Origin of the sequence: Helcococcus massiliensis, from assembly GCF_900258485.1 — a bacterium.
GTDB lineage: Bacteria > Bacillota > Clostridia > Tissierellales > Peptoniphilaceae > Helcococcus > Helcococcus massiliensis.
The window spans coordinates 57,672-173,014 of record NZ_OGVE01000003.1 but is presented as its reverse complement, the minus strand read 5'-3'; the positions used below and the strand labels follow the sequence as shown (position 1 = coordinate 173,014).

107 protein-coding genes, 19 tRNA genes, 1 pseudogene, 1 riboswitch and 2 other annotated features (2 of these 130 cut by a window edge) are annotated in these 115,343 nt (G+C 31.7%); of the genes and pseudogenes, 112 read left to right on the top strand and 15 right to left on the bottom strand.

What is annotated here, in order from left to right:
- The 6 genes in view from C4Q29_RS04160 to C4Q29_RS04135 are tightly spaced (at most 49 nt apart) and all read left to right on the top strand, a layout consistent with a single transcriptional unit that may run on beyond the window.
- Positions 1-780, top strand: partial view of a DUF1385 domain-containing protein gene (locus tag C4Q29_RS04160; RefSeq protein ID WP_200813118.1) — the 3' portion only. The gene continues 120 nt to the left of window position 1, outside the view; the window shows 780 of its 900 coding nt (coding positions 121-900); the start codon falls outside the window, past its left edge; its stop codon occupies positions 778-780.
- The gene (gene prmC, locus C4Q29_RS04155; protein WP_103981554.1) at positions 764-1,591 is read left to right on the top strand and encodes a peptide chain release factor N(5)-glutamine methyltransferase; all 828 of its coding nucleotides are present in this window, start codon (positions 764-766) and stop codon (positions 1,589-1,591) included. The genes C4Q29_RS04160 and prmC overlap by 17 nt, the downstream gene beginning before the upstream one ends.
- A 49-nt stretch (positions 1,592-1,640) precedes the next feature.
- The gene (gene prfA / locus C4Q29_RS04150; protein WP_103981553.1) at positions 1,641-2,717 is read left to right on the top strand and encodes a peptide chain release factor 1; all 1,077 of its coding nucleotides are present in this window, start codon (positions 1,641-1,643) and stop codon (positions 2,715-2,717) included.
- 13 nt (positions 2,718-2,730) lie between these two features.
- Positions 2,731-3,744 carry a type 2 isopentenyl-diphosphate Delta-isomerase gene (gene fni, locus C4Q29_RS04145; protein WP_103981552.1) on the top strand — a complete coding sequence of 338 codons (1,014 nt, stop codon included), beginning with the start codon at positions 2,731-2,733 and terminating at the stop codon, positions 3,742-3,744.
- Positions 3,741-4,547: an Mrp/NBP35 family ATP-binding protein gene (locus tag C4Q29_RS04140; RefSeq protein WP_103981551.1), complete on the top strand. Its 807-nt coding sequence runs from the start codon at positions 3,741-3,743 to the stop codon at positions 4,545-4,547. The genes fni and C4Q29_RS04140 overlap by 4 nt, the downstream gene beginning before the upstream one ends.
- Entirely contained in the window at positions 4,537-4,812 is a 276-nt protein-coding gene (locus C4Q29_RS04135) for a hypothetical protein (protein WP_159459208.1), read from the top strand. The genes C4Q29_RS04140 and C4Q29_RS04135 overlap by 11 nt, the downstream gene beginning before the upstream one ends.
- 88 nt (positions 4,813-4,900) lie before the next feature.
- On the opposite strand, the gene C4Q29_RS04130 is transcribed toward C4Q29_RS04135, so the two are convergent.
- A complete protein-coding gene (locus tag C4Q29_RS04130; RefSeq protein WP_103981549.1) occupies positions 4,901-5,221 on the bottom strand; it encodes an Asp23/Gls24 family envelope stress response protein in 321 nt (106 codons plus the stop codon).
- A 148-nt stretch (positions 5,222-5,369) separates the two neighbouring features.
- On the opposite strand from C4Q29_RS04130, the gene C4Q29_RS04125 reads away from it, so the two are divergent.
- The 9 genes from C4Q29_RS04125 to C4Q29_RS06330 all read left to right on the top strand — a co-directional run bounded on the left by C4Q29_RS04125 (position 5,370) and on the right by C4Q29_RS06330 (position 13,655).
- On the top strand, positions 5,370-7,256 hold the full coding sequence (locus C4Q29_RS04125; RefSeq protein ID WP_103981548.1) for an acyltransferase family protein: 1,887 nt from the start codon (positions 5,370-5,372) through the stop codon (positions 7,254-7,256).
- A 90-nt stretch (positions 7,257-7,346) separates the two neighbouring features.
- Positions 7,347-8,099 carry a hypothetical protein gene (locus tag C4Q29_RS04120; protein WP_103981547.1) on the top strand — a complete coding sequence of 251 codons (753 nt, stop codon included), beginning with the start codon at positions 7,347-7,349 and terminating at the stop codon, positions 8,097-8,099.
- 40 nt (positions 8,100-8,139) lie between these two features.
- Positions 8,140-8,883 (top strand): Fe-S cluster assembly ATPase SufC, encoded by a 744-nt coding sequence (sufC, locus tag C4Q29_RS04115; protein WP_103981546.1) that lies wholly within the window; start codon positions 8,140-8,142, stop codon positions 8,881-8,883.
- Entirely contained in the window at positions 8,876-10,282 is a 1,407-nt protein-coding gene (gene sufB / locus C4Q29_RS04110) for a Fe-S cluster assembly protein SufB (protein WP_103981545.1), read from the top strand. Before sufC ends, sufB begins: the two co-directional genes overlap by 8 nt.
- A 9-nt stretch (positions 10,283-10,291) precedes the next feature.
- A complete protein-coding gene (locus C4Q29_RS04105; RefSeq protein ID WP_103981544.1) occupies positions 10,292-11,329 on the top strand; it encodes a SufB/SufD family protein in 1,038 nt (345 codons plus the stop codon).
- Positions 11,326-12,537 carry an aminotransferase class V-fold PLP-dependent enzyme gene (locus C4Q29_RS04100; RefSeq protein ID WP_103981543.1) on the top strand — a complete coding sequence of 404 codons (1,212 nt, stop codon included), beginning with the start codon at positions 11,326-11,328 and terminating at the stop codon, positions 12,535-12,537. Before C4Q29_RS04105 ends, C4Q29_RS04100 begins: the two co-directional genes overlap by 4 nt.
- Complete coding sequence (sufU, locus tag C4Q29_RS04095; protein ID WP_103981542.1) at positions 12,527-12,955, top strand: Fe-S cluster assembly sulfur transfer protein SufU; 429 nt, start codon at positions 12,527-12,529, stop codon at positions 12,953-12,955. Before C4Q29_RS04100 ends, sufU begins: the two co-directional genes overlap by 11 nt.
- Positions 12,956-13,015: 60 nt before the next feature.
- Positions 13,016-13,453 (top strand): hypothetical protein, encoded by a 438-nt coding sequence (locus tag C4Q29_RS04090; protein WP_103981541.1) that lies wholly within the window; start codon positions 13,016-13,018, stop codon positions 13,451-13,453.
- Positions 13,454-13,517: 64 nt separating this feature from the next.
- On the top strand, positions 13,518-13,655 hold the full coding sequence (locus tag C4Q29_RS06330; protein WP_159459207.1) for a hypothetical protein: 138 nt from the start codon (positions 13,518-13,520) through the stop codon (positions 13,653-13,655).
- Between the two features lie 52 nt (positions 13,656-13,707).
- Here C4Q29_RS06330 and C4Q29_RS04085 read toward each other — a convergent pair whose 3' ends face one another.
- Positions 13,708-14,166 carry a hypothetical protein gene (locus C4Q29_RS04085; RefSeq protein WP_103981540.1) on the bottom strand — a complete coding sequence of 153 codons (459 nt, stop codon included), beginning with the start codon at positions 14,164-14,166 and terminating at the stop codon, positions 13,708-13,710.
- Positions 14,166-15,149, bottom strand: coding sequence for a polysaccharide deacetylase family protein (locus tag C4Q29_RS04080; RefSeq protein ID WP_103981539.1), 984 nt, complete (start codon positions 15,147-15,149; stop codon positions 14,166-14,168). The genes C4Q29_RS04085 and C4Q29_RS04080 overlap by 1 nt, the downstream gene beginning before the upstream one ends.
- 114 nt (positions 15,150-15,263) lie before the next feature.
- On the opposite strand from C4Q29_RS04080, the gene C4Q29_RS04075 reads away from it, so the two are divergent.
- Together C4Q29_RS04075 and C4Q29_RS04070 are read left to right on the top strand one after the other, a co-directional pair.
- Positions 15,264-16,739, top strand: a complete 1,476-nt coding sequence (locus tag C4Q29_RS04075; RefSeq protein WP_103981538.1) for a helicase HerA-like domain-containing protein — start codon at positions 15,264-15,266, stop codon at positions 16,737-16,739.
- Between the two features lie 5 nt (positions 16,740-16,744).
- Positions 16,745-17,470: a DsbA family protein gene (locus C4Q29_RS04070; RefSeq protein WP_103981537.1), complete on the top strand. Its 726-nt coding sequence runs from the start codon at positions 16,745-16,747 to the stop codon at positions 17,468-17,470.
- A 363-nt stretch (positions 17,471-17,833) separates the two neighbouring features.
- Here C4Q29_RS04070 and C4Q29_RS04065 read toward each other — a convergent pair whose 3' ends face one another.
- Positions 17,834-18,265, bottom strand: coding sequence for a deoxycytidylate deaminase (locus C4Q29_RS04065; RefSeq protein ID WP_103981536.1), 432 nt, complete (start codon positions 18,263-18,265; stop codon positions 17,834-17,836).
- Positions 18,266-18,412: 147 nt separating this feature from the next.
- Between C4Q29_RS04065 and C4Q29_RS04060 the strand changes: the two genes are divergently transcribed.
- From C4Q29_RS04060 to rho, 3 genes are all read left to right on the top strand, one after another.
- A complete protein-coding gene (locus C4Q29_RS04060) occupies positions 18,413-20,791 on the top strand; it encodes a glycogen/starch/alpha-glucan phosphorylase (protein ID WP_103981535.1) in 2,379 nt (792 codons plus the stop codon).
- A 134-nt stretch (positions 20,792-20,925) separates the two neighbouring features.
- The gene (gene fba, locus C4Q29_RS04055) at positions 20,926-21,792 is read left to right on the top strand and encodes a class II fructose-1,6-bisphosphate aldolase (RefSeq protein ID WP_103981534.1); all 867 of its coding nucleotides are present in this window, start codon (positions 20,926-20,928) and stop codon (positions 21,790-21,792) included.
- A gap of 108 nt (positions 21,793-21,900) precedes the next feature.
- Entirely contained in the window at positions 21,901-23,283 is a 1,383-nt protein-coding gene (gene rho, locus C4Q29_RS04050) for a transcription termination factor Rho (protein WP_103981533.1), read from the top strand.
- Between the two features lie 296 nt (positions 23,284-23,579).
- On the opposite strand, the gene C4Q29_RS04045 is transcribed toward rho, so the two are convergent.
- Complete coding sequence (locus C4Q29_RS04045; protein WP_103981532.1) at positions 23,580-24,224, bottom strand: HAD family hydrolase; 645 nt, start codon at positions 24,222-24,224, stop codon at positions 23,580-23,582.
- A gap of 127 nt (positions 24,225-24,351) precedes the next feature.
- Between C4Q29_RS04045 and C4Q29_RS04040 the strand changes: the two genes are divergently transcribed.
- The 4 genes from C4Q29_RS04040 (at position 24,352) to C4Q29_RS04025 (ending at position 28,886) form a co-directional block, all read left to right on the top strand.
- Positions 24,352-25,401, top strand: coding sequence for a rod shape-determining protein (locus C4Q29_RS04040; protein ID WP_103981531.1), 1,050 nt, complete (start codon positions 24,352-24,354; stop codon positions 25,399-25,401).
- Positions 25,402-25,494: 93 nt separating this feature from the next.
- Positions 25,495-25,571: transfer RNA gene (locus C4Q29_RS04035), tRNA-Pro, on the top strand.
- Between the two features lie 409 nt (positions 25,572-25,980).
- Entirely contained in the window at positions 25,981-27,081 is a 1,101-nt protein-coding gene (locus C4Q29_RS04030; protein ID WP_103981530.1) for a metallophosphoesterase family protein, read from the top strand.
- The gene (locus C4Q29_RS04025) at positions 27,078-28,886 is read left to right on the top strand and encodes an ATP-binding protein (protein WP_103981529.1); all 1,809 of its coding nucleotides are present in this window, start codon (positions 27,078-27,080) and stop codon (positions 28,884-28,886) included. The genes C4Q29_RS04030 and C4Q29_RS04025 overlap by 4 nt, the downstream gene beginning before the upstream one ends.
- A gap of 137 nt (positions 28,887-29,023) precedes the next feature.
- On the opposite strand, the pseudogene C4Q29_RS06460 reads toward C4Q29_RS04025, so the two are convergent.
- Both C4Q29_RS06460 and C4Q29_RS04015 read right to left on the bottom strand, forming a co-directional pair.
- Positions 29,024-29,113 (bottom strand): annotated as a pseudogene (locus C4Q29_RS06460) (YkvA family protein); the annotation flags it as partial.
- 346 nt (positions 29,114-29,459) lie between these two features.
- Positions 29,460-29,535, bottom strand: a tRNA-Thr gene (locus tag C4Q29_RS04015).
- 186 nt (positions 29,536-29,721) lie between these two features.
- Here C4Q29_RS04015 and C4Q29_RS04010 point away from each other — a divergent pair.
- Positions 29,722-30,807, top strand: coding sequence for a cysteine desulfurase family protein (locus C4Q29_RS04010; protein ID WP_103981527.1), 1,086 nt, complete (start codon positions 29,722-29,724; stop codon positions 30,805-30,807).
- A 3-nt stretch (positions 30,808-30,810) separates the two neighbouring features.
- On the top strand, positions 30,811-31,926 hold the full coding sequence (gene mnmA / locus C4Q29_RS04005) for a tRNA 2-thiouridine(34) synthase MnmA (protein ID WP_103981526.1): 1,116 nt from the start codon (positions 30,811-30,813) through the stop codon (positions 31,924-31,926).
- Between the two features lie 43 nt (positions 31,927-31,969).
- On the opposite strand, the gene C4Q29_RS04000 is transcribed toward mnmA, so the two are convergent.
- On the bottom strand, positions 31,970-32,476 hold the full coding sequence (locus C4Q29_RS04000) for a hypothetical protein (protein WP_103981525.1): 507 nt from the start codon (positions 32,474-32,476) through the stop codon (positions 31,970-31,972).
- A gap of 101 nt (positions 32,477-32,577) precedes the next feature.
- Here C4Q29_RS04000 and C4Q29_RS03995 point away from each other — a divergent pair, with 101 nt between their 5' ends.
- The 37 genes from C4Q29_RS03995 to tuf all read left to right on the top strand — a co-directional run bounded on the left by C4Q29_RS03995 (position 32,578) and on the right by tuf (position 79,016).
- Positions 32,578-33,807, top strand: a complete 1,230-nt coding sequence (locus C4Q29_RS03995) for an NAD(P)H-hydrate dehydratase (protein ID WP_103981524.1) — start codon at positions 32,578-32,580, stop codon at positions 33,805-33,807.
- Positions 33,797-34,906, top strand: a complete 1,110-nt coding sequence (gene alr, locus C4Q29_RS03990; RefSeq protein WP_103981523.1) for an alanine racemase — start codon at positions 33,797-33,799, stop codon at positions 34,904-34,906. The genes C4Q29_RS03995 and alr overlap by 11 nt, the downstream gene beginning before the upstream one ends.
- Before the next feature lie 3 nt (positions 34,907-34,909).
- A complete protein-coding gene (locus C4Q29_RS03985; RefSeq protein ID WP_103981522.1) occupies positions 34,910-35,257 on the top strand; it encodes a type II toxin-antitoxin system PemK/MazF family toxin in 348 nt (115 codons plus the stop codon).
- 26 nt (positions 35,258-35,283) lie between these two features.
- Positions 35,284-36,135 carry a metallophosphoesterase gene (locus tag C4Q29_RS03980; protein ID WP_103981521.1) on the top strand — a complete coding sequence of 284 codons (852 nt, stop codon included), beginning with the start codon at positions 35,284-35,286 and terminating at the stop codon, positions 36,133-36,135.
- A gap of 62 nt (positions 36,136-36,197) precedes the next feature.
- The gene (locus tag C4Q29_RS03975) at positions 36,198-36,716 is read left to right on the top strand and encodes an adenine phosphoribosyltransferase (RefSeq protein ID WP_103981520.1); all 519 of its coding nucleotides are present in this window, start codon (positions 36,198-36,200) and stop codon (positions 36,714-36,716) included.
- Positions 36,717-36,778: 62 nt separating this feature from the next.
- Positions 36,779-38,269 carry a shikimate kinase gene (locus tag C4Q29_RS03970; protein ID WP_103981519.1) on the top strand — a complete coding sequence of 497 codons (1,491 nt, stop codon included), beginning with the start codon at positions 36,779-36,781 and terminating at the stop codon, positions 38,267-38,269.
- Between the two features lie 10 nt (positions 38,270-38,279).
- A complete protein-coding gene (gene thiD, locus C4Q29_RS03965; RefSeq protein WP_103981518.1) occupies positions 38,280-39,071 on the top strand; it encodes a bifunctional hydroxymethylpyrimidine kinase/phosphomethylpyrimidine kinase in 792 nt (263 codons plus the stop codon).
- A gap of 13 nt (positions 39,072-39,084) precedes the next feature.
- Positions 39,085-39,780, top strand: a complete 696-nt coding sequence (locus C4Q29_RS03960) for an ABC transporter ATP-binding protein (RefSeq protein WP_103981517.1) — start codon at positions 39,085-39,087, stop codon at positions 39,778-39,780.
- Between the two features lie 223 nt (positions 39,781-40,003).
- Positions 40,004-41,407 carry a hypothetical protein gene (locus C4Q29_RS03955; RefSeq protein ID WP_159459205.1) on the top strand — a complete coding sequence of 468 codons (1,404 nt, stop codon included), beginning with the start codon at positions 40,004-40,006 and terminating at the stop codon, positions 41,405-41,407.
- A 110-nt stretch (positions 41,408-41,517) separates the two neighbouring features.
- Entirely contained in the window at positions 41,518-41,667 is a 150-nt protein-coding gene (rpmG, locus tag C4Q29_RS03950; RefSeq protein ID WP_103981515.1) for a 50S ribosomal protein L33, read from the top strand.
- Positions 41,668-41,676: 9 nt separating this feature from the next.
- Complete coding sequence (gene secE, locus C4Q29_RS03945; RefSeq protein WP_103981514.1) at positions 41,677-41,862, top strand: preprotein translocase subunit SecE; 186 nt, start codon at positions 41,677-41,679, stop codon at positions 41,860-41,862.
- A gap of 16 nt (positions 41,863-41,878) precedes the next feature.
- Positions 41,879-42,424 carry a transcription termination/antitermination protein NusG gene (gene nusG / locus C4Q29_RS03940; protein ID WP_103981513.1) on the top strand — a complete coding sequence of 182 codons (546 nt, stop codon included), beginning with the start codon at positions 41,879-41,881 and terminating at the stop codon, positions 42,422-42,424.
- 59 nt (positions 42,425-42,483) lie between these two features.
- A complete protein-coding gene (gene rplK / locus C4Q29_RS03935) occupies positions 42,484-42,909 on the top strand; it encodes a 50S ribosomal protein L11 (RefSeq protein ID WP_103981512.1) in 426 nt (141 codons plus the stop codon).
- 37 nt (positions 42,910-42,946) lie between these two features.
- Positions 42,947-43,654, top strand: a complete 708-nt coding sequence (gene rplA / locus C4Q29_RS03930) for a 50S ribosomal protein L1 (RefSeq protein WP_103981511.1) — start codon at positions 42,947-42,949, stop codon at positions 43,652-43,654.
- A 35-nt stretch (positions 43,655-43,689) separates the two neighbouring features.
- Positions 43,690-43,810, top strand: a sequence feature (ribosomal protein L10 leader region).
- A gap of 36 nt (positions 43,811-43,846) precedes the next feature.
- Positions 43,847-44,380, top strand: a complete 534-nt coding sequence (rplJ, locus tag C4Q29_RS03925) for a 50S ribosomal protein L10 (protein ID WP_103981510.1) — start codon at positions 43,847-43,849, stop codon at positions 44,378-44,380.
- Between the two features lie 17 nt (positions 44,381-44,397).
- Positions 44,398-44,781 (top strand): 50S ribosomal protein L7/L12, encoded by a 384-nt coding sequence (gene rplL / locus C4Q29_RS03920; protein ID WP_103981509.1) that lies wholly within the window; start codon positions 44,398-44,400, stop codon positions 44,779-44,781.
- A 171-nt stretch (positions 44,782-44,952) separates the two neighbouring features.
- Positions 44,953-46,020, top strand: a complete 1,068-nt coding sequence (locus C4Q29_RS03915) for a PTS sugar transporter subunit IIC (RefSeq protein ID WP_103981508.1) — start codon at positions 44,953-44,955, stop codon at positions 46,018-46,020.
- A gap of 99 nt (positions 46,021-46,119) precedes the next feature.
- Entirely contained in the window at positions 46,120-47,043 is a 924-nt protein-coding gene (locus tag C4Q29_RS03910) for a 2-dehydropantoate 2-reductase (RefSeq protein ID WP_103981507.1), read from the top strand.
- 114 nt (positions 47,044-47,157) lie between these two features.
- Positions 47,158-47,877, top strand: a complete 720-nt coding sequence (locus tag C4Q29_RS03905) for an epoxyqueuosine reductase QueH (protein WP_103981506.1) — start codon at positions 47,158-47,160, stop codon at positions 47,875-47,877.
- A gap of 50 nt (positions 47,878-47,927) precedes the next feature.
- Positions 47,928-48,022: riboswitch (SAM riboswitch) on the top strand.
- A 75-nt stretch (positions 48,023-48,097) separates the two neighbouring features.
- On the top strand, positions 48,098-49,273 hold the full coding sequence (gene metK / locus C4Q29_RS03900) for a methionine adenosyltransferase (RefSeq protein WP_103981505.1): 1,176 nt from the start codon (positions 48,098-48,100) through the stop codon (positions 49,271-49,273).
- 114 nt (positions 49,274-49,387) lie between these two features.
- Positions 49,388-49,843: a nucleoside deaminase gene (locus C4Q29_RS03895; RefSeq protein ID WP_103981668.1), complete on the top strand. Its 456-nt coding sequence runs from the start codon at positions 49,388-49,390 to the stop codon at positions 49,841-49,843.
- On the top strand, positions 49,840-53,304 hold the full coding sequence (locus tag C4Q29_RS03890; protein WP_103981504.1) for a DNA polymerase III subunit alpha: 3,465 nt from the start codon (positions 49,840-49,842) through the stop codon (positions 53,302-53,304). Before C4Q29_RS03895 ends, C4Q29_RS03890 begins: the two co-directional genes overlap by 4 nt.
- 8 nt (positions 53,305-53,312) lie before the next feature.
- Positions 53,313-54,272 carry a 6-phosphofructokinase gene (pfkA, locus tag C4Q29_RS03885; RefSeq protein WP_103981503.1) on the top strand — a complete coding sequence of 320 codons (960 nt, stop codon included), beginning with the start codon at positions 53,313-53,315 and terminating at the stop codon, positions 54,270-54,272.
- Between the two features lie 19 nt (positions 54,273-54,291).
- A complete protein-coding gene (gene pyk, locus C4Q29_RS03880; protein WP_103981502.1) occupies positions 54,292-56,049 on the top strand; it encodes a pyruvate kinase in 1,758 nt (585 codons plus the stop codon).
- Positions 56,050-56,134: 85 nt separating this feature from the next.
- Complete coding sequence (locus C4Q29_RS03875) at positions 56,135-57,778, top strand: formate--tetrahydrofolate ligase (protein WP_103981501.1); 1,644 nt, start codon at positions 56,135-56,137, stop codon at positions 57,776-57,778.
- A 90-nt stretch (positions 57,779-57,868) separates the two neighbouring features.
- Complete coding sequence (gene ftsE, locus C4Q29_RS03870; protein WP_103981500.1) at positions 57,869-58,555, top strand: cell division ATP-binding protein FtsE; 687 nt, start codon at positions 57,869-57,871, stop codon at positions 58,553-58,555.
- Positions 58,542-59,468 carry a permease-like cell division protein FtsX gene (gene ftsX, locus C4Q29_RS03865; RefSeq protein WP_103981499.1) on the top strand — a complete coding sequence of 309 codons (927 nt, stop codon included), beginning with the start codon at positions 58,542-58,544 and terminating at the stop codon, positions 59,466-59,468. The genes ftsE and ftsX overlap by 14 nt, the downstream gene beginning before the upstream one ends.
- Positions 59,458-60,900: a murein hydrolase activator EnvC family protein gene (locus tag C4Q29_RS03860; protein ID WP_103981498.1), complete on the top strand. Its 1,443-nt coding sequence runs from the start codon at positions 59,458-59,460 to the stop codon at positions 60,898-60,900. The genes ftsX and C4Q29_RS03860 overlap by 11 nt, the downstream gene beginning before the upstream one ends.
- A 116-nt stretch (positions 60,901-61,016) precedes the next feature.
- The gene (locus tag C4Q29_RS03855) at positions 61,017-62,219 is read left to right on the top strand and encodes a S41 family peptidase (RefSeq protein WP_103981497.1); all 1,203 of its coding nucleotides are present in this window, start codon (positions 61,017-61,019) and stop codon (positions 62,217-62,219) included.
- 11 nt (positions 62,220-62,230) lie between these two features.
- Positions 62,231-64,207, top strand: coding sequence for an excinuclease ABC subunit UvrB (gene uvrB / locus C4Q29_RS03850; RefSeq protein ID WP_103981496.1), 1,977 nt, complete (start codon positions 62,231-62,233; stop codon positions 64,205-64,207).
- A gap of 9 nt (positions 64,208-64,216) precedes the next feature.
- Positions 64,217-67,039: an excinuclease ABC subunit UvrA gene (uvrA, locus tag C4Q29_RS03845; RefSeq protein ID WP_103981495.1), complete on the top strand. Its 2,823-nt coding sequence runs from the start codon at positions 64,217-64,219 to the stop codon at positions 67,037-67,039.
- 267 nt (positions 67,040-67,306) lie between these two features.
- Positions 67,307-70,972, top strand: a complete 3,666-nt coding sequence (gene rpoB, locus C4Q29_RS03840) for a DNA-directed RNA polymerase subunit beta (RefSeq protein ID WP_103981494.1) — start codon at positions 67,307-67,309, stop codon at positions 70,970-70,972.
- A gap of 23 nt (positions 70,973-70,995) precedes the next feature.
- Entirely contained in the window at positions 70,996-74,550 is a 3,555-nt protein-coding gene (rpoC, locus tag C4Q29_RS03835) for a DNA-directed RNA polymerase subunit beta' (RefSeq protein WP_103981493.1), read from the top strand.
- A gap of 136 nt (positions 74,551-74,686) precedes the next feature.
- Complete coding sequence (gene rpsL / locus C4Q29_RS03830; RefSeq protein WP_103981492.1) at positions 74,687-75,094, top strand: 30S ribosomal protein S12; 408 nt, start codon at positions 74,687-74,689, stop codon at positions 75,092-75,094.
- A gap of 124 nt (positions 75,095-75,218) precedes the next feature.
- Complete coding sequence (rpsG, locus tag C4Q29_RS03825) at positions 75,219-75,689, top strand: 30S ribosomal protein S7 (protein WP_103981491.1); 471 nt, start codon at positions 75,219-75,221, stop codon at positions 75,687-75,689.
- Positions 75,690-75,749: 60 nt separating this feature from the next.
- The gene (gene fusA / locus C4Q29_RS03820) at positions 75,750-77,801 is read left to right on the top strand and encodes an elongation factor G (protein WP_234994042.1); all 2,052 of its coding nucleotides are present in this window, start codon (positions 75,750-75,752) and stop codon (positions 77,799-77,801) included.
- 21 nt (positions 77,802-77,822) lie between these two features.
- Positions 77,823-79,016 carry an elongation factor Tu gene (gene tuf / locus C4Q29_RS03815; protein ID WP_103981489.1) on the top strand — a complete coding sequence of 398 codons (1,194 nt, stop codon included), beginning with the start codon at positions 77,823-77,825 and terminating at the stop codon, positions 79,014-79,016.
- A gap of 89 nt (positions 79,017-79,105) precedes the next feature.
- Here tuf and C4Q29_RS03810 read toward each other — a convergent pair whose 3' ends face one another.
- Positions 79,106-79,690, bottom strand: a complete 585-nt coding sequence (locus C4Q29_RS03810; RefSeq protein ID WP_103981488.1) for an ECF transporter S component — start codon at positions 79,688-79,690, stop codon at positions 79,106-79,108.
- A gap of 99 nt (positions 79,691-79,789) precedes the next feature.
- The gene (locus C4Q29_RS03805; protein WP_103981487.1) at positions 79,790-80,944 is read right to left on the bottom strand and encodes an SIS domain-containing protein; all 1,155 of its coding nucleotides are present in this window, start codon (positions 80,942-80,944) and stop codon (positions 79,790-79,792) included.
- 282 nt (positions 80,945-81,226) lie between these two features.
- Between C4Q29_RS03805 and yajC the strand changes: the two genes are divergently transcribed.
- From yajC to C4Q29_RS03780, 5 genes are read left to right on the top strand one after another with little or no spacing between them, the layout of a single operon-like run.
- Positions 81,227-81,505, top strand: a complete 279-nt coding sequence (yajC, locus tag C4Q29_RS03800) for a preprotein translocase subunit YajC (protein ID WP_103981486.1) — start codon at positions 81,227-81,229, stop codon at positions 81,503-81,505.
- Positions 81,506-81,516: 11 nt separating this feature from the next.
- Positions 81,517-81,993 carry a PTS N-acetylgalactosamine transporter subunit IIB gene (gene agaV / locus C4Q29_RS03795; RefSeq protein WP_103981485.1) on the top strand — a complete coding sequence of 159 codons (477 nt, stop codon included), beginning with the start codon at positions 81,517-81,519 and terminating at the stop codon, positions 81,991-81,993.
- A 49-nt stretch (positions 81,994-82,042) separates the two neighbouring features.
- Entirely contained in the window at positions 82,043-82,837 is a 795-nt protein-coding gene (locus C4Q29_RS03790) for a PTS mannose/fructose/sorbose/N-acetylgalactosamine transporter subunit IIC (RefSeq protein ID WP_103981484.1), read from the top strand.
- Positions 82,827-83,834 carry a PTS system mannose/fructose/sorbose family transporter subunit IID gene (locus tag C4Q29_RS03785; RefSeq protein WP_103981483.1) on the top strand — a complete coding sequence of 336 codons (1,008 nt, stop codon included), beginning with the start codon at positions 82,827-82,829 and terminating at the stop codon, positions 83,832-83,834. Before C4Q29_RS03790 ends, C4Q29_RS03785 begins: the two co-directional genes overlap by 11 nt.
- Before the next feature lies 1 nt (position 83,835).
- Positions 83,836-84,261: a PTS sugar transporter subunit IIA gene (locus C4Q29_RS03780; protein ID WP_103981482.1), complete on the top strand. Its 426-nt coding sequence runs from the start codon at positions 83,836-83,838 to the stop codon at positions 84,259-84,261.
- 51 nt (positions 84,262-84,312) lie between these two features.
- On the opposite strand, the gene C4Q29_RS03775 is transcribed toward C4Q29_RS03780, so the two are convergent.
- A tRNA-Thr gene (locus C4Q29_RS03775) sits at positions 84,313-84,388 on the bottom strand.
- A gap of 1 nt (position 84,389) precedes the next feature.
- A tRNA-Ser gene (locus C4Q29_RS03770) sits at positions 84,390-84,480 on the bottom strand.
- A gap of 110 nt (positions 84,481-84,590) precedes the next feature.
- Between C4Q29_RS03770 and C4Q29_RS03765 the strand changes: the two genes are divergently transcribed.
- The 30 genes from C4Q29_RS03765 to C4Q29_RS03620 all read left to right on the top strand — a co-directional run bounded on the left by C4Q29_RS03765 (position 84,591) and on the right by C4Q29_RS03620 (position 98,599).
- Positions 84,591-85,025 (top strand): GNAT family N-acetyltransferase, encoded by a 435-nt coding sequence (locus C4Q29_RS03765; RefSeq protein ID WP_103981481.1) that lies wholly within the window; start codon positions 84,591-84,593, stop codon positions 85,023-85,025.
- 59 nt (positions 85,026-85,084) lie between these two features.
- Positions 85,085-85,702 (top strand): thymidine kinase, encoded by a 618-nt coding sequence (locus C4Q29_RS03760; protein WP_103981480.1) that lies wholly within the window; start codon positions 85,085-85,087, stop codon positions 85,700-85,702.
- Between the two features lie 82 nt (positions 85,703-85,784).
- Entirely contained in the window at positions 85,785-86,621 is an 837-nt protein-coding gene (locus tag C4Q29_RS03755; RefSeq protein WP_103981479.1) for a hypothetical protein, read from the top strand.
- Positions 86,615-87,805 carry a TadA family conjugal transfer-associated ATPase gene (locus tag C4Q29_RS03750; RefSeq protein WP_103981478.1) on the top strand — a complete coding sequence of 397 codons (1,191 nt, stop codon included), beginning with the start codon at positions 86,615-86,617 and terminating at the stop codon, positions 87,803-87,805. The genes C4Q29_RS03755 and C4Q29_RS03750 overlap by 7 nt, the downstream gene beginning before the upstream one ends.
- Complete coding sequence (locus C4Q29_RS03745) at positions 87,798-88,499, top strand: type II secretion system F family protein (RefSeq protein ID WP_103981477.1); 702 nt, start codon at positions 87,798-87,800, stop codon at positions 88,497-88,499. Before C4Q29_RS03750 ends, C4Q29_RS03745 begins: the two co-directional genes overlap by 8 nt.
- A complete protein-coding gene (locus C4Q29_RS03740; protein WP_103981476.1) occupies positions 88,499-89,356 on the top strand; it encodes a type II secretion system F family protein in 858 nt (285 codons plus the stop codon). The genes C4Q29_RS03745 and C4Q29_RS03740 overlap by 1 nt, the downstream gene beginning before the upstream one ends.
- Before the next feature lie 9 nt (positions 89,357-89,365).
- A complete protein-coding gene (locus C4Q29_RS03735) occupies positions 89,366-89,539 on the top strand; it encodes a Flp1 family type IVb pilin (RefSeq protein WP_103981475.1) in 174 nt (57 codons plus the stop codon).
- Positions 89,520-90,038, top strand: coding sequence for a hypothetical protein (locus C4Q29_RS03730; RefSeq protein WP_103981474.1), 519 nt, complete (start codon positions 89,520-89,522; stop codon positions 90,036-90,038). Before C4Q29_RS03735 ends, C4Q29_RS03730 begins: the two co-directional genes overlap by 20 nt.
- Before the next feature lies 1 nt (position 90,039).
- Positions 90,040-92,631, top strand: a complete 2,592-nt coding sequence (locus tag C4Q29_RS03725; protein ID WP_103981473.1) for a DUF5702 domain-containing protein — start codon at positions 90,040-90,042, stop codon at positions 92,629-92,631.
- Positions 92,631-93,116, top strand: coding sequence for a hypothetical protein (locus C4Q29_RS03720; protein WP_103981472.1), 486 nt, complete (start codon positions 92,631-92,633; stop codon positions 93,114-93,116). The genes C4Q29_RS03725 and C4Q29_RS03720 overlap by 1 nt, the downstream gene beginning before the upstream one ends.
- Positions 93,079-94,116 carry a hypothetical protein gene (locus C4Q29_RS03715; RefSeq protein ID WP_103981471.1) on the top strand — a complete coding sequence of 346 codons (1,038 nt, stop codon included), beginning with the start codon at positions 93,079-93,081 and terminating at the stop codon, positions 94,114-94,116. The genes C4Q29_RS03720 and C4Q29_RS03715 overlap by 38 nt, the downstream gene beginning before the upstream one ends.
- Positions 94,094-94,594, top strand: coding sequence for a prepilin peptidase (locus C4Q29_RS03710; RefSeq protein ID WP_103981470.1), 501 nt, complete (start codon positions 94,094-94,096; stop codon positions 94,592-94,594). Before C4Q29_RS03715 ends, C4Q29_RS03710 begins: the two co-directional genes overlap by 23 nt.
- Positions 94,595-94,601: 7 nt before the next feature.
- Positions 94,602-95,873 (top strand): hypothetical protein, encoded by a 1,272-nt coding sequence (locus C4Q29_RS03705; protein ID WP_103981469.1) that lies wholly within the window; start codon positions 94,602-94,604, stop codon positions 95,871-95,873.
- On the top strand, positions 95,866-96,369 hold the full coding sequence (locus C4Q29_RS03700; RefSeq protein WP_103981468.1) for a hypothetical protein: 504 nt from the start codon (positions 95,866-95,868) through the stop codon (positions 96,367-96,369). Before C4Q29_RS03705 ends, C4Q29_RS03700 begins: the two co-directional genes overlap by 8 nt.
- Positions 96,370-96,505: 136 nt before the next feature.
- Positions 96,506-96,580 (top strand) — tRNA-Glu (locus C4Q29_RS03695).
- 7 nt (positions 96,581-96,587) lie between these two features.
- Positions 96,588-96,663: transfer RNA gene (locus C4Q29_RS03690), tRNA-Val, on the top strand.
- An 18-nt stretch (positions 96,664-96,681) separates the two neighbouring features.
- A tRNA-Asp gene (locus C4Q29_RS03685) sits at positions 96,682-96,758 on the top strand.
- A gap of 20 nt (positions 96,759-96,778) precedes the next feature.
- Positions 96,779-96,854: transfer RNA gene (locus tag C4Q29_RS03680), tRNA-Thr, on the top strand.
- A 7-nt stretch (positions 96,855-96,861) separates the two neighbouring features.
- A tRNA-Tyr gene (locus tag C4Q29_RS03675) sits at positions 96,862-96,947 on the top strand.
- A gap of 36 nt (positions 96,948-96,983) precedes the next feature.
- Positions 96,984-97,057 (top strand) — tRNA-Gly (locus C4Q29_RS03670).
- A gap of 1 nt (position 97,058) precedes the next feature.
- Positions 97,059-97,135 (top strand) — tRNA-Arg (locus C4Q29_RS03665).
- 3 nt (positions 97,136-97,138) lie between these two features.
- Positions 97,139-97,214, top strand: a tRNA-Gln gene (locus C4Q29_RS03660).
- 4 nt (positions 97,215-97,218) lie between these two features.
- Positions 97,219-97,294: transfer RNA gene (locus tag C4Q29_RS03655), tRNA-Lys, on the top strand.
- A 5-nt stretch (positions 97,295-97,299) separates the two neighbouring features.
- Positions 97,300-97,388, top strand: a tRNA-Ser gene (locus C4Q29_RS03650).
- Positions 97,389-97,397: 9 nt separating this feature from the next.
- Positions 97,398-97,489, top strand: a tRNA-Ser gene (locus C4Q29_RS03645).
- Positions 97,490-97,533: 44 nt separating this feature from the next.
- Positions 97,534-97,609, top strand: a tRNA-Phe gene (locus C4Q29_RS03640).
- Positions 97,610-97,630: 21 nt separating this feature from the next.
- Positions 97,631-97,706 (top strand) — tRNA-Trp (locus C4Q29_RS03635).
- Positions 97,707-97,710: 4 nt separating this feature from the next.
- Positions 97,711-97,787 (top strand) — tRNA-Ile (locus tag C4Q29_RS03630).
- Between the two features lie 17 nt (positions 97,788-97,804).
- Positions 97,805-97,881 (top strand) — tRNA-Ile (locus C4Q29_RS03625).
- Between the two features lie 64 nt (positions 97,882-97,945).
- Positions 97,946-98,599, top strand: a complete 654-nt coding sequence (locus C4Q29_RS03620; RefSeq protein WP_103981467.1) for a hypothetical protein — start codon at positions 97,946-97,948, stop codon at positions 98,597-98,599.
- Here the strand turns inward: C4Q29_RS03620 and C4Q29_RS03615 are convergent.
- On the bottom strand, positions 98,592-99,560 hold the full coding sequence (locus tag C4Q29_RS03615; RefSeq protein WP_103981466.1) for a ribonuclease H-like domain-containing protein: 969 nt from the start codon (positions 99,558-99,560) through the stop codon (positions 98,592-98,594). The two genes, C4Q29_RS03620 and C4Q29_RS03615, sit on opposite strands and share 8 nt — an antisense overlap.
- Positions 99,561-99,622: 62 nt before the next feature.
- Here C4Q29_RS03615 and C4Q29_RS03610 point away from each other — a divergent pair, with 62 nt between their 5' ends.
- From C4Q29_RS03610 to C4Q29_RS03600, 3 genes are all read left to right on the top strand, one after another.
- Positions 99,623-100,720 (top strand): cysteine desulfurase family protein, encoded by a 1,098-nt coding sequence (locus tag C4Q29_RS03610; RefSeq protein WP_159459204.1) that lies wholly within the window; start codon positions 99,623-99,625, stop codon positions 100,718-100,720.
- Positions 100,717-101,895 (top strand): tRNA uracil 4-sulfurtransferase ThiI, encoded by a 1,179-nt coding sequence (gene thiI / locus C4Q29_RS03605; protein ID WP_103981464.1) that lies wholly within the window; start codon positions 100,717-100,719, stop codon positions 101,893-101,895. The genes C4Q29_RS03610 and thiI overlap by 4 nt, the downstream gene beginning before the upstream one ends.
- A gap of 156 nt (positions 101,896-102,051) precedes the next feature.
- Positions 102,052-103,356: a cytosine permease gene (locus C4Q29_RS03600; protein WP_103981463.1), complete on the top strand. Its 1,305-nt coding sequence runs from the start codon at positions 102,052-102,054 to the stop codon at positions 103,354-103,356.
- A 48-nt stretch (positions 103,357-103,404) separates the two neighbouring features.
- Here C4Q29_RS03600 and C4Q29_RS03595 read toward each other — a convergent pair whose 3' ends face one another.
- Together C4Q29_RS03595 and C4Q29_RS03590 are read right to left on the bottom strand one after the other, a co-directional pair.
- On the bottom strand, positions 103,405-104,574 hold the full coding sequence (locus C4Q29_RS03595) for a hypothetical protein (protein ID WP_103981462.1): 1,170 nt from the start codon (positions 104,572-104,574) through the stop codon (positions 103,405-103,407).
- A gap of 59 nt (positions 104,575-104,633) precedes the next feature.
- A complete protein-coding gene (locus tag C4Q29_RS03590; protein WP_103981461.1) occupies positions 104,634-105,299 on the bottom strand; it encodes a cysteine hydrolase family protein in 666 nt (221 codons plus the stop codon).
- A 297-nt stretch (positions 105,300-105,596) separates the two neighbouring features.
- Between C4Q29_RS03590 and C4Q29_RS03585 the strand changes: the two genes are divergently transcribed.
- The 11 genes from C4Q29_RS03585 to trpS all read left to right on the top strand — a co-directional run.
- Positions 105,597-106,136 (top strand): helix-turn-helix domain-containing protein, encoded by a 540-nt coding sequence (locus tag C4Q29_RS03585; RefSeq protein WP_103981460.1) that lies wholly within the window; start codon positions 105,597-105,599, stop codon positions 106,134-106,136.
- Positions 106,137-106,148: 12 nt separating this feature from the next.
- Positions 106,149-107,183, top strand: a complete 1,035-nt coding sequence (potA, locus tag C4Q29_RS03580; RefSeq protein WP_103981459.1) for a spermidine/putrescine ABC transporter ATP-binding protein — start codon at positions 106,149-106,151, stop codon at positions 107,181-107,183.
- 2 nt (positions 107,184-107,185) lie between these two features.
- Complete coding sequence (locus tag C4Q29_RS03575) at positions 107,186-107,995, top strand: ABC transporter permease (protein ID WP_103981458.1); 810 nt, start codon at positions 107,186-107,188, stop codon at positions 107,993-107,995.
- Positions 107,988-108,800: an ABC transporter permease gene (locus tag C4Q29_RS03570; RefSeq protein WP_103981457.1), complete on the top strand. Its 813-nt coding sequence runs from the start codon at positions 107,988-107,990 to the stop codon at positions 108,798-108,800. The genes C4Q29_RS03575 and C4Q29_RS03570 overlap by 8 nt, the downstream gene beginning before the upstream one ends.
- Positions 108,800-109,855: an ABC transporter substrate-binding protein gene (locus C4Q29_RS03565; protein WP_103981456.1), complete on the top strand. Its 1,056-nt coding sequence runs from the start codon at positions 108,800-108,802 to the stop codon at positions 109,853-109,855. Before C4Q29_RS03570 ends, C4Q29_RS03565 begins: the two co-directional genes overlap by 1 nt.
- 58 nt (positions 109,856-109,913) lie before the next feature.
- Positions 109,914-110,148 (top strand) — a binding site (T-box leader).
- Between the two features lie 73 nt (positions 110,149-110,221).
- Positions 110,222-111,418: a M20 family metallopeptidase gene (locus tag C4Q29_RS03560; protein WP_103981455.1), complete on the top strand. Its 1,197-nt coding sequence runs from the start codon at positions 110,222-110,224 to the stop codon at positions 111,416-111,418.
- The gene (locus tag C4Q29_RS03555) at positions 111,415-112,455 is read left to right on the top strand and encodes a methionine ABC transporter ATP-binding protein (RefSeq protein WP_103981454.1); all 1,041 of its coding nucleotides are present in this window, start codon (positions 111,415-111,417) and stop codon (positions 112,453-112,455) included. Before C4Q29_RS03560 ends, C4Q29_RS03555 begins: the two co-directional genes overlap by 4 nt.
- Complete coding sequence (locus C4Q29_RS03550; protein ID WP_103981453.1) at positions 112,443-113,120, top strand: methionine ABC transporter permease; 678 nt, start codon at positions 112,443-112,445, stop codon at positions 113,118-113,120. Before C4Q29_RS03555 ends, C4Q29_RS03550 begins: the two co-directional genes overlap by 13 nt.
- 14 nt (positions 113,121-113,134) lie before the next feature.
- Positions 113,135-113,971, top strand: coding sequence for a MetQ/NlpA family ABC transporter substrate-binding protein (locus tag C4Q29_RS03545; protein ID WP_103981452.1), 837 nt, complete (start codon positions 113,135-113,137; stop codon positions 113,969-113,971).
- Between the two features lie 90 nt (positions 113,972-114,061).
- Positions 114,062-114,889 (top strand): bifunctional 5,10-methylenetetrahydrofolate dehydrogenase/5,10-methenyltetrahydrofolate cyclohydrolase, encoded by an 828-nt coding sequence (locus C4Q29_RS03540; protein WP_103981451.1) that lies wholly within the window; start codon positions 114,062-114,064, stop codon positions 114,887-114,889.
- A protein-coding gene (gene trpS / locus C4Q29_RS03535) for a tryptophan--tRNA ligase (protein WP_103981450.1) crosses the window boundary here: on the top strand, positions 114,879-115,343 show its start. 534 nt of this gene lie beyond the right edge of the window; 465 of the gene's 999 nt are visible here — the first part of the coding sequence; it begins with the start codon at positions 114,879-114,881; the stop codon falls past the right edge of the window. Before C4Q29_RS03540 ends, trpS begins: the two co-directional genes overlap by 11 nt.

Here is a 115,343-nt window from a genome sequence, read left to right as displayed (position 1 = left end):
AAAATAGTAGAAAGAACAACTATAGCAGAAAAATATCCTATTTTTAAGCTACCATTTTTAAGAGGAATGGGGATTTTATGGGATGCTCTTAGAAATGGTACAAAGGCTATAGATTATTCTTTATCTTATTATCCAGAAGAGGAAAAGAAGACCAGTAAATTAGCAGACTTTTTCTTTTCAATTTTATCCATATTGGTTACAGGACTTTTCATAGCCCTATTTTTCTTTGTACCAACATGGATTTCTAATTTATTTGCAGATAAAATTAATTCGATATTTGTATTGAACCTGATAGAAGGCTTTATAAGAGTTATTTTCTTTTTGATATATATAATGTCCATATCTCAAATAAAGGACATAAAAAGAGTATTTAGATACCATGGGGCAGAACACAAAACTATTGCCTGCTATGAGCATGGAGAAGAATTGACTGTAGAAAATGTTAGAAAACATTCTAAATTGCACCCTAGGTGTGGGACATCTTTCATGTTTAATATGGTCTTGATATCAGCCCTAGTTTTATCACTTTTTGGCTGGCCAAACCCTATCTTAAGATTTGCAACAAGGATTTTGATCCTCCCAGTTTTAGTAGGAATCACCTATGAGTTAAATAGGTGGATGGGCAAGTCAGATTCAAGGTTTGCTAAAATATTGGCCCTACCAGGAATGTTTGTCCAATATATTGGAACTGTTAAAGAACCAAGTGATGACATGATAGAAGTAGCTATTGCAGCTATGGAACTTGTAATACCAGAGGATAGCCATGCAGACGAACTCTAAGACTATAAAAGACTTGCTGGAGGCAGACTACCAATATACGGAAATCATTCTTCAGTATCTATTAGATATGACAAGGTCACAAATTTTTTTGAATCAAAATTTAGAACTTTCAGATGATGTATGGAATAGATTTTTAGACATACAAAGAGATCTAAAGGATGGTAGACCTCTTCAATATGCCATTGGTAAGTGGAATTTTTATGGATATGACTTTATTGTAAATGAGAATGTTTTGATACCAAGACCAGAGACTGAATTGCTGGTGGAAGAGATATTGAAGGAAGAACTCAAGGATAAAAAACTACTTGATATAGGGACAGGATCAGGTGCTATTGCCGTAAGTTTGGACTTGGAAAACAAGGATAATCTTCAAGTAAGTGCCTGCGATATTTCAAAAGAAGCCTTAGAAGTTGCTAGGGTGAATGCAGAAAAACTTGGGGCCCATTTAGACTTTATCCATTCTGACCTTTTTGAAAATATAGAAGGAAGATTTGATATCATAGTTTCCAATCCTCCATATATAAGCGAAGAGGACTATGATAAACTAGACGAACTTTTATACCATGAACCAAAAACTGCCTTGTATGGTGGTATAAAGGGTTATGAAATTTACGAGAAAATAATAGATCAGGCTAAGTCCTATTTAAAAGACCAAGCTAGTATATATTTTGAAATAGGCTATGACCAAGGAAAGGTAATTTCCGACTTGCTTAGAGAAAATGGTTACCATGATGTAAAAATTTTACAAGACTATGGTGAAAAAGATAGGATAGTTACAGGCAAATGGCTAAAAGATAGCATTACAAGCTAATCTTATGCTATAATTATTATGATATTTATTGATTATTGAAAGGATTTTTATGTTTGAAAAATTAGAATCAACTAAGGAACATTATTACGACTTAGAAAAACAGTTGGCTTCTCCTGACTTGCTTGCTGACATGGATAAATGGCAACAAGTAAATAGAGAATATGTGGGGCTTAAAGATTTGGTTAAAGCCTATGAAGAATATAGAGAGAATGAAGACAGGATAAGCGAAAATAAAGAAATGCTAGAAGCTACTGAAGATCAAGAGTTTTTAGACCTTCTTCATGAAGAGATACATGAGTCAGAAAAAAGATTAGAAGAATTAGAAGAAAAAATAACATTCTTACTTATACCAAAAGATCCAAACGACCATAAAAACGTATTTGTTGAAATTAGAGCAGGTGCAGGTGGTGATGAGGCCGGACTTTTTGCTGGTGAACTTTATAGAATGTACCAAATGTATGCTTCAAAATCAGGCTTCAAAATTGAAGAAATTGAATTTTCTGATCAAGGTATAGGTGGTGTAAAAGAAGTAATCTTCATGGTAAAGGGTGAGGGTGCTTATTCAAAATTAAAATATGAATCTGGTGTTCATAGGGTACAAAGGGTCCCACAAACTGAAACTTCTGGCCGTATCCATACATCTACAGCAACTGTTGCAGTTTTACCAGAAGCAGAGGATGTTGACGTTCAAATAAATGAATCTACAGACATTAGAATAGACTACTATAGGGCTTCAGGAGCAGGTGGACAACACGTTAACACAACTGACTCTGCTGTACGTATTACCCACTTACCTACAGGTATAGTTGTTGCTGTGCAAGATGAAAAATCACAGCATAAAAATAAAGACAAGGCTATGAAAATTTTAAGGGCTAGAGTTTATGAAGCTGAACTTGAAGAACAACAAAAGGCCTTATCAGAAGATAGAAAATCACAAGTTGGTACAGGGGACAGGTCAGAGAAAATTAGGACCTATAACTTCCCTCAATCAAGAGTAACAGACCACAGGATAAATAAAACAATCCACCAATTACAAGACTTTTTAGATGGGGATATTGAAGAGATGATAGATGCTTTGATATTAGAAGACCAAACTAAGAAGCTTGAATTATCTCAAGAAAAATAATTAGAGGAAAAAGATGAATAATATTAAAGACTTATATATAGACAATTCCTTAATAGGTAGCCACCAAGGCCATACCTTATTTGATGATGTATATATTGAACACAATTCACTTCCAGAAATTAATTTAGCTGATATTGATACTACTACTGAATTTATGGGAAGTAATTTTTCTTTTCCATTAATTATTTCATCTATGATAGGTGGTACAGAAAGAGGATTAGAAATAAATGAAATCCTTGTAAATATCGCCCAAGATTTAAATATACCTATAGAATTAGGATCTCAACAAGAAAATATAGCAAGTGATGAACAATCAAAACTTTACTTGTCAGAAATTGATGATGACCTAGAAAAAAATGTTTTTATCTTATCTAACTTATCAGCTAAGGCCAGTGAAGAAGATGTGAAGATAGCTATGGACCAAGTAAAGGCCAATGCTTTATCCTTATATATAAATGCAGCTCAAGAAGCTGTTAGTTTTGACCATGAAGCTGATTTTGAAGGGGTCTTAGCTAATATAGAAAAACTTGTTTCCGTTTATGGTGACAAGGTCTTAGTTAAAGAAAAGGCTATGGGAATGTCTCAAGAAACTGTAAAAAAACTAGTTTCAGCAGGAGTTAACTATATAGACTTATCTGGCTATGGTGGGACAAACTTTATAGAGATAGAAAACTTGCGTAACTATAGGAATGATTTTTCCGACATGTACGGTTGGGGCATACCAACAGCCAAGTCTATATTAAATGCTAGAGTAGTCAGTCAAGATGTTAAAATCATAGCATCAGGTGGAATAAAGACCTCTATGGACATCATCAAGGCCTTGATCTTAGGTGCTGACTATGTAGCAGTAGCAGGTGAACTTTTAAGATACCTAGTCCATGGAGGCTATGACCATGCTAAGGCATACCTAGAAGGACTTATTAAAAAGACAAAGATACTTATGTTTTTATTGGGAGCAAGAAACTTAGAAGAGTTAAAAAGAGTTCCCTATAAATTGACAGGTAAATTAAAGGAAATTTCAGAATGACAGATTTTAATGTAAAAAGAAAACAAGCCCTTTTCAACTTAGAAACAAATGAAAATTCTCAAGTGAAAAATGTTATAGCTGTAGTTTCAGGTAAGGGTGGAGTAGGTAAGTCTATGGTTACTTCAAGTCTAGCTGTAGCCATGGCGAAAAAAGGATACAAGGTAGCTATTTTAGATGCTGATATAACCGGACCGTCAATAGCAAGAGCTTTCAATCTTAAAGGAAAGCTAGAAGTAGCTGACAAGGGATTAAACCCAATGGTGACCAAGGAAGGGATCAAGATAGTTTCTGCCAACCTTATAATTGATGATGAAAAGTCAGCTGTAGTTTGGAGGGCTCCAATGCTTACTGGAGCTATAAGGCAATTTTGGATAGATGTAAATTGGGGAGATATAGACTATATGTTTGTAGACCTTCCACCGGGAACATCTGATGCCCAACTTACCATATTTCAATCAATAACCTTGATGGGAATTATAATGGTAAGCTCTCCTCAAGACCTTGTAAACATGATAGTAGAAAAGGCCTTAGGAATGGCAAATAAACTAGATATACCAGTATTAGGACTTATAGAAAACTTTTCATATTTCCAAGCTCCTGATACAGGAAAAAAATATGAAATTTTTGGAAAATCAAAGGTTGGAGAATTATCAGAAAAGTATGATTTAGATATACTAGCTCGAGTACCTATAAATCCTGAATTTGCAGACCTAATCGACCAAGGAAAAGTTGAGAGCATAGATACATCCTTTTTAGATGAAGCAGTTGAAAGAATTGAAGGTTTTGAAAAATATGAAGAATAAAATAGTAACCAAGGGACAATTGAAGTTTATGATATTTACCAATTTGTTTATCTTTGCAACAATTGGACTTATAATTTATGAATTAAAAAAAATAGGAGGAATCAAATACTCCTATATAATGCTAGGTTTAATTTTTGCCTTGATGGCAGTAAACCAAGTTATTTATTATAAAAATAATAAGGCAAAATCCTATGCCTTTATGGCAGGTTTTTTTGGTCTTATTTCACTATTAATAATAATATTTTCAATACTAAGATTATTATAAAATAAAACTGTTGCTAGGTTGAATGACCTAATTAAAGTTGGTTTTTATATCCAACTTGAGATAAGTTCATCCCTGCAACAGTTTTTTATTATGCTATATCTTTTACAAAAACATCAACATGATCAATTTCAAAAGCTAATATTGTATGTATTTGTTCTTTTACATTTTTTTGAACATTTTCGGCTACTTCATAAACATTTTCACCGGCTTTTACAACTATAGTAACTTTAATTTGCATGCTATTATCTTCAACGTTTGCAATCAAAGCTTCTTTTTTTCTTCCATCAAATTTACCATTTCTATATCCGATAACGCTGTGTACACCTTCAACTTTTAATGCGCTTTCTGCAACTAATTGGTCTATTATATCATTTGAAATCTTAACTGAACCATTCTTAAAATCAGACATGATTACCTCCTTTTTATAAAAAGCAAATATGCTTATATATAAGATTATTATATGCAAAAGATAGCCTTTATGCAAATTACTTTTTATGCTATCAACAACTATTGAAATTGTGTTATAATTATTTATACGATCAAAGAAGGAAGTACAAATGAAAAGAAACAAAATTTTTGGATTAGATTTACTTAAAACAATAGCGATTGTTGCAATAGTTATATACCATTTAAATGCGGCATGGTTTCCAGGTGGTTTTATAGGAGTTGACCTATTTTTTGTAATATCAGGTTACCTACTAGCATCTTCTTTTTTAAGACAAGATGAAGAAAATAGATTTTCCCTATTTAAAAACATCTTTAGGAGGATAAAAAATCTCTGGCCACCACTATTTATAGTAGTATTTTTTGTGACTATTTTTATAACAATGTTTAATAAACCTATTTTAGACATAGCTCACAGAGATATATTTCCATCTTTAACCTTTACCAATAACTGGTGGTTTATCATCAATAAGGTGGGATATTTTGACTCATATTTCCAAAGTCCATTTAAACACCTCTGGTATATTTCTGTTTTAATGCAGGCCTATATAATATTAAATATTCTATTTTATTTAACAAGTAAGTTATCTGTAAAAAATAATTACAAAACATTTAGAATCACAATTTCAATCCTAGCTATAATATCTTTTGTAGCTATGCAAATCTTGTATGATCCTGAAAATATTTCTAGAGTTTACTACGGGACCGATACTAGAATTTTTGAAATAATTATAGGGGTTTTGGCCTATTTCCATTATCCAATAAGGAAATTAAGAAAAGAGGATTCTAGAAATAGCTTAGAAAGCTATGAAAAAGATAAGTTTGAAATAAAGCTATCTAAGTCTATATTGGCCTTAATCAGTGTACTTAGCTTGGCGGCCTTTGTAGTCCTAGGCATATATGTATCTGAAGAATACACTTGGGTTTATAGGGGAGGATTTTTATTATTTGCTTTACTATCTGTAGTAATGGTTTATACCATGGCTAATGATAACAACCCTATTTTTAATAAATTTAGATATATACCATTTATTACAAGACCTGGTGAAATGTCATATTCTATCTATTTATGGCACTTCCCAATAATTATCTTGTCAGAAACTCAAGCTGAAATAAATGGACCAAAGACCATATATGTAGTAATTAGGGTGCTAGCATTCTTAATTTTATCAGCCTTTACCTATTACTTTATGGAAAAACCTCTGGCAAAAGAAAGAAAGGCGAGACCTAGATCTAGAAGAGAAAGAGAAAAAACAAGAGAAAGAAAGTCAAATGTCCTGGTACAAAGAGTTGGATTGGGACTTGCTATAATCTTTATCTTGGGTGCCTTCGGTATAGGTATACCATTTATTTCAACAGCCTTTGTTGATACAACTAGAAATATAGACTTACCTGATGAACTTGTAACAGATGGTGAAGAACTAGGTCAAAAGGCTAAAGAAAATGGCATGGAAATTATAAAGCCAGCAGAAAAGGAAGAGAGTCCAAAAGAGCCTGGTTCAAATACCCAAGAAGAGGTTAATTTTGATGGAATTAAATATGACAAGATAGTTCTAATAGGGGATTCTCTTGGAGTAAATGTCGGCTTAAGTTTAAAAGAAAAATTAAACAATGTAATAGTTGATGCTAAGGTTTCAAGGCAACTATACCAATCAGAACCAGTTTTCGCAAAATATGCTGAACATGATTCTGAAAATACAGCCTTGGTAATGATGCTTGGTACCAATGGTTTATTTAACGAAGGTCACTTAGATAAGTTAATGGCACATTTTCCAAAGAGCAAAAAGGTCTTTGTGAATGTAAATATGCCAGACTCATGGAGAGATAAGGTAAACCAAGATCTAGCATCCTATGTTGAAAAACATCCTGAAATAAGCTTGGTAGATTGGTATTCAAACTCAAAAGATCATCCAGAATACTTCGCTAAAGACAAAACTCATTTAAATAATGATGGTATAAATGTCATGATAAATTTAATAGCACAAGAACTTAAAAAATAGAGATAAAGTGTGTGGGGAAGCTGAAAAGAGCCTACACACTTTATTTCTTTATTAATGTCAATATGCTATAATTTTTATTACGGAGTGATTATGACAAGTTTAAGAGAAAAATATTTAGACATAAAAACAGAATATCTATATAAAAGTATTTATGAGAAAAATCTTTATAATAACTTATACATTCAAAAATTTGGAAAATATGAGTTGGAAAAGAAAGAGCTCTTGTATAAGATGTTTATATATGACCAAAGAATCCAATCTAAGCTTTTATTTAGCATGAGTACAGACCTAAAGACTTACTCAAATGTTAATTTAATAGACCAGTATTCAGATGGAATAGCTCAGATTGAATATAGGGATTTAATAAATCATATAAATGAATTAAAAAACTTGCTTACAAAAAATGACTTATTTATAGCAAGGGCAAATGAAAATCTCAATGATAAGACTAAAGTAAAAATTAGAAAACTATTGAAATATACAGATCCTCTTCTAGTTAATGGGGAGAGGTCGAAAAACCTATATGAGAGCTTTATTCTTCAAGGAAAATCAGCTTATCTTCCATACTTAAAGGAACTGCTTGATTTTGCTGAGGTAGTTCAGGGGAAGACCAAGAAAAATCCTAAAGAAGTCTATGAAGCAGCGATTGAAACTTGCAAAAAAGACTTGGAAGAATTGGATAATACTTTTCCTATAAATATAGCAGACAAGCTAAATTCTAATGAATATAAAATGAAACAAGAAGAAGACTACAAAGAAGAGATTAAAAAGGCTAGAAAATCATTAAAAAAGATGTCGCAATTTTATCTATATAGCAAGGATGATTCAGGTCTACTTAACTAATTATTAATATGGTATAAAAACATGCAAGAAGGGGGATGCAATGTTAAAAATAGAAAATTTACATGCTCAGGTAGAGGGCAAGGAAATATTGAAGGGGATAGATTTAGAAATTAAATCTGGTGAAACTCATGTTATCATGGGGCCAAATGGTTCGGGTAAGTCTACCTTATTAAAAGTGATAATGGACCATCCAGACTATGAAGTAACTGAAGGTGAAATCTTCTTTGAAGGTGAAGATATATCAGAAGAATCAACTGATAAAAGAGCTAAGAGAGGTATGTTTTTATCCTTCCAAAACCCAGAAGAAGTTGAGGGTATCTCTGTAGAAAACTTTTTACGTACAGCCTTCACAAATGTTAAAGATGAAAAACCGCAATTATTAGAATTTAGAAGAGATTTAAAGAAAAAATTAGAAGAATTAGACTTTAATGGAGACTATGCGCAAAGATACTTGAATGTAGGCTTCTCAGGTGGGGAAAAGAAAAAGAATGAAATCCTACAAATGAAAGTTTTAGATCCAAAATTTATTATGCTTGACGAAACTGATTCAGGCTTGGACGTAGATGCAACAAAGATTGTTTCTAAAGAAGTGTCTTCATTCTTAAATGAAGATAAGGCTGCACTAATCATTACCCACCATTCTTCAATATTAGAATCAATTAAGCCAGATTTTGTCCATGTAATGATTGAAGGAAAGATCGTAAGGACTTCAGATAGCAGCTTGATAAGCGAAATCGAAAAAGATGGTTACTCTAAAATAAGAGAAGAGGTAAAAAATGTCTAAAAAAACCTATGTTGAAGATATAGATAGGGGAATTTACGACAGAAAAAATGATTTTGAATATGACAAAATTTCCTCTAAGGGTTTAATAGAAGAAGTTGTCAGACAAATCTCAGCTGAAAAAAATGAACCAGAATGGATGCTAAAAAAAAGATTAGAAGCTATGAGAATCTTCTATGAATTGGATAATCCATCATGGGGACCAGACTTGTCAGCTGTGGATGTTGATGAATTAACCCTATATGTAAAGCCAAAAGCAAGAGAAGTAAACCAATGGGATAATTTACCAGACAATATAAAGCAAACATTTTACGACCTAGGTATACCACAGGCAGAAATTGACGCCTTAGCAGGTGTTGCTGCCCAGTATGACTCAGAGGTTGTGTATTCAAATGTTAAAAAATATTTGAAAGAATTGGGTGTAGTTTATATAACCATGGAAGAAGCCTATGAAAGCCATGAAGACCTATTAAAAGAATGGTTTGGCAAGGCTATAAATCCATCTATGCACAAGTATGCAGCCTTACACTACGCTGTTTGGTCGGGTGGATCTTTTGTATATGTACCAAAGGGTGTCCATGTAGATATTCCAATTCAATCCTACTTTAGATTTAATGCACCTGGTGCAGGTCAATTTGAGCATACCTTTATTTATGTAGATGAAGGTGCTTATGTCCATTATATTGAAGGATGTTCAGCTCCTAAGTACAATGTAGTCAATGTTCATGCTGGTGCAGTAGAGTTATTCGTAAAAGAAAAAGCTAAACTAAGATATTCAACCATAGAAAATTGGTCAAAAAATATGTACAACCTAAACACCAAATCAGCTATAGTTTGGGAAGAGGGCCATATAGAATGGGTTTCAGGATCCTTTGGTTCTGCAGTTTCCATGCTTTATCCATCATCTATTTTAATTGGAGAAAATGCGAAATCTGATTATACAGGTATCACTTTTGCTAATGATGGGCAAATATTGGATACAGGTACCAAGGTTGTACATGCTGCTCCAAATACCTATTCTACAGTTAACTCTAGATCAATTTCAAAATCTGGTGGTGAAGCTATTTATAGGGGATTGGTGCATTTTAAAGAAAATGCCGCCGGTTCAAAATCCAATGTTAACTGTGAATCCTTGATGCTTGATAACCAAGGTTCAGTATCAGATACCATTCCTGTAATGATCATCGAAAATGATGATGTAGACCTAGGTCACGAAGCGAAGATAGGTAGGATAGATGACTCTAAAATTTTCTACTTGATGTCTAGAGGCTTGTCTGAAGAAGATGCTAAGGCCATGCTGGTAAGAGGTTTTGCTGAACCTATAGCTAAAGAATTGCCATTAGAATATGCAGTAGAAATGAACAACTTAATTAGTTTAGAACTAATTGGATCAATAGGATAGGAGGATAAAATGACAAAAGCAAATATTTTACCTCATATAACCTGGGGTCACACAAAAGCCAACCATGTTGATATAGAATTACCAGAAATAAAGTATATTGATTTTTCATCAAATCCTGATACAAAAGGATCTGAAGATTTTAACCATGTATTTGAAAACAAAAAGTATGGAGTTTCAGATTCAGTAAAAGAATTAAATGAAAAATATAGAAACTATTCTGAATATTACGAATTTACAGGCCAAGAAGACTTAAGAAGAGAATTTAAACTGACAGAAGAAATTAGTAATATAAATGACCTACATGAAATCCATGTAAGGGAAGGGGCCAATGCCAAAATCTTATTTGACTATAGGACTGAAGCTGACATAGAAGCCTTTAGAAACTCTATTTTCAAGATAAATGCTGAAAAAAATTCAGAAGTAAAGATTGTGATTGTACAAAGACTTTCACACAAGTCTCAATCCTATGTCTCTTTAATTTCTGAAATTGCAGAAGATGCAAGAGTTCACCTTGTTCATATTGAATTGGGTTCTAAAAAGGCTTATGCAAACTATGAAGTAGAATTGGTTGGTGACAGGTCAGAATCAGATATTAAAACAGCTTATTTTGTTGATGGAAATAGGTATTTAGACTTAGCCTATGTCATGACTCACTATGGGCAAGAGTCTGATTCCGACATGGTTTTACAAGGGGTATTGAAGGACCATGCTGAAAAAAGATTTGCGGGTACCCTAGATTTCTTAAAAGGATGTAGACTTTCTACAGGTAATGAAGAGGAATTTGTTACCCTCTTAGACCCAACTGTAAAATCAAGGGCTATTCCTATATTATTAGCTCGTGAAGATGACATTGTAGGTAACCACGCTGCTTCTGCAGGACGTGTAGATAAAGAAATGCTCTTTTATATCCAATCAAGAGGTTTTGACCAACTAGAAGCTAAGAGGATAATTATTGAATCAAAAATTAAACCAATACTTGATTTGATAGAAGACATAGATTTAAGAAATGAATTATTAGAAGATATTAGACAAGGAATAAGAGAATGAGACCAGAAGAAATAAGGAAGGACTTTCCTTTTTTCGAAAAAAATAAAAATATCACTTATTTAGATTCGGCTGCAACCAGTCAAAAACCTAGTATTGTAATCGATTCTCTTAAAGAATATTACGAAACCTTCAATGCTAATGCTGGCAGAGGGTCTTATGGCCTATCTGCAAAGTCAAAAGAGATTTTAGAAAATACTAGAGAAAAGCTTAAAGACTTTACCAAGGCAGGACATGACTACGAACTTATATTTACCAAGTCTGCTACAGAAGCTTTGAATTTAGTTTCATATTCTTATGGATTAAATAATCTTAAAAAGGGTGACCAGGTCTTAATCTCTATTGCTGACCACCACGCCAATCTGGTTAACTGGCAATATATCTGCGAAAAAACTGGATCAGAATTAAAATATTTCTACCTAGATGAAAATTTAAATTTGGATTTGGAAGACTACAGGAGAAAATTAAATTCTAAGACCAAGATAGTAGCCTTTACAGGTGCTTCCAATGTCTTATCCTTTGAAGTAGAAATTGCTAAAATGGTTGAAATGGCTAAGGAATATGGTGCTGTAACTGTAGTAGATGCAACCCAGTTAATTAGCCACAGGCAAATTGATGTGGATGCATATAAGTGTGATTTTCTAGCTTTCTCTGGACATAAGGCCTTGGCTAGCCAGGGAGTGGGATGTCTTATAGGTAAAAAAGATTTACTAAATAAGATGGATCCATTTTTACTTGGTGGAGATATGATTGAATATGTGACTGAAGAAAGCGTGTCATATGCAGAAATTCCAAGCAAGTTTGAAGCTGGTACTCTGGATATTGGGGCTATTTATTCACTAAATAAGGCTGTGGATTATATAAATCATATAGGTTATGAAAGCATAGAAAAGATTGAAAGAAATCTATTTTCCTATTTGTTAGAAGAAATAGAAAAGTTAGACTTTGTAAAAATCTACTATGATCCTAGCCATAGCCATACCAATCTTATATTCACTATAGAAAATATTCATCCCCATGATATAAGCCAGATTTTAGACTATTATGGTATATGTATAAGGACGGGCCACCATTGTGCCCAGCCCTTACATAGGTATTTGGGCTTAAATTCATCTTCCAGGGTATCTATCGCTTTTTATAATACAAAAGAAGAGATAAACAGATTAATATGGGGATTAAAAAAAGTAAAGGAAGTAATTTATGGAGCTTAATCAAATATATACAGAGTTAGTTAGGGAACATTCTATGAATTCTTCTAACAAGCATCCTTTAGAAAATAAAACTGATTCACAAATGGGAGTTAACCCTTCGTGTGGAGATGAACTCAAGTTAAATGTTCTTATAGAAGATGGAATAATCAAGGATGCTTCCTATGAAGGTATAGGTTGTGCAATATCCCAAGCTTCCGCTTCCATGATGATTGATGTAATCAAGGGAAAGAGTCTAGAAGAGGCTAAGAAAGATGTACAAATATTTTTAGGGATGATTCAAGGTGAAGACCTTTCTGAAGATGATTTAATAAAAATAGGTGATGCAGCTGTATTTGAATCCATATCAAAATTACCAATGAGGGTAAAATGTGCTGTCTTAGCCTGGAGAACGCTTGACAAAATCTTAGATACAAAATAGAATATATAAGGCTGATAACTGGGTACAAGCCCAGTTATTATATTCTAAATGGAGAGTGACATGAAATTTTTAGTAAAGAATAAAATATACACATATTCTATTATCTTATCATTTATAATCATCACAGTTATAAGGCTAATCACTGTAGAGAATAATATTCCATCAAAATTATTTATGGATGCATGTATTCAATCATGTATATGTATCTGTGCAGACTTAGCTTGGGATGCACCAGGAGTTGGTGGTAAATTTGCTAGCAGGTATATAAAAAATGACCAATCATTTGTTTGGGCTCTAGTAGCAGCTTTGGTTCCTTCACTTTATTATGCAATTATATTAAACTTTACAGGATTATACCTATCCTTTGGTGAATTTATACCAGGATTTTTCAATATGTATATTAAAGGCATGCCACTATCATTTATAGTGGGATATGTAGCTTCCATATTTGTTACTTATGCCTTTAAGTATATGGAAAATAAAGTTGGAAAACATTGAAAAAAAAACGATTAATGTTATTATTTATACAAGATAGTAGGTTCGAATAATTTGGGAGGATCTTATGAATAACGGTCAAATTTTTAATCAAATGGCATACTTATCTATAATTGATAAATACTTGGATACCGGAATTAGAGTTTTATTAATAATATTAATTATAAGTTCAATAATATATATTTGGAAACACATGAATAAATAAAACAAAATCTGCTTGGAAATAAAATTCCAGGCAGATTTTTTAATCTTTATAATTAATGTTTTTTATGCTTATAGTCATCTAAGAAGGTGTGAGGATCTTTTATATATACTGTATCTCCAACTTTTGCGCCCTCTTCTAATTTTTCAGTGACTATGTGAGTATGGTCGTCATGTAGGGCGAGCCAAGACCCATCTTCATATATTTCTACTATTTTAACAGGGATATCTTCTTTTATAGACTTGTAATGGTGGACCTTTGGTGGATTACTTGCATAATCTATCAAAAGATACCTGTCTTCTACAACCATAATTGTGTACTGGCTGTTGCTGGTTAAAATCAAGTCCTTGTCATTAATTTTTTCTATCTTATTTCCGAAAATTTCTTCAATTTTGCCCCTTGCTTCCACATCTGTTAATGGAGTCATCTGAGTGCTTTTCACATTGTCTCTAATTAAAAATATAGAAAGTAAAACAATAACAAATACTAAAGCTATGATAATCTTATTCTTCATTAATCTAACACTCCAAAACTATAACCTTGAGCCTTCATATGGTCTATTAGAGCTCCTAAAGCATTTAGAGTTACATCTTTACCATCATGCATTAAAACGACAGCTATATTTGGGTTTAGAGTAAATCTTTTAGAATGTTCAAAGTTATCAATCACCTGTTGGGTATTATTTGGTCTAGGAATATCATTTGGGTCTCTAGGTTTAATTGGTTGGGCATCACCATTCATAGTGTTCCAATCAATCCATATAACTCCCATATCTTCCAAAGCCTTGTCAGATTTAGCTAAAGATTGTTTATTCCATGACATGTGTCCACCAGGATATCTGGAAGTTTTATGTTTAAAATCAGCTCCTAAATATTTTCTAAAGGCTTCTAAAGTTTGATTTTCTTGCTTAATAATTTCATCTTTATTTGCAATCCTATTTGGATACAAGTGGTCATAATTATGGTCGAATGAGTGACTTCCTATAACGTGTCCTTCTTCATAAATTCTTTTAAGTAGGTCAGCTGTATCATCACCAATATTTTTACCAGGCATATAAAAAGTTGCTGGTACATCTTTTTCTTTTAGGATATCTAATAGTTTCCCTGTAGTGTCCTTATTAGGACCATCATCAAAAGTTAAAAAGGCGATTTTTTCGCCTTTATAATCTTTTTTTTCGGTAAATTCTCTTATAGTTTTTGTATCATAAGCATAGCTTTTTTCTGGATTTTTATCTTTTACACTAGCCAATACATGGCTTACAGGATTTCCAGATTTTTTAGCTTCTAACTTCTTTTCTAATTCTTCTATAGTACTCTTTGTTTTGTCTAATTCTTCTTGGACCTTATTTAAGTTTTCTTGAAGGTCAGCATTTTCAGTTTTTAGTGAAGATACTGATTTCTCATGCCAAATAAAGGTTAAGATAAAAGCACAAATAGTAAGTGTTAAAAAGAAAAAGAAAAATCTTTTCCAAACTATATGATGTTTATGTGTAGTCATAATTGCCTCCTATAATCTATTAATCATTTTATCACTAATATTTAGGTCAATCAAAAATAGTTAAAATAAAAAATTTGTTGTATAATACTATAAAGAAAATGATAAGGAGAAATCATGGCAAACAAGATACAAATAGGTAAGGATGCCTATATTAATTTATCAAAATTAAATAGACATGGTTTTATTGCTGGGTCAACAGGTTCAGGTAAAACTGTGACTTTAAAAGTGATTACTGAATTGTTAGCAGAAAATGGCATACCAGTATTTCTATCAGATATTAAAGGAGATTTATCTTCTTTAATTGAAGAAGGTGAAACAAATGAAGCTATTAGCAAAAGAGTTGAAGAAATTGGTCTTGAAGACTATAGCAATAGAAAATATGATGCTGAATTTTTAGATGTATTTGGGAAAAGAGGTATACCTCTAAGAACAACTATATCTCAAATGGGACCGGTAATGCTTGCTCAAATACTTGGTTTGAATGATACTCAAGAGGGTATTTTAAATATTGCTTTCAAATTGGCAGATGAGAAGGGGCTACTCTTAATTGATATAAAAGATTTAAGGGCAGTTCTAAATTTTGTTGATGAAAATAAAAAAGACTTGGCAAGCCATTATGGAAATATATCTTCAGCCTCCATTGGAGCTATATTGAGATCTTTACTAGTCTTAGAAAACCAAGGTGGGTACTTATTCTTTGGAGAACCAGCCTTTGATATAAAAGACTTAATGAGGACCAATAGTGCTGGTGAGGGAATGATAAATATCCTATCAAGTCAAGACTTGTACAAGTTTCCAAACCTATACGCGACATTTTTAATGTGGTTGCTATCAGAATTGTATGAAAGCTTAGATGAAGTAGGAGACCAAGAAAAACCCAAACTCGTCTTTTTCTTTGATGAGGCCCATGTGCTATTTAACAATGCTTCAAAAGATCTTTTAGAAAAGATTGAATTGGTTGTAAGGTTGATTAGGTCTAAGGGGGTAGGAGTTTTCTTTGTAAGTCAAAAGGCTACTGATATACCTGATGATGTGTTGGCTCAATTATCAAATAGGATCCAACATTCCCTAAGAGCTTATACACCAAAAGAGCAAAAAGAGGTAAAGGCTATAGCTGAATCCTTTAGGCAAAAAGAAGGTGAAGACTTAGAAGAAGTCATTATGAATCTAAAGACCGGTGAAGCCTTAGTTTCAGTCTTAGACGAGGATTCGAAACCAACATTCGCTAAAAATGCAATGATAAATCCTCCTAAGTCTAAGATGGATAATGTCACTGAGGACTTGGTAAATAGGGCGATTAACCATTCTGCTCTTTATGATAAATATGCAGAATATGTGGACAATGAATCAGCATATGAAATCTTAGAAAAAGAAAAAGTAATAAGACAAGAAGAGGCGGCAAGGCTTGCTCAGGAAGAAGCTATTAAGAAAGAAGAAGTAGCTCAAGCAAAAGAGGCTCGAAAAGAAGCAAAAAAACGTAGCAATAGAATGACTCCTTTTGAAAGATTTGCAAATAATATAATTGGATCTATCGGAAGAAGTGTAGGAAGAGAAATTTCCAGAGGAATTTTCGGTAATAGAAAGAGATAAAAATTATGATGAAGAATAAAAAATTATTAGTGCTAGTATTAGCCTTATCTTTATTGATAGTGGCTTGTGGTAAAAAAATATCTAAGGATGAAATAGATGGTGGGGAGACCTTTAAATATGTACACCAAGGTGGTTTCTACTTAAACAATAAAAATGTAGCTGTTCCAGTAGAAGAAGCTAAAAATAAAAAAATAGTAGAATGGTATACAGAACCAATCTGCCCATTCTGTGTTAAATTAAATGGCGAAACAAAGCCATATCTAAAAGATGTTCAAGATGATAATACATTGATTAAATATGTTCCATTAACATTTTTGGGTAAAACTGGTGCAAAAGATGAAGTGACTTACTCAGACGTGATAACAGGAATTTGGTTATCAATGGCTGAACATGATCCTGAATTAGTTGGTAAATATTATGAGTTAACATCCAGTGAAGAATGGTTGAATAAATTACAAGAATCACCAAATCAAAATCAAACAATCCATGAAGCTTATGCAATTACCTTATCAGGTAAGAATTGGGATAAAATTTTTGGAGATTTGGAAAAATTCATGCAAGTTTCAAAAAATTCTACTGAATACATTAAAACAGATAAAGAATTAGCTTCAAAAACAAAGGATGGAAAGTTAACAACCCCAACCCTATATGTACAAGGAGCCGAAAAAGCTGTAGATATATATGATGAATCTAACCTAAAGACTAATATAGAAGAAGCTTTAGGAAAATAGAATAATATATAAATAGAGACTCTCATTATGAGAGTCTCGTTTTTTCTGTATTGTTGGTTGAGTGTTTTTAGTCAAGACTATTTGTGGAGTCGAATAAGTTTTAAAGACTAAAAGTAAATTTAAAACTTATGAATTTTTGAAAATTGTAAGTATAAAACTTAAAAATTGTCTTTAAAACTTATTTATTCAGTTAGAGATAAGTTTTAAATACGAAAAGTAAATTTAAAACTTACAAATTTCGCAAAAGTGTAAGTATAGAATTCAAAAATTGGACTTAATACTTATCAACTGGCCCGGTGATCATCAAATCTTAAGAAGCCCAGACCAGGACCAAACATCACAAATCCTGATACTAAAACTATATTAAATAGCAACTTGTTTTAATTCAATATTATTTCTTTCTAACAATTCCAAAGCATATGGATCTACCCTATAAGCTTCCTTATAATAAATCTTACTAATACCAGCCATGATAAGTGCCTTGGTACAGTTTAGGCAAGGGAAGTGGGTTACGTAACAGTGTGAACCTCTAACAGTAATCCCTTCTTTAGCACAATAAAGTAAGGCATTCATTTCAGCATGAATCGTAGCTATGCAATGGCCGTCACGAATCTTATGTCCGACTTCATCACATTGAGGATTTCCAGTGATTGCTCCATTATATCCTGTTGAAACAATTCTATGGTCTTTATTTACCAAAAGGCATCCAACATAGGCTCTATCACATGTACCTCTTTCAGATACCATTTCTGCTATATTCATAAAATATTCTTCCCAAGATAGTCTAGATTTCATAAATCCTCCCAATTGTTATATTTTTGTAACTTAATAATAACATAAATTGATTAAGTATTGACAGTTTTATATTATTTCTTGTTTATATGCTATAATGTACGTGCGAGGGTAAAATTTCGGAATATATTTTTCGGGAGGATAATACAAATGAAACAATTTAATAGTAAGACATTTTTGGAAAACTTGAAATCTAATGCGGTAAATGAGTATGCAAAGACTTTTGAGTCAGCATCACAACATGAAAAGTACCGTGTGCTTTCAAAAACAATCATGGACATGATTAATGCAGACTGGTTAGAAACAAAGGAAGAACAAAAAGCTAAGAGAAATGCTTATTACTTATCAGCAGAATTCTTAATTGGTAGATCTTTAGGTAACAACCTACTAAACTTAGGAATCTTAGATGATGTAAAAGAAATTCTTAAAAAAGAAGGTTTGGACTTTGAAGAATTAGAAGACATGGAAGAAGATGCAGCATTAGGTAACGGTGGTCTAGGTAGACTAGCAGCATGTTTTGTAGAATCTGGTGCAACAGAAGGATTAAACTTACACGGCTACGGAGTAAGATATTCACAAGGTATCTTCAAGCAAAGATTTGACAATGGCTTCCAAGTTGAAGAAGGTGATACTTGGACAGAAAATGGTGACTTTTGGTCATTACGTAAGGACAGTGAAACTCAAATAGTTTCATTTAGAAATTTTAAAGTGAAAGCGGTCCCATACGACATGCCTATCGTCGGATACAAGAATGGAAAAGTTAATACATTAAGATTATGGCAAGCAGAAGCTTTAGACCATGACGGATTTGATTTCCACGACTTTAACGACTTTAGATATGATGAGTCAGTAAGTCAAAAAAATAGGGCAGAGGACATAACAAGAGTTCTTTATCCGAATGATAATATTAGAGCAGGTAAGTTACTGAGACTTATGCAACAATATTTCTTTGTATCTGCTTCATTATTAGAAATAGTAGAAAGATACAAGGAAGAATATCCAGAAGATAAAGACTTTAGTGATTTCCACAAATATTTTGTATTGCAATTAAACGATACACACCCAGTTATTGCAATTCCAGAAATCATTAGAATCTTATTAGATGATGAAAACCTATCATGGGATCAAGCATTCTCAGTAGCAAGTAATGTATTTGCCTTTACAAACCACACTGTTTTACAAGAAGCTTTAGAAAAATGGGACCTAGACCTATTACATGAAGTTTCACCAAGAGTGGTTGATATAATAAAAGAAATTGATAGAAGATTAATTGAAGATTTAAGAAACAAGGGATACTCAGAAGAAGAAATTGCTCCTTACAGAATAGTAAGAGGCGAGATCGTTGAGATGGCATTCTTAGCAACATACCTATCAACATCAATAAATGGGGTTGCTGAAATCCACTCAAACATATTGAAGAAGGATACTTTAAACCAATGGTTCAAATTATATCCAGAAAAATTCAATAACAAGACAAACGGTGTAACACCAAGAAGATGGTTACAATATGCTTCACCAGAATTAACAGCTTATGTTGATTCATTAATAGGTGAAGACTGGAAGAAGGATATGACAAAACTTGAAAGTCTTCTAGATTTTGCAGATGACAATAAAGTTTTAGATAAATTTAATGAAATCAAGAGAGAAAAGAAAGTTCAACTTGCAAAATTCATTAAAGACCAAGAAGGTATTGAAATTGATCCTGATTCAATCTTTGATATTCAAATCAAGAGATTACACGAATACAAGAGACAATTATTAAATGCCCTACACATCCTACACCTATACTATAAGTTGAAAGACAACCCAGGTCTTGACATGCACCCAAGAACATTCATCTTTGGAGCAAAGGCTGCACCTGGTTACTTCAGAGCTAAGGGTATAATTAAATTCATAAATGAAATTGCTAACTTAATTAACAATGACCCAGAAGTTAACGAAAAACTAAAGGTAGTTTTCGTACACAACTACAGGGTAACTTATGCTGAAAAATTATTCCCAGCAGCTGATGTATCAGAACAAATTTCAACAGCTGGTAAAGAAGCTTCAGGTACAGGTAACATGAAGTTCATGATGAACGCAACCACAACATTGGGTACAATGGATGGTGCCAACGTTGAAATCTTTGGAATAGCAGGATTAGAAAACAACTACTTATTCGGAAGACAAGAAGAAGAGCTTGTTGAAATGGAAGATAGCTACGATGCAAGAAAAGTTTACGAATCTAATCCAGAATTAAAGAGAGTAGTAGATGCATTATTAAATGAAGAAGGTATTACCGACAATGGAACAAACCACTTCATCGATATTTACAACTCACTAGTAGATCCAAAGGATGGAAATAGAGCTGACGTATACTTTGTATTAGAAGACTTTGATTCATATGTTAAGGCACAAGAAAAGATTGATAAAGACTATAGAGATAGAAGAGCTTGGGCTAAGAAGGGCCTAATCAACATGGCTAAGTCAGGATTCTTCTCATCAGATAGAACAATCAGACAATATGCTGAAGACATTTGGAATATCTAATTACAAATAAATAATATAAATTGAAAATACCAAGGTTAAAAGCTTGGTATTTTCTTATTGACAAACTATTGTTAAATATTTCTATAAGTTGTATAATGTAATTGTAGAAATTATGATAAATAAAAGGAGGCAATATGCCATTAGTAGAAGGTGGAGCAGTTTTAAGAAAAGCTCTAGAAGGAAAATACGCAGTTGGACAATTCAACATCAACAACTTAGAATGGACAAAGTCTATTTTATTAGAATGTGAAGAATTAAAATCACCAGTTATTTTAGGTGTATCTGAAGGTGCAGGAAAATACATGGGTGGATACAACACAGTTGTTGGTATGGTAAAGGGAATGATGAAAGACTTAAATATCACAATTCCAGTTATCTTACACTTAGACCACGGTTCATACGAAGGTGCAAAAGCTGCAATGGAAGCAGGTTTCTCATCAGTTATGTTTGATGGTTCGCACTATCCAATAGATGAAAACTTAGCAAAAACTAGAGAAATTGTTGAATTAGCTCATTCAAAAGGTATTTCAGTTGAAGCTGAAGTAGGATCAATCGGTGGTGAAGAAGACGGTGTTATCGGATCTGGTGAAGTTGCAGACCCAGCAGAAGCTAAAGCTTTAGTAGACACAGGTATTGATTTCTTAGCAGCAGGTATCGGTAATATCCATGGTGCATATCCAGAAAACTGGAAGGGCCTAGATATGGAAGTGCTACAAGAACTACAAAGAACAGTAGGTGGAGTACCAATGGTGTTACACGGTGGTACAGGTATCCCAGCAGCAATGGTACAAGAAGCTATTTCATATGGTATTTCAAAAGTTAACGTAAATACTGAATTACAATGGGCATTTGCTGAAGAAGTTAGAAAATATATTGAAGCAGGAAAAGACAAAGAAGGAAAAGGATTTGATCCTAGAAAAATCTTAGCAGAACCTGCAGCTGCAATCAGAAGAATGGTAAGAGAAAAAGTAGAAATCTTCGGTTCAGCAAACAAAGCTTAATTTGATTAAAGATTAGATGTGTAAGACTCATGTTTTACACATCTTTTTTTATTCTTTCTTTATTTGTGATAAAGTATATATAAGATATTTAAAAATAAAGGAGATAGTGTGGAAAACTATAATGATATTAAGCTTTCTGAGCTTAAAGACCTAGCAAAGGATATGGGAATTAAATCTATATCAAAATATAATAAAGCAGAACTAATAAGTGTAATAAAGGCCCAAGAAAATTCATCTTCTAATAAAAATAATAATTTTAAAAAATCAGACGATTCCAACAGCTCAACATCTAATAATTCTAATTCTAAACATGACCACAACAAAGATAATAAAGAAAAATCAAATAATGACACCAAAGAAATTGAAGGTTTGTTAGAAGTTTTACCAGATGGCTATGGATTTATTCGTACCGAAAATTTTAATTCTGGCGATGACGATGTTTTTGTATCACCAGTTCAAATTAGAAGATTTAAGTTGAAGACAGGTGACCATATTAGGGGGTTGATTAGACCAAGTTTAAATGAAAATGAAAAACATCCTCCACTTATATATGTAAATGCTATAAACAACCATGGTCCTGAAAATGCCTATAAGAGAAGAAACTTTGAAGATTTAAAACCTATATATCCAAAAAATAAATTGGATTTAATTGATAGTAAAAATAACATTACAAATAGGCTTATTTCTCTAGCATCACCTATAGGTAAGGGGCAAAGAGGTCTTATAGTTGCTCCGCCTAAAACAGGTAAGACCAATATTATAAAGTCTTTAGCAAATGCTATAGAAAAGAACCATCCTGAAGTAAAAATATTTATTTTGCTAATTGATGAAAGACCTGAAGAGGTTACTGATATAGAAAGATCGGTAAACCAATATACCCAAGATAGGCCTGAATCAATGAAAACAGAGGTTGTTGCTTCAACCTTTGATGAACAATTGGAACACCATGCCAGGGTGACAGAAATGACCCTAGAAAGAGCTAAGAGACTGGTAGAAGAGGGTAAGGATGTTGTTATATTGCTTGACTCTATAACAAGAATGGCAAGAGCCTACAATGTATTGACTCCGTCATCAGGAAAAACCTTGTCTGGTGGTTTAGATCCATTGGCTCTTCATAATCCTAAGAGATTTTTTGGTGCTGCAAGAAATATAGAAGAGGGTGGCTCTCTAACTATAATTGCAACTTGTTTAGTAGACACTGGTTCAAGAATGGATGACATGATTTATGAAGAATTTAAGGGTACTGGTAATATGGAATTACATCTAGATAGAAGTCTAGCCCAATTATCAATCTACCCAGCTATAGACATTGTCCAATCTGGAACAAGACGTGATGAGCTATTGTTAACCAAAGAAGAAAGAGATGCCTTTGTAAAAGTAAGAAGAATGTTTAAAGACACCAGGGTTGATCAAAGTCTACAGCAAATATTGAAACTATTTAAGAATACGGACGAAAATAAGGACCTAATAGAAACTATTAAAAATATTTAACATTTATTAGACGGAAATCATGAAAACAATTGCTTGGTAAATACTGATAAATATAAGCAATCTCTAACTTATAAATAAAGTCTAGTTTAAAGCTTGAAAAATATTTTATAAAAACAGGAAAATATCCTTGACAATGTTTTCATATTATTATATTATTTAATCGTAAAAGATAGATATTTTAAGACTGGCACAAAATTGTTTATTCTTTTTCATCATAATTAACTCCAAAAAAAGCAGCTTGGCTGCTTTTTTATTTTTAAAATAAAAAATAGCCTCTAAAATATAGAGGCTATAAGCTATTTAATCATCTTATCTTCTACTTGGCTAAAGTTTTCAATAAAGTAGTCTGCTATTCTTTTGTTTTCTTCTCTTTCTGTCATATTTTCATCATAGACAGCGATGGTTGTAAAACCAGCTTCATTGGCTAGTTCTGTAGCGTATCTAGCATCGTCGAAAAATACAATATTTTCAGGATCTACACCAGTTTTTTCTACAATAGCTTGGTAGTATCTAATATCGCTCTTACTGTAGCCAAGAGTATCAGGTGTAAATAATTCTTTCAAAAATCCATCCAATTTATTTGATTTGATTCCTATCTTTGCATACCTATGATCAGTTGCTGTAGCAAGGTACATGTCATATCCCATATCATGCCATTCTTTTAATTTGTCATATACTGATGGCTTGCAAGCGTCAGAGCTGGAATATTCTTTTATAAGGTGGTCGTGAAGATATCTTAAAATTTTGCCCTTACCCATATGACCGAATTCTTCCTCTATATTTTCATATATATAATGAATCATAGAATCTTCTTCAGCCATGAATTCATCTAAATTTTCAACCTGGTCTAAGTTTGCTTTTAGGTCTTCGTAAATCCTTTTCCACATTCCCATTGAGTCTAAAAGTGTACCATCCATATCAAATATTAATGTCTTTTTCATAAAACTTCCTTTCTTTTAATTAACTCCAGTCCATAAATTATACACCAAAATAAATATTTCTTCTATGGTCTTTTATGGTATAATTTTTATACATAAAAGAGTAAATTAGTTAATTTTTGAGGATATTATGAATATAAGAAAAAGAATTGCCATAGATTTAGGAACAACTTCAGTTTTGGTTTATTCTAGAGTTCATGGAGTTATTTTAAACGAACCATCTGTAGTTGCGGTTAATACATTTACCGATGAAGTAGTTGCTGTAGGGGAAAAAGCTAAGGAAATGCTTGGTAGGACTCCTGGCCATATAGTTGCAGTAAGACCATTAGAAGATGGGGTTATTACAAATTATGAAGCAACAGAAAAAATGTTAAAATATTTTATTAAAGAGTCAATAGGGACAACACTTTTCAGACCAGACTTAATCATTTGTGTACCTTCAGGTGCCAACCAGGTGCAAATGAGAGCTGTAAAGCAAGCTGGTATCAAGGCTGGTGCCAATGAAGTCCACTTGATAGAAGAGCCTTTAGCTGCAGCTATTGGTTGTGGAATTGAAATTGGAGATGCCAGAGGGTCCATGATAATAGATATCGGTGGTGGTACATCCGATATTGCAGTAATAGCAAAGGGAGGAATAGTTACTTCTGCTTCATTGAGAACTGCTGGTGACCAGGCTGATAAAGACATAATTGATTACATAAGATCTACTAGAAATGTAATTATTGGTGAAAAAACAGCTGAAAAAGTTAAGAAAAATCTGGGATCTATAGAATCAGACCTGACTGAATTTATAGTTAAGGGTAGGAATATTTCTACAGGTCTACCTGAGGAAGTTAGCCTAAACTTAGATGATATCGATAAAGCTTTAGATAATATGCTTACAGAAATAGCAAATGGGGCTAAACAAGTTTTATCAACTACACCACCAGAATTAGTTTCAGACCTATATGAAAGTGGGGTAACATTGACAGGCGGGGGAGCCTTAATCAGAGGAATGAAAGAAAAAATCCAAGGCCTAATTAAAATCCCTGTTAATATTGCCTATGATCCTATTTCATCAGTTGTAAAGGGAACAGGTAAGTCCTTAAATTGGATTAACAAACTTGCAGTTGCAGAAGATAGCAAGCTTGAACTTTCCAGAAGAATAATGGAAAACAAAGAGAAATTAAGAAGAAGATAGAAGCAGTCAGAGGATATAAATTATCCTCTGACTAAAATACTTTTAATTTCCCTTGACATTTATTTTTTAATGTCCTATAATAATATTTGTCGTCGGAGTGTGGCTCAGCTTGGTAGAGCACTCGGTTTGGGACCGAGGGGTCGGAGGTTCGAATCCTCTCACTCCGACCAGTATATATTGTAAACGGCTTAAAATAGCCGTTTATTTTTTTATTGATACTAATTTGATACTAAAAGTTTTTTTTACTCCTATTTTTAGGGGTTATTTTTTTGGAATAATATATAGGCTGATTAATAGTGTATCCGTATCTACCTATCATCAAAAAATACCGAAAGGTCTATTAAATCCATAGACTTATCGTCAAAAATTTCCAAAAGGTATATCGAACCCAGAAAATTTTTATCAAAACACATTATCTTCCAAACATCTAACCAATCCTAAATTCCTACACTCCCAAACAATCAAATTCCTTTCCACCAAAATCCACCTTCTCTAAATCCTACAAATTTTTCCCACACAAATTCTATTCCCACCATAGAACAAACGTTCTATATATGCTATAATTTTACTGAGGTAAATATGGATAAAGTAAGAGTATGCCACATGGCTGATTTTCACTTGGATTCTAAGCTAAGTGGAAATAATGAAATTAATAAAGAAATTAATAAAAAGATTTTTTTATCTTTAGTTGAGATTTTTAAAATGTTAGAACTTTCTAAAGTCGACTTGGTTTTGATTGCTGGGGATTTTTATGAATCATCCTCTACAGATTTTGGCCTTTTATCAAATATCAAGGAAGTTTTTGCTAAATTTCCAGGTCAGATTGTTATCAGTCCCGGAAACCATGACTATGTAAGTATAGAATCTGCCTACCATGGACAATGGCCTTCTAATGTACATATATTTTTAAAAGAGGAAATAGAATTTATTGAATTTACTGGCTTAAATACCAGAGTTTATGGCTTTGCCTTTAATCATTCTCACATACATGAAAGAATACTTGGTAATTTTGATAGTTCACAAGTTGACCAATCCTTTATTAACCTGGGAGTCTTCCATGGTCAAATGGACCAAACTATGAATAGTTTCCACCCTATTTTCAAAGAAGATATTGAGAATTCTGGGCTAGACTATATCGCCCTAGGACATATTCATAAGAGAAGTCCTATCGAAAAGTTGGGGGATACTTATTATTCCTATTCAGGAAATCCCGTTGGCAGGTCTTTTAATGAAACTGGGGAAAAGGGTATTTATTTGGGTGATATTTCCAAGCATAAAAACAACCTGCATTTTTATAGTGTAAACAATGGTTCTTTTTATGATTTTACTCTGGACATTAGCAAAATAGAAGACAATAGTGAATTAGTAGAATTTATTGATAAGAGCTTGAAAGAAAAATTTTCTGATTCTTATTCTAAAAATTCATATAGGATTTTCCTGCAGGGAGCAATTAAAAGTGACTTTCATATAAATTTAGATTTAGTAAAAGAAAATCTTGGCCATATAAATTACCTAGAGTTTTATGATGAAACTAAAATTAAAATTGATTATGAGAGTCTAAGACATGAAAAAAACTTAAAAGGTATTTTTGTTGATAATGTGTTAAATCTTGATATTTCCAATGAAGACAAAAATGACATTTTAGACCTGGGAATGAAAACTTTTGAGGGCTTGCTATGATTAAAGAAATATATATTAAAAATTTTGGTAAGTTCCAGGATTTTAAACTTAATTTTAATAGTGGAATAAATAATATAGTTGGAGATAATGAGTCTGGAAAGACAACCATCATGGACTTTATATTGATGGTATTTTATGGATCAGGATCTGGCAGGAAGAAAAATATTTTAGAAAACTTAAGAAAAAAATATGATCCCTGGAATGGCCAGCAAATGCAAGGCTATATAGTGATTACTAAAGATAATATAGACTACAGAGTGGAGAGAATTTTTAAATCTACAGATACTACAGATATAGTTAAAGTCTATAACAATACTACTGGTGAAGAAATTTACCTTGAGGATCCAAAATATCCAGGAGTGCATTTCTTTTCTTTATCAAGAGAGGCCTTCCAAAAGACCTTGCATATATCATCAGAAGAGGTTGCTATCAGCAATTCTGGTAAAAGGGATGAAATAACTGAAAAGTTAATAAACCTTGTTACAAGTGGTGATGAGGATGTGTCCTATAAAAATGCTATTGATAGCTTAAATAAAAAAATTCAAACTTATACTAGCTTAAGAGGTGACAAGGGTATCCTTGAAGAGGCTAAAAATAGACTTGAAGACCTATACTTTCTTCTAGAAGAAGCCAAGAAGGATGAAAGGGACAAGCTCGCCCTAGTAGACCAAATAGATGAAATCAAACAAGACAAAGAAAACATTGAAAAGCAACTAGAAAAATTAAGGTCACATAAGGAAAAGAAAAGAGATAGAGATTATATTGTAAATCAGATTGATAAGCTAGAATACCAGCTAGCCTTGGAAGAGGAGAGACTTGAAAGTAATAAGTATAAAGATTTGGAAGAAGAAATAGTAAAGAAGAATAGTAAGAATGTCATCACAGATTTTAACTTGCTGGATGGATCTCTTATAATTGCTCTTATATTCCTTATATTAAGTAAGTTTTCAAATTTCATTTATATAGGAATTTCTCTTATTTTCTTAATCTTATATATCTATAATCAAAATTTGAAAAACAAGAATAAAAAAGCAGACCTTGAAAAACTAAATGGTAGGTATGAAGCTGATAAGGACAGGGCTGAAGCTATATTTGCTAGAATAGACCTATTAAAAAATGAATTAAACTATATGAATCAAGCTGTTTCTGAATTGGACTATGAAATATCAAGGAAGAATGTCCTAACTTATAATGAGATAGACCAGGAGATATCAAGTCTTGCTCTTAAATCTAAGACCATGGAAGAAAATATAATTTCTATAGAATCAACTGCCAAGGAAAGATATAGGGGAAAGGAAAACGTATCAAGTTTAGAAAAAGATATTGAAGACCAAAAAGACCTTGTAAAAAAATTAGAAAAAGAAAAGAACCTTTTAATAATGACAAAGGATATGTTGGTAAAATCTTTCAAAGAGATAGAAAATGATTTTTCCAAAGATCTTAATCAGCTTGCATCGAAGAAAATAGAAGAAATTACTGATGGGAAATATGAAAAACTCCTAGTGGATGAAAATTACAATATTAGACTTTTAGATAAGGAAACTAATGAATTAAAATCTTGGCAATATCTAAGCTCAGGAACTATTGACCAATTTTATTTGGCTATTAGACTTGCCTTGATAAGTCTAATCATAGAAGAAAAAGAAAATAGGATTTTATTTTTAGATGATATATTTATGAGATTTGATAGTAATAGGGAAAATCATACAAAAAATATTCTTATAAAGTCAATGGGAGAATTAAACCAAGTATTGATGTTTTCAAATAAAGTCATAATTGAAAATGTTAATATTATAAATATATGATTTTAAAGTTTTTATAATAAAGCAGCCATACATATTAACTAATATGGCTGCTTTATAAATTAAGTTTATTAATTTATTATATTTTTCCAGGCTTTAAAATTTTGTAGTTCTTCATGTAATTTTTTTATGACATTAGAAATTATATATACATCATCCGAGTATCCTATAAAAGGTATAAAGTCAAAAATTAAATCTATAGGAGATAGGAAATATATAACTGCTGCCATAGCAGATATTATAAATCCCTTTGGTACTACAGTGTATTCTCTTTTAATATAAGCCTGGATAAGTTCAAGGAGTAACTTAAAATCTTCATAGATAGTAGAAAAAGTAGACTTATCTGATACTAGTTGATTTGCCTTATCATAAGCATTAGAAATATTTTCATCAGCTTTGTCTTTGTCATCTATCACTTTTTTACTATCTCGTTTGAAGTTTTCATATATCCTTTTAGCTTTTTTTGTATTAAAAATTATTTTTCTTATTTTCATAGTAACCCCTACATTTCTTATATAATATATATACCTTAAAGATGGAAAAATAAGCAAAAAAAAATGGCTTAAAGCCATTGTTTGGTGCTCCCTGCCGGAATCGAACCAGCGGCCTCATCCTTACCATGGATGCGCGCTACCTACTGTGCCAAGGGAGCTTGAACCCTACTAGTCTAGCTAGAGGGAATAAAAATGTTATGAAGCTAACTGTAAAAATTAATTCCACAACATATTTTATTCTATCTTATTTTAAATAATAATTCAACTTATATTAATTCTAATATATAATGGTAGTTGAAATAGACAGCAGACTTGTTATAATACTTAGTTGAAAGAGAGGGTTTATGTATTTCGATTATGCATCAACTTCAATAAAAAGAAAAGATATTTTACAAAAGTTAATAGACAATGTAGATGAATATAATGCTAATCCATCTTCTATTCATTCGCCAGGTAAGAAAACTAAATCTTATTTAAATGAGGCTAGGACTAAGCTGGCAAAGGAAATAAATACTGATGCTTCCAAGATATACTTTACATCAGGAGCTACAGAAGCAAATAACTGGATAGTAAAGAATTTTGATGATGAGGGTATAGAAATTTTATCAAGTAATATTGAGCACAAGTCAATTTTGGAAAGTTTAAATACAGTTAAATCAGAAGTTAAATATGTCAAGGCGGATAAAAAAGGAATAGTTAGTTTAGACCAAGTGAAAGCTGCTATTACAGACAAGACAAAGCTAGTCATACTTATGCTTGTAAATAATGAAACTGGGATTATTCAACCTGTAAAAGAAATAGGTCAATATTTAAAAGATAAAGATATTTGGTTTCATGTAGATGGTGTCCAAGCCTTGGGGCATTTAGATATAGATGTAGAAGATATGTGCATAGATTCTTTGGCCTTATCTGGTCACAAGATTGGCGGCCTAAATGGTTTTGGAGTCTTGTATGCTAGAGAAAGATTAAAACCACTTATAAATGGTGGAGGCCAAGAAAGTGGTGTAAGAGCAGGATCTTCAAATACTCTTGCAGCCTTATCGATGGCTTACAGCCTAGATGCTTTAAGGGGAGAAAGAGAAAAAATCTTAGAATTGAAAGAATATTTCTTGGAAAATTTAAAAGATGTAGACCATGAAATCAATGGAGATGTTGAAAATAGCGTTAACCACATAGTTAATATTTACTTCCCCTTTGTGAAAAGTGATTTGCTTTTAACTTATTTAGATTTAAAGGGTATATATATTTCAGCAGGTTCAGCATGCAATGCAAATGCTTTGGAACCATCGTATGTAATTGAGAATATTTACGACAAAGAACGTGCAAAACATTCAGTAAGATTTTCCTTTGGCTTTACAAATACCAAGGAAGAAATTGACAAATTAATATATTGGCTGAATGAAATGTATAAAAAGAAAAAGAAAGATTAGGATATGATGAAAAAAGATAATAAGGATATAAAAGTTATAGTTGGTTTATCAGGTGGGGTAGATTCATCAGTTGCAGCCCTTCTGTTAAAAGACCAAGGTTATGATGTTGTGGGAGTTTTTATGAAAAACTGGGACGACACCGATGACCAAGGATTTTGTACAGCAGAGGAAGACTACAAGGATGCAGCTGCTGTTGCAGAACAAATTGGTATACCAATCTATTCAATAAATTTTGAAGAAGAATATTATGACAGAGTATTCTCATATTTTTTAGATGAATATAAAAAAGGAAGAACACCAAATCCTGATATCATGTGTAACAAGGAAATCAAGTTCAAGGCCTTTTTAGACTTTGCAAAAGACTTAGGAGCTGACTATTTAGCTACTGGGCACTATGCAAGGATTAGAAGAAATGAAGACGGGTCTGTTGAAATGCTAAGAGGTCTTGATAACAATAAGGACCAAACCTACTTCTTATCCCAATTGAGCCAAGATCAAATAAAGGATGTAATGTTTCCTGTAGGAGAATTACAAAAATCTGAAGTAAGAAAAATTGCAGAAGAAAATAATTTGGCAACAGCTAAAAAGAAGGATTCTACAGGTATATGCTTTATAGGTGAAAGAAACTTTAATGAATTCCTATCAAATTACCTACCTGCACAACCAGGAGAAATGGTGGATGTAGAAACAGGTAAGGTAATGGGAAAACACCATGGACTTATGTACCATACTATTGGTCAAAGAAAGGGTCTAGGTATAGGTGGTGATGGAGAAGCTTGGTTTGTATGTGGTAAGGATTTAGAAAAAAATCAACTTTTAGTTTGTCAAGGTTCAACAAATGAGCTTTTATATTCAAATAGGTTGATAGCCTCAAACTTTGCTAGCTCATTAAAAGACTTTGATAAAAAAGAATTTGAGGCCCTAGCTAAGTTTAGATATAGGCAAAAAGATATACCTGTGAAGGTGAAGTTTTTAGATGATGGAAATGTAGAAGTCAGCTATGACCATATTAAATCAGTTACTCCTGGACAAGCTGCAGTCTTTTATGATGGGGAAGTTTGTATAGGTTCAGCTATCATAGATGAAGTCTACAATGGGGATAAAAAATTAAAAGTTTAAAAGTGAAAAAGTTAGCTTTAGTATTGATTACTAGGCTAACTTTTTATTTGTGATAGGCTGTGGCTGATATAATTTTAGATCCTTTATTTGGAATGTAATACCTAATTTTATTTGACCAATTATCAAAGATTCTTAAAACTATACTTTTATCTTCATATTCTATATAACCAATACACAAGATCCAATGCCAGTCAAGTGGGGTTCTCATAAGTAACAAACTTACAAGTTTATCTTGGTCTATAGAATTTTTTATAAAATCTAATTTATTTATAAATTTACTTTCATAATTTAGATTTTTCATTATTTGCTTGGTTTTTTTGTTAAAGGAAATAACTGGTCCATTACCAATTTTCTTATAATGGTCTGGATAGCAAGCATTCCCATCAAGTATCTCTTCAATATTGGCAGAGGTCACAGATGCGCAATGTCTTTTTGCTTGTGGAAAGTTTGACGTTATATTTAACTTGCTAGGGTCTACCAGTATTGACTTGAAAGCAATAGGATTCTTTTTAATATGGTTGATTTCATCAAAAAATCCATAATATGACATAGATTCCTCCTTAAAGTTTTCTATATTATTAAAGTTAACTATATTTTCATAAAAAAGCAATATTTATGATAAAATTAATTATATAACATAAGGAGGGTATTATGCTAGGTGTTGATATAGTTGAAGTATCCAGGATAGAAAGATTATCTGAAAGAGATAGGTTTTTAACCAGAATATTTACAGATGTAGAAATTGAATACTTAGAAAGTAAATCATTCAGTGCCCATTCAATTGCTGGCATGCTTGCGGCTAAAGAGGCTGTGGCTAAGGCATTTAAAACTGGAATATCAAAAGAACTCGTATTTAAGAGTATAGAAATCTTACATAGTGCCGATGGTTCGCCTTATGTAAATGAGCTTAACCATGATATACAAAGCTTGCTTAAAGACAAAAATGCCAAGGCTATAGAAATAAATATTAGCCATGATGGCAACTATGCCGTAGCTGTAGCAAAGCTTGTGTTTGATAAGAAAGAGCATAAAGAATATAAGGAATTTTCTAGTAAATTATTAAAAAGACCTAATGATTCTAATAAATATGACTACGGAAGAGTGATGATAATAGGTGGAAGTAAGGGGATGACAGGTTCTATGATCTTAGCTGGAGAAGCAGCCTTGAGGTCAGGTGCTGGTATGGTTTACCTCTTAGTTCCTCAAGTTATTTCACCATTAGTAGAAAGTAAAACTTGTGAAGAAATAGTTTTGAGTATGAATGATGATGGGGACAAGCATTTCGGTAATTTCAAAAGAGATGATCTTTTAGAACTTATCCAAGATAAAAGTGTGATAGCAATTGGACCTGGATTAGGGACCGGTGATCATGCTAAGAAAATCCTTGAAATTGTTATGAATAATTTTGATGGACCTATTTTAGTTGATGCAGATGCTATCAATCAACTTGCTAAAAATCCTGATCTTATAAAAGATAACATCTACATAACCCCGCACAATATGGAGTTTTCAAGATTGTCATCATTCACTTTAAATGAGATTGAATATAATAGGGAAGAAAGTGTAAAATACTTTTTAGACAAATACCATGTTAATATTGTTTTAAAAGGGTATAATTCCATAGTTGCTAATGACGATAATTATTATGTGAACCCAACAGGAAATCCAGGTATGGCAACAGCTGGTTCAGGAGATGTTTTAACTGGTATAATTGCTGCCTTATTGGCTAGACACGATAATTTTGACATGTTCAAACTAGCTGTATTTATACATGGACTAGCGGGAGATATGGCTGCGGATAAGTATGGTCAAACTAGTTTGAGGGCCAAAGATATAATTGAATTTTTACCGCAAGCCTTTGGAGAAATAAATGAAGACTGATGCTAATATTTTAATAGTAGACTTAGAAAAAATAAGAAATAATATAAAAACACTAAAAGAATATACAAATAAAAAATTCTATGCAGTAGTAAAGGCTGATGCTTATGGTTTAGGGGCAAAAGAAATTGCTAGAAACATTGAAAGTTTAGTAGATGGATTTTGTGTGGCCAATATAAATGAGGCTATAGAATTAAGGCAGGCTGGTCTAAGCAAAGAAATATTAATATTAGGTTATATATGTCCGGGAAATTATCCGGACATATATAAGTATGACCTTAGTCTTACTATATATAATTACCAAATAGCTGAAGAATTGAATAAGCTGGGGCATCCTATCAAGGTGCATATTAAGATAGAAACGGGTCATAATAGGTTAGGTTTCCAAAATACCGATGACCATATAGAAGAAATTATTAAAATTGCTAAGATGGAAAACCTTGATATAGTAGGAATATTTACCCACTTATCTACAGCTGATGAAGAGGATAAGACCTATACCATTCAACAAGAAGCCATATTTGCGGATGTTTTGAGAAAGTTAAAGCCTATATCTGACCATGTCATAAAACATATATCAAATGATGCGGCAGCCATAGCCTATGATTTTACTGGTAAATATGATGCAATTAGGTCTGGTATTTCCATGTATGGAGTTTACCCATCTACCTATATAAAAGATTCATATAAAATGAATATAGAAGAATCCTTCCAGCTTGAATCAAGAGTTTCAAATATTAAATACATTGAAAAAGGCGAGGGAGTATCTTATGGCAGAGACTTTGTAGCAGATAAGCATATAAGAGTAGCCACAGTTTCTATTGGTTATGCCGATGGTTACCATAGGTTGATATCTAAGCAAGGATATGTTTTGATAAATGGACAAAAAGCTAAGATATTGGGTAGAATTACTATGGACCAAATGATGGTGGATGTGACAGGTCTTGATGTAAAAATACATGACAAGGTAGTTTTGATAGGAAAGTCTGGAGATTTGGAAATAGGAGTTGACCAAGTAGCTCAATGGGCTCAAACTATTTCTTACGAAATCATGACTTCTATATCTGCCAGAGTTAAAAGACTTTATATAAATGAGGAGTAAGTTTTGAAGATAAAAAGAGGAGATGTGATCTATGCGGACTTGAGTCCAGTTGTAGGTTCTGAACAGGGTGGAGTACGACCTGTAGTGATCATACAAAATGATACTGGAAATAAATATAGTCCAACAGTGATTATCGCTGCAATTACTTCACAAACTGGAAAAACAAATTTGCCTACCCATGTGACTATAGACGGAGACATTAAGCTTCCAAAAAACTCAGTTGTCTTGCTTGAACAAGTAAGGACTATTGATAAAAGAAGATTGAGAGACAAGGTAGGAAGGCTAAATGCTAAAGTAATGAGAAAGGTAGACCAGGCTCTACTCTTGTCCATGGCTTTAGAAGTTGATTAAAAATATATTTTGAATTGAGTGTTAAAATGATATACATAATAGCAGCATTATTAGTATTTATAATTTATGTTGTTCTAGACAATGAAATTCCAAGGTTAACAAGCTATAATTTTGTAATCAAGGATGGAAAAATAAAAAAAATAGATGATAAATGCAAATTAGCTAAAAAATATACTATTTATCAGATTTCTGACTTACATAATCATCTTTTCGGAAAAAACCAGAAAAGAATAACAAAGCTTTTTGATGAAAATCCGGATTTCATATTTTTAACTGGAGATATGCTTGATAGGTTACAAAAAAATATAGACGGAGCTATGGTTTTACTAGAAACTTTAAGTGAAAAATATCCAGGTAAAGTATATTTTGTAAGCGGCAACCATGAAAAAGCTTCTCCTTTTTATAAGGATATGCTTTCCTATATGGAGAAAAACAAGATTATAGTCTTAGATGATAAAAATATAGATTTAGAAGATTTTAACTTACTAGGCTTGCCAGATCCCAGTGAATATTATGACAATAAAAAAGTGAAATATATTGCAGGGACTGGAACAGTGGAATCTAGACTGGATAAGCTGCTTGTGCCAAATAAGGCAAACCTACTTTTAGCTCATAGACCCAGCTATTTAGAATCATATAGTAAGTGTGGAGCTGACTTAGTTTTTTCCGGCCACACCCATGGTGGACAATTTAGAATTTTTAATAGAGGGTTGATAGCACCTGGTGATGGATTATTTCCTAAATTTGACGGGGGCTTATATAAGAAAAATAATACTTATATGGTAAATTCAAGGGGACTTGGAAATAATTTACCTATAGCAAAGAGGATTTTCAATAGCCCAGAAATTTGTAAGATTAATTTGTACATAGATATTTGAGTAATATTAAAATTTATTGTAAAATATATAGGTAATATGTAGTAACAGAAATAGAGGATGGTATGGATTTAAAATCAAAAATAAGAGTTATAGAAGATTTTCCTAAAAAAGGAATAAGTTTTAAAGATATCACTACTTTAACTAGGGATGGTGAAGCCTTCCAAGAAGCTATAAATATGATTATAGATGAAGTTAAAGATATAGAATTTGACTATATAGCAGGTGTAGAAGCTAGAGGTTTTATCTTAGCGGCACCTATGGCTATGAAATTAGGTAAAGGTTTCATACCAGTAAGAAAACCAGGAAAGTTACCAGGTGAAATTTTAAGAAAAGAATATTCTTTAGAATATGGCACAAATGCTGTTGAATTAAGTGCTGATGCTATAAAAAAAGGTGATAGGGTACTATTAGTTGATGACTTATTAGCTACAGGTGGTACAGCAAAAGCAGCCCTAGATCTTTTAGAAGAAGCAGGAGCTGAGATAGCAGCTGTTGGATTCTTAATAGAGCTTGAAGAGTTACATGGTATGGAATTATTCAAGGATTACAAAAACTTTTCACTTGTTAAATATGATTATTAATATAAAGAATGTGGTTTGTACTTACTATGAACCACTTTTTTTATACTTGAAAGTAGTTAAAAATGAAAGATAAAAACAATATAGATAAGATTGATTATTATAAATATTTACTAAAGGACTTGGATAGTGATCTATTATCATTGATAAAGGAAAGGATAGCCCTATCTAAGGAATATAATAGTTATATTTTTAAGAACAATTTAGAAAACAAAAAAAAGTTAATAAATTCTTTTTCTGAAGTCAACTTAAACCATGAAGATTATGAACTCAAAGAGATTTTTAAGCTTTTAGACAATATGTCCAACAAAAGTTATAGGAACTTGTCTAAAAAGTATAGGGCTGACTATGCCTATATATCCGACAAAAGAGATGATTTTCTAGAATTTATTTTTTACCAAATACTTGGTCAAAAAATAGAGCATTTTGATGTGGAAAATTTCAATGAATTATTTAGCATTCTTAACAGAGACAATTTCAAAGGTTATATATTAAAGGATTCTTGCGGATATAAGCTTATTGATCATCTTACAGATTCAACCGACCAAACTAAAGAAATTGGTCAAATAAATCTAGTTCAAAAATTTAACAAGAAAAACTATGGCTTTAATACTGAGTATGTTGGCTTATTAAAGTTTTTACAAAAGGAAGCTATAGACCTTAAAGATAAGACGGTAGCAGTTTTGTATAAAAAGGATGTAAATAAATCAATAGACTATGCCTTGAATAAGTGTGGGGTAGAAAAGATAGACCATATAGACATAGATGATTTTAAAGACTACCAAGTTTATTACAATCAAGTTCTAATAAATACTGTAGACCTAGAAGAAAAACAAAAATATAAGGATTTTAGCCTTAAAAATTTTGACAAGTTAGAATTAGTTTTAGATTTTTCTAGCAATAATTTTTATACTAGATTATCAATTGATGCAAAAGATAAAAATATTAAATCCTTTAATTCCCTATATAAAAACTTGTATCAAGATAAAAAAAGTATAGAAATATTGACTAAAAAGAAAATTTCAGACTATGAACTTGAAGATATTCTTAGTCAATATATAAGAAACAATTTAAATATTGTATTAGTAGGTATGCCTGGAGCTGGTAAAACTACAATTGGTAGGAAGTTAGGCAAACTTTTAAATAGGAAGCATTTTGACCTTGATAGGCAATTTTATTTGGAATATGGAATAAGTCCCCAAGATTATTTAAATAACAAAGATGAAGAGTCATTTAGGCAAAAGGAAAAATTAGTAGTTGAAAAACTAGGAGACCTAAAAGGTGTTGTTATATCAACAAGTGGAGGAGCTGTATCGAAAATTGAAAATTATTATCCACTGAAAAGAAATTCTATAATATTTATGGTTGAAAGGGACTTGTCCTACTTGTCCACGAGAAACCGTCCACTTTCTCAAGGGGGAATGGATACCCTAGTAAAAATGAGGGATAATAGGAAAAATAATTATGAATACTTTACTGATTTCACTGTAGAAAACAAGGGTGATTTCAATGGGGTAGCTTATGAAATAGTTAATATTTTTGAAGAGTTATTTTAAAGGAGTAATGATGAAAACTGTATTGACCATTGCTGGTGTTGATCCATTTGGCGGATCAGGTATGCAGGCTGATATAAAGACTATAACTGCCCATAAAGTTTATGCTTTATCAGCTGTAACCTTGTTAACTGTACAAAATACTAAAGAGTTTTTAGGTGGACAAGCTGTAGAAGTAGACTTTTTAGAGAATCAAGTAGATAAAATTTATGAAGATGTGAAAGCAGATGCTGTAAAAACTGGCATGCTATTGACTAGTGATATCATAAAAAAAGTGGCTGATTTAGCAAAAAAACATAAGTTTAAAAACTTTGTAGTAGACCCTGTAATGATGTCTTACAAGACAGTAAAATTGATTGACGACCAGGCCATTGAAACCTTGATGGAAGAATTAATCCCTCTTGCCTATGTAATAACTCCAAATGCGGGAGAAACTGAAATTTTAGCAGGAATGAAAATAAATAATAAGGAAGACATGCTTAAGGCGGCAGAAATTATTTACAAAAAATATAAGGTAAATGTCTTAACCAAGTCTGACTTATCAGATGGGGATGCAGATGATCTTCTTTATACAGAAGAAGGGGGTCTTTGGTTAAAGGGTGAAAAAGTTGATACAGAAAATGTGAAGGGGACTGGAGATACCTTATCCTCTGCCTTAGCATCTAATTTAGCTAAAGGTTATAGTCTAAAAGAATCAGCCATCATGGCTAAAAGATTTGTAAGTAAGGCCTTGGAGTCCAACTTGCAAATAGGTGGTGGTAAGGGTCCTATAGACCATATGTTTGATATTAAAGGAATATACTAACAGGAGAAAAAAAATGAAGCTTCATTTAAGAGATATAGAAAAATCCTTTGATGACAAAAAAATCCTCAAAGGTATTAATTTTACCTTTGAAAAAGGTAAAATATATGGTTTATTGGGTAGAAATGGTGCCGGTAAAACAACTCTCTTTAATATAATTTATAAGGAGTTGAATGCTGACAAGGGTGAAGTATCCTATGAAGACGAAGGAAATACTAGGATACCAGAAATAGAAGATATTGGTATGATATTTGCTGAACCATACCTACCAGAGTTTTTAACAGGCTTTGAATATATTAAATTTATAATAGATATATCCAAACCACACGAAATTTCATATATTGACCAATATTTTGATATGATGGATTTTGATGAAATTGATAGACACAAGTTGATTAAGGATTACTCATCAGGTATGAAGTCGAAAACTTCATTATTAGCCTTATATGTCCAACAACCACCAATAATTCTACTAGACGAACCACTTACAGCCGTGGACGTTTTAGCTGGTGCTGAAATTAAAAAGTTTTTCAAGTCATTAAAAAATGACCATATAATAATTTTATCAACCCATATGCTAGACCTTGCAAAGGACATTTGTGATGAGATTGTATTGCTAAATGATGGTTTACTAACATCCTTGAAAGACTTAGAAAAGGATGAAAACTATGAAGAAAGAATAGTAAATGCTTTGAGGGACCAAAATGTTTGATGCTGTATCCTTAAATGTTAAATATAATTTTTTAATAGCCTACAATGGTTTCTTTTATTTTTTGAAAAAGATTCCTTTAATTGGGAAAATATTTAAAAACTCAAATAAATGGATCCATAAAATAGACTTCTTAATTTTACCCTTGTCTATTTTATTTGGATTTTTAAGGTCCATATTTAATAAAGTAATATATTATCTTGTAATGTATTTTGTTGTTTTATCTATGACTTTAGATTTTTTTGAAGTAAGCATTCCTAAAAATACTGAGATGATTTTATTTTATATAGCTGGCTTAACCCTTATTGGGACCTTTAGAGATTATGATTTTTTCTATACTAACAATACGACTAGCTATATTTTTATAAAGCAAATGAAATTAGATCCAAAAAAATATTATTTGTCATCATACTTTTATCAAACTATATTAAATGTAATTTCATTTAGCTTAATTTACTATATTATATTAAAAATAGCAGGTGGATTTTTTGGCCAAGTGAATATTAGTTATTTAAATGTGTTTTCCTTTACTATGATAGCTTATTCCTTGAGGTTTATAGTCGCCTATATATTTTTGAAGAGAAACTTAACAAAGGACAAATTTAAAGTCTACAACTATATAGTATATCCACTAATGGTTATCTTGCTTATAGCTTTAATAGTTTTAATTGGCATGGGAAAAATTATCGATGTACAAGTACTTTTTAACCCATTAATGCTTTTCTTAGCTATTGTGGTTTTCGCAATGCTGATATTTAGATTTATGGCAACCGACAATATTAGATATATATCTAATAACTTTTTAGTTATCAAAGATTTAAAAAGTATTGAAGAAGCTGAAATAGATGCAATGGGTCTACAGGTTGAAGATGGACAAATAAAGGTAGATGGAAAAGATTTCTCTTCCTACAAGGGCATTGAATATATAAATAAAATATTCTTCCATAGGCATAAAAGTATTTTGAAGAAGAAGGTAAGGATAGGCAATATAATTAAAATTGCTATATTTACAGGAATAAGTATAGGAGCAGTCTATATTAGCCAAAATAATGATTTGCCTCTAGCAGAGAATGCTAAAGATATAGAGGAAATAAAATCTTACCTACCATATGTAATATTTGCTGCTTCTTATTTTATGTATACAGGTGAATTTTTTGTAAAATATTGTTTTTATAATATGGATAAAGACCTAATGAGACATGCCTACTATAGGACGTCTGAAAATGTGTTAAAATCAATAAAGATAAGGGTTGTGGAATTAATCAAGTATTATTTATCACCTTATTTATTTATGCTAGGGATGATATTGGTAGTATGTGCTTCATTATCATTTGGATATACTTATACAATTTCGCTCTTATTGATATCATTCGCTGGTTTGCTATTTTTTAGTATGCATTACCTATATATATACTATTTACTTCAACCATTTACAGAGAGCGCAAAGGTAAAAAATCCACTATATTCCGGTTTAACCTATGTTATTTATATGATAATGTATTTTTCTGGAACATCTGATTCTAAAGATTTAATCTTCAAATATATATTGATATTTGTAGTAATATATTTAATTTTAGGTGGTTTTTTAGTATATAAATTTGCTCCAAAAAGATTTAAAATTCATGATTAAGGAAATAGGAGGTAAGAGTCAAAGAAACATTGACTTTTATCTCTTTTTCCTATAGAATATGTAGATGTATTAGAGTTACCGTCTAATAAATTCAAGTAGGAGGTATAAGTATGAGAGATAAAGTTAAACTAGCTTGCACAGAATGTAAGCAAAGAAACTACGACACAATGAAGAACAAATCAAATACTACAGATAGAATCGAGTTAAACAAATTCTGTAAGTTCTGTGGAAAACATACTCTTCATAGAGAAACTAAATAGGAGTTTGAAATGACAGAAAAAAAGAAAACAGGTTTTTTCAGAGGAATAAGAAACGAATTTAAAAAGATTACATGGCCTACAAAAAATGAAGTTTTCAAATCAACTTTAGTTGTAATTGCAGCTTTAATAGGTATGTCAATCTTAGTTAAATTACTAGATACAATATTCCAATTTATTTTATCATTCACTGTATAAGTAGAAGGAGAATCTAATGGACAACGAAAATATTGAACAAGCGAATTGGTATGTTGTTCATACTTATTCAGGACATGAAAACAAAGTTAAAAGTAAAATAGAAAACATGATAGAAAATGGGAGTTCACATAACATTTTCGATGTTAGAGTTCCTATGGAAGAGTACGAAGATATAGTTAGAGGGGAAAAGAAGATTAAAGAAAGAAAAGTTTTCCCTGGATATGTACTAATTAAGATGATAGTTGATTCTAGAAACTGGTATTTGGTAAGAAATACTAGAGGAGTTACTGGTTTTATTGGACCAGATGGGGACCCAGTTCCTTTGAGTCCAAAAGAGATAAAAGACTTTGGTATAGAATCTGAAGATCCAATATCAGTAAAATTAAACGCAGAAGATTTAGGAATCAATATAGGAGATTCTGTAGAGTTAACTGAAGGTAATTTCAAAGGTTATATGGCTACAGTAGTAGAAATAAACTATGAAAAACAAACAATTAATGCAACTATAGACTTTCTTGGAAGGGAAACTGCAGCAGAAGTACCTTTCGATTATTTTAAATAGCATCTTATTTAGTGGGAGGATACTCTCCGCAAACCACATTAGCGATTTAGGAGGAAATAATGGCTAAAAAAGTACAATCAATAGTTAAATTACAAATACCAGCTGGAAAAGCAACACCAGCACCACCAGTAGGTACAGTATTAGGACCTACAGGTATCAATATTATGGAATTTACAAAGGCATTTAATGCTCAAACAGCTGACCAAAATGGAATGATTATACCAGTAGTATTGACAATTTATGCTGATAGAACATTTTCATTTATCACAAAGACACCACCAGCACCAGTACTAATCAAAAAAGCATTAGGATTGGATAAAGCTTCAGGTGAACCAAACAAAAATAAAGTTGGTAAATTAACAAAAGAGCAAGTTAAAGAAATTGCTGAAATCAAAAAACCAGACTTAAACGCAGCTACATTAGAATCTGCAATGAGCATGGTTGCAGGTACAGCAAGATCAATGGGAATTACAGTAGAAGATTAGTGGGAGAAATTTTTCGTTAAACCACAAGGAGGAAAGAATGCCAAAAAGAGGAAAGAGATACGAAGCGTTAGCGGAATTATACGATAAAAATACACAATATGAAATTGACGAAGCTGTTGCAATAGTTAAAAAAGCTGCTACAGCAAAATTTGATGAAACAGTAGAATTACACATTAAATTAGGTGTTGACTCAAGACACGCAGACCAACAAGTTAGAAATACTGTAGTACTACCACACGGTACAGGTAGAGATGTTAGAGTAGCAGTATTTGCAAAGGGTGAAAAAGTTCAAGAAGCTTTAGATGCTGGAGCAGACTTTGCAGGTGAAGACCTAGTAGACAGAGTTCAAAACGAAGGTTGGATGGAATTTGATGTTGCAATTGCTACACCAGATATGATGGGTCAAGTTGGTAAAATTGGTAGAGCATTAGGACCAAGAGGATTAATGCCAAACCCAAAAACTGGAACAGTTACAATGGATGTTGCAAAAGCGGTTAAAGAAGCTAAATCAGGTAAGGTAGAATATAGAACAGATAAGCAAAATATCGTTCACGTACCAGTAGGTAAAGCTTCATTTACAGAAGAACAATTATTTGATAACGTAAAAACACTTCTAGCAGCTGTTATAAAAGATAAACCAGCTTCAGCTAAGGGTAAATACTTAAGATCAGTTACAGTTACATCTACTATGGGACCTGGAGTAAAATTAAATCCAACTAGAATAGTAGAAATAGCTACAAAATAATTTGACTTTATTTATATAAAGTGATATTATTCATAGGTATATTAAATAGGCTACCAAAGACTATAGGAGGGCAACCTTAAAAATCATCCTATATAGGAGCATGATAATGATTATTATCTCCTTGCGTCTTTTCGTGAGGAGTTTTTTTATAAATTGATGCGAAAGTAGCCAAAATAACTATGGAGGTGAAAAATGAGTAAGTCAACTTTGACACACAAACAAGCTGTGGTTCAAGAAATCAAAGAAGCTATTGAAAACTCAAAATCCATCTCAATCGTTGAATATCGTGGACTTAATGTAGCAGATATTTCAGAACTTAGAAAGCAATATAGAGAAGCTGGTGTAAACTACAAAGTATACAAAAATACTTTAGTAAACATAGCTCTTTCTGAACTAGGTTATGAAGGCTATGAAGAGTACTTATCAGGACCAAATGGTTTTGTATTTAGTAACGAGGACATGGTTCAAGGACCAAAAATATCAGTAGATTTTGCAAAAGATCACGAAGCTTTAAAGGTAAAAGCTGGTATTATTGATGGAAAGGTTGTTGACGCTGATAGTGTAAAAGCTTTAGCAAAACTACCAACAAAGGAAGTTTTATTAGCACAAGTATTAGGTGGATTGAACGCACCTATTCAAGGATTTGCTAGCGTGTTAAACGCAACATTAAGCAGTCTAGTATATGCATTAAATGCAGTAAAAGAAAAAAAAGAACAAGAAGCATAATTATATAGGAGGACAAAATGTCAGAAAAATTAACACAATTAATTGAAGATGTAAAATCATTAACAGTATTAGAATTATCAGAATTAGTAAAAGCTTTAGAAGAAGAATTTGGTGTTTCAGCAGCAGCTCCAGTAGCAGCAGTAGCAGCAGCACCAGCAGCAGGTGGAGAAGCAGCTGCAGCAGAAGAAAAATCAGACTTTGATGTAGTATTAACAAGTGCTGGTTCAGGTAAAATCAACGTAATTAAAGTTGTAAGAGAAATTACAGGATTAGGATTAAAAGAAGCTAAAGAATTAGTTGACGGTGCACCAAAAGCAGTTAAAGAAGGTGTTCCAGCAGACGAAGCTAACCAAATCAAAGAAAAATTAGAAGAAGCTGGTGCTTCAGTAGAATTAAAATAGTTAATTTTACAAGTTAAAAAAATAAATTAATGGCTTAACTATAATATATTTAAGCCATTTTTTATTTTAAATACATAAATTATTATTTTTATTATTAATTATATTTAGCTATATTTGATTCGTCCAATCTCTTATTGGTGATGAAATATTAGCATTAACAAGGAGTAAATTATGACAGAAGTAAAAAACAGAGAAACTGTTGGCTCATTTATATTAAAAGTATTAAATGGAGCAACCATAGCTATAGTTGTAGCTTTAATACCAAATGCAATCTTAGCTACATTTTTAAGACCATTAGCATCCAACCAAATTGCTGCTGATTTCTTACATGTTGTACAAGTATTTCAATTCTTGACATCAGTAATGGCGGGTTATTTAATTGCTATGCAATTTAAATTAAATCCTATTCAATCATCATGTGTTGGTGGTGCAGCATTTATAGGGTCTGGAGCATGGAAATACATTAATGCTACAGTAGGAAACGCTGATCCAGCATTTATTTTCCAATTATCTGGAATAGGTGATGTTATCAATACAATGCTTACAGCAGCCTTAGCTGTTTTAGTAGTTAAATGGATTGGGGATAAATTAGGTTCTCTAAACTTAGTTTTAATGCCAATTATAGTAGGAGCAGGTGTAGGATTTATAGGAACATTAACATTACCATATGTTTCAATGATTACATCTGTAATAGGACAAGGTATTAACTCATTTACTACATTACAACCAATGATAATGAGTATTTTAATTGCAGTATCATTCTCAATTATAATCATAAGCCCTATATCAACAGTAGCTATAGGTTTAGCAATTGGATTAAATGGTATATCTTCAGCAGCAGCTGGTATGGGTGTTGCTTCAGCAGCAGCATTTTTAGTATGGGCAACTATGAAATCCAATAAAGCAGGTGTTCCTGTTGCTATTGGTTTAGGTGCTATGAAGATGATGATGCCAAACTTCTTAACAAATCCAATAATAGGATTACCAGTTGCGATAACAGCAGCTATCAGCTCATTAAGTGTTCCAATATTAAACATGGTTGGTACACCAGGAACAGCTGGATTCGGTTTAGTAGGTTTAGTATCACCTCTAGCAGCATTAAATGCTGGAAATATAGGTGTCTTAGTTATGGTATTAACTTGGATAGTAGTACCATTTGCTGTAGGATTTATAGTAAATAAAGTGATGTGTGATGTATTACACATTTATGAACCTGAAATATTTAAATTCAAAGGTTAATAAGTAAAATAAATAGTAGAGTTTATAATATAACAAAGTTTAAGATGTTATAATAAAATAGGAAACAATATATTTAAGAAAAATATAAAGGAGATAATTATGTTAACATATATTGCAGGCGCTGGCGCTATGGGTTGTAGATTTGGTTACCAACTACAAAAAGCAGGGTATGATGTAGTTTTATTAGATATGTGGGAAGACCACATCAAAGCCATTAAAGAAAATGGATTACAAGTAGAAGGTGACATTAATGACAATGTAAAAATGGAAATAATGAAACCTACTGAAGCAACAGAAGAAGCAGATTACATTATTTTATTTACAAAAGCTATGCAATTACCTACTATGTTAGAAAGCATCCAACAAATTATTGGTGAAAATACAAAAGTATTATGCCTATTAAACGGTTTAGGCCATGAAGATGTTATTAAACAATACATACCAGAAAAGGATATAATCATGGGTGTTACTGTATGGACAGCAGGCTTAAAAGGACCTGGTAAAGTTCACTTATCAGCTACAGGTACAGTTAACTTACAAGCTATAGATGAAAGCGGTAAAGAAGGTGCAGAAAAATTAGTTGACATGATGAATGATGCTAAATTGAATGTAACCTATGATGAAGATGTGCTTCCTTCAATTTGGAGAAAAGCATGTGTTAACGGTACAATGAATTCTAACTGTGCTTTATTAGACTGTACAATTGGAGAATTATTTGCAACAGAAGAAGGTCTAAGAGTTGTAAAAGAAATTATCCATGAATTTGTATTAGTTGGTGAAGCTTCAGGTGTTAAATTAGATGAACAAGAAATTACAGACTATGTAATGCACACAAGTGAAGTAGCTGCAGCACATTATCCATCAATGCACCAAGACTTAGTTCAAAACCACAGACCTACAGAAATTGACTACTTAAATGGTGCGGTTGCTAGAAAAGGTAAAGAATTCGGAATTGACACACCATATTGTGAATTAATTACTGATTTGATTCATACTAAAGAGAAAGTATTAGGAATTAAATAATAATATATTGATTTAGACTTTATAAAAGGCTTGTAACTTGTTAAGTTATAAGCCTTTTTGTCATATATTAATAAAAGTGATAATATTATATATATAATTTTTAAGGGAGTATATATGGAAAAGACAAGATCAAAAATTAATTATCAGAAAAAAATGGAAGATATATTAGCCAAGGAATCAGAAAAAGGAAGGATTCCTAAATTGCTTCTTCATTCTTGTTGTGCTCCTTGTTCAACCTATGTATTAGAGTACCTTTCACCACATTTTGATATAGGAGTTTTATATTACAACCCAAATATCCACCCTTCTGAAGAATATTATAAAAGGGAAGCTGAACAAAAGAGATTTATAGATCTAGTTAATAAGGTGAATAAGATTGAATTGATCCAGGCTAAGTACAACCCTCAAGAATATTTTGATGCTGTAAAAGGTTTTGAAAATGATAAAGAGGGCGGCTTAAGGTGTGGTCTATGCTTTGACTTGAGACTAAATGAAGCAGCTAAGTACGCCAAAGAACATGGCTATGATTATTTCACTACTACTCTTTCCATATCTCCGCACAAGAACGCTGACTTGATAAATCATCTAGGAGAATTATTAGAAAATAAATATGATGTTTCTTATCTTTATGCGGATTTCAAAAAGAAAAATGGTTTTAAAAGATCTATAGAATTATGTAACCAATATGATGTCTATAGGCAAAACTATTGTGGGTGTGTATTTTCTCTAAAAGAATCCCAAGAAAGAATGAAAAATATGGAATTAAAAAGTGAAGACCAATTAGATAAAGAACTGAAAGAAGACCTTAAAGGTATACATACTAACAACAATTAGTTGACTTTAGCCTAACAAAGATATATACTCATATAGCAAATTAAATATATATTTTATCAAGAGTGGCAGAGGGACGGACCCGTTGAAGCCCGGCAACCTATTAAATTAGGTGCTAAATTCCGCAGGACAACCTGAAAGATAAGATTTTAAGCTTACCAATCAGGTAAGCTATTTTTTATTTAAAAAAGAATTGATAAAGATATAAAGAAAGGAAGGAAAAATGAAAAAACTACTTACATCTGAGTCAGTTACTCAAGGTCACCCAGATAAGGTATGTGATCAAATCTCAGATTCTATTTTAGATGCATATTTAGCCCAAGATAAAAATGCTAGAGTAGCATGTGAAGTAATGGCGTCTCCAAATTTAGTATTCATCACTGGGGAAATATCTTCTACAGCAAATGTTGATGTTGAAGAAATTGCTAGAAAAACTATAGATGAAATTGGTTATAATAAGGAAGAATACGGATTTACAGCAGATGGAATAAAAATACTTGTGGATATAAATGAACAGTCAGCAGATATTGCTTTAGGTGTTGATAATTCTCTAGAAATTAAAGAAGAAAGTAGTGACCCATATGATCAAATTGGGGCAGGAGACCAAGGTATTGTATTTGGTTATGCTTGCAATGAAACTGAAGAATACATGCCAATGCCTTTAGTATTATCCCACAAGTTAGCTAAAAAACTAGCAGATTTAAGAGAAGACAATACCATAGATTACTTAAGACCAGATGGAAAATCACAAGTAACAGTGGAATATGTGGATGGCCTAGCTAAAAGAATAGATACAGTTTTAGTATCCACCCAACACGATGACCATATAAGCTTGGATACTATCAAAAAAGATGTTATAGAAAAAGTGATAAAAGAAGTAATCCCTGCAGCTTTAGTAGATGAAGATACCAAATACTTAGTAAATCCAACAGGTAGGTTTGTAATAGGTGGACCTCAATCTGATGTAGGCTTAACTGGTAGAAAAATAATAGTAGATACCTATGGTGGTTTTTCTAGACATGGCGGTGGAGCCTTTTCAGGTAAAGATCCATCAAAGGTAGATAGGTCAGCAACCTATATGGCAAGATATGTAGCTAAAAACATGGTTGCAGCTGGACTAGCTGATAAGTTGGAGGTTGGAGTAGCCTATGCTATAGGTGTGGCTAAACCAGTATCCATTTATGTTGATTCTTATGGTACAGGTAAGTTGGATGATGACAAACTAACAGAAATAGTTAAAGAAAACTTTGATTTAAGACCAAAGGCCATAATAGACAAGCTTGATTTACTAAATCCAATTTATAAAAAAACTGCAGCTTATGGACATTTTGGAAGAAGTGAAGAAAGTTTTACATGGGAAAAACTTGATAAGGTTGACCAGTTGAAAAAATACTTATAAAAATTAAAATATTTTTTAATTAAATAGGAGTCAGGAAGTGTAGGAATGCTTCCTGACTTTCTTATTTATATATTAAAGTTAAAGCTATATGCTATAATTTTAATAGGAGAAAATATGGACTTAGAATATTACATGAATCAAGCAATTGAAGAAGCAAAAAAGTCTCTAGAAAAAGATGAAGTTCCTATAGGTGCTGTTGTTGTTTTAAACGGTGAGATCATAGGAAGAGGCCACAATACGATAGAAACAGACAAATCTTCTTTGGCTCATGCGGAAATAAATGCTATAAAAGAAGCCCAAAGTCATCTTGGAGATTGGCGATTAAATGGAGCATATTTATTTACAAGTGTTGAACCTTGTGCCATGTGTGCAGGTGCTATTGTGAATGCTAGGATAGATACCCTGGTTTATGGCTGCAAGGATGAAAATAGGGGATTTGCGGACTCAGTATTTAATATCATGCAAGTACCAAGCTTGAACCATAGGGTAAATATTATCCCTGTTATTAGAGAAAATGAAGCGAAAAAGTTAATTCAAGATTTTTTTAGAAAATTAAGAGAGATAAAATGAGAAAATTTACACATTTACACCTTCATACCCAATACAGCCTTTTAGATGGCTTTAGTAAAATAGACAAAGTTTTAGATAGGGCCCAAGAATATGGCATGGATTCTGTAGCTATTACAGACCATGGTGTAATGTTTGGCGTGGTTGAATTTTACAAAAAAGCAAAGGCTAAAGGAATAAAGCCTATCATAGGTTGTGAGATTTATGTGAGCGAACAATCTCATTTAATAAAAACTAGAGAGAATAAAAGATACCACCTTGTTCTATTAGCTGAAAATAACGAGGGATATCATAACCTAGTTAAGATAGTTTCTGAAGCCTATGTTCATGGTTTTTACTATAAACCTAGGGTGGACAAGGAATTTTTAAAGAAACATTCCAAGGGTCTTATATGTCTATCGGCTTGCCTATCTGGAGAAGTACAGGAATATTTAAAATATGATGATTATGAAGGAGCTAAAAAAGCCGCCAAAGAGTACAATCAAATTTTTGGGCAAAATAATTTTTATCTAGAAATTCAAGACCATGGCTTACCTGAACAGAAAAAAGTTAATATTTTACAAAAAAGACTATCCGAAGAATTAAATATACCTATGGTTGCCACTAATGATGTCCACTACACAGACCAAGATGACTCAAAAGCTCAAGATGTTCTACTAGCAATTGGTACAGCGGCAACCATCAATCAAGCTAATAGAATGAGTTTTCCAAATAGTCAATTTTATTTCAAAAAGTCAGAAGAAATGTATGAACTCTTTTCTGAATATCCACAAGCTCTAGAAAATACTAATTTGATTGCAGATAGATGCAATGTGACATTGGACTTTGATACCATGCACTTACCTAATTTTACAGTAGATAAAGACCATGACCAATACTTAAGAGAACTGGTTTATAGGGGCCTTGAAGACAGGTATGAAGTTTTAGATGATGAAATTAAAGAAAGAGCTGATTATGAATTGAATATGATTCAGCAAATGGGTTTTACTGATTATTTCTTGATAGTTTGGGACTTTATAGACTATGCTAAAAAACATGACATACCAGTAGGACCAGGAAGAGGATCAGCAGCTGGATCTTTAGTAGCCTATGCTTTGGGAATAACAGGTCTAGACCCTCTTAAGTATGACCTGCTTTTTGAAAGATTTTTAAATCCGGAAAGAGTATCTATGCCTGATATAGATATAGATTTTTGCTATGAAAGAAGAGATGAAGTTATAGACTATGTAAAGGCTAAATATGGAGAAGAAAAAGTAGCTCAAATCGTAACCTTTGGTACAATGGCTGCTAGGAATGCTATAAGAGATGTTGGCAGAGTTTTAGATATAGACTATGCTAAGGTGGATAAAATAGCAAAATTGATTCCCCAAGAACTAGATATAACTATTGAAAAGGCCTTGGTTCAGTCAGAGGAATTTAGGCAAGCCTATCAAGAAGACCAAACAAGTAGGGAATTAATAGATATGGCAAGAGAAGTTGAAGGTATGCCAAGACATACTTCAACCCATGCTGCAGGTGTTGTAATAGCATCAAAGGCTGTAGATGAATTTGTTCCACTACTTAGAAATGGTGACCAAATTTCTACCCAATATAATATGATTGAGTTAGAAGAGTTAGGCCTATTGAAGATGGACTTCCTTGGCTTAAGAACCCTCACTGTAATAAGTGACGCTATAAAGCAGGTGAAATACAATAGGGGTATTGATGTTGATATTGACAATATTGACCTTGAAGATAAAAAGGTTTTAGATCTATTTAATAAGGCTGAGACGATTGGTATATTTCAGTTTGAATCTTCTGGAATGAGAAACTTCTTATCAAAGTTAAAGCCGAGCAGGTTTGATGATTTGATAGCTGCAAACTCTTTATTTAGACCAGGTCCTATGAATGAAATTCCGAACTATATTAAAAACAGGCACAATCCAGAAGAAATAACCTATTTACATCCAATGCTTGAATCAATTTTGAAGGCAAGCTATGGAACCATAGTTTTCCAGGAACAGGTAATGCAAATAGTTCAAAAGTTAGCAGGATTCTCACTTGGAGAGGCTGACAACCTAAGAAGGGCCATGGGTAAAAAGAAAATGGAAATCATGGAAGAAAATAGAGAATATTTTGTTAATGGTAGGGTGAACAATGGTGTTGTTGAAATTGAAGGAACTAGCCGTAAGGGTATAGATCCTAAAATAGCAAACAAAATTTACGACTTGATGATAGACTTTGCTAAATATGCCTTCAACAAATCACATTCAGCAGCCTATTCTTTAGTTGCCATGCAAACAGCTTACTTAAAAGTTTACTATCCTGAAGAGTTTATGGCTGCCCTCTTATCATCAGTTATGGGCAATGCTTCTAAGGTATACCTATACATAAAAGAAGCTAAAAGTATGGGCATAGACATTTTACTCCCATGCGTTAATTCTTCATATGGTAAATTTTCAGTCGACAAGGGAAAGATTAGAATAGGACTTGATGCAATAAAAACAGTTGGCCACAATATCATTAAATCCATTGTTGATGAAAGAAAAGAAAATGGACTATTCACTTCCTTTGAAAATTTCGTAGAAAGAATGGTACAAGATGATAAGGCGAGCTTAACAAAATCTTATCTTGAAGCCTTGATTTTATCTGGAGCCTTAGATAGCTTTGGCTTGAAAAGGTCTCAAATGATGAGAATTTATCCAAATGTATATGAATCTTACCTAGATAGGGGTAAAAACAACCTACTTGGACAAGAAGATATATTTTCCATGCTTGATGAATCCTCAAAAAACTTTGATATTCCTGATATAGATGAGTTTCCTAAGAGAGAATTCTTAAATTATGAAAAAGAATATTTAGGAGTCTATATTACTGACCATCCCTATAGTGAATATGGCGAATTAGTAAAATCTTTGGTCAACTTTACAAGTTTGGATTTGATGGATGAAAATAAGAATCTTGACAATAAATATGTTGTATTTGGAGGTCTTGTCACTTCTGTAAAGAAGATAATTACTAGAAAAAATCAAGCTATGGCCTTCTTAGAAATGGAAGATGATTATGGGACTATTGAAGTTGTAGTTTTTCCTAATTATTATGAAAAGTACAAGTCTCTAATGATAGAGGATAAGGCTCTTTTAATAAAAGGTAGGCTACAAATTTCAGATGATAAAAATCCAAGTATAATATTAAATGAAGTTAGTGAAATAAATAAGGAAAATTTCTCGAAATCTTCTCAAACTAATGGTATAATGAAAAATGATACAAGTCTTTACCTAAAATTATTATCTAATGATAAAGAAAAGTATAAAAAAGTTAAAAATATTCTGCTAGCACACAAGGGTGAAAATGACGTCTTTGTGTACTTTGAAGACTTAAAAAACATGTATTCACTAAAGAGTATACAAGTAAACTTAAAAGATAAAAGTCTATTAAGTGAATTAGAAAATTTATTAGGAAAAGATAACATTGTTATTAAATAGGAGGAATGATGAAAACAATCGGTATTTTGACTTCTGGTGGTGATGCACCAGGAATGAATGCTGCTGTTAGAGCTGTCACTCGATCAGCCCTAGCTAAGGGTTTGAAAGTTAAGGCTATCTTAAATGGATATGCTGGTTTAATGTCTGATCAAGTAGAAGATATGAGCCTACAGTCAGTTGACAATATCATATCATTGGGTGGTACTATCTTAGGTACAGCTAGATCACCAGAAATGGAATCTGATGAAGGTCAAGAAAAAGCTGTTGAAGTAATTAAAAAGCATGGTATAGAAGGTTTAGTAGTTATAGGGGGAGATGGATCTTTCCTAGGAGCTTATGCTTTACATAAAAGAGGTATAAAAACTATTGGTATACCAGGTACTATTGATAACGATATGGGCTTTACTGAATTGACTATTGGTTTCCCGACAGCTACAGAGACTGTAGTTGATTCTATAAGAAGATTAAGAGATACTTCTGGATCTCATGGAAGGGTAAATGTAGTAGAAGTAATGGGAAGACATTGCGGTGATATTGCTTTATATGCTGGTATAGCAGGTGGAGCCGAATCAATAATAGTTCCTGAAGTTGATTTCTCAATTGATGCTATTTGTGACAAAATAATAAAAACTAGAGCAAGAGGAAAGAAACACCACATTATTGTAGTAGCTGAAGGTGTTGATAATATTCCTGAAATAGTTAATGAAATAAAAGAAAAGACACAAAATGATACAAAGCACACAGTACTAGGTCATATACAAAGAGGTGGAAGCCCTATATATAAAGATGTTGTAATGGCAAGTGAAATGGGTGTAAAAGCAGTTGATTTATTGCTTGAAGGCCAAAGTTCACAAGCTATAGGTTATAAGGGTGGCAAAATCTTTAATATGCCTATAACAGAAGCTGTAAAAACAAAAGAAGAATTTAACAAAGAATTGTATGAATTATCAGATGTATTATCTTATTAATCTAAGTTAGGAGACTAAAATGAAGAAAACAAAAATTGTATGTACTATTGGACCAGCTAGTGAGTCACCAGAAAAATTAAGAGCTTTAATGGAAGCTGGTATGAATGTTACCCGTCTAAACTTCTCACACGGTGACCATGATGAACATTTAGAAAGAATTGAAAACATTAAAAAAGTTAGAAGACAATTAGGAAAACACGTTGGTATAATGCTAGATACAAAAGGACCAGAAATTAGAATTGGTACTTTCAAAGATGGTATGGTTGTAAGCTTATCACAAGGTGATAAATTTACATTTACTACAAGAGATATTGAAGGTGATGAATCAATAGTTTCAGTGTCATATAAAGACTTACCAAGTGACCTATCTGTTGGATCAAGAATTTTAGTTGATGACGGTCTAGTTGAATTCTTAGTTGAAGAAATTGATGGTACAGAAATTCATACAGAAGTAGTTAACTACGGAGCTATCAAAGATAGAAAAGGATTAAATGCTCCAAGTATAAAAATCAACCTACCAGCCTTAACTGAAAAAGATATGAACGATATTAAATTTGGTGTGGAAAATGGTATTGACTTTATAGCTGCATCATTTATCAGAAAAGCTGAAGACGTTATGGCTATCAGAGAAGTTTTAGAAGATTGTGGTGGAGAAGATGTACACATTATTTCTAAGATTGAATCTGAAGAAGGTGTTGAAAACTTAGATGAAATTATAGAAGTTTCAGATGGTATTATGGTTGCTAGAGGGGACCTTGGTGTAGAAATAGAAAACTCAAAAGTGCCTCTAGTTCAAAAAGATATCATTAGAAAATGTAACTTAGCTGGTAAACCGGTTATAACAGCTACACAAATGTTAGATTCTATGACAATAAACCCAAGACCTACAAGAGCGGAAGTTAACGACGTAGCAAATGCTATTTTAGACGGTTCAGATGCAGTTATGTTATCTGGAGAAACAGCAGCTGGTAAGTATCCAGTTGAAACTGTAAAACAAATGGTTAAAATTGCTAAGGATACAGAAGCTTCAATAGACTTTAAAAATGCTAATAGTAAGAGAACAGAATGGATTCAAGCAGATCCAACAAATGCTATTTCAAATTCAGTTACAAGAATAGCATCTCAATTACATGCAGCAGCGATAGTTGCTGCCACAACATCTGGTACAACAGCTAGAGCTATATCTAAGTTTAGACCAGAAAATCCATTAGTAGTTACAACCCACAATGAAAGAGTTGCTAGAAAACTAGCCTTAGCATGGGGTGTAAATCCTATTTTAACTAAAAAAGTTGATGAAACAGACCAATTAATTGATAACTCTGTTTCAGAAGCATTGAAAAATGGATACATTAAAGAAGGTGACTTGGTTGTTCTTACAGCAGGTATACCAGCAGCTACACCAGGATCAACTAATATGATTAAGGTTCACACAGTTGCTAATATCTTATCCCAAGGTCAAGCAATTGGTAGAGGATCAGTTGTATCAAGAGCTTGTGTTGTTTCTAAAGCTGAAGACTTAGAAGGTAAATTCCAAGAAGGAGATATAATTGTAGCTCCTTACACTGATGCGGATATGGTGAAATATATTGAAAAATCATCAGGTATCATTGTAGAACAAGGTGGTTTAACATCACATGCTGCAATTACAGCTCTTCATTATAAGTTACCAGCTATAATTGGCGCAGACAAGGCTACAAGTACAATTAGCAATGGTGAATTGGTAACCTTAGACGCTTTTGCTGGAATAGTATATGAAGGTTCAGCTAGCGTAATCTAAAAAATATAAATTAATAAATGAGATCCTAGGTTATTAAATCTAGGATTTTTCATTTTTGATAATTTATTTATACAATGAGGTGGAAATGAAATCAGATTATGAAATTTCAAGATTAGCAAAAAAGTTAAAAATAAAAGATATAGCTAGTAAAATTAATTTAAAAGAAGAAGACTTAATTCTTTATGGTGATTACAAGGCAAAGATTAATAAATCTAGCTTTAAAGCTGATGATGGAAATTTAATTTTAGTTACTTCTATAAATCCAACAAAGGCAGGAGAAGGTAAGTCCACAATTACTATAGGCTTATCAGATGCATTAAATAAATTAGGGAAAAAATCTATTGTTGCCCTTAGAGAACCATCTTTAGGTCCAGTTCTTGGAAGAAAAGGTGGAGCTACTGGAGGTGGCTATGCTCAAATAGTTCCTATGGAAGATATAAACCTCCACTTTACAGGAGACTTCCATGCGATAACTAGTGCTCACAATGCTATAATGGCTTTGATTAATAACCATATATTTTTCGGTAATGAGTTAGGCTTTGATCAAATAGAATTTAACTATGTAATGGATATGAATGAAAGGGCCTTGAGGTCTATTAAAATCTATGGTGGAAAAGATAATGAAAGAACTAGTTCCTTTGATATAAGCGTTGCATCTGAATTAATGGCTATAATATGCTTAGCCACAGATTATAAAGATTTGAAAAACAGAGTATCCAATATATTGATAGGATACAAGAAGGATAAAACGCCTATATTTGTTAAAGATTTAGGAGTAGAAGGTGTGGTTACAGCCTTGTTAAAAGATGCTTTTAAACCTAATCTTGTACAGACACTAGAAAATAATCCTGCTATTGTCCATGGAGGTCCATTTGCTAATATAGCCCATGGATGCAATTCTGTAATTGCTAGTAAAACTGCTTTAGCGCTCGGAGATTATGTAGTAACTGAAGCTGGATTTGGAGCAGACCTGGGTGGTGAAAAATTTATGAATATTAAATCTAGGATATCCGGTCTCAAACCTAAACTTGCTATTGTTGTAGCAACAATAAAGGCTATTAAATTGCATGGTGGCCAAGATGAAGAATCTTTAAATGAAGAAAATTTAGCTGCCTTAGAAAAAGGAATAAAAAACCTTGAAAAGCATATTGAAAATATGCAAAGTTTCAATTTACCAGTAATTGTAGCTTTGAACCTATATGAAAGTGATAGTGATAAAGAAATAGATTTTATGAAGTCTTGGGCTAAAGGTAAAAATGTTGAATTTTCATTAACTGAAGTTTGGTCAAAGGGTGGTCAAGGAGCTATTGATTTAGCTGAAAAATCTATAGATTTAATAAAAAATAATAACAATGATATTAAGTATACTTATGAAAATGAAGATGACTTAGATCTTAAAATAGAAAAACTAGCTAAAGCTATATATGGTGCTGATGGTGTAGACTATTCTGACCATGCAAGGAGTAAACTTCAAGAGATAAAAGATAGTAAATTTAACAAACTACCTATTTGTGTAGCTAAAACAGAAAAATCTTTATCAGATAATCCAAATCTAAAAGGAAAACCTGAGGGATTCAATATACTAGTTCAAGATTTAAAAATTAGAAGTGGAGCAGGTTTCATAGTTGTATACTTAAATAAAGTTTTGACTATGCCTGGCTTAAATAAGAATCCAAATGCTTTAGAAATCGATTTAGACCAAGATGATAATATAATAAATATCTTTTAATTAATATTTCGAAAATTAAAGTAAAGAAATATTATCTTTTTCTTAACCTTTTTGTAACTTTTATGTTATACTGTTAAAAGGCAGGTAGTTATGATTAAATTTGAAAATGTAAAAAAGAAATATGATGAAAATATAACAGCTTTAGATGATGTCACCTTCCATATTCATGTGGGAGAGTTTGTTTTTATAACAGGAGCTTCTGGAGCTGGAAAATCAACTATCACTAAGTTGATTTTGAAAGAAATCGATCCTGATGAAGGACATATTTATTTGGATGGTAAAGAGATTACTAAAGTTTCAAGAAGAATTATTCCAAAGATTAGAAAACAAGTAGGTGTAGTTTTTCAGGATTTTAGATTACTACCCAATAGAACAGTTTATGAAAATATAGAGTTTGTGTTAGATGCACAAGGTATGTCAGGTAAAAATAAGAAAAAAAGAATTAATGAAGTTTTAGATCTTGTTTCGCTAAAAGACAGGTCAAAGGCATATCCTAATGAGTTATCAGGTGGAGAAATGCAGAGAATTTCTATAGCTAGAGCATTATCAATAAATCCAAAAGTTTTATTAGCGGATGAACCAACAGGAAACCTTGATCCAGATACAGCTTGGGAAATTATGAGTTACTTAGAAGATATAAACCAAAAAGGAACCACTGTTATTATAAATACACACTCTAAAGAGATTGTAGACCAAATGAAAAAAAGAGTTATTACTGTTTCTAATGGTAAAATAGTCAGAGACTCTATAGGAGGTTATCTAGATGAAAGCTATTAGGAAATTTTTAAGTAGTTTGAGAGAAGGGATTAAAGGAATCTGGAAAAACAAAAATCTAGGCCTTGTTTCTGTTACTTCTACTTTCTTTACTTTATTTATCATTGGAATTATAACAATAATAACAGCTACAGTTAACAATATGTCTTTACAAGTAGAAAGAAAAGTTAATGATGTTGAAATTTATCTGATTAATGATGCCTCACAAGTAGACATTGAAAATCTAAGAAGTAAAATTGACTCTATAAATGTTGAGAAAACAGTTGTTTATAGATCATCAGAAGAAGCCTTAGAATTGATGAAAAAATCTTGGGGTAAGGATGCACATTTACTAGAAGGTATGGACTATGAGGGTCTTTTACCAGCATCTTTCATTGTTAGCCTAGAGCATATTGATGAAGCAGATGATTTTGTAAATGCTATAAAAAATGAAAATATTGTAGAAGATGTAAATTACTATAAAGATCTAGTTACAAGGATAGCTAAAATATCAAACTATACAAAGATATTTGGTACTATTTTAGTTTTAGTTCTTATAGTTGTTTCTATATTTATTATTTCTAACACTATAAAATTGACTGTATTTTCAAGAAAAAATGAAATAGCAATCATGAAAAATGTCGGAGCAACAAATTCATATATAAGGATACCATTTATGATAGAAGGGGTATTCTTTAGTGTGTTTGCTTCTGTTATAAGTTATTTGGCTGTATATTATTTATATAAATTTTTATATGAAAACTTTGCGAATAGATTGTCTGAAAACTTATCAATATTGAATTTAATAAGGCCAAACCTATATAAGTTACCATTATTATATATATTCTTGGCTTTAGGATTTGGTATAGGTATAATTGGTTCTGTATTTTCTATAAGGAGATACTTATTAGATAGAGAGGTAAATTATGTCGATTAAAAATAAAAAGAGCAGAATTTGTGCTCTGATTTTAACTGGATCTATTTTATTATCTGGACAACAAGTTTATGCTTCTAATAGTACAAGAAGAAGTTTACAAGAAAGACAGAGAAACTTAAACCAGATAGAAAATAGGATAAAAAATGAAGAACAAAATATAAATTCTTATCAAAATCAAATAAAATCTATTCAAAGTAAAAAATCCGATGTAAATTCTATTTTATCTGAAATACAAGAAAATAGAAATGCTATAGAAGACCAAATAAAAGATCTTAATGCTAATATTCAAGTTACAATGAATGCTATATACCAATTAGATACACAAATCATTGAAATAACAAATGATATTAAATCAAAAGAAGAAGAAATTGAAGATCTTAAAGTTAGGATTGAAGAAAATACTAAACTTCTAAGAGAAAGACTAAGAGTATCTTATAAAATAGGAGATGCAGACAAGGTTGAAATCTTACTGACATCAGATGGTATTACAGACTTCTTAAGTAGAAGCAAAATGATAACAACAATTGCTGACTTTGATAAAAAACTTATTGAAAGTTTAAAAAGAGATAAGGAAAGAATAGACACCTTAGTAATTGAATTGAAAGGTGATAGAACATCCTTAGAAGTGTCAAAGGAAAATAGTGAAAAAGAAAAAGTTTATTTAGAAAATCAAAAAGCTGCACAAGATATCTTATTGGAAAAGGTAAAAGCAGAAGAAGCTGAAAAGTATACAGAGCTAGAAGGTATAAATCAAGAAATTTCTAATTATCAAAGTGAATTAAATCAAAGATTAAAAGAAAAAACTAATCTAGCAAATCAAAGAGGACAATTAAGTACTGAGATAAGAAGATTAGAAAATGAAATTAGAAAAGAAGAAGCTAGAATAAAAGCAGCTGAGGAACAGAAAAGAAGAAATGAAGCAGAGGCAGCTAGAAGAAGAAAAGAAGCGGCTGAATCTAAGTTAGAAGAAGCAAGTAACAATTATGGAAATGTAAATAATAATTATAATTTCTCAGGTAGACTTGCTTGGCCAACAGCTGCAACTAGAATAACTTCAGTATTCGGTCCAAGAAGAGCACCAGTTCCAGGTGCATCAACCTTCCATAGAGGTCTTGATATAGCTGGACCAGCGGGGACACCGATATATGCTGCAGAAAGTGGAGTTGTTGTGAATGTTCATTATCCATATCCTAACCAAACATATGGAGGAAGCTCAACAGGAAATAATAACTATGTAGTTATAAGGCATTCCAATGGAATTTCAACAGCTTACCTACACATGAAATCTATAAATGTTTCAGTTGGACAAAGCGTATCTAGAGGACAAACTATTGGAACTATAGGATCAACTGGATTCTCATCTGGTCCACACCTTCACTTTGAAGTAAGAATTAATGGAAGACGAGTAGATCCATTACCATATATTAGATAAAACAATAAAAAGGATATTGATATTATTCAATATCCTTTTTGCTTACTTTAATTTAAAGGGTGATATTCTTGATAAGTGGTATAATAAATAGATAGAATGTTGAAAGGAAATATAATATGAGCAAAAAAATAAAAATTATCACTGTAAGTCTAGTACTTGGACTGGTAAGTGTATTTAGCTTTGGACTTGGAAGATATTCAAGAAATGTTAATGAACCAATAAAAGAAGAAACCGGTATAAATAATGAGAAGATTTTATCCAACATCGATTCTCTAGTTGAAAATATAAATCAAAATTTTATAGGTGATATTGATAAAGAAAAAATGGAGACAGGGATTTATAAGGGAATTTTATCATCTTTAGATGATCCTTATTCTGTATATTTTAATGAAGATGAGTTTAAATCTTTGATGGAAGAAACCCAAGGAGAATTTGGAGGAATAGGTATCCAAGTTACTGCTGGATCTAATGGTTTTATAGAAGTTGTTTCACCTATAAAGGGAACACCTGGAGACAAAGCTGGTATTCAACCTGGTGACTTTATAACTCACATAAATGGAGAAAAATTTGCAGCGGATTCATTGGATAAGGCTGTAAAAGAAATGAGAGGGGAAGCAGGAAGTAAAGTAACTATAACAATACTTAGAGGTACAGGAAGTGACCAAGAAGTTTTAGATTTGGAAATAAAAAGAGAAATTATAAGTGTACAAACCGTTCACTCAAAAATGCTAGAAGGAAATATCGGATATGTTTTATTGACAGGATTCCAAGAAAAATCTGCTAAAGACTTTATAGCATCTGTCGAAGAATTAAAAAATCAAGGTGCTAAAAGTTTAATATTTGACCTAAGAAATAATCCAGGTGGCTTACTAAATGTTGCTCAAGAAATAGCCGATTATTTACTTGATGAAGGGGTAGTAATATCAGTAAAGTATAAGGATAACAAAAAAAATGAAGAAATACGTAGCAAAGATGGGAAGATGGACTTACCTATGACTGTCCTTATAAATAAGGGGTCAGCTTCTGCTTCAGAAGTTTTATCTGGTGCCTTGCAAGATAATAATAGGGCTAAAATAGTTGGGGAAACAAGCTTTGGCAAAGGTGTTATTCAACAAATTTACCCTGTATTTAATAACGGGAAAAAAGAAGGTATGAAACTAACTGTTGCTGAATTTTTCACTCCTAGCGGGCATAAAATACATGGTGAAGGAATAAGCCCGGATTATCCAGTTGAGCTAGATAAAGATGTTAGACTTATAGGACCTGAAAATATTGATGAAGATAAACAATTACAAAAAGCTATAGAATTATTAAAATAAAAGGATAATAAATGACTTTATTTAACTTACAATCAAAATTCCAGCCTATGGGAGACCAACCAAACGCCATAAATCAATTAGTAAAAGGTTTGAAAAATGGGGATAAATTTCAGACTTTAAAAGGTGTTACCGGGTCTGGTAAAACTTTTACCATGGCTAATATAATTCAAAATTATGAAAAACCAACCTTGGTACTGGCGCATAATAAGACCTTAGCCTATCAATTGTACCAGGAGTTTAAAGAGTTTTTTCCAGAAGATAGGGTGGAATACTTTGTATCTTACTATGACTATTATCAACCAGAAGCCTATGTTTTTGCGACTGATACTTATATAGCAAAAGATTCTTCTGTTAATGATGAAATTGATAAGATGCGACATTCTGCTACAGCTTCCTTGTTTGAAGGAAGAAATGTAATAATAGTATCATCTGTTTCTTGCATATATGGTTTGGGAGACCCTATAGATTACGAGCACATGATGGTTTCGTTGAGACCAAATACAGAAATTTCAAGAGAAGAGGTCATGAAGAAGCTAATCAATATCCAATTTACAAGGAATGATATTGATTTTTCTCGTGGTACTTTTAGATTAAGGGGAGATGTTTTGGATATCTTCCCAGCTAATGCTACTGAGAACATGTACAGGGTAGAATTTTTTGGTGATGAAATTGATAGAATACTAGAAGTAAATTCTCTTACCGGAGAAGTCCTAAGCCAATTAAATCATATTATGATATTCCCAGCATCTCACTATGCAACTTCTAGGGATAAAATCAATGCTGCTGTAAAGTCAATATCAGAAGAATTAGAAGAAAGATTAAAAGAGCTCAAATCTCAAAATAAACTATTAGAAGCTCAAAGATTAGAGCAAAGAACCTTGTATGATATAGAAATGTTAACTGAAGTTGGTTTTACCTCGGGCATAGAAAACTATTCTAGACATTTATCACAAAGAGCACCAGGTTCTAGACCCTATACCTTGCTAGATTATTTTGATGATGACTGGCTTTTATTAGTAGATGAGTCTCACGTAACCATACCACAAGTAGGTGGAATGTATGAAGGAGATAGGTCCAGAAAACAAAATCTTGTAGATTATGGATTCAGGTTGCCATCTGCCTTAGATAATAGGCCATTAAAATTTAATGAGTTTGAATCTTTAATAAACCAAGTCATATTTGTATCAGCTACGCCAGGAAACTATGAAGAAGAACATCAAACTAGACAAGTTGAGCAAATAATTAGACCTACTGGTCTTTTAGATCCTTTGGTAGAAGTTAGACCTACAGAAAACCAAGTTGATGATCTTATGAATGAAATACAAGCTAATACCCAAAAAGGTTACAGAACTCTGGTGACGACTTTAACTAAAAGGATGGCAGAGGACTTAACTGATTTTATGAAAGACTTAGGAGTTAAGGTAACCTACTTGCATTCTGACATAGATACTATCGAGAGAGTTGAAATTTTGAGAGACTTAAGATTAGGTAAATATGATGTTTTAGTAGGAATCAACTTATTAAGAGAGGGACTTGATCTACCAGAAGTTTCCTTGATCGCAATTATGGATGCTGATAAGGAAGGTTTTTTAAGATCTGAAACTTCGCTAATACAGACCATAGGTAGGGCTGCTAGAAACGCAGAGGGTAAAGTATTGATGTATGCAGATACTATTACCAAGTCTATGAAACAAGCTATGGATGAAACTGCTAGAAGAAGACAAATTCAAGAAAAATATAATGAAGACCATGGTATTGAACCTAAGTCAATATTGAAAGATATTACAGATATTACAACTGTATCAATGGCAGCTGAAGATGAAGTTGAATTTGATACAAGTACAAGCTCTGTATCATCTGAACAATTCCATGAGATAATTGTTAACCTAGAAGAAGAGATGATGAAGTCAGCTGAAAGTTTAGATTTTGAAAGAGCAGCAGACCTTAGAGATCAAATTCGAAAATTAAAAGATGAATATGGAATATAAAGGAGAAAAATGACTTTAGATAAAATTATAATCAAAGATGCCAAAGCTAATAATCTTAAAGGTATTGATTTAACTATTCCTAGAGATAAGATGGTTGTATTCACCGGTTTATCAGGATCGGGAAAATCATCATTAGCCTTTGACACTATTTATGCTGAAGGGCAAAGAAGATATGTAGAATCATTATCTTCCTATGCTAGACAATTTTTAGGTCAGATGGATAAGCCGGATGTTGAATCGATTGAGGGGCTATCGCCTTCCATATCTATTGACCAAAAAACTACCAATAGAAACCCTAGATCTACAGTTGGAACAGTTACAGAAATATATGACTACCTAAGACTTTTATATGCAAAAGTGGGAGTTCCTCATTGTCCAGTTTGTGGTGAAATAATCCAAGCTATGACTGTTGACCAAATGGTTGATAGGATAATGACTTTAGAGGAAAGGACTAGACTGATGCTCATGTCTCCAGTAGTAACTGGTAAAAAAGGTGAGCATAAGAAATTGCTTGAAAACATTAAAAAACAAGGATTTATGAGAGTTAGGATTGATGGGGAAATTTATGACCTATCAATGGACGAAATTGAATTAGAAAAAAATAAAAAACACGATATAGAAATAGTGGTTGACAGATTAGTTGTCAAAGAAGGCTTGGAGTCAAGGCTAAGCTCTTCCTTAGAAACTAGTTTAGAAATGTCGGATGGATTAGTATTAGTTCACCTGGTAGATGGTGAAGACTTTACAATGTCATCAAGCTTGTCGTGTCCAAACGGTCACATGTCCCTAGGAGAAATATCACCAAGGATGTTTTCTTTCAACGCGCCTTATGGTGCATGTGAAGAATGTGATGGTCTTGGTTTCCACAAATCAATAGATCCTGAATTAGTTATACCTGATTACTCTTTATCCTTGGATGAGGGAGTTATAGTGCCATATAACACTGCAAAACCAGGTTCATATTATTATGAAATTTTCAACAATCTACTTAAGAAAAATGGATTCAATTCTGAAACTCCATTTAAAGACTTGCCAAAGACTTTAGTAGATGAAATTTTATATGGGGCAAAAAACTCTATTGAGGTTTCTTTTGATTCTCATTTTAAATCATCTGGCAGAGATAAAAAGCGTATTCAATGGGAAGGTGTTGTTGAAAACTTAACTAGAAGGTCTAGACAAACTATGTCCAAGGCTATGAAAGATAAAATTGAAGAATTCACTTCTGAAATAGTATGTAAGTCATGTAATGGTAAAAAGTTAAAACCAGAAATTCTTGCTATCACTATAAATGGGAAAAATATTATAGACTTAACTGATATGCCTATTAGAGATTCATATGAGTGGGTTAAGAAATTAAAATTTTCAAAGGCTGACCAAAAAATTGCTGAGCCTATATTGAAAGAAGTATTAGCTAGACTAGAGTTTTTAATTGAAGTAGGGCTTGATTATTTAACTATGTCGAGGTATGCAGGAAGTTTGTCTGGTGGTGAATCACAAAGAATTAGGCTTGCAACCCAAATTGGTGCAGGTTTAGTTGGGGTTGTATATGTTTTGGATGAGCCAAGTATAGGTCTTCACCAAAGAGATAATGATAAGCTTTTAGCTTCTTTAAGAAACCTAACAGACCTAGGAAACACTTTGATAGTGGTAGAACATGATGAAGATACAATGAAAGAAGCTGATATGATTGTAGATATTGGTCCGGGCGCCGGCTTGCATGGTGGAGAGATAGTATTTCAAGGAACTTATGATGAAATATTAAAGGCTAAAAATTCTATAACTGCTGACTATTTATCAAAAAGAAAATTCATTCCAGTACCTGAAAAAAGAAGAGAAAAAACTGGTGAGATTAAAGTCAAAGGTGCTAAACATAACAACTTAAAAAATATTGATGTAAATATTCCTTTAGGGGTGCTTACTGTTGTAACAGGTGTTTCAGGATCGGGAAAATCATCATTAATAAATCAGACTCTTTACAATGGTTTGATGAAATATTTACATCATTCTAGATATCCTGTAGGGGAAAATGATGGAATTGAAGGAATTGATACTATTGATAAGGTTATACAAATAGACCAAAGTCCTATAGGAAGGACACCGAGATCTAACCCTGTTACCTATACAAAGGCTTTTGATGCTATAAGGGATGTGTTCGCTATGACCAATGAAGCGAAAATGAGAGGTTATGACAAGGGAAGATTTTCCTTTAATGTTAAAGGTGGTAGGTGTGAGCACTGTAAGGGTGATGGAGTTATTAAAGTAGAAATGCACTTTTTACCTGATGTCTATGTACCATGTGAAGTTTGTGGCGGCAAGAGATATAATAGGGAAACCTTGCAAGTTAAATATAAGGATAAAGATATATCTGATGTCCTTGAAATGACTGTTGAAGAAGGATTAGAATTTTTCAAAAACCATCCACCTATAAAAAGGAAGCTTCAAACTTTATATGATGTAGGTCTGTCTTACATTAAATTAGGACAACCATCCACAGAATTATCTGGTGGGGAAGCTCAAAGAATTAAACTATCTACAGAATTATCAAAACAATCTACAGGAAATACAATTTATGTATTAGATGAGCCAACGACTGGTTTGCATACAGCAGATATTCATAAACTAGTTAAGGTTCTCGATAGATTAGTTGACCAAGGAAATACAGTAATAGTTATTGAACACAATCTAGATGTTATAAAAATTGCAGACCACATAATAGACCTGGGGCCAGAAGGTGGTGACGGAGGCGGTTATATAGTCGCTGAGGGTACACCTGAGGAAGTGGTAAAAGTACAAGAATCATATACAGGTAAATATCTAGAAAAATACCTATAAACATATTTTATTTATCTTGTTTAATTCTTATTAGATTAAGAAAAAATAAAAGAAGAAGCACAAATCAATGAAACTATTTCAAATGTTAATATTTTTTAACTTTTAAGTGAAAAAAATATTGACATTTGTCTTTTATAGTGATATATTTATTGAATACTAAATATAAAACAAAAATGGGTAAGTGGGCCAATTTTTGTTTTTGTGTTGGAAAGTTCTGTTACTTAACGGCCAAAATCCGCTGAATATACCAAATGAGAGGTGGCATATATGAATAATCATACAATTATGTATGGTAAAAGAGATAGAGAAAGTTTTTCAAGAATTGCTGAAGCCTTAGAATTGCCTAATTTACTGCACATTCAAAAGGGTTCATATGAATGGTTCTTGAAAGATGGTATAAAAGAAGTGTTTGAAGACATTTCACCGATTTTAGACCATTCAGGGAATATTCTTTTACAATTTTTAGACTACAAATTTGATGATGAACCAAAATATTCTGAACAAGAATCTAAAGATAGGGATGTTACATACTCTAAAAAAATGAGGGTAAACGTGCGTCTTATTATATTAGAAGATGGAAAACCAAAAGAAATAAAAGAACAAGAAGTTCTTATTATGGATGATTTTCCACTTATGACGGAAAATGGGACATTTATTATAAACGGAGCTGAAAGAGTTGTTGTTTCACAATTAGTAAGGTCTCCAGGTGTTTATTATAGTGAAGATTATGATAAAAATGGTAAAAAGACTATTTCTTCAACAGTTATACCTAATAGGGGTGCCTGGATAGAATACGATACAGATGCATATGGCGCCTTGACTATAAGGGTAGATAGGACCAGAAAACTTCCAGCTACAACCTTTATGAGGGCTTTAGCATTTGATACTACAGATGAAATAATTGAGGTGTTTGGTGAGTCTGAAGTTTTATCAGATACCCTAGAAAAAGAAGTTTCAAGAAATAAAGATGAAGCCCTTATTGAAATTTATAAAAAATTAAAACCTGGTGATCCTGCTTCAGTAGAAGCTGCAACAAGCTTATTAAATAATTTATTCTTTGATCCTAAGAGATATGATCTTTCAAAGGCAGGAAGATATACATTTAATAAAAAACTTGCTATTAGAAATAGGATAAGAGAAAAATATGCAGCAACTGACATCATAGATAAATATGGTGAAATCTTATTAAATAAAGATGAATTTATTAGCTTAGACAAGGCTATTGAAATTGAAAATGCAGGTATAAACTCTGTAGATGTTAAGTTAAGTCCAGAATCAGAAGAAATAATAAGAGTAGTTGGAAATAATTTTGTATCTATAGAAGTATTTGATGAACTAAAAGATTTAGATTTAGACTTATCTACTTTAAGAATTTCCGAAAAAGTACACTATCCTTCAATGGTAGATTTACTTGATAAGTTCACAGATGAAATGTCTGATAAAGACAAGATAAAATTATTAGTTGATAATAGAGAATTAATTTCTCCAAATACAGTTATTTTAGATGATTTAATAGCATCATTTTCATACCAACTAAACCTTTACCAAGGTGTTGGTAAAATTGATGATATTGATCACTTAGGAAATAGAAGAGTTAGATCAGTAGGAGAATTATTACAAAACCAATTCAGAATTGGTTTATCAAGAATGGAAAGAGTAATCAGAGAGAGAATGACTACTTCTGATGTAGACATGCTAACTCCACACAATCTGATAAATAATAGACCAGTTTCAGCTGCTATTAAAGAATTCTTTGGTTCATCACAATTGTCACAATTTATGGACCAAACAAATCCTATTTCAGAATTGACCCATAAGAGAAGATTATCTGCTTTAGGACCAGGTGGTTTATCTAGAGATAGGGCTGGTTATGAAGTTAGAGACGTTCATACTTCACACTATGGTAGAGTATGTCCGATTGAAACACCTGAAGGTCCAAACATAGGACTTATAACTTCTTTAACTACTTACGGAAGAATTAATGAATATGGATTTATTGAAACACCATATAGAAGAGTAGACAAGGGTACAGGTAGGGTAACAGATGACATTCATTACCTAACTGCAGATGAGGAAGATATTTATATCAAAGCTCAAGCTAACGAACCTTTAGATGAAAATGGATACTTTATAAATGAAAGAGTTTCATCAAGAGGTATCAACGGGGTTAACGACTTATTCCTTAAAGAAGACATTGATTACATGGACGTTTCACCTCAACAAATAGTATCAGTTGGTGCGGCCTTGATACCATTCTTAGAAAACGACGATGCTACCCGTGCTTTGATGGGGGCGAACATGCAGAGACAAGCTGTGCCACTATTAAAAGCTGAATCTCCAATTATAGGTACAGGTATTGAACATAGGACAGCCAAAGACTCTGGAGTAGTTATAGTTGCAAAAAATTCTGGTACAGTTACTTATGTTGGTGATGAAAGAATAGTAATTAAGAGAGATAAGGCGGATGAATTTGGAGTTAAGACTGATGAGTATAGCATTCTTAAATTCAAGAGAGCCAACCAAGGTACAACAATAAACCAAAGACCTATAGTAAAAGCTGGTGAACATGTAGAAGCTGGAGACATCATAGCTGATGGCCCTTCAACAGACATGGGTGAATTAGCCTTAGGTAAAAATATACTTATAGCATTTATGACATGGGAAGGTTACAACTACGAAGACGCCATGTTATTAAGTGAAAAATTAGTGATTGACGATGTTTTAACATCTGTTCATATTGAAGAACATACAGCAGAAGCTAGAGAAACTAAACTTGGACCAGAAGATATTACTAGAGATATACCTTCAATAGGTGAAGATATGAGAAAGAACCTTGATGAAGATGGAATCATAAGAATAGGTGCTGAAGTTCAAGCAGGAGATATTTTAGTTGGTAAGGTTACACCTAAGGGTGAAACAGAATTATCACCTGAAGAAAGATTGTTAAGAGCAATCTTTGGCGAAAAAGCTAGAGAAGTTAGAGATACTTCATTAAGGGTTCCTCATGGTGAAGCTGGGGTAGTTGTTGATATTAAACATTACTCAAAATCTAAGGGAGATGAATTAGCTCCTGGTATTAATGAAGTAATAAGAGTTTATATAGCAACTAAGAGAAAAATCTCAGTTGGTGATAAGATGTGTGGTCGTCACGGTAACAAGGGTGTTGTTTCTAGAATAATGCCTGTGGAAGACATGCCATTCTTACCAAATGGTGATCCAGTTCAAATAGTTTTAAACCCACTAGGGGTTCCTTCACGTATGAACATTGGACAAGTTTTAGAAGTTCACCTAGGTTTAGCTGCTAAAAAATTAGGTTGGAGAGTTGCTACACCAGTATTTGATGGTGCTTCAGATAAAGATATAGAAGAAACATTAGAAAAAGCTGGTTATGACAAGACAGGTAAGATTAGATTACGTGATGGTAGAACAGGTGATGAATTTGAAAATCCTGTTACTGTAGGTTACATGTACATGCTGAAATTACACCACTTAGTTGATGAAAAAATCCACGCAAGGTCTACAGGTCCTTACTCATTAGTTACCCAACAACCATTGGGTGGTAAGGCTCAATTTGGTGGACAAAGATTTGGTGAAATGGAAGTTTGGGCTCTTGAAGCTTACGGTGCTGCACATACTTTACAAGAAATGATGACTGTTAAATCAGACGATATAAATGGTAGAGTTAAGACTTATGAAGCTGTTGTTAAGGGGGAAAACATACCTGAACCAGGTACGCCTGAATCATTTAAGGTTCTAACCAAAGAACTTCAATCATTAGCCTTAAATGTTACCTTGTTGGATGAAAATAACCAAGAAGTTAAATTAGCTGAAAACACTGAAGAAATTGATGATTTCCGTCAAGTTGAACGTATGGCTGATGAAGAGAAAAAAGACCAAGTAGAGCAAGAAGAAGACCAATCATTTATTAAGTAAGTTCGAGAAAGGAGCACTTCTTAATGACAAGTTTTACATCAATACAAATTGGCTTAGCATCACCTGATATGATCAGAGATTGGTCAAGGGGCGAAGTCAAAAAACCAGAAACTATAAATTATAGAACATTAAAACCTGAAAAAGAAGGTCTATTCTGTCAAAAAATATTCGGACCAGTTAAGGACTATGAATGTGCTTGTGGTAAATATAAAAGAATAAGATACAAAGGCGTTATATGTGAAAAATGTGGTGTAGAAGTTACCAAATCAAAATTAAGACGTGAAAGAATGGGGCATATTGAACTTGCGGCTCCAGTTTCACACATTTGGTACTTCAAAGGAATACCATCTAGGATGGGACTTTTACTAGATTTAAGTCCTAAATCCCTAGAAAAAGTTCTTTATTATGCGAACTATATTGTACTTGATCCAGGTACAGTTGAAGGATTAGCTTACAAACAAATTTTAAGCGAAAATGAATACATGAACTTATATAGAGACCATGGCGATGAATTTGAAGCTGGAATAGGTGCAGAAGCTATAGGCAGACTCTTATCTGAAATAGATATGAACAAGTTGCATGATGAACTTGTTGAAGAAGCAGAGGATGCAAGTGGTCAAAAAAGAATTAGAATTTTAAGAAGGTTAGAGGTAACAGAGGCTTTCTTAGCTTCAGGTAATAAACCTGAATGGATGATTCTCCATAACCTACCTGTTATTCCACCAGATATAAGACCAATGGTTCAATTAGAAGGTGGCAGATTTGCAACATCAGATCTAAATGACCTATATAGAAGAGTTATTAACAGAAATAATAGACTAAAGAGATTATTAGAAATTGGAGCTCCAGATATAATTGTACGTAATGAAAAGAGAATGTTACAAGAATCTGTTGACGCTTTGATTGATAATGGTAGAAGAGGAAGACCTGTAACAGGAGCTTCAAATAGACCATTAAAATCTCTTTCTGATATGCTTAAGGGGAAAACAGGTAGATTTAGACAAAACTTACTAGGTAAGCGTGTTGACTATTCAGGACGTTCAGTAATTGTTGTAGGTCCAGAATTGGAAATTTACCAATGTGGTCTACCTAAAGACATGGCTTTGGAATTATTTAAACCATTTATTATGGAAAGATTAGTAGCAACATCTACTGCAAATAACATTAGATCTGCTAAGAAAATGGTTGAAAGGAAAAATCCTGAAGTATGGGGAGCTTTAGAAGAAGTTATTAAAGATCATCCAGTTTTACTAAACCGTGCTCCTACCTTACATAGATTGGGGATTCAAGCTTTTGAACCAATTCTAGTGGAAGGTAAGGCTATTAAGTTACATCCATTAGTATGTACTGCCTATAACGCTGACTTTGACGGTGACCAAATGGCTGTTCACTTACCATTATCAGCAGAAGCTCAAGCTGAAGCAAGGTTGTTGATGATGTCAACAAATAATATACTTGCACCAAAGGATGGTAAGCCAATTACTACACCTACTCAAGATATGGTTTTAGGTATTTATTATCTAACATCAGATTTTACATCTAAAGAGACAGAATATGTATTTTCTGACTATGATGAACTTATTAAAGCTTATGAAAACAAATTGATAAATCTACACTCAATCGTAGGTTTAAGAATTAAAAAAGACGATGAAGATAAGGGTAAAATAGTTAAATCTACTGTAGGTAGATTCATATTTAACAATGAAATACCACAAGATTTAGGCTTTGTTGATAGAAAGAAAGACCAATATTCATTAGAAATCGATCAATTAGTTGACTCAAAAATGTTATCTAAAATTATAGATAAGTCATTCCATAAATATGGAAATATGAGAACAGCTAGATTGCTTGACTATATAAAGAAGACAGGTTTTAATTACTCAACAAAGGCTGCTATATCAATAGGTATGGCTGACGTTACTATACCAGCTGAAAAACAAGGAATTGTTGATAGGGCTGATGAAAAGATTTTAGAAATTGAAGAGTACACTGAATTAGGTCTATATACTGAAGAAGAAAGATACAATCAAGTAATCAAAACTTGGGAAGATGCTACTGATGAAGTTACAGATGCGCTAATGCAAGACTTAGACAAGACAAATACCATAGCTATAATGGCTAACTCAGGTGCTAGAGGTTCTATTAGACAAATTAGACAGCTTGGTGGTATGCGTGGACTTATGGCATCTACAACAGGTAGGACTATAGAAATTCCAGTTAAAGCTAACTTCCGTGAAGGTTTATCAGTACAAGAATTCTTTATTTCAACTCACGGTTCTAGAAAAGGTTTAACAGATACAGCCTTAAGAACTGCTGACTCAGGATACTTAACAAGAAGACTTGTTGACGTTGCACAAGATGTAATTGTTCGTGAAGATGATTGTGGAACAAATTCTTATATAGAAGTTTCTGATATTTACGAAGGCAAGGAATTAATTGAAAAATTAAGAGATAGAATAGTTGGTAGAACTTCATTTGAGGATATTATAAATCCGGTTTCTGGTAAAATCATTGTTCACAAAAATGAAATTATCAGCGAAGATATGGCAGATGAAATAACAAAAGACCATATTCTAGAACAATTTAACGGTGAAAAAGAAATTATCAAGATTGACAAGGTAAAGATAAGATCAGCCTTAGAATGTAAAGCTAAACAAGGTGTATGTTCACTATGTTATGGTAGAAACTTGGCTACAGGTAAAAATACCAATGTAGGTGAAGCTGTAGGTATAATTGCTGCTCAATCTATCGGTGAACCTGGTACACAGCTAACCATGCGTACCTTCCACTCTGGTGGGGTTGCTGGAGGTGGAGCAATTACACAAGGTTTACCAAGGGTTGAAGAGTTATTTGAAGCTAGAAAACCTAAGGGCCAAGCTATAATAGCTAAAGAATCTGGTCAAGTGATTATTGATGATAGTGAAGATAGGATTAAAGTATTCATCAAAGATGAAGATGGTGAAACAAGTAAATACTTGTTACCATATCATGTAAATCCTGCTAGAAATGTTGTTGATGGATCCCATATTGAAAAGGGTGAAAAAATAACAGAAGGTTCTATTAATCCTCACGATTACTTAGAATTATTAGGACCTAAATCAGTACAAGATTATATTATAAAAGAAATCCAAAAAGTTTATAGGTTACAAGGTGTAGATATAGATGATAAGCATATTGAAATTATTATCAAACAAATGCTTCAAAAGGTTAATATCACAGAAAGTGGAGATAGTGAATTCTTAGTTGGATCACAACAAAACAAGAGAGATGTAGAAGCAGCAAATGAAAAGCTTGTTGAAGAAGGTAAAAAACCTGCAGAATTTGAATATGTTCTATTAGGTATTACTAAGGCTTCTATAGCCTCTGATTCATTCTTATCAGCTGCATCATTCCAAGAAACTACAAGAGTTTTAACAGATGCTGCTATAAAAGGTAAGAAAGATAATCTAATTGGATTGAAAGAGAATATTATAATTGGTAAATTGATACCAGCTGGTACAGGTATTGATAGATATAGTCATATTCAAGTAGATACAATAGAAGAAAAAGATCACAGTGAAGAACATCTTGTAGAATAAGGCTTATTCCTTGACATTCAAAACTTGTGATGGTAAAATAATACAGTCTAGGGCATACTATGCAATTTTGCGCGGTATGCCCGACAATAATCAACTATTTTGTTGATATATAAATTTAAAGAAAAGGAGGTGCAGAATGCCTACAATTAACCAACTAATTAGGAAAAATAGAAAAAGCGAAAGTAAAAAGTCAAATACACCAGCTTTAGGTTATAACTACAACACTCTAAAGAAGAGAAATACTAAATCAAATTCTCCTCAAAAGAGAGGTGTATGTACATCAGTTAGAACTGTAACACCTAAGAAACCTAACTCAGCTTTACGTAAAGTAGCTAGGGTAAGACTTACAAACGGAGCAGAAGTTCTATCATATATTCCTGGTATAGGACACAACTTACAAGAACACTCAGTTGTACTTATAAGAGGTGGTAGAGTAAAAGACTTACCTGGTGTTAGATACCACATTGTTAGAGGGGCTTTAGATACAGCAGGTGTTTCAAACAGAAAACAAGCTAGATCTAAATACGGTGCTAAGAAGGCTTAATTCGATTGCACAAATAAAAATTAAAGGTGCTTTTGTTTAGATTTATATATCAACAACAAGCGCACTTATCGATAGAAATATCGAGTACCAATGAATTATTTTTAATGGTAAGGAGGGAAGAGAAGTGCCAAGAAAAAATAGTGTTCCTAAAAGGGATGTTCTACCTGATCCAATATATGGTGATGTTGTAGTAACAAAATTAATAAACGCTGTTATGCTTGACGGTAAAAAAGGTGTTGCTCAAAAGATTGTTTACGGTGCATTTGAAGCTATCGCTGAACAAACTGGAGAAGAAGCATTAGAAGTTTTCCAAAAGGCTCTAAATAATGTTATGCCACTATTAGAAGTTAAAGCTAGAAGAATCGGTGGTGCAACATACCAAGTTCCAATGGAAGTTAGACCTGCAAGAAGACAAACTTTAGCCTTAAGATGGTTAGTTTTATACTCTAGAAATAGAGGAGAAAAAACAATGATCGAAAGATTAACTAAAGAAATCTTAGATGCATCAAACAACACTGGATCAAGCGTGAAGAAGAAAGAAGAAATGCACAGAATGGCAGAAGCTAATAGAGCTTTCGCACATTTCAGATACTAATTTAAAAAGGAGTAGAGAGTGCCAGATATCAGTTTAAAGGATATTAGAAATGTTGGGATAATGGCTCACATTGACGCTGGTAAAACAACAGTTACTGAGAGAATATTATTCTATACAGGTAAAATCCATAAAATGGGTGATACACACGATGGTACAGCTATCATGGATAGTATGGACCAAGAAAAAGAAAGAGGTATCACAATTGCTTCTGCTGCTACTACAGCTTACTGGAAAAATCATAAGATAAATATTATCGATACTCCAGGTCACGTAGACTTTACAGTAGAAGTAGAAAGATCTTTAAGAGTGCTTGACGGTGCAGTTGCATTATTCGACGCTAAAAGTGGTGTAGAACCACAATCAGAAACAGTTTGGAGACAAGCTGATAAGTATAACGTACCTAGAATTGCTTTTATCAATAAGATGGACGCAACAGGTGCTGACTTCTTAATGGCAGTTGACACAATTAAAGACAAATTAAAAGCTAACGCAGTACCAATACAATTACCAATCGGTAATGCTCATGACTTTAGAGGTATTATTGATTTAGTTGACATGGATGCTGTAACATATGACTTAGATGATGAAACCGGTGAATCAGCTCACCACGGTGAAATACCTGCAGACCAATTAGAAGATGCTAAATTATATAGAGATCAATTAATTGAAGCTGTAGCTGACACAGACGAAGATATCATGATGAAATACCTAGAAGGTGAAGAAATTTCATCTGAAGAATTAAGAACAGCAATTAGAAAAGCTACAATTGCTAGATCTATATATCCAGTATTATGTGGTTCAGCATACAAGAAGAGAGGGGTACAATCACTTATAGATGCAATGGTATACTACTTACCATCACCTATTGATATACCTGCTATTGTAGGTACTTTACCAAAGAAAACTGAAGAAGAAGAAACAGTAGAAGCAGAAAGACATGCAAATTTAGAAGAACCATTCTCAGCTTTAGCCTTTAAGGTTGTTACTGACCCATATGTAGGTAAGTTAACATACTTCAGAGTTTACTCAGGATCTATTGAATCAGGTTCTTATGTATACAACTCAACAAAAGGTAAGAGAGAAAGAATCGGACGTATTTTAGAAATGCACTCAAACCAAAGAAATGAATTAGATTCAATTTCTGCTGGTAACATTGGTGCAGCAATTGGTCTTAAGGATACAGGTACAGGTGATACTCTATGTGATCAAGATAATCAAATTATCTTAGAAAACATGGAATTCCCAGAACCAGTTATCTCTGTTGCTATTGAACCAAAAACTAAAGCTTCTCAAGAAAAGATGGGTGTTGCTTTATCTAAATTAGCTGAAGAAGATCCAACATTCCAAACATATTCAAACCAAGAAACCGGTCAAACAATTATTGCTGGTATGGGTGAGTTACACTTAGAAGTTATAGTTGATAGATTATTAAGAGAATTTAAAGTTGAAGCTAATGTTGGTAACCCACAAGTATCATATAGAGAATCTATTACTAAAGAAGCTGAAGCAGAAGGTAAATTTATACGTCAATCTGGTGGTAAAGGTCAATACGGACATGTTAAAATCAAAGTTAAACCTAATGAACCAGGTAAGGGTGTTGAATTTATCGACTCAATTGTTGGTGGTGTAGTTCCAAGAGAATACATCGGTTCAGTTGAAAAAGGTATTAGAGAAGCTTGTGATGCTGGTGTATTAGCTGGATATCCATTATTGGATATAGTAGTTGAACTATATGATGGTTCATACCACGAAGTTGACTCATCAGAAACAGCTTTCCAAATAGCTGGTGCTATGGCTCTAAGAGCTGCAGCTGAAAAAGCTGGTCCAGCACTATTAGAACCTATCGAAAAAGTTGAAGTAGTTACACCTGAAGAATATCTCGGTGATGTTATGGGTGACGTTTCATCTAGAAGAGGTAGAGTTGACGGTATGGGAACAAGAGAAGGTGTTCAAATCGTTGATGCTTTCATCCCACTATCAGAAATGTTTGGATATGCAACATCATTACGTTCAAACACACAAGGTCGTGCAACATACTCAATGCAATTTGACCACTATGAACAAGTTCCTAATAGTATAAAAGAAGAAATATTAGAAGGCAAAAAGTCATAAAACAAATTATAGGAGGAAAATATGGCTAAAGAAAAATTTGTTAAAGCAAAACCACACGTAAATATTGGTACCATTGGTCACGTTGACCACGGTAAAACAACTACAACTGCAGCTATAACACTTGTATTAAACAAGAGATTTGGCTCAGGTGAAGTTATGGACTACGAAAGTATTGATAAGGCTCCAGAAGAAAGAGCTAGAGGTATTACCATCAACGCTTCACACGTAGAATACGAAACAGAAAATAGACACTATGCTCACGTTGACACACCAGGCCACGCGGACTACGTAAAGAACATGATCACAGGTGCTGCACAAATGGACGGTGCTATCTTAGTAGTATCAGCAGCTGACGGTCCAATGCCACAAACAAGAGAACATATCTTACTTGCAAGACAAGTTGGTGTTCCAAAAATGGTTGTATTCTTAAACAAAGAAGACCAAGTTGACGACGCAGAATTAATCGAATTAGTAGAAATGGAAGTTAGAGAATTACTTTCAGAATACGGTTACGATGGAGATGAAACACCAATTACAGTTGGTTCAGCATTAAAAGCTTTAGAAGATCCAGATGGAGAATGGGGAGACAAGATTGTTTCATTAATGGAAACAGTTGACGAATGGATTCCTACTCCAGAAAGAGATACTGATAAACCATTCTTAATGCCAGTAGAAGACGTATTCTCAATCACAGGTAGAGGTACTGTTGCTACAGGTAGAGTAGACAGAGGTGTTGTAAAGGTTAACGATAAAGTTGAAATCGTTGGATTAAAAGACAAACCAGAAGAAGTTGTTGTAACAGGTGTTGAAATGTTTAGAAAACAATTAGACTTAGCTGAAGCTGGTGACAACATTGGTGCTCTATTAAGAGGTGTTACAAGAGATGACATCGAAAGAGGACAAGTTTTAGCAGCTCCAGGAACAATTAAACCACACACAAAGTTTGAAGGTGAAGTTTACGTATTAACAAAAGAAGAAGGTGGTAGACATACTCCATTCTTCTCAGGTTATAGACCACAATTTTACCTAAGAACAACAGACGTTACAGGTGATATCGAATTACCAGAAGGCGTAGAAATGGTTATGCCTGGTGATAACGCAACATTCACAATTACACTTATCTCACCAATAGCTATCGAAGAAGGATTAAGATTTGCTGTTAGAGAAGGTGGTAGAACAGTTGCTTCAGGTGTTGTAACAAAAATTATTGAATAATTAAAGTAAAAAGACTTTTGATTTTTTTCAAAAGTCTTTTTTTATGTAAAAAACTGGGACCTGAGGTCCCAGTTAAATTTATATTGTTATTATTCTTTAATTAAGTAGCCTGATTTTTCAAGCACAGGTCTTACAGCCATATAAATAATGTTTGCAATTATTACAGTTACTACAGCGTTGAATGCTGTAACTCCACCTGCTATTTTAGCTATAACAGAGGCTATTTCTTGTGGGTGTCCAAGTATATACATTTTATAGAAATATCCTACAAGTGGATCTGCGATTACATTGAATCCCATCCCGACTATTGATGCGACAAGTGCCCACTTTGCTATATATTTTTTATCATTTGATTTATTAATTCTCTTCATCTTATGTGCTATTAGTCCAACTATTAAACCTATAGATAACTTCAAAACAAAGGTTTTTGGTGCCGATAGGACATATTTGGGATCTAATAAGTCTCCTATAGTCATACCAATAGCACCTGCTAGTCCTCCATTAAGGCCACCTAAAAGCAAAGCAGCCAATACTAGAAATATATTTCCAAAGTGAATAGCAGTGTTACTATCTGTACCAGGAATAGGTATATCTATTTTTAGAAACCTAAAGCTCACAAAACACAAAGCAGCCAATAAACCAATCTGTGTAATTGTATTAGTTTTTTTATTCATAATTCCTCCTTATTAACTCCATTTTAAGTTTATCAAATATATAACAAATGTCAAAAAGAAAAAACCACCCTATATAGGATGGTTTAAGGAAGTATTATATTAATCTTCTAAGTCATGAATTATAACACCTTGAACAACCCTGTTAACAGTACCGGATTCAGAAGGTGTATCTGTTAGGTTACCAACATGTACAGAGGCTATTACTGAGAATAGTTGTGCTATAACTACGTAGACTAAGGCTAGGTAAGCATCTTCTACATCAGAATCTATATTTACTAGGTATTGGTCGAAGTCAGCATCTATCTTAGAATTACTAATAGCTAATGTTCTATCAGCTATTTTGTCATGGTAAACTTCATTTAAGATATCTATATCATATTTTCTTGTGTATGGATCATTGGAAATAAATCCTACTACAAATGTTTTTTCATCTACATAAGATTTTGGACCATGTCTAAATCCTAAGCTTGATTCAAACATTGCAGATACTTTACCAGCAGTTAGTTCTAATATTTTTAGTCTAGCTTCATTGGTAAGAGCAAATAAAGGACCAGATCCTAAGTAAATTATACGGTTAAAATCAAAATCTACTAAATTATTTATTTTTTCTTCGTCTGATAATATATCATTAGATGCTTTAATAATTGATTTTACACGTTTTTCTTTATCTTCACTTGAAAGAGTATCAAATACTAATAAAGCACTTAAAACCATGGATGTAAATGATGAGGTCATAGCAAAACCTTTGTCATTTGTACCTTCAGGCATTATTAAAACATGAGCATTATCTTTTTCTCTTAAATTAACAGCTAATTTACCTTCATCAGCACAGGTAATAGCTAGATGGTAAATATTATCTATTAGCTTATTAGCTAATTCTACAGCAGCTAAACTTTCTGGTGAATTACCACTTCTAGCAAATGAAACTAGTAGGGTAGGCCTATTTCTTAAATAAAGTTTTGGTGAAGCTACAATATTTGTAGTTGCAATTGATTCAAATTCAAAGTTATCATTATTTTTTAAATAATCAACAATAGTATTTCCAACAAATTCTGAAGTACCGGCACCTGTGAAAATTACTTTTACTTTTTCATCATTTGCCTTAATTAATTTATCTAAAAATTCTCTTATCTTTTCTTCTTCATTAATGTAATTATCATAAGCTACTTGCCATTTTTCTGGTTGGTGGCTAATTTCTGATAATGTATTTGCATAATGCTTAGGATCCACATTAGTATTTTTAATTTTAAACATATTTCCTCCTAAATTATATTGGTTACTACCATTTAAAGTGTATTACAAATTTAAAATTTAATCAAGTATTTAAATCAAAAAAAATGAAAATCAAAATATTTAATATATTAAAAAAAATTAATATATTAATAAAACATATAAATATTGCTGTTTTGAGTATTTAAAAATTTAACTTTTAATAATATTATTTGAACTAACAAATTATGAATAGGTTGTCAAAATAAAAATATGCTGATATACTTAGGCTAATGAATGAAAAATCATAATATTTTGGGGGATTAAATGCCAACATTTAGGGAAATTTTATCTTCGGCTATAGCTTTATTCATAATAATAGCTATTTTTTTAATTATCATTCAAATTATCAATGCCATAAAATTAAACAAGCAAAAGGAAAAATTTAGAAACATTCATCTAAACTTAAAGCAAGGAGATGAAGTATTGCTTGCTAGTGGCATTTTTGGAAGGGTTAAAAAAATCCAAGAAGAATATGTAATTTTAGAAATAGCTAAAAATGTAGAAGTTAAAGCTAGTAGATATAGTATAAGTCAAATAATTTAATAGGAGGAAATATGCCAAATATAATGTTAACAAGGATTGACAATAGGTTAATCCACGGTCAAGTAGCTACACAATGGACAAGCTATGTGGGAGCAAATTTATTATTAGTTGCTAATGATAAGGTTGCAAATGACAAGATGAGGCAAGGTTTGATGGATATGGCGGCACCAACAGGGGTTGCTACTAGATATTTCACTATCCAAAAAACTATTGATGTAATAGGAAAAGCTGCTGATAGGCAAAAGATTTTTATTATATGTGAAACACCTCAAGATGTTCTAAGATTAGTTGAAGGTGGAGTCCCAATAGATAAAGTAAATGTTGGAAATATGCATATGGCAGAAGGAAAAAGAGTTGCTGTTGGAGTTGTAGCGGTAGACGATGACGATGTTGCAGCATTCAGAGCTTTAAGAGACAAAGGTGTAAAAATAGAGGTACAAAAAGTACCGTCAGAAGCTAAAGAAAACGCGGAAAAACTTTTTATCTAACAAGTAGATAAAATTTGCTAAAACTATAAATATACTAAGGAGGAAAAGTATGGATTATAGTATTATACAAGTCTTACTAGTCTTTGTTGTAACATTTATAGCAGCGATAGATCAATTCAGTTTCTTAGAATCATTCTATCAACCTATAGTGATAGGTCCATTAATTGGTGCTATTTTAGGAGATGTTAACTCAGGACTTGTAGTAGGGGCAACTTATCAATTACTAACAATTGGTAATATGCCAGTTGGTGGAGCGCAACCACCTAACGCAGTTATTGGTGGTATCATGGCTACTGTTTTCGCAGTTACATCAGGATTTGAACCTGGAGCAGCAGCTGCAGCAGCAATACCATTTGCTTTATTAGGTCAATATGGTGTTACATTCCTATTTACATTAATGTCACCTTTAATGGCTAAGGCAGATTCTTACGCTAGAGAAGCTAATCCAAAAGGTATCGTTAAATTAAACTACTTTGCAATGGCTTTATTAGGAACAATTTTTGGAATTATCGTTTTAATATTCTTCCTAGCAGGCGCAAGATACGGTAAGATTATAGCTGACGCTATACCAGAATGGTTAATGAATGGTTTAGGAGCAGCAGGTGGTATGATGAGATACGTTGGTTTCGCAATCTTATTAAAGGTTATGATTTCCAAAGACTTATGGGGATTCTACTTTGCAGGCTTCGCATTAGCAGTTATAGTTGCAGCAACAGGAAAATTAGGTGGATCAGCATTACTACTATTAGCTTTAATAGGTTTTGCAATAGCATTCTGGGATTACCAAATCCATACAAAATTAAAGGATGTTGAAATATCAGGAGGAGATCAAGATGGAATATAATTTACCAAATGAATACAATGATTTAAATCCTGCTCCACAATTAGATAAAAAGACTCTTAATAAAATGGTGTGGAGATCTTTATTCTTACAAGCATCATTTAACTATGAAAGAATGCAGGCAGCAGGTTGGTTATATGGTATTTTACCAGGATTAGAAAAAATTCATACAGATAAAGAAGACCTAGCCACATCAATGGGTCACAACTTAGAGTTCTTTAATACGCACCCATTCCTAGTAACATTCGTTATGGGGATAGTATTGTCATTAGAACAAAACAAGGCTGATGTACAAACAATTCGTGCCGTTAGAGTTTCAGCTATGGGACCTTTAGGTGGTATAGGTGATGCTTTATTCTGGTTCACACTTGTTCCAATATTAGCAGGTATAACATCAAATATGGCCTTACAGGGTCAAATAATAGCACCATTTATATTCCTATTTGTATTTAACTTATTCCAATTTGGATTACGTTATTGGTTAATGCATTGGTCATATAAGATGGGTACAAATGCTATTGATGTATTTACAGCTAATGCAAAAGAATTTACAAGAGCAGCATCAATCTTAGGTGTATTCGTTGTTGGTGCTTTAACATGTCTATATGGTGCAACAGAAACTAAATTAGAAATTCCTAATGGTAAAACAAACGTTGCAGTACCAGTAGTGGCCGTTGTTGACAATGCAGATTTACCAGATTATGCTGAATACTTATATGAAAAAGATGAAAATGGTAATGTAACAGAAAAATTACAACCATCAGCAAGTATAGTTGATCTTGAAAATGGAAAATCTCAAATTAACTTCACAAGAAACGAAGAACAAGATGTAACAATTAATGTTCAAGAAATTCTAGATGGAATAGTTCCAAATGCAATTCCATTAGGACTTACAATGCTATTATATTATTTATTTACTAAGAAAAAATGGACACCAATATATGGTATTGGTCTATTATTAGTAATAGGTATTGTAGGTGGATACCTAGGAGTATTCTAGTATGAAAAATGGTGTAATAATAGCTGCCCATGGAGAATTTGCTAAGGGATTAAAGTCAGGACTTGATTTAGTAGTTGGTCAAATGTCAAATCTAAGAGTAGTAAACTTTATAGAAGGAGACACATATGATACTATAGATAAGGCCTTAAATGAAGCTTATGATGACCTAAAAGATTCAAAAAATATTTTAATAATAACTGATTTGAAGGGTGGAACACCTTTCAACAGGTCTGTAAGCTTGTTTAATGATAAAGACAATGTCAGAGTATTATCTGGATTAAACTTTGCCTTAACTTATCAAGCCTTGGTTTCAGAAGAAGAAGATATTGATAAATACCTAAATGAAGTAATAGAAACTGGAAAGGAATCAATAGACTACTTTGCTATCCTAGCAAAAGAAGAAGATGATGAATTAGATGGTATTTAATAAATAAAAAAGAAACGTTGTGATTTATTCACAACGTTTTTTTATGTTTTATGGTGCTGGAAACAGGACTTGAACCCGCAACCAACTGATTACGATTCAGTTGCTCTACCAATTGAGCCATTCCAGCCTGGCGGAGAAGACAGGATTTGAACCTGCGTGGGCTTTTATACCCTAACGGTTTTCGAGGCCGCCCCGTTATGACCGCTTCGGTACTTCTCCAAATACACTATATATAATATCATATTCTTATTTTATATTAAAAATATACTTTACTAAAAACAAAATTATTGGGTATAATAAATAAGAATTTTGATTTAAGGAGTTTTTTTATGATTAGATATGCAACAGTAAAAGATGCTATGTTTATCCAAGAAATATTGGATAAATCATTAGGTTATAAGGTTGACTTAAAGAGGGTTGTAGAACAAATAGATGATATAAACCACAATTCTCAACAGGAAGTTTTAGTTTATGAAGATGAAGAAAACCAAAGAGTTGTAGGATTTTTAGATTTTTATTTATATAGAAGTTTATATATGGGAACAGGATTTAGAATATCTACTTTGGCTGCTCATCCAGATTATCAAGGTAAGGGTATAGGTGGAAAGTTGGTTAAAGAAGTTGAGGAAATAGCAAATAAACAAAACCTTGATTTTATTATTCTAAATTCAGGAGTTGAAAAAGAAGCGGCCCATAAGTTTTATGAAAAAAATGACTATGAATACGAAAAAACACAGAAAAGATTTATTAAAAGTTTAAAATAATTAATATTTTATTTATCCTCCTAATTCATATATAATATATATTGAATGTGGAGGATGAAATGGCAAAATTATATTTTAGATATGGGGCAATGAATTCAGGTAAATCAACAGCTCTTATGCAAGTTGCTTACAACTATGAAGAAAGAGGGATGAAGGTTAGAATTCTTAAGCCTAAGATAGATTCCAAAGGGGATGATAAACTTGTTTCAAGATTAGGGGTTACTAGAAAGGTAGATTATCTAATTGATGAAGAAGATAATCTTTTTGATTCTTTTTCTAAGATTGAAAATGGGGAAAGAATATCATGTATACTAGTTGATGAATCTCAATTTTTATCTGCTGATCAAATAGACCAATTATTAAATATAGCAGTGATTAAAGACGTACCTGTTATATGTTATGGTTTAAGGACAGACTTTAAGACTCAGGGTTTTAGTGGATCTCAAAGATTATTATTAGTAGCTCATTCACTTGAAGAATTAAAAACTATTTGTAGATGTGGTAAGAAAGCGATATTCAACGGGAGAAAAATTAATGGAATATTCGTTTTTGAAGGAGACCAAATTTCTATAGATAATAATGATAAAGTTGATTATGAAGCCATGTGTGCTAACTGCTATTTCAAGAGAATGGAAGAAGAAAAGGAAAGATTAGGCGGAAGCCAATTATCATTTTAATACATAAAATATTACAAAACTGTCATAATGTTGACAGTTTTTTTTATTTTAAATTTGTTATGATATTTTCAGGTGGTGAAATATGAAAAAAATAAATATATTTTTTAAGGATACTTACTATGGAGAAAGATTAAAAGATTTTTTATCAAAAGAATTAAAGTCTTTTGATATAGTATGTAAAAACAATATTGATGATCTTGAATTATCTACTTTAACTATCACAGATTATGATATAAAGAAAGAATATTGGTCATTAAAGTTATCAACTGATAAAGAGAAATATCAAGCTATTGATAAGCTATCTACTTTGATTAAAAATGAATATGACAAAAATAAAAGGAAGTACGAAGGAGCTAAAATAATATCATTTGTTAACCTTTCTTCTAACGAGCTTCAAAATGACTTTCTAAATAAAACTTTACTAAATATTGGTGCTAAAGCGAAACTTTTACTAGTTGACATGACTAATTTTTACTTGTTCAGCAAAGATAATTCTCAAATATCAGTAGATAATCTTCTTCTAAATAAAAATAAAGAAAATAGCTTTTTAACAAATAAAATTCAAAACTATTATTACCTATCAAATACTAGAATTCCTTTAGAAATGGACAAAGAGATTAATTATTCAAAGGTCTTAGAATGTGTGAAAAAATCGGACTATGAGTATATTATAATTAATCTTAGCTCCTATATTAACCAAAAAAACAAATATTTGTTAAATAAATCTGATTCTATAATATTCTTTAATCAAAAATTAGAAAATCATTATTCAAAAGATAAATATGCTAATATTTTAGATACTTTAATAAATTCGGACATTCCAAGAATAGAAGTTTATCAAAATAAAAAGATTACAAAAATTACTAATCAAAACAATGAAAATTTAACTTTTAACCAATTTATAGGTGAATTATGTTAGATATTGACCAATTAAGAAAACAAATCGATAATTCTGATATTTTAAAATTAAATGATGAAGAATTGATTATTTATCTAAATAACTATATTTTATCTTATGCTTCAAAAAATAAAATTGAACTTGAAATAGACCAAGTAAATAAGTATAGCAAGGAATTGTTCTATGACCTTAGAGGTTTGGGAATTTTAGAATATTTCTTAGAGGATGATTTAATTAATGAAATAATGATAAATTCATATAATCAAATCTATATTGAAAAAGAAGGAAATATTTTTAAATCTCATATCAGCTTTAGGTCAGAAAAAGAACTGGATAGGATAATCCAAAAAATAGTTAGCGATTCTGGTAGAGAAGTTAATATTTCCAATCCAATTGTGGATGCAAACTTATATGATGGTTCAAGAGTCAATATTGTTTTACCACCAATTAGTAACCATAATCCAATAATTACTATTAGAAAATTTTCCAAGCACAAATTAAGTATGAAAGATTTAATCCATAGTGGAAGTCTAACTGAAGAACTTGCAGTTTTTTTAGAAAAACTTGTTAAAGCTAAATATAACATTATTATTGGAGGAGGTACATCATCAGGGAAGACAACATTTTTGAATGCTTTATCAAATTTTATTGATGATAATGAAAGGATTATAACCATAGAAGATTCTAGAGAGCTGCAAATTCAAAACAAGAAAAATCTAATTAGTCTGCAAACTAGAAATTCTAACAGTTCTAACAAGGGTAAGGTCACTATAAAAGATCTTATTAAAAATTCGCTTAGGATGAGACCCGATAGGATTATAGTAGGAGAGGTTAGGTCAGATGAAACAGTTGATATGCTTCAAGCTATGTCTACTGGTCATGATGGATCCTTATCAACCGCTCATGCTAATTCGGCTAAGGATATGATATCTAGATTAGAAACCATGGTCCTAAGATCAGGAGAAAAAATTCCTATTGAAGCTGTTAGACGTATGATAAATTCTTCGATAGAAATTTTAATTCACCTAGACAGGGTAGATTCAAAAAGAAGAAGAGTTATCGAGGTTGCTGAAATGCTTAAAGATGATTCTGGTGATTTAATGATAAAAAGTCTTTATAAATATAATTATAAAACAGACAAGATTGAGTTTAGCGATAATCTTACTAATAAGGATAAATTAGAAAGGTGGATAGCTAATGGATAGAGTAAAGGTGAAAAGTCTTATAATAACTTATATTATTATATTTTTATATGCTTATATTTTCTTTGAGAAATTAATATTAGCCTTATTCATTGCTTTCTTTGCATCTTTCAAATTATATATTATAGTTTATGAGTATTTAAATAGACTGAATTTTAAAAACAAACGAATCATGTTTAGAGAATTCTTGGATATATTAAATTCTAATTTAATTTCTGGTCAAAACCTATATCAAGCTTTAGATAACACACGTTTGGAACTTAAAAATCTTTTTACTATAGATAGTGAGATAGTTATGTTAACTGAGAAAGTTATAGAAGATATAAATAATGGCTTTAGTATGGAAGATGCACTATTAGATTTTAAGAAAAATATTAACTTAGAAGAAGCTAACATTTTTATAGATAGTTTACTTATTTCTTTGAAATCTGGGATTAATGTATCCGAAGTTACCTATAATGCTAAAGAAATATTAAATGAAAATATATCATTAGAGCTTGAATTATCAACTATTACGGATAATGGTAAAAAGGAATTCTTAATAATGTGTATATTGCCAATGTTTGTAATGGTTATGTTAAGGATGAATAATCCTGGGCAATTAACCTATATTGATTATTTAATTAGATTTCCAATATTTATTTTAATACTTGTATCATTTTATTTTGGAAATAAAATTGTAAGTAAGGAGATTTAATGCTAAGTATAATTTTGCTTGTGATAAGCGTTTTAATCCATTTTATATTTCTTATATATTCTTATATTCATAGGGAAGAAATAGATTATATAGGTAAAAATATAAGGATTGAGTCAAAGTATCTTGGGTATTTTTTACCCTTCATGTTATTAATAAAAAACAAGAATGAATTATTTAACTTAATAACTTCAAGTAAGCTTAAAATAGCTATAAAAAATCATTATGGAGAAAATATCTACGAAGATTTTTTACTCATACACCAAGCTAAAAAGTTAATGTTTCTTTATTATTCTAATATTTTCTTTATTATCGCATTTTCCTTATCTACAGAAAAAATATTTATTCTAATTTATCCAATATTTGTCGGAATTTTTCTTTATTATTTAGACCATATAGAAATTAAAAAATATTTAAAAATCCAAAACAAAATGAAATCTGACCTACCAAATTTTGTGTCTAGACTTTCCTTGATGCTTGAATCTGGTATAAATTTAAGGGATTCTTTAAATTATATAGTCGAAAAATCGAATGATGGGATAAGTCAGAATATAGCAGAAGTTTTGACTATGGTAAGAAATGGTATGTCTGAAGAAGAGGCTTTCAATAGTATTTCTATAAAAAATGAAGATATTTTAATTAGGAAGTTTATTAGCAGTATAGTACAAAATTTTAAAACAGGTTCAGATGATATAAATCAATCACTGACGCTTATAAAAAAAGAAACTAATGAATATAGAAAGACTCAAGTCATATTGGAAAGTCAAGAAGTAAATAGGAAGCTATTAATACCTAATATAGTCATATTTGTAGGTATAATGCTCACAGTAATGTTGCCAGTGCTTTTAAATACACTATAAGGAGGGGTCATGTTAAGTAATATATTTTACAAATTAAAAAGTCAAAAAGGTGAAATAAATATGATAGCCATAGTTTTGATTTTAATTGTGGTTATAATATTAGCTGTTATTTTCAAGGATAGTATGCAAAATTTATTAAAAACAATATTTACGAGATTAGAAAATGATATCAATAATTTCTAAAAAAATAAAAGAAAATAGGGGATCAGTTGAATTTATTGAAAGTTCTTTATTAATGCCTTTTTTATTTCTTTTGCTTAGCCTATTATTTATAATTTCTCTTAAAACAATAAACAAATCTATAGCAAGTGAAAATATATATTATAAAACAAGCATAATAATGGACCAGGTTTCAGAAGATTTTGAAATATGGAAAAAAATAGACCAAAAGTTACTGACTAATGCTGAAATAGATCTAAATACAAAATTAAGTCGTCTTTCACAAAATCCAATAGATCTAAAAAGCAGTGAAAATATGTTTAAAAATACTATTAGTGTAAGTCAGGACTCGGTAGCTAACAAGTATAATTTTTCAAAGGTATACCTTATTGATTCAAAAAGAAAAATAGATTTTGTAAATTTTTTATATGAGGAATTTAAAGAAAAAGAAATTGAGGGGATAAAGTTGGGTGATATATTTACATCTAAAAATCCTCTCATAGAGAAGATGGTAGGTAATTAAAATGAAAAAAACTATACAGGGTTTTGTATCTATATTTTTAGCTTTAATTATATTACCAGTTTATACTTTTGCTTTATTGACTATAGATACCAGCAAAATCAGTGCTGCTAAGAACCATCTTAGGATAAGTAATGATATCGTAGTGGATTCTATCTTATCAAATTATAACAAGGATCTTTATGAAAGTTACAATATTTTAGGAATAGATAAAGATCAATCTTACCTAGAAGAATATGCTAATGTTATTGCCAAATCTAATATTGAAGACAACTATAGTAATTTTTATAAGTCTCATTTAGAAAATTTAAATTTAGATGTAGGAGACAAAGACCTACTAATAAATACAGATAATTTTAAAAAGCAGATAATTGATTATATGAGTCTAAAAGCTACTTATGATTTTGGAAATGGTGTATATAATTTAGTTAATATGATGTCTGAATCAAAAAGCTACAGTAAGCTTTTAGATAAAAAATATGATTATGAAAAAGAGTATTCTAAAATCAATTTAAATCTTGAAAAAATAGGGGAAAACTTCGTCTCTTACAAGGATAAGGTTGAAGAAATCAATAAAATAATAACAAAGCAAGCTAAGGACTATACAAATTTATTGGAAGAAATTGATAGTGTAGATGGTGAAGAGGAAGAAAAAAATGAAGAAATATTAAATATAATTTCGAAATTTAAGGATGATAAAAATAAAGAGTTAAAAGAACTAAGTGACATGAATAAGGTATACACATCAATTATTAAAGACCTTAAAAAACTTGATGAAGCTATTTATAAATCTAATTTGCGTTTGGAAGATTTGAATAAGGAACTGTCAAAAGTTAAAAATAAAGAAATTCAGAACAATATTAAAGCAGAGCTTAATAGTGCAAACTTAGATTTCAATAAAGAGAATATTGATAAATTATTGGGAAAATTAGAAGAAAATGAAAACAATATAAATAAGGTTATTTCTTTTATAGAAAATAATAGTGAGCATTTGAAATCAGATGGTCTAATTAACAGTTACCAGCAAATAAATACATCAGATATGGACCTAAAAAAACTTCCTTTACTAGGAAAATATAAGATTTATAATAAGCTTGTTAATCAAGCAGAAAAAACTAAAGAAGACAAAGAAGAGAAAAAAGAAGCTAAGGAGAATAGAAAAAAGATAACAAGCTTGGCTAAAAAGTCTAAAGAAGTAAAAAATGATTCAAAAAAATATGCTGAAGATTATATAAACCAAAATCAAAAAAAGCTTTTAGATAATTTCTCACTAGATATTGATAGCAACTTAGATAATATAGAGAATTATAATTCTTACAAAAATATTCTAAAAAAAACAGATACCATAATCCCAGAAAAGGTGAATACTTCAAAAGATAATATTTTAATTTCTATGTATTTAGTAGATAAATTTTCTGATAAGTTAAGTGGAAATGAGTTTAATAGTCAATTAGAATATATTTTATTTGGTCATAATTCCTTATCTAAAAATGAAAATATAATACAAGCTTCAATTTTTTCTATTAGATTTTTGTTGAATTCTTTGTATGCATACACCAATGCTGACCTGACTAGAGAAGCGACTATGGTTGCAACAGCAATAGGTGGATGGACTAGTTTTGGAGTGCCCATATTGAGGTCTTTACTATTAGCGGGAATGAGTGTTGGTGAAAGTTTTATAGATATATCGACCTTAAACAAGGCTGAAAATCTAGTTGCCTTTAAAAATAAAGCTTCTTGGCAGGTTTCTTTGAGTAACTTAGATAATATTATAGCCAACAATTTATCTAAAATAACTTCTTCAGCCCTGGATAATATTTATGAAACTATAGAGGATTATTCAGCAGATTCTTTAGATTCCATAGAAGATAGGGTAAATGAATTTACTAAGCAAACTATTGATGGTATAAGTCAACAAATCATAGCTGAATTTCTAAATCCTATACAAAATTTATTGGTAAATACTTTAGGCATGGAAACTACTGACATTAAGAAAGAATTAATAAATGTTTTAGATAATATAGAAAAAAATATAAATGGGGAATCTGAATTAATTATCAATATAAAAAAAGAAGTCTTTGTTTATATCAAAAATAAAGTATTAAAAGAATTTCAAAATATTGAAGAAAACACTATATTGGCTTATTTTAATTCTCTAGTAAAGGATATAGAAAATAAAGTTAAATCAAAGACTAGGTCTGTTAATGAAAAACTTAAAACTAATATTAATGAGGCTATATCCAATAATAAGATTAAAATGAAGGAATCTATAGACAAGGCAATAAGTCAGTATATAGGTGACTTAGGTGGAGATTACAATAATTCATCAGGAAATAAAAGTGGCTTAACTTTTAATTACAAAGACTACTTATTTGCTTTAACATTATTTAGATTATCTAGTTCCGACCAGGATTCTATACTTAAAAGAGCTTTACTAGTTATAGACCATGAGATAAAGAAAGCTAGTCCTAATTTTAATATCTCAAATATTATAGTCAGTTTTGAATTAAGTTCGTCCATTAAAATAAATACTAATTTTTTAAAAGAATATATAAAAATAGGTCAAATCGAAGAGAAGAAAAGAGGTGCTTATTAATGAAAATTTTGCTTTTGCTTTTAGCCTTTATGTTAAGCGGCTGTGCTAATGATATTAGTGACAAAAAAGATAATTACAAGGATATGAGCCAATATGCTTATACAGATTTTTCTAAGGAAATTATGGATTTACAAGTGTCAAAACATTATGCAGAAAAAAATGGGAGTTATGGAATTTACTTTACGGATTATAAAAATATAATATTTGTAAGAGAAATAAACGAGAATGAAGACCTACAGAAAGAGCTTATTAATGGCTTAAATTTTTATAATGTTAAAGATTTTCCCTTGGATGGAAAGTACAATTTAGAAAAAATATCGAATGATGAATACAAATTATATAGTGATGCTGGAGATTTTAACTCTTCAAAAATTAAACTAATAAACAAGAATGGAAAAGTGCTTATTTTATTAGTAACTAGCAAGGATAATGATGCAGGAGAATTATATGACGAAGTCACGAAAAAGTGGGGCAATAAGTATTGAGGCTAGTTTAGTCTTTATAGTTTTTGTTATTTCTTATTTTATTATAAATAGTGTTGCTTATAGCATTATGTTTGAGTCTTATACAAGAAAAAGTCTTTATGAAACAGGGCAAGAATTAAATTTACTTATGCAAATTGTAGATTCAGCAAATTATTCTAAAGATCTGGCTACTGAATCTTTTGATTCAAGTATTTATAAAGACTTAATAAGTGAAGAATTAAGTGATGTACAAATAAATTTATCTAATGTATTCAATAAGATATCTAGCCAGGCAAAAGAGGACTCTTACAACTCAATTAAAAAGAATATTACTAAAGATTTTGTAAAAAGAATGTTTTTAGCTAAGCTGGATAAGATAAATCATAATTTGTACAAATCTAATTTGCTTAAAGAAAAAGACTTTGAAATAAGCAAACTTAAAATTTTTGAAGATGGAAATAATATAGAAATAGCCTTAACTTATACTTATAAACTGGATAAATTTTCTATGTTTTCTTTCGAAAATAAGGTGGAGCAAAATTATTTATTAGCAAGTCCTGTAGAAAATCTTTACCATAGTAATACGTTGAATAATAGTATATGGCAAAAAACTAATTTTGAAAGAGGAAGATATTTTGCCAAATTATTAAGAGATAATTCAAACAATCCTATTGAAATTGGTAATGGTTTGGATTTCTATGATGAAGAAAGTGATAGCTTAGTTGAAGTCTACTCCTTAAACATATTTAAATCTACTTATTCTCAGGAGACTTCTGGAAAGTATTTATTAAAAGAAGAATTTATAAAGCAGCTATCTATTTATCATAATAAAATGTTGGAAAATATTTCTAAATATAAGGGGGAGTATAAAGGGAAAAATTCTAAACTCCTTATAGTATTACCAGAAGAGGCCCTAGATAAAACAGACTTATCATCTTATATGAATGAAATAAAGAAAATAGGAAATATAGAATTTATTTATATGGAAAGGGCTTTGGATGTTTCTAACAATAATATTTAAAAAATACTTGGATGAAAATTTTTATATATCAAATAAGATATTTTACTTTCAATTATTAATATCATCTTTATTCTATATTTTATATCCAGCTAAAGATTATTTTATATTAAGCATTTTGCTTATAATATCAATAATTGATATCAAAGAATATATTATACCTAACTTTTTAGTTTTATTATTAATACCAATTAAAATATTATATATTAATCAAAGTGATCTAAAACTCGACTTCATACCAATGATCTTTTTATCTTTTCTATTTGTCTTATCAATGATGGACCTAGGTCTTGGAATGGGGGATGTAAAGCTTCTATCAGCTATTTTTATAGTTAAGGGAGGAGTCTTTTTAATACAATTATTATTAGTATTATCAATAATAATATTTTTAGTAGGGATATATTTTTTAATAATGAAAAAAGAGAAATCTTATAAATTCCCCCTAGGTCCATTTATTTTATTATCATACTTATTAATTTGAGGTAATTATGAGGAAAATTATAAATCTTGCAATTCTAAGCATTCTTTTAATAATATCTGCATTTTTAGTTTTAACTTATAGAAACAAGTCTAATTACGTAGTTAAGCAAAGAAACTATGCCCAAGCTTTTTATAATAAAAAATTATATAAAGATGCTATAAAAGAGTTTGAAAAATTGAATAAAGAAGACTTATTAAAAGAAGATGTCTTAATGATAGCTGAGAGTTATTTAGCTTTGGAAGAATTTAATACAGCTATTAATATGAGTATTGAAGATTTTGACTTGCATAAAATTCCTAAAGAGAAAAAACATAAGATACAAGAAAATATATTAAAAATTTTAGATGATAAGGAAATGTATAAAGAATACAATAAATTTTTTCTTAAATTAGATGAAGAACTTAAGAACAAATATATGGATAAGTATCTATCTGATTACGTGATATATGGGGAATCTTTTGATCAAATAAAATATACATTAAATGATTATGAGGAATATATAGGTAAAAAAGATGACTTTTGGTATTTAATCACTAATAAAGGAAAAATTAAACATTCTAGTAAAAATGAAGATATATTAGGATGGAAGTATCCTTATTTAACAGTAATAAATCAAGCTAACACTCTGGTTATTGATGAGAAGAATGATATAAGAGCTAATTTTGATGGGGTAGAATACTTTAGTTTCCAGCATCCTTATATAGTAAAAAATACTAGTAGTGGGCAAATCTATATTGATAGGTCTTCTGTTATTAAGTCAAAGGCCTATAAGAAGGCTTCAAATTTTATAGATAAAAAGGCCATTATTATTGATGATGGAATAAAAATAATTGATACAAATTTTGAGTTAATAAGTAATCTTGAAGGTCAAGATTTTAAAATAGATAGTAGAAATAATGCAATTTATGATAATAAAGTCATTGTGAAATTCAACAAATATAAAATATATGACATTAGTAAAGACAAGTACTCAGATGAATATGATGATATAGATTTTTCATATGGTCAGCATATAGCTGTAAAAAACAAAAATAAGTGGACCTACATAGATCAAGACTTTAACAGTGTAAGTGATAAGGGGTTCAATCAAGCATATTCATTTTCAAATGACATAGGTCTTATAAAGGAAAATGACAGGTATAAGATAATAAATAAAAATCTAAAAGTAATAAAAGAAGTTGAAGATGAGATATATCCATTTAATGAGGAAGGAATTAGCTTTACAAAGAAAGAAGATAAGTATTATATGATACGACTAAAGAGGTTTATAAATGAATAGAAATATATTTATAGAAAAGGTAATTAAAAACAATAAAATAGATCAATTAAAAGATGAAAAGAGTGATTTTGAAGATTTATCAACATATATAAGTAGGGGATTGGATTATGTAGGGATAAAATTTCTTATAGAGAATATAATTAAAGACTTTTTAGATTTCAATAATTACATGATATATGACAAAGATATAAACATGAACATAAAAGAAATTTATATAGATGTTAATAAATTATATTATAGTATTCAAGAAGAAGAAAGTTCAGAGAGTTTTGAAAGTTTAATTAAAAATATATTGGTAGAAACTAAATATAAAGAAGATCCTAAGTTAAATAATATATTTACATTAATAAATAAAACAAATGAGAAAGCAGAAAAAAAAGAGTTAATAAAAGTCTTATCTGAAGAAAAAATAGAAAAAAAGACAGAAGAAAAAGAAAAATACTCTTATATAAGCAAGATAATAAGCAGCTTTAAGGATAATAAAAAAAAGATTTGACAAAGAATAATATATTAGGTATTATATATGAGTACTTGATAAAAGCTACTAGAGCTTAAAAGATTTTATAAAATAATTACAAAAAAGATTTGACAAAATATTTTTAGTATTATATACTTATAAAGTCGCAGGTTGTGGCCCTGTGGTCAAGCGGTTAAGACACCACCCTTTCACGGTGGTATCCCGGGTTCGAGTCCCGGCAGGGTCACCATATATATGGGCGCTTAGCTCAGTTGGGAGAGCATCTGCCTTACAAGCAGGGGGTCATAGGTTCAAGTCCTATAGCGCCCACCATATATTCTTGTTTTAAATGGCCCGGTAGTTCAGTTGGTTAGAATGCCAGCCTGTCACGCTGGAGGTCGAGGGTTCGAGTCCCTTCCGGGTCGCCAATTAAATAATTTGTATTTAAGCTGGTGTAGCTCAATAGGTAGAGCAATTGATTTGTAATCAATAGGTTGGTGGTTCAAGTCCTCTCACCAGCTCCAATTTTACGGAGGAGTTCCCGAGTTGGCCAAAGGGGACGGACTGTAAATCCGTTAGCTTCGCTTTCAGAGGTTCAAATCCTCTCTCCTCCACCAAAATTTATTTAATGGCGACAATAAAATAAGAGATATGCGGGTGTAGCTCAGTGGTAGAGCCCCAGCCTTCCAAGCTGGTTGCGAGGGTTCGACTCCCTTCACCCGCTCCATGGACCTATAGCTCAGCTGGATAGAGCAACGGCCTTCTAAGCCGTGTGTCAGAGGTTCGAATCCTCTTAGGTTCGCCATGTTGGGGTATAGCCAAGTCGGTAAGGCACAAGACTTTGACTCTTGCATTCATAGGTTCGAGTCCTATTACCCCAGCCAATATGATCCATTAGCTCAGTAGGTAGAGCACTTGGCTTTTAACCAAGGTGTCCGGAGTTCGAGCCTCCGATGGATCACCAAATTAGGAGAGGTACCGAAGTGGCCATAACGGGGCGGTCTTGAAAACCGTTAGCGTGAAAGCGCACGTGGGTTCGAATCCCACCCTCTCCGCCAATTGACTTTGGAGAAATACTCAAGAGGCTGAAGAGGACGCACTGCTAACGCGTTAGGCCCTGTAACGGGGCGCGAGGGTTCAAATCCCTCTTTCTCCGCCAAAAAGGTATTTCTCATTTTTTATATAAAATAGAGATCAATTTTAGCCCAGATAGCTCAGTAGGTAGAGCAACGGATTGAAGCTCCGTGTGTCGCTGGTTCAATTCCGGCTCTGGGCACCAATTATTAACCTATTGAAATGTAGGGGTATAGTTCAATTGGTAGAGCGTTGGTCTCCAAAACCAAATGTTGAGGGTTCAAGTCCTTCTACCCCTGCCAATATGGACCTGTAGCTCAGGTGGTTAGAGCGCACGCCTGATAAGCGTGAGGTCGGTGGTTCGAGTCCACCCAGGTCCACCAAATATTTTTTAATATTTGGGCCATTAGCTCAGTTGGTTAGAGCGCCCGGCTCATAACCGGTAGGTCCTGGGTTCAAGTCCCCGATGGCCCACCAGGAAAACGTCTATTTATAGACGTTTTTTTTATATTTGTAAACTGAAAAATTGAAAGAGAGAATAATGATAAAAAAACTTACAAATCTAAAAAAAATTATGGAAAAAGCAATAGTATTTTTACTAATCGCTATCTTATTAACTTCATGCAGTAATAAAGAAGATGTAGATAGTACAAGTTCCGCTACTTCTGAGTGGAATTCCGATTCCGATAAATTAAGTGAAGCAGACAAACAATTTAATAAATTAAGGCAAGCAAATGGAAAAGAAAATCAAAAAGAGGAAGTTAGAACTGTTAGAAAAGAAGTGACTAAGTATCTACTTGATCAGTTTGATGATGAAAATCTTCAGGATAAAAGAACAAAAGATTTAAGATATAAGATTAATAATAAAGCAATGTCTACCTCTTTTAATAATGATGCTAAGTATATAATTCATAATTCTGAATATGATTATGAAATTAATATACTAGCTCAGGATAAAATTGATCTTGATTCATTCACAAAAAAATACAAGACTGATTCCTCAAGTCTTGTAACTATGAAAGATACTTTTGGACAAGTCTTAGTATCTAATATAAATAATAATTCTTATGCAAGTAAGTTTGTAGGCCTATATGACAAGGGAGATACATCCTACATAGTAGAAATTACTAGTGACTATATATCTATCCCAGAAATTTTAGTGGCTGCTGAATTATTTTATGTAACTATTAATTAAAAAAGCTATTAAAAGCCATTTTAATTATCAATTTAATATTATCGAGATTAAATCTTCCATCAAATATATAGATAATATTTGCTGGAAGATTATATTTTTTATTTGAAAAATCTTCATTTATTTGTTCAGCTATATGAACATAACCAATTTGATTAGGGGATAAATAGCCTTGCCTTATACTAATATCTAAATGAACATATTCACCAGTTATTTCTAATTTATAGAGATTATTTAAATAAAAGAAATCATTTATATTATCTTTTAATTTCAATCTTATTTTTAGAAAATCTTTATCGATATAGAGGTCTTCAATTTTCGAGGACTCAAAGGATAATCTATTCTTATTATTAAAGTTTTCTAGGTCAATTATTTTTTCTTTTTCAATATCATCAACGACATTTAATAATTTTCTGGTATTGATAACATCGTACTTATTATGTAAAAGTACTAATAAAAGATCTTCTAGAAGATAGAAGTTAGACTCGTTTCCTATATGATTTTTAATGAAATCACTATAAAATTCTATATCATAGTCTTGTTCAAAATTTTCAAACCTATCTATAGAATAATGATTTTCAATATCTTTTAATGAAAATAGGTTATTATCAAGTATTAATCTATTTTTTATAAAATACCTATATAAATCAAATTGTTCTTTTTCTTCAAAGGGCTCAAGCTTATGATAGATATACCTAGATTTTAAGAAGGGAATATCAAAATTTTCGCCATTATAGGTAATTATTTTTTTATTATTTATATATGGGTATAAGTAGTCAAGTAAATCAATTTCTTCTTCTGGATCATTGGCTATTAGCTGGGTAAATTGTCCGTTTTCATCTAATAAACTTGCGACAATAATCCTAGAATTAATTCTTGAAACACCACTAGTTTCAATATCTAAAACTATTGAGTTTTTATCATTGAATTGTAGATCTTTTAGTGAATCTTTCAAGATTTTCATAGTATAAAGCCCTTTAATTTGTTATAATAATTATGTTTTATCATATCATAAAGGAGGATTTAATGATATATTTTGATAATGCATCAACCACAAAAATTGATAATGAAGTAAAAATAGTTATGGATAATGCTTATGATAAATATTGGGCTAATCCTTCTTCGCTACATAGACTAGGCTTTGAGGCTGAAAAGCAAATAACTGGTGCAAGAAAACAGATAGCAAATAGCTTATCAATTTCTGATAAAAATCTATTCTTTGTTCCAAGTGGGACTATTGCAAATAATGCAGTCTTACATTCTTTTGATAAAAAGGGTTCAAATATTTTAATAAGTAAAACAGAGCATCCAAGCATTTTTGAAGCTGGAAAAAATATTGAAGCAGAATTAAGACTTGTAAAAGTTGACCAATATGGCTATGTAGATAAGGATGATATGCTAAGTAAGATTGACGAAAATACAAGTCTAGTATCTATAATGCATGTTAACAATGAATTAGGATCAATAAATGATATAAATAGATTAGCTGAATTAGCTAAGGAAAAAAATCCTAAGCTGTATTTTCATTCTGATGGTGTTCAAGCCTTCAAAAAGATATGTACAGATTTAAGGAATATAGATTTCTATACTATATCATCCCATAAGATAAATGGGCCAAAGGGGATAGCAGCCCTATATATAAAAGATCCATCATCTTTTAATAGCTTATATTTTGGTGGTGGCCAAGAACTAAAGTTATTTTCAGGAACGGAGAACTTACCCGCTATTGTAGCCTTTGCCAAAGCTACAGAGTTAGATAATAATTATGATAATATTAGTAAGATAAATAGATATTTAAGGCAAGAAATCTCTAAGATTGAAGATGTAAAAATATTATCAGCAGAAGAAGATTCCTCACCTTACATATTAAATATATGCTTTAAGAATATTGGTGCGGAAATTTTACTTCATTACTTAGAAATGGATGAAATATATGTTTCTACAGGATCTGCATGTAGCAAAGGCCATGATTCAAGAGTTTTAGATGCTATAGGTGTAGAAGATAGCTATAAGGGTGGATGTATTAGACTATCCTTACAAAAAGATAGCACTATGGAAGAAGCAAAAATTGTAGTTGATAAGATAAGAGAAAAAGTTGAAATTATTAGGAGAATTATAGGATGAGATGGTTATTAGGAGTAAGCTTTGGTGAGCTTATGTTAAAGGGTAAAAATAGAAATACCTTTATCAATCAAACTAGAAGACAAATATTAAAAGCCTTAGAAGACTTTCAATTAGGTGATAATTTTGTTGATTCAGGAAAGTTTTTTGTAGAAGTCAATAAGGACGATTTTCCAGAAATTATAAAAAAAGCTAGAATGGTTTTTGGTTTATCTTATGTATATAAAACTTTGCAGGTAGAAAAAGATTTGGATTCTATAGAAAATGGAATAAAGTATCTTATTGAAGAAAGTAATATCAAAGAAGAAAAAACTTTTAAAGCCTTTGCCAATAGGTCTGATAAAAAATATCCATTGAATTCTATGGAATTAGCAGCAAAAGTTGGTGGTTTTGTCCTTAAAAACTTTGAAAACTTCAAGGTGGATATTAAAAACCCTCAAGTAGAAGTTCATGTAGATATTAGAAAGAATGCTTACCTGTATTTAGACAAGATACCAACAATTGGTGGTTTGCCACTAGGTACAGGTGGAAAGGCACTTTTATTACTATCAGGAGGTATAGATTCTCCAGTTGCAGGATTTGAAATGGCATCTAGAGGGGTTGAAATTGCTTGTGTACACTTCCATTCATATCCATTCACATCAGAAAGAGCCCAATACAAGGCTAAAAGACTAGCACAAAAATTATCCCTATACCTTGGTCAAATAGATTATTACCAAATCAACCTATTAAATATCTATACAGCTATAAATAAAAATTGCAGACCAAGATATACCACTATAATCGCTAGAAGATTTATGATGAGAATAGCCGATATATTGGCAGATAGATATAGGATAGACGGGTTTGTAACAGGGGAGGCTTTAGGCCAGGTTGCCAGCCAAACTATCCAATCAATTTCTGTGGTAAATGATGCAAGCAAATTACCAATATTTAGACCACTGATAAATATGGATAAGAAAGATATTATTGAAAAGGGAAAAATGATTGATACCTATGATATATCTATCGAGCCTTTTGATGATTGCTGTTCATTTTTTGCACCTGATAGTCCTGCTACCAAGCCAAGACTTTCAGACATATTAAAAGAGGAAGAAAAATTGGATATAGATAGCTTAGTTGAAGATGCTTTAGCAACTTTAGAACATGTGAAGATTGATATTGATAATTTAGATTAATTTAAGTAAATAACAAGATCTTAATTAATATAAATAATTAGTTATAATAAGCTTAATTTAGCCGATTAAAGGTAGTTAACCTTGACAAATGGTATTAAAATGAGATATGCTTAATTAGATTAGTTAATCAAAAAACAAAATAAATAGGAGGTGTTTATGGCAAAAGAAGTTCCTGTTAATAAAACAGATAATGAGTTTAGTACAGGTACAGTTCCTGCTTCACAGAGAAGAGGTGTAGGTTCATTAGTATTTACTTGGATAGGTTATGTATTTACAGTTACAATAATGAGTGCTGGTGGTCAAATAGCCAATGGGGCTTCCAGTTTAAGAGATGCTTTATTAGCTGTTTTCATAGGTTACAGTATATTATTTGTAATTGCTATGGCAACATCATTAATATCCATGAAAACAGGATTATCATTTGGATTATTAAGCAGATTTAGCTTTGGGCTAAATGGTGCAAAGATTATTTCACTGTTTACAACACTTACACTGATGGGTTGGTTTTCTATCAACTGTTATTTAATGGGCGATATTACACATACTCTGTTTCCAGCTATTCCAAGATGGCCGGTAATATTATTATTTGGCTTCTTAATGGTATATTCTGCTTTAAGAGGCCAAAAGCTTATGAACAAAGTAGGGATTTTCGCTACAATAGCAGTTACAATTGTAGGATTAATAGCGATATTCGTTGGATTTAAAGATGCAAATAGCATTTATCAAGGAGGAATTTTCGCTATAAATAAAGAAGCTACTCTATCAATGACTCAGTTGATAACTATAGCAGTAGGTTCAGCGGTAAATGGTGTTTGTTCATGGGCTCCTGATCTTATGAGATTTTCAAAAGATACTAAGACAACTACATCAGTTATGGCAATAGGTTTATATATATGTGGGCCGTTTATGCTAATGATTGGTATAGTAGGTATGTTAGTATATGGAGAATCAGATATAGCATATATATTACAAAGACAAGGATTCTTATCATTAGCTTTTATAGGATTATTTGCTAATATTTGGTCAACAGCTCAAGGAAACGCTTATTCAAGTTCATTGAACTTAGCTTCTATATTTCCTAAAATTAAAAGAGAGAAATTATTAGTAATATTCGGTACTATAGGTACTTTAGTAGGATTATTAGGACTTTATAAGTATTTTGGAGCTTGGTTAAGCTTCCTAGCTACAGCATTCCCTCCAATGGCGGGTGTAGTAATAGCTGATTATCTATTTACATGGAGGAGAAATACTCCAGTACTAGAGAAAGCAAATAATTTATTACCGAAATGGAATTATCTAAGCTTGATTGCTTATGCAGCAGGAGTTGCATCAAATTATATTTTACCAAAATTTGGTATACCAGCAATTAACGTTTTAGTAGTATCATTCGTAATACAAGCTATATTCTCAACAATTACATTGAAATCAAAAGCAGAAGTAATAAAAGAAAAAATTATATAGTATTAAAAAGCAGATAGAACTTAGTTCTATCTGCTTTTTAGGTATAATTTATTTAAGGATGAATGCTGTTAAAAAGAATGACCATAATGTTACTAAACTACCAACCCCAACAAGAGTAAAGAAAATTGCAGGAACGGTATCACCAAGTTTAGTAATTTGTACCACTTTTTTGATTGTATATGGACATGCAATTGCGCCAATAACTATAGTGATAGCTAATGTCAACATATTAATAGGGTATAAAGCAACAATTGCTGAAGTAAATAATATACTACCAAAAGTATATGACCATCCAATAGTCTTCCATTCGTGATAATAAATAAATACTGAAAGAGTTGCAGTTATAAGCTGACTAGCTAATAGTAAATCTAGACTACTTGAGCCGTGATCAATATTTAAAAACAAAGATAGCATTGAACCTAAAATCATAGCCATACCAGCGTATGAGGATCCCCAGAAATTTAATTCTCCAAAATCACCAAAAACTCTATGTATAAAAAACAAATTTTCATTTTTCATAGTATATTTTTCAATTGAATTTGAATTATTAGATTTAGAGCTTCTTTTCATCCATGGCATAAATTTAAATAGTAAAGTTGTAATTAAAACCATGCAAATTAGTCCGATTGCAACAGCAACATATGCAGGAATATTTAACGGGATAGTTATATATATCATAGCATAGTGGCTAAGCGGAAAAGCTAATAATACTGAAAATATAATAATAGTAATTATTTTTTTCCAATCAGTACCATAAAACATTATATAAGAAATGGTTGTTAAAAATGGAGCAAAAGAAACTGACCATCCATTTGCTAAGAAATTGGACCAAACAAATAAATTCAAGAATGAAGCTAAAAATGCTGCTATAGAAATTTTAGTAAAAATAAATCCAATTCCATCAATTCCTGTTCCCATAAATTTTGAGTTTTTTCTTTCTAAATATGCACCTAGATAAGAAAAAATAAGCATTCCTAAAGATGCAGGCAATAATCCCATGAATGAACCTTGCGTCCAATCCATTATAGACCATCTTAACCTATCTAATATATTTCCTTCAACAACTCCTTTTAATATGTCTCCACTCGGTTTTAAATACTGGTTAATTTCACCTGAAGGCTTTAATATATTTGTAATTTTATATACAAGTAATGATAAAGCTATCATAAATATAAAACCGGGTAATATATTTTTTCTACTAATTTTTTTGTTATTCATAATCACCTCTATTATTATGTAAGAAAATACCCTTCATAGATATGAAGGGTATCAATCTACTATTTTTTATTTTTTTCAAGTTCCTCTATAACTTCATCGGAAGGAACTACTCTACCGAATCCTTCTGCCCATAAATTAAACAACATATTGTTCCACTGATCTTCACTAGCTCCTGCATGTGGGTAAGCACTAATTGCGTCAGGAACAGCTACAACATTATAATCTTTATGGTAAGCGTCTCTAATTGTACTATCTACACACCAACTAGATACGGTTCCTGTTATTATAAGAGTTTTTATTCCACGTTTTTTTAATTGTTCTTCTAAATCTGTTTTTGCAAAACATGAATAAGTATATTTTTGGAAATATACATCATCAACATCATCTCTAGGAGCTAATGCTTCTGTTATTTCAGCATCATCAGATTTTGTATTTAATTTTTCGCTTCCATCTTCGTTTAGTAATCCTCTTTCCTCATTTCTAAACCAATAGAATTCATGGTGGAAATCTTCACTTTGTGCAAAAGCTGATAAAAACACTGGAATGTTATGATCATTGCAGTATTTCTTCAACTTAACCATTACTGGAATTTGTTCTTTAGCTTGAGGTGTGAATAGTGCACCAGTTTCATCAGCAAATCCCTTTTGCATATCAACAATGATTAATGCGGTTTCTTCTGGTTTGATTTCGAATGGAGCTTTCCATTCCCAATATTTTCTTGTCATTTAACTCTCCTTAAATTTATTTATATTATCATATATAAAAATAATATATTATATACAATGTTTTTTTACAAATATATTAATCATTTATCAACAAATTAAATACAAATTATATAATTTATTAAGAAAACGTAATCAAACATTAATTTTCACGTGAATTAACGTTTGCTCTGTTTAATAAAAAACGTAATAAATTAAACTTTTAAATATTGTATTTTAAGTTTATAGTGGTATAATAAATCTTAGTTTAATATATTAAGAATTTAATTAAAAATAAAGTATAAAAGCTAGGAGTGAAAAATGGATATAGGTGATAAAATTAAATCACTGAGAAGGAAAATGGACCTTACCCAAGAAGAATTGGCTGATAGGTCTGAGCTCACAAAGGGCTTCATATCTCAGCTTGAAAGAGATTTGAATTCTCCATCAGTTGATACACTTTCAAATGTTTTAGAAGCTCTAGGAACCAATTTGGGAGATTTTTTCTCTGAAGAGAAGGAAGAGCAAAAAGTATTTAAGGAAGAGGATTTTTTTGTTGGGACAAATGAAAAACTAGGACACCAAATGAAGTGGATTGTTCCGAACTCTGTAAAAAACGAGATGGAACCTATAATTTTAATCCTGGATAAAGATGGAGAAAGTAGAAGGTATGCCCCAAATGAAGGGGAAGAGTTTGCCTATGTTTTAGAAGGAATGGTTCAGCTTCACTATGGAGATGAAGAATATATATTAAAACAAGGTGAAACCTTTTATATTTTTTCTGATTTAGAAAGATATATAAAGAATATAAATGATGACGAAAGTAAAGTTTTATGGATCTCAAATCCGCCTAATTTTTAATAGGAGTTAAGTATGCATTTAATAGAATTAAAAAATTTAAGAAAAGATTATGGTGACAATGTAATTTTAAATGATATAAATCTATATGTTCAAGAAGATGAATTTTTAACCTTACTTGGACCTTCGGGATGTGGTAAAACTACAACCTTAAGGATAATAGGTGGTTTTGAAAAAGCAAGTTCTGGACAGGTTTTATTTGCAGGTAAAGATATTGCAGATGTTCCACCATATAAAAGAAATATAAATACAGTTTTTCAAAAGTATTCTCTATTTAGACACCTAAATGTTTATGAAAATATAGCCTTTGGCTTAAAGTTAAAAAAGGTAGATAAGGAAACTATTGACCAAGATGTAAAAGAAATGTTGAGACTAGTAAACCTACAAGGATTTGAAGAAAGATCAATAGACTCTCTATCTGGAGGACAGCAACAAAGGGTTGCTATAGCTAGAGCCTTGGTAAATAAACCTAAATTATTACTTTTAGATGAACCGCTTGGAGCTTTAGATTTAAAACTAAGAAAGTCCATGCAAATTGAATTAAAGAACATTCAAAAAAGAGTTGGCATAACATTTATTTATGTTACCCATGACCAAGAAGAAGCCTTGACTATGTCGGATACAATAGTTGTTATGAATGAGGGGGAAATTCAACAAATAGGAAGCCCTATAGACATATACAATGAACCTAAAAATAGCTTTGTAGCTCAATTTATTGGTGAATCTAATATACTAGATGCTATAGCTGTTGAGGATAAAAAAGTTATGTTTTCTAACCACGTATTTGATTCCTTGGACAAGGGCTTTGATAAAAATCAACCTGTAGATGTTGTTATTAGACCTGAAGATATTGAAATAGTTCCTGTAGACCAAGGGATGATAAGTGGTGTGGTTAAAGAAATTACCTTCAAGGGTGTTCATTGGGAAATGATTGTTAATGCAGAGGGATTTGATTATAAAATTCATTCAATCAATGATGCAAAAATTAATAGTCAAGTAGGTTTGAAGATAATTCCAGATGCAATCCACGTAATGAATAAGGAGGACTAAAATTGAAGAAATTAAAAACTTTAGCCTATCCTTATATATTTTGGATACTTATTTTTATAATAGTGCCAACCTTTATGATATTTTATTATGCCCTTACTAAGGATGGGGAATTCACCCTAGCAAATTTCCAGAAAATATTTCAAGGCCCTACATTAAAGACCATATGGGCATCCTTTAGAATAGCTGGGATTACAAGTTTAGTATCTTTATTGATAGCCTATCCTTTTGCCTTATTTATGACAAAATTAAATATCAAATATAGGACAATGGCTATGATGCTCATAATGGTACCTATGTGGATGAACTTTTTATTAAGATCATATGCCTGGGTTACCATACTTTCACCAAATGGAGTATTAGATAATTTCTTAAAGATTTTTGGTATCCAATACAAGTCCTTTTTATATACTGAAGCATCAGTTATTTTAGGTATGGTTTACAACTTTTTACCTTTTATGATATTACCAATTTACACAGCCTTAGAAAAAATTGATTATTCATTAATAGAAGCCTCTTATGACCTAGGAGCAAATGAATTTCAAACATTTTGGAAGATTATATTTCCAATGTCACTACCGGGAGTTATATCTGGTATAACAATGGTATTTGTACCAGTTATATCTACATTCGAAGTAGCAGACCTACTAGGTGGTGGCATGGTAAACATGGTAGGTAACGTGATTGAAAGAGCCTTTACAAAAACCGGTAACTGGGGTTACGGATCAGCCCTAGCTACATTTTTAATGGTAATAATACTTATATCAATGGTCTTTGATAAAGAATCAATTGAAACAGGAGGGATGAATGACTAATAATAAATCAAATATTTTTGAGAAATTATATTTAAGTTTAGTATTTTTATTTTTATTTGCCCCTATATTTGTTTTGATAGTTTATTCTTTTAACCAATCAAGAATATTTGGTGTTTGGACAGGTTTTTCTTTAGATTGGTATAGGGCCTTATTTGAAGATAGATTTATAATGGGAGCTGTAAAAACAACCCTAATAGTAGCTATAATTGCTACGGTTATTTCAACCATTATAGGTACCTTAGCAGCAATTGTTCTTGGAGAATTTTCAAAGAAACAAAGAAGAATTCTTCTAGGTTTAAATGATATACCAGTTTTAAATCCAGATATAGTTATAGCCATATCTTTAATGGTATTATTTGGATTTTTACAATTACCTAAGGGTACTTTTACTTTAGTTTTAGCCCATGTAGCCTTTACAATCCCATATGTTGTTTTGGCCGTTTTACCTAAGGTGAGAATGATGGATAGAAACTTGATAGATGCGGCTTTAGATCTTGGTGCTAAGCCTTTACAAGCATTAACAATGGTTGTAGTTCCAGAAATTAAAAGTGGTATTATTGCTGGTGCCATGATGGCATTTACCTTATCAATAGATGACTTTATAATTTCATTTTTCACAGTAGCACCTGGACAAAATACCATATCAACCATAGTTTACTCTATGACTAAAAAAGGTATTGAACCTACAATCAATGCCCTATCAACCATAATGTTTGTAGTGGTACTAGTCTTACTTATCTTGGCTAATTTCAAGCAAATAAGACAATTTAACAAGAAAAATGCTAATAGGGGAGAAAAATTATAATGAAAAGAAAATTTATTTTATTATTTATCATATCTTCTTTAGTATTTTTAGTAGCTTGTTCTAAAGAAGAAAATAAAGAAAACAAGACTTCTAATAAAGAGGTGGTTTCTTTTTATAACTGGGGTGGAGTTTTAACTGACGATATCTTAAAACAATTCGAGGATGAAACAGGTATAGATATCATTTATTCAGAATTTGATGAAAATGAAAATATGTATACAGTGGTTAAAAATTCTCCGTCTGACTATGATCTTATTGCACCATCTGAATATATGGTAGAAAAAATGATAGATGAAGGTATGCTCAGAGAAATAGACCATTCTAAACTATCTAATATTTCAAATATAGGTAAAGAATTTATGGACAGGGAGTTTGATCCAAATAACAAATATTCTATACCTATGATTTATGGAACCCTAGGAATCTTATATAACAAAACAAAGGTTGATCCTAAAGATCTTCATAATTGGGATATAATTTTTAATGAAAAATATAAGAAACAAATTTGGATGCTTGATTCTTCAAGGGATACATTAGGGCCAGGTGCTTGGCATCTAGGTTACTCAGCAAATAGCAAAAATGAAAAAGAATTAAATGAAATAAGGGACTTGATGAAAGAGCAAAAAAATCTAGTCACAGCTTATTTACAAGATGAGATTAAGCAGCATATGATTAATGGAGTGGGAGCGGTAGCCGTTATTTACTCTGGAGAAGCTTGGGCTGCTATGTCAGAAAATCCTGACCTAGATTATTATTTACCTCCAAAATCAAATTTATGGATAGATAATTTTGCTATTCCTAAAGATGCTAAAAATTATGAAAATGCCCTTAAATTAATTGATTTTTTAAGTAGGCCAGACATAGCTGCTAAAATTGGTCTTGAACAAGGTACACCAGTTACAGCTGCCTGGGATCTTGAACCTGTAAAATCCATAGAAAATTTTGATGTAATGTATCCTGATTTATCAAATTTTGATGAAAAAGAAGTTTATGTTGACTTAGGTGAATTTACAGAAATTTTCGAAGAAGCCTGGGAAGAGGTAAAGATTCATTAAATTTTTTATAAAAAAAATTTGACAAAATAAAAAAATGGATTTATTATATAAATCAATAGCAAAAACATTGATAAGAAAAGTAGTTTAATGAAAGTTGCACAGAGAGACTGTAAGATGCTGAGAACAGGAGAACGGAAGTTAAATGAAAATGGTCTTTGAGTTGAATATTCGATATGTAGAGTATTCCGGGTACGCCCGTTAAAGCGTTAGAGTATGATAGTACTCGAAGAGTAATTAATTGTGAAGTTAATTAGAATTAAGGTGGTAACACGGGTATAAACCTCGTCCTTTGTATAGGGCGAGGCTTTTTTAATTTAAAGAAAAAATTCAATGCTTGCTAAATAAAAAATAAAAAGGAGAAGAAATATGACAAACTATAAGGAAACAATAGAGAGAACAGTAGATGAAAGATTGGAAGACTACAAAAAAATAGCCCTAAGCATACATGACAAACCAGAAGTAAGTAATTATGAATTTTTTGCTTGTGAAACCTTATCAGACAAATTAAAGAAAGAAGGATTTGATGTAAAAGTAGATGTAGCAGGGCATAGGACTGGCTTTGATGCAAGATATAAGTCAAATAAACCAGGACCAGCAATTGTATTTTATGCTGAATATGATGCCTTAGAAGGTATAGGCCACGCTTGCGGTCACAACCTATTTGGTACAACTTCTTCCTTAGCTGCAGTAGGATTAAAAAGTGTTGTAGACGAAGTAGGTGGAGAGATAAGAGTATATGGTACACCTGGTGAAGAAGGTGGAGAAAATGGATCAGCTAAGGGATCCTTTGTTGATAGGGGATTTTTAGATGATGTAGATATAGCTCTTGGAGTTCACCCAGGATATGAGCATACACTTACAAGTACTACCAAGGCTGTTGCACCAGTAGATGTAGAATTTTTTGGTAGGTCTGCCCATGCTTCAGCGGCTCCTTGGGAAGGTATAAATGCTCTAGATGCAGTAATCCAAGTATTCAATAGTATAAATGCTTTAAGAGAGCATTTAACAACTGATACAAGAATCCATGGAATAATCACAGATGGTGGTAAGGCACCTAATGTTGTGCCAGACTATGCTAAAGCAAGATTTTTCTTAAGGGCTGACAAAAGACCCACATTAGAAGATTTGTATAAAAAATTTGAAAATATAGTAAAGGCAGCAGCTCTTGCAACTGGATGTGAATATAAGTTTGGCTTATTCCAAAATAGGATAGATAATACTGTACCAACACCATCTTTTGATGAAGTATATGTAGAAAAATTAAAAGAATATGGACAAGAGCTCTCGGCTAAAGATTTATTTTTAGCAAGTGCATCATCTGATGTTGGGAATATAAGTCAAGTTGTTCCAGTTATCCAACCTACAATTTCTATTTCTGATACTCCAATAACAGGTCATACAGTAGAATTTAGAGAAGCTGCTAAGGCAGAAAAAGGATTAGAATCTATAGGATTAGGAGCAAAGCTACTAGCCTTGACAGCATTGGAATTAATCTTGGATTCAGAAAGGTTAGAAAAAATAAAAGATGACCATAGAAAACTAATTAAGGAGCAAAATAAATGATAGAACTAAAGAATCTTTCAAAAAGCTTTGAGAGCAAGGATGGTTTGATTGAAGCTGTTAAAGATACAAATATAACTATAAAAGAAGGGGAGATATTTGGTTTTATTGGATACTCTGGAGCTGGTAAATCAACCCTGGTAAGATGTATAAACTTACTAGAAAAACCAACTACAGGTCAAGTTCTGGTTGATAATGTAAATCTAACTGAATTAAATAATAAAGACTTAAGAAAAGAAAGAAAAAATATTGGTATGATTTTTCAACACTTTAATCTATTAAGGTCTTTAACAGTTTTTGACAATGTTGCCTTTAATCTAAAAGGCAGTGGATTAAGCAAAGAAGAAATAACAATCAAGGTAAGAAATTTATTATCTTTAGTTGGGATTTCGGATAAAGAAAATGCTTATCCTTCACAATTGTCTGGGGGACAAAAACAAAGGGTAGCTATAGCAAGAGCCTTGGCGAATGATCCAAAAATACTTTTATGTGATGAGGCTACTTCAGCCCTTGACCCTCAAACTACAGGTCAAATTTTAGAACTTTTGAAAGAACTGAATGAAAAGCTAAAATTAACCATAGTTGTTATAACCCACGAACTAGATGTAATCAAAAAAATATGTGATAGGGTAGCAGTTATGGAAAATGGATCTATAGTTGAGATAAATGATGTATATTCTTTATTCTCAAATCCAAAAACTAAGATAGCAAAAGAGTTTGTGAACTCAACAAGTAATAAAGGAAAAATAATAAACCTACTTAAAAACAAACCAGACTTATTTGGTCTAGCAGAAAATGACCAGGTTTTAGACTTAGATTTTATAGATTCCAATGCCAGTGAATCTGTTATATCTAAAGTTTCTAGAGATTTTGACCTTGATTGCTCAATTATATTTGGAGATGTTGATATTATAAAAGATAAAAGTTTGGGACAATTAATTATTAGTGTAAAGGGAGATAAAGAAGACATAAGAAAGGCTAAAGAATATCTGGATCAAGTAAATGTAAAATGGGAGTTAATTGAAATATGGAAACAATAAAAAGCTATTTACCAAATTTAATAAAACATAGTGATGAGTTTGTACAAAGTTTGATTGATACTCTATTGATGCTTGTCATATCCGGATTTTTTGTACTAATAATTGGTCTATTTTTAGGAGTACTAATCACTGTAACAAAGAAAGATAATATTTTAGAAAATAAATATATTAATAGACCCTTAGATATACTAATAAATATATTTAGATCTATTCCATTTATTATTCTGCTAACAGCCTTGTTGCCAGCAACAAGGGCTATAATGGGTACCATGATTGGTGTAAAGGGAGCTATATTTCCTTTAGTAATTGGTGCAATTCCATTTTTTGTAAGGCAGGTTGAACAAGCCTTGGCGGATGTTGATAAAGGGGTTATAGAAGCAGCAGAATCTATGGGTTTATCACCATTAGAAATAATTTTTAGAGTTTATCTAAAAGAAAGTACAGGCCAATTAATCAGAGCCATAACCATTACAACTATCTCCTTACTAGGACTTACTTCCTTAGGAGGAGCAGTAGGGGCAGGAGGAATAGGTGCCTTTGTTATAAGATATGGTCACAATAGAAGATACTATGACATAACCTATGTCTGTGTAATATTAATAATATTGTTCGTAACAATAATCCAAACTGTAGGAAACTACCTTGCTAAGAAAAAAACACATTAAAAAAGGAGAATATGATGAAAAAAATTACAAGTTTATTATTAACATTAATATTGGTGCTATCTTTAGTAGCATGTTCAAGTAACCAAGATACAAAAACAAAGGAAGAAACTACTACAGGAAATGAAAGACACAAGGTGAAGATAGGCTTAATAGGTTCTGACTCTGTAGTATGGAAACATGTAGCAGATGTTGTAAAAGATAAGGGAGTAGACCTTGAAATAGTATATTTTGATTCTTATCCATTACCAAATAAGGCTCTAGATTCTGGTGATATAGACCTAAACGCCTTCCAACACCACATATATTTAGATAAGGAAGTTGAACAATTTGGATATAAAATAGAAGCTGTAGGAGATACTTCATTTGCACCTTTAGGAATATATTCAGAAACAATCAAAAGCTTAGATGAATTAGAAGATGGACAAACAGTAGCTATCCCAGATGATGTTACCAATGGTGGTAGGGCTTTAAAACTATTAGAAGCAGCAGGTCTTATTAAAGTAGATGAAGATGCTGGTGTTTTACCTACTGTAGCTGACGTAAAAGAAAATCCTAAAAACTTAAAACTACTAGAAATTAGTGCTTCAAATATTCCTGCTACCTTAGCTGAAAATCAAATAGCTGTTATAAATTCAGGTATAGCCGTTGATGCAGGCTACCAACCAGGAGAAGATACAGTATTTTTAGAAGAAGCAGTAAAGGGAGAAAACCCATATATAAATCTTATAGCTGCAAGGACAGAAGACAAGGATAAGGAATGGTTAAAGATTATTTTAGATGCTTATTTCACTCCTGAAACCAAGGCTATAATAGAAGAAGATTCAAAAGGAGCTTCACACCCAGTATGGTAAAAACTAAGTTGTTGCGAAAGAGATATTTCGCAGCAATTTTTTTTATCTAGAGTAATAAATATATATGCTATAATATGACAAAGAGGTAAAATGATTATAGATATAAAAAATTATTATGATAATTTAATAAAAAAATTAAATAAGGATATATCAAATTTAGAATTTAAACCTAAGTTATCAACTATTAGAGTTGGGGAAGATCCAGGAGCTATATCTTATGAAAAGTCTATTTTAAGAGAAGCTGAAAAGCTTAATATAGATGTAAAAATTAAGGTCTTTGAAAAAAATACTGCTGAGGAAGAAATTGAAAAATACCTTGTTCAAGAAAACAAATCTGATACCAATGGAATTCTGATATTTTCTCCTATGCTAGTTGATTTTGATCAAAAGCATATTTTTAGCAAGATAAATCCAGATAAGGATGTGGATGGTCTTTCTTTTAATAATTTCAAAAATATATTTTTTGAAGATGATTATATAAATCTTCCAACCACGGCTACAGCTACCTTAAATTTTTTAAGAGATAATTTTAATTTATCATCTAAAAATATTTTGCTTATAAATAGGTCTTTAATAATTGGGAAACCTCTAGCTATGATGTTGTTAAATGAAGACGCAACTGTGACTATAGCTCATTCCAAGACTTTAGATGTAAAAAACATGATGAAAGATTTTGATATAATCATATCAGCAATAGGAAAGGCTAAATATTTCCAAAATGTTGAACTTAAAAATGATGCCTTACTTGTAGACCTTGGTATATCGGAGAAAAATGGAAAATATTATGGTGATTTCAATAAAGATGAATTTATTGATTCTTCCGTAAACTATCTACCTGCTATAGGAGGTATAGGAAGATTAAATGCTTGTTTTATTTTAAGAAACACCTATATGAATGGAGTAAAAAATGACAGATAAAAAGAAAACTTTATTAAGTTTGGTTCAACCTTCAGGTGACCTAACAATTGGTAATTATTTGGGGGCTATTAAAAACTTTATAAAATTACAGGACGAATATGATTGTTATATAGGAGTGGCAGACCTACATTCTATAACTGTGCCTCAAGTGGCAGCTGAGTTAAGGAAGAGATCTAGAGAGATTGTTGCTATATATTTAGCCCTAGGTTTAGATCCAGATAAGGTAACTATATTTATCCAGTCCCACAATCCAGACCATCTAAAATTATACTGGGTTTTAAATTCTATTTCATATATGGGACAACTATCTAGGATGACTCAATTTAAGGACAAGCAAAGTAGGGCGGATGAAAATAACAATGCAGCCTTATTTACCTATCCTACTCTGATGGCAGCAGATATTTTAGCCTACAATGCGGATGTGGTGCCTGTAGGTATTGACCAACAACAGCAT

Bases quoted from the DNA above. Each gene is read 5' to 3' on its own strand.
- C4Q29_RS04075 (WP_103981538.1), top strand. From the start codon at position 15,264: ATGGCAAACAAGATACAAATAGGTAAGGATGCCTATATTAATTTATCA.
- C4Q29_RS04010 (WP_103981527.1), top strand. From the start codon at position 29,722: ATGTATTTCGATTATGCATCAACTTCAATAAAAAGAAAAGATATTTTA.
- C4Q29_RS04140 (WP_103981551.1), top strand. From the start codon at position 3,741: ATGACAGATTTTAATGTAAAAAGAAAACAAGCCCTTTTCAACTTAGAA.
- C4Q29_RS03550 (WP_103981453.1), top strand. From the start codon at position 112,443: ATGGAAACAATAAAAAGCTATTTACCAAATTTAATAAAACATAGTGAT.
- C4Q29_RS03905 (WP_103981506.1), top strand. From the start codon at position 47,158: ATGGAAAAGACAAGATCAAAAATTAATTATCAGAAAAAAATGGAAGAT.
- secE (WP_103981514.1), top strand. From the start codon at position 41,677: ATGACAGAAAAAAAGAAAACAGGTTTTTTCAGAGGAATAAGAAACGAA.
- C4Q29_RS03895 (WP_103981668.1), top strand. From the start codon at position 49,388: ATGGACTTAGAATATTACATGAATCAAGCAATTGAAGAAGCAAAAAAG.
- C4Q29_RS03710 (WP_103981470.1), top strand. From the start codon at position 94,094: ATGTTTCTAACAATAATATTTAAAAAATACTTGGATGAAAATTTTTAT.
- C4Q29_RS04030 (WP_103981530.1), top strand. From the start codon at position 25,981: ATGGATAAAGTAAGAGTATGCCACATGGCTGATTTTCACTTGGATTCT.
- C4Q29_RS04070 (WP_103981537.1), top strand. From the start codon at position 16,745: ATGATGAAGAATAAAAAATTATTAGTGCTAGTATTAGCCTTATCTTTA.
- potA (WP_103981459.1), top strand. From the start codon at position 106,149: ATGCATTTAATAGAATTAAAAAATTTAAGAAAAGATTATGGTGACAAT.
- C4Q29_RS03995 (WP_103981524.1), top strand. From the start codon at position 32,578: ATGCTAGGTGTTGATATAGTTGAAGTATCCAGGATAGAAAGATTATCT.
- C4Q29_RS04040 (WP_103981531.1), top strand. From the start codon at position 24,352: ATGAATATAAGAAAAAGAATTGCCATAGATTTAGGAACAACTTCAGTT.
- metK (WP_103981505.1), top strand. From the start codon at position 48,098: ATGAAAAAACTACTTACATCTGAGTCAGTTACTCAAGGTCACCCAGAT.
- C4Q29_RS04090 (WP_103981541.1), top strand. From the start codon at position 13,016: ATGAAATTTTTAGTAAAGAATAAAATATACACATATTCTATTATCTTA.
- C4Q29_RS04000 (WP_103981525.1), bottom strand. From the start codon at position 32,476: ATGTCATATTATGGATTTTTTGATGAAATCAACCATATTAAAAAGAAT.
- C4Q29_RS03595 (WP_103981462.1), bottom strand. From the start codon at position 104,574: ATGAATAACAAAAAAATTAGTAGAAAAAATATATTACCCGGTTTTATA.
- rplL (WP_103981509.1), top strand. From the start codon at position 44,398: ATGTCAGAAAAATTAACACAATTAATTGAAGATGTAAAATCATTAACA.
- C4Q29_RS03790 (WP_103981484.1), top strand. From the start codon at position 82,043: ATGGATTATAGTATTATACAAGTCTTACTAGTCTTTGTTGTAACATTT.
- C4Q29_RS03715 (WP_103981471.1), top strand. From the start codon at position 93,079: ATGACGAAGTCACGAAAAAGTGGGGCAATAAGTATTGAGGCTAGTTTA.
- rpsL (WP_103981492.1), top strand. From the start codon at position 74,687: ATGCCTACAATTAACCAACTAATTAGGAAAAATAGAAAAAGCGAAAGT.
- C4Q29_RS04125 (WP_103981548.1), top strand. From the start codon at position 5,370: ATGAAAAGAAACAAAATTTTTGGATTAGATTTACTTAAAACAATAGCG.
- uvrB (WP_103981496.1), top strand. From the start codon at position 62,231: ATGACTTTATTTAACTTACAATCAAAATTCCAGCCTATGGGAGACCAA.
- C4Q29_RS03960 (WP_103981517.1), top strand. From the start codon at position 39,085: ATGAAGCTTCATTTAAGAGATATAGAAAAATCCTTTGATGACAAAAAA.
- yajC (WP_103981486.1), top strand. From the start codon at position 81,227: ATGCCAACATTTAGGGAAATTTTATCTTCGGCTATAGCTTTATTCATA.
- C4Q29_RS03910 (WP_103981507.1), top strand. From the start codon at position 46,120: ATGTTAACATATATTGCAGGCGCTGGCGCTATGGGTTGTAGATTTGGT.
- C4Q29_RS04100 (WP_103981543.1), top strand. From the start codon at position 11,326: ATGAGACCAGAAGAAATAAGGAAGGACTTTCCTTTTTTCGAAAAAAAT.
- C4Q29_RS03860 (WP_103981498.1), top strand. From the start codon at position 59,458: ATGTCGATTAAAAATAAAAAGAGCAGAATTTGTGCTCTGATTTTAACT.
- C4Q29_RS04105 (WP_103981544.1), top strand. From the start codon at position 10,292: ATGACAAAAGCAAATATTTTACCTCATATAACCTGGGGTCACACAAAA.
- pfkA (WP_103981503.1), top strand. From the start codon at position 53,313: ATGAAAACAATCGGTATTTTGACTTCTGGTGGTGATGCACCAGGAATG.
- C4Q29_RS04080 (WP_103981539.1), bottom strand. From the start codon at position 15,149: ATGACTACACATAAACATCATATAGTTTGGAAAAGATTTTTCTTTTTC.
- C4Q29_RS04130 (WP_103981549.1), bottom strand. From the start codon at position 5,221: ATGTCTGATTTTAAGAATGGTTCAGTTAAGATTTCAAATGATATAATA.
- C4Q29_RS03755 (WP_103981479.1), top strand. From the start codon at position 85,785: ATGAAAAAAATAAATATATTTTTTAAGGATACTTACTATGGAGAAAGA.
- rpoB (WP_103981494.1), top strand. From the start codon at position 67,307: ATGAATAATCATACAATTATGTATGGTAAAAGAGATAGAGAAAGTTTT.
- thiI (WP_103981464.1), top strand. From the start codon at position 100,717: ATGAGATGGTTATTAGGAGTAAGCTTTGGTGAGCTTATGTTAAAGGGT.
- sufC (WP_103981546.1), top strand. From the start codon at position 8,140: ATGTTAAAAATAGAAAATTTACATGCTCAGGTAGAGGGCAAGGAAATA.
- prfA (WP_103981553.1), top strand. From the start codon at position 1,641: ATGTTTGAAAAATTAGAATCAACTAAGGAACATTATTACGACTTAGAA.
- ftsX (WP_103981499.1), top strand. From the start codon at position 58,542: ATGAAAGCTATTAGGAAATTTTTAAGTAGTTTGAGAGAAGGGATTAAA.
- rplK (WP_103981512.1), top strand. From the start codon at position 42,484: ATGGCTAAAAAAGTACAATCAATAGTTAAATTACAAATACCAGCTGGA.
- C4Q29_RS04135 (WP_159459208.1), top strand. From the start codon at position 4,537: ATGAAGAATAAAATAGTAACCAAGGGACAATTGAAGTTTATGATATTT.
- mnmA (WP_103981526.1), top strand. From the start codon at position 30,811: ATGATGAAAAAAGATAATAAGGATATAAAAGTTATAGTTGGTTTATCA.
- C4Q29_RS03955 (WP_159459205.1), top strand. From the start codon at position 40,004: ATGACTTTAGATTTTTTTGAAGTAAGCATTCCTAAAAATACTGAGATG.
- C4Q29_RS03560 (WP_103981455.1), top strand. From the start codon at position 110,222: ATGACAAACTATAAGGAAACAATAGAGAGAACAGTAGATGAAAGATTG.
- C4Q29_RS04085 (WP_103981540.1), bottom strand. From the start codon at position 14,166: ATGAAGAATAAGATTATCATAGCTTTAGTATTTGTTATTGTTTTACTT.
- C4Q29_RS03610 (WP_159459204.1), top strand. From the start codon at position 99,623: ATGATATATTTTGATAATGCATCAACCACAAAAATTGATAATGAAGTA.
- C4Q29_RS03730 (WP_103981474.1), top strand. From the start codon at position 89,520: ATGATATCAATAATTTCTAAAAAAATAAAAGAAAATAGGGGATCAGTT.
- tuf (WP_103981489.1), top strand. From the start codon at position 77,823: ATGGCTAAAGAAAAATTTGTTAAAGCAAAACCACACGTAAATATTGGT.
- C4Q29_RS04120 (WP_103981547.1), top strand. From the start codon at position 7,347: ATGACAAGTTTAAGAGAAAAATATTTAGACATAAAAACAGAATATCTA.
- C4Q29_RS03875 (WP_103981501.1), top strand. From the start codon at position 56,135: ATGAAATCAGATTATGAAATTTCAAGATTAGCAAAAAAGTTAAAAATA.
- C4Q29_RS04065 (WP_103981536.1), bottom strand. From the start codon at position 18,265: ATGAAATCTAGACTATCTTGGGAAGAATATTTTATGAATATAGCAGAA.
- fni (WP_103981552.1), top strand. From the start codon at position 2,731: ATGAATAATATTAAAGACTTATATATAGACAATTCCTTAATAGGTAGC.
- rplJ (WP_103981510.1), top strand. From the start codon at position 43,847: ATGAGTAAGTCAACTTTGACACACAAACAAGCTGTGGTTCAAGAAATC.
- agaV (WP_103981485.1), top strand. From the start codon at position 81,517: ATGCCAAATATAATGTTAACAAGGATTGACAATAGGTTAATCCACGGT.
- C4Q29_RS03780 (WP_103981482.1), top strand. From the start codon at position 83,836: ATGAAAAATGGTGTAATAATAGCTGCCCATGGAGAATTTGCTAAGGGA.
- C4Q29_RS03805 (WP_103981487.1), bottom strand. From the start codon at position 80,944: ATGTTTAAAATTAAAAATACTAATGTGGATCCTAAGCATTATGCAAAT.
- C4Q29_RS03975 (WP_103981520.1), top strand. From the start codon at position 36,198: ATGGATTTAAAATCAAAAATAAGAGTTATAGAAGATTTTCCTAAAAAA.
- pyk (WP_103981502.1), top strand. From the start codon at position 54,292: ATGAAGAAAACAAAAATTGTATGTACTATTGGACCAGCTAGTGAGTCA.
- C4Q29_RS04025 (WP_103981529.1), top strand. From the start codon at position 27,078: ATGATTAAAGAAATATATATTAAAAATTTTGGTAAGTTCCAGGATTTT.
- C4Q29_RS03765 (WP_103981481.1), top strand. From the start codon at position 84,591: ATGATTAGATATGCAACAGTAAAAGATGCTATGTTTATCCAAGAAATA.
- rplA (WP_103981511.1), top strand. From the start codon at position 42,947: ATGCCAAAAAGAGGAAAGAGATACGAAGCGTTAGCGGAATTATACGAT.
- C4Q29_RS03585 (WP_103981460.1), top strand. From the start codon at position 105,597: ATGGATATAGGTGATAAAATTAAATCACTGAGAAGGAAAATGGACCTT.
- fba (WP_103981534.1), top strand. From the start codon at position 20,926: ATGCCATTAGTAGAAGGTGGAGCAGTTTTAAGAAAAGCTCTAGAAGGA.
- rpmG (WP_103981515.1), top strand. From the start codon at position 41,518: ATGAGAGATAAAGTTAAACTAGCTTGCACAGAATGTAAGCAAAGAAAC.
- C4Q29_RS03620 (WP_103981467.1), top strand. From the start codon at position 97,946: ATGATAAAAAAACTTACAAATCTAAAAAAAATTATGGAAAAAGCAATA.
- C4Q29_RS03725 (WP_103981473.1), top strand. From the start codon at position 90,040: ATGAAAAAAACTATACAGGGTTTTGTATCTATATTTTTAGCTTTAATT.
- C4Q29_RS03545 (WP_103981452.1), top strand. From the start codon at position 113,135: ATGAAAAAAATTACAAGTTTATTATTAACATTAATATTGGTGCTATCT.
- sufB (WP_103981545.1), top strand. From the start codon at position 8,876: ATGTCTAAAAAAACCTATGTTGAAGATATAGATAGGGGAATTTACGAC.
- C4Q29_RS03855 (WP_103981497.1), top strand. From the start codon at position 61,017: ATGAGCAAAAAAATAAAAATTATCACTGTAAGTCTAGTACTTGGACTG.
- C4Q29_RS03540 (WP_103981451.1), top strand. From the start codon at position 114,062: ATGATTATAGATATAAAAAATTATTATGATAATTTAATAAAAAAATTA.
- C4Q29_RS03570 (WP_103981457.1), top strand. From the start codon at position 107,988: ATGACTAATAATAAATCAAATATTTTTGAGAAATTATATTTAAGTTTA.
- C4Q29_RS03785 (WP_103981483.1), top strand. From the start codon at position 82,827: ATGGAATATAATTTACCAAATGAATACAATGATTTAAATCCTGCTCCA.
- C4Q29_RS03750 (WP_103981478.1), top strand. From the start codon at position 86,615: ATGTTAGATATTGACCAATTAAGAAAACAAATCGATAATTCTGATATT.
- ftsE (WP_103981500.1), top strand. From the start codon at position 57,869: ATGATTAAATTTGAAAATGTAAAAAAGAAATATGATGAAAATATAACA.
- C4Q29_RS03705 (WP_103981469.1), top strand. From the start codon at position 94,602: ATGAGGAAAATTATAAATCTTGCAATTCTAAGCATTCTTTTAATAATA.
- C4Q29_RS04045 (WP_103981532.1), bottom strand. From the start codon at position 24,224: ATGAAAAAGACATTAATATTTGATATGGATGGTACACTTTTAGACTCA.
- C4Q29_RS03565 (WP_103981456.1), top strand. From the start codon at position 108,800: ATGAAAAGAAAATTTATTTTATTATTTATCATATCTTCTTTAGTATTT.
- C4Q29_RS03745 (WP_103981477.1), top strand. From the start codon at position 87,798: ATGGATAGAGTAAAGGTGAAAAGTCTTATAATAACTTATATTATTATA.
- nusG (WP_103981513.1), top strand. From the start codon at position 41,879: ATGGACAACGAAAATATTGAACAAGCGAATTGGTATGTTGTTCATACT.
- C4Q29_RS03970 (WP_103981519.1), top strand. From the start codon at position 36,779: ATGAAAGATAAAAACAATATAGATAAGATTGATTATTATAAATATTTA.
- C4Q29_RS03615 (WP_103981466.1), bottom strand. From the start codon at position 99,560: ATGAAAATCTTGAAAGATTCACTAAAAGATCTACAATTCAATGATAAA.
- sufU (WP_103981542.1), top strand. From the start codon at position 12,527: ATGGAGCTTAATCAAATATATACAGAGTTAGTTAGGGAACATTCTATG.
- C4Q29_RS03735 (WP_103981475.1), top strand. From the start codon at position 89,366: ATGTTAAGTAATATATTTTACAAATTAAAAAGTCAAAAAGGTGAAATA.
- C4Q29_RS04060 (WP_103981535.1), top strand. From the start codon at position 18,413: ATGAAACAATTTAATAGTAAGACATTTTTGGAAAACTTGAAATCTAAT.
- rpoC (WP_103981493.1), top strand. From the start codon at position 70,996: ATGACAAGTTTTACATCAATACAAATTGGCTTAGCATCACCTGATATG.
- uvrA (WP_103981495.1), top strand. From the start codon at position 64,217: ATGACTTTAGATAAAATTATAATCAAAGATGCCAAAGCTAATAATCTT.
- C4Q29_RS06330 (WP_159459207.1), top strand. From the start codon at position 13,518: ATGAATAACGGTCAAATTTTTAATCAAATGGCATACTTATCTATAATT.
- C4Q29_RS03590 (WP_103981461.1), bottom strand. From the start codon at position 105,299: ATGACAAGAAAATATTGGGAATGGAAAGCTCCATTCGAAATCAAACCA.
- C4Q29_RS03720 (WP_103981472.1), top strand. From the start codon at position 92,631: ATGAAAATTTTGCTTTTGCTTTTAGCCTTTATGTTAAGCGGCTGTGCT.
- C4Q29_RS03555 (WP_103981454.1), top strand. From the start codon at position 111,415: ATGATAGAACTAAAGAATCTTTCAAAAAGCTTTGAGAGCAAGGATGGT.
- C4Q29_RS03600 (WP_103981463.1), top strand. From the start codon at position 102,052: ATGGCAAAAGAAGTTCCTGTTAATAAAACAGATAATGAGTTTAGTACA.
- C4Q29_RS03890 (WP_103981504.1), top strand. From the start codon at position 49,840: ATGAGAAAATTTACACATTTACACCTTCATACCCAATACAGCCTTTTA.
- C4Q29_RS03740 (WP_103981476.1), top strand. From the start codon at position 88,499: ATGCTAAGTATAATTTTGCTTGTGATAAGCGTTTTAATCCATTTTATA.
- prmC (WP_103981554.1), top strand. From the start codon at position 764: ATGCAGACGAACTCTAAGACTATAAAAGACTTGCTGGAGGCAGACTAC.
- C4Q29_RS03760 (WP_103981480.1), top strand. From the start codon at position 85,085: ATGGCAAAATTATATTTTAGATATGGGGCAATGAATTCAGGTAAATCA.
- thiD (WP_103981518.1), top strand. From the start codon at position 38,280: ATGAAAACTGTATTGACCATTGCTGGTGTTGATCCATTTGGCGGATCA.
- alr (WP_103981523.1), top strand. From the start codon at position 33,797: ATGAAGACTGATGCTAATATTTTAATAGTAGACTTAGAAAAAATAAGA.
- C4Q29_RS03810 (WP_103981488.1), bottom strand. From the start codon at position 79,690: ATGAATAAAAAAACTAATACAATTACACAGATTGGTTTATTGGCTGCT.
- C4Q29_RS03700 (WP_103981468.1), top strand. From the start codon at position 95,866: ATGAATAGAAATATATTTATAGAAAAGGTAATTAAAAACAATAAAATA.
- C4Q29_RS03915 (WP_103981508.1), top strand. From the start codon at position 44,953: ATGACAGAAGTAAAAAACAGAGAAACTGTTGGCTCATTTATATTAAAA.
- C4Q29_RS03980 (WP_103981521.1), top strand. From the start codon at position 35,284: ATGATATACATAATAGCAGCATTATTAGTATTTATAATTTATGTTGTT.
- fusA (WP_234994042.1), top strand. From the start codon at position 75,750: ATGGCTCACATTGACGCTGGTAAAACAACAGTTACTGAGAGAATATTA.